Source organism: Candidatus Arsenophonus triatominarum (genome assembly GCF_001640365.1).
In the GTDB taxonomy this organism is placed as follows: Bacteria; Pseudomonadota; Gammaproteobacteria; order Enterobacterales; family Enterobacteriaceae; genus Arsenophonus; species Arsenophonus triatominarum.
Genome location: NZ_LWMI01000005.1, coordinates 1 through 115343 on the forward strand (window position 1 = coordinate 1; position 115343 = coordinate 115343).

The following is a 115343-nucleotide window of genomic DNA, read 5'->3' on the forward strand; positions in this document are numbered from 1 at the left end:
CAGAAGGTATCATTAGGCTTGTAGCTCAGGTGGTTAGAGCGCACCCCTGATAAGGGTGAGGTCGGTGGTTCAAGTCCACTCAGGCCTACCAACATTGCTGATGGATGTGGCTGAAAGGTAAGGTTAGCAGGAAGGTGTAATGATACGACAATCTTAATGGGGCTATAGCTCAGCTGGGAGAGCGCCTGCTTTGCACGCAGGAGGTCAGCGGTTCGATCCCGCTTAGCTCCACCATATTGCAAGATAAAATATAGATAAAAAGTTATTCAGAGCAGGCTGGCAACAGTATGCTGCGAATAATAATGCTCTTTAACAATCTGGAACAAGCTGAAAATTGAAACACACATTATTGAAAAATAGTGTGGAGAACTCTCAAAACTCCAATCAGTTGGGTTTTTGTTGTCATGATGAAAGCGTTATGAGCGAGCAGTCAGCCATTCGAGACGGCCAGCGCACAGCGAGCACTGCCCAATAAAGAATGGGTGGAGAGGTGCCCATAACCTAGCAAAAAGGCAGCGTAAGACACCTTCGGGTTGTGAGGTTAAGCGAATTAAGCGTACACGGTGGATGCCTAGGCAGTCAGAGGCGATGAAGGACGTGCTAATCTGCGAAAAGCGTCCGGTAAGCTGATATGAAAGCGTACTAGCCGGCGATGTCCGAATGGGGAAACCCAGTGCATTGATGCACTATCGTTTGATGAATCCATAGTCAAATGAGGCGAACCGGGGGAACTGAAACATCTCAGTACCCCGAGGAAAAGAAATCAACCGAGATTCCCCCAGTAGCGGCGAGCGAACGGGGAGCAGCCCAGAGTCAACATCAAAATTTACCGCAGGAGAAGGTCTGGAAAGGCCCGCAATAAAGGGTGATAGCCCCGTATCTGAAGCGGTAAGTGTTGTGAGCTCGAAGAGTAGGGCGGGACACGTGTTATCCTGTCTGAATATGGGGGGACCATCCTCCAAGGCTAAATACTCCTGACTGACCGATAGTGAACCAGTACCGTGAGGGAAAGGCGAAAAGAACCCCGTGAGGGGAGTGAAATAGAACCTGAAACCGTGTACGTACAAGCAGTAGGAGCATCCGAAAGGGTGTGACTGCGTACCTTTTGTATAATGGGTCAGCGACTTATATTCTGTAGCAAGGTTAACCGCATAGGGGAGCCGTAGGGAAACCGAGTCTTAACTGGGCGTTAAGTTGCAGGGTATAGACCCCGAAACCCGGTGATCTAGCCATGGCAGGTTGAAGGTTGGGTAACACTAACTGGAGGACCGAACCGACTAATGTTGAAAAATTAGCGGATGACTTGTGGCTGGGGGTGAAAGGCCAATCAAACCGGGAGATAGCTGGTTCTCCCCGAAAGCTATTTAGGTAGCGCCTCGTGAATTCATCTTCGGGGGTAGAGCACTGTTTCGGCTAGGGGGTCATCCCGACTTACCAACCCGATGCAAACTACGAATACCGAAGAATGTTATCACGGGAGACACACGGCGGGTGCTAACGTCCGTCGTGAAGAGGGAAACAACCCAGACCGCCAGCTAAGGTCCCAAAGTCATGGTTAAGTGGGAAACGAAGTGGGAAGGCTTAGACAGCCAGGATGTTGGCTTAGAAGCAGCCATCATTTAAAGAAAGCGTAATAGCTCACTGGTCGAGTCGGCCTGCGCGGAAGATGTAACGGGGCTAAACCATGCACCGAAGCTGCGGCAGCGACACTTAGGTGTTGTTGGGTAGGGGAGCGTTCTGTAAGCTGTAGAAGGTGGACTGAGAGGTCTGCTGGAGGTATCAGAAGTGCGAATGCTGACATAAGTAACGATAAAGCGGGTGAAAAACCCGCTCGCCGAAAGACCAAGGGTTCCTGTCCAACGTTAATCGGGGCAGGGTAAGTCGACCCCTAAGGCGAGGCTGAAAAGCGTAGTCGATGGGAAACGGGTTAATATTCCCGTACTAAGGGTTACTGCGAAGGGGGGACGGAGAAGGCTAGGCTATCCGGGCGACGGTTGTCCCGGTTTAAGCGAGTAGGTGGGTAGTGCAGGCAAATCCGCACTGCTACAACACTGAGACGTGATGACGAGCCACTAAGGTGGTGAAGTAGTTGATGCCCAGCTTCCAGGAAAAGCCTCTAAGCGATAGGTAATCATTAATCGTACCCCAAACCGACACAGGTGGTTAGGTAGAGAATACTCAGGCGCTTGAGAGAACTCGGGTGAAGGAACTAGGCAAAATGGTGCCGTAACTTCGGGAGAAGGCACGCTGGCATTAGGTGAAGGGTCTTGCATCCGGAGCGGAAGCCAGTCGAAGATACCAGCTGGCTGCAACTGTTTATTAAAAACACAGCACTGTGCAAACACGAAAGTGGACGTATACGGTGTGACGCCTGCCCGGTGCTGGAAGGTTAATTGATGGGGTAAGCCGTAAGGCGAAGCTCTTGATCGAAGCCCCAGTAAACGGCGGCCGTAACTATAACGGTCCTAAGGTAGCGAAATTCCTTGTCGGGTAAGTTCCGACCTGCACGAATGGCGTAATGATGGCCAGGCTGTCTCCACCCGAGACTCAGTGAAATTGAACTCGCTGTGAAGATGCAGTGTACCCGCGGCAAGACGGAAAGACCCCGTGAACCTTTACTATAGCTTGACACTGAACATTGAGCCTTGATGTGTAGGATAGGTGGGAGGCTTTGAAGTGTGGACGCCAGTCTGCATGGAGCCGACGTTGAAATACCACCCTTTAATGTTTGATGTTCTAACTTAGGCCCGTAACCCGGGCTGAGGACAGTGTCTGGTGGGTAGTTTGACTGGGGCGGTCTCCTCCCAAAGCGTAACGGAGGAGCACGAAGGTTGGCTAATCACGGTCGGACATCGTGAGGTTAGTGCAAAGGCATAAGCCAGCTTGACTGCGAGCGTGACAGCGCGAGCAGGTACGAAAGTAGGTCTTAGTGATCCGGTGGTTCTGAATGGAAGGGCCATCGCTCAACGGATAAAAGGTACTCCGGGGATAACAGGCTGATACCGCCCAAGAGTTCATATCGACGGCGGTGTTTGGCACCTCGATGTCGGCTCATCACATCCTGGGGCTGAAGTAGGTCCCAAGGGTATGGCTGTTCGCCATTTAAAGTGGTACGCGAGCTGGGTTTAGAACGTCGTGAGACAGTTCGGTCCCTATCTGTCGTGGGCGAAGGAAGATTGAGGGGGGCTGCTCCTAGTACGAGAGGACCGGAGTGGACGCACCACTGGTGTACAGGTTGTCATGCCAATGGCATCGCCTGGTAGCTAAGTGTGGAAGAGATAACCGCTGAAAGCATCTAAGCGGGAAACTTGCCTCAAGATGAGTCTTCCCTGACAGTAATGTCCTATAAGGGGTGTTCGAGACGAGGACGTAGATAGGCTGGGTGTGTAAGCGTAGCGATACGTTGAGCTAACCAGTACTAATGACCCGAGAGGCTTAACCTAACAACACCGAAGGTGTTTTTGAGAGAGAGAATTTTAGCTTGTTCAGAGATTGAATCTGGTCGAATTTTGCTGATGGCAGAGACTTGGTCGCGTACTGAGGTAGGTGAGCAGGCTGAAAGGCAGCGAAATGAGACGGGATAAATAAAAAAGAATTTGTCTGGCGGCAATAGCGCGGTGGTCCCACCTGACCCCATGTCGAACTCAGAAGTGAAATGCCGTAGCGCCGATGGTAGTGTGGGGTCTCCCCATGTGAGAGTAGGGAGCTGCCAGACTTTAATTTAATGCTAATGGGAAAGACCGTTAGTGAAATAAACCAGGTGGTGCGGTAGTTCAGTTGGTTAGAATACCGGCCTGTCACGCCGGGGGTCGTAGGTTCGAACCCCGTCCGCACCTCCAATAATATCGAAAGTAAGCCCTGTGAAAATATCACAGGGCTTTTTGTTGTTTATTAAAAAACTTGTCAAATATATAAATTTTTTTATAAAGTTGTTTTATTTTCATTTTTCTTGAACTTTAAGATGCAACTATGCTTCTAAATGATGAGTTTTATCTATTATCTATGTATTGGATAGATTAATAAATATTCGATTTTTAAGGGCTATTTGAGGTGGCAAAAAAAATTTATTCAGTGCGTTATATTGCTGGCCAGCCAGCAAAGCGTATTTTACCTGTATCTGAATATACGCTTGATGATGATTTACCTATAGGGATGCCACTATTCTCAGAAAGTGATGAATTAAGCATTGTTTCATGGAATATTTATAAGCAGCAACGCCCAAACTGGTATTCAGTTTTAAATAAATTAGTCATAGATAAACATTTGATTCTATTACAAGAAGCTCAAACTTCACCTCAACTTATTGATTTTGTCGTATCTCAACATTTAGTTGCTGATCAAGTGCCAGCAATTGTTTTCCCTCAACACGCTTCTGGGGTAATGACGTTAGCAAGATCTCATCCAATTTATTGTTGTCCATTGCGGGAAAAAGAGCCATTACTTTGGTTACCGAAATCAGCGTTAATTACCGTTTATCCATTACATAATGGCCGAAATTTAATGATTATTAATATTCATGCGGTTAATTTTAGTTTTGGGGTGGATATTTATAGTCGGCAGCTACACAATATAGGGGAGCATATTAAAAGACATCAAGGGCCAGTGATTTTTGCTGGGGATTTTAATACCTGGAGTCGACAACGTATAAATGCACTTAAACGTTTTACGCGCAGTTTACGGATGAAAGAAGTCAATTTTGACACTGATGAACGCACTATCATCTTTGGTTACCCATTAGATTATGTTTTTTATCGTAGTTTGACTCTTCTCGATGCAAAAGTGATTAAAACGCAATCTTCTGATCATAATCCCATTTCTGCCAAGTTTAGTATCAAATAGTTTTAATCAGAGAATAAAAAAATAGAAATGCTGACACAAGTTTCGCAAGCTCCGAAAAAGAAGTATAAAGTTCAAAACAAGAAAAAATTAGAGTGTTCATATTTTGTCCGGTTATCCATGCATTAAAGATATCTACAAAACATTCTTACAGGTGAGCAGTGTAAGATACTCTGGTTTAGCGTTATCAGAAGTAAGCCCATCGCCTTTATCTCATGACACTGTTAGCCGATGGCTAAAAAGTAGATGTTTTCGACCTAAAGACTTATGGCGATTAGTTCATGTATAAGAAATTAATACCCGAAATGGTTACTCATTAACCTGCGCCATGATGAAATCCTTTTTATTTTCTTCTAAATTTTGCCAAAATTATGTTGAAGGTTGAGATAAGGAACGGAATAGATGGTTAAAAAACGATTAATTATTAATCAATTTTGAACAAAAGGATAGATCTACCCTGTCGTGAGTTTTTATCGCCACCACAAACAAGCCAGATCATGGTGACGTGCCATAAGTTCTTTACGATTCAATCCAAAATTCATTTCTGCGAAAAGTAATTTTTTCCCACATAAGAGACAAGCAAGTGGATCGACTTTAAAAACGTGTTCACGAGTTTCGCACCAATAAAAAAACGCTCTATTTTTAAGTTTAATTCAGCATAATATATAAATAGATAAAATCTTATAAATTAAAAGCAACTTATTGTAATTTAAACAAATTTATACGTTTTAGTAACTTGCAAATTAACCATTGCTTTTAAGCCATTTCTGGAATTTTATATGCCTGTGCGAAACTCGTGGTGTTGATACATGTTTCGCCAGGTGACTTTTTTAGCGGGTTTTTTATCTTGCTGGGCTAAAGGATAAACAACCTCCGTTAACATTTTTCGCATCCGTGCTGATGGACTTAAAAAGCCGTAATAGCGGATCATGTGAAACCCTTTTTCTGGCACATGAGACGCAAACTGGGTAATAAATTCATCGGATGTCATGACCAGGTCTGTAGTGGTCAACTAAAATTGGCCACTATAGCTAGGCGACTTAATTTTGATTACAAGGTGTGTTATGAGTTATACAATTGATTTTCGACGTAAAGTAATATCTGTAAGGAAAGCCGAAGGTTTAACAATTCGAGAAACTGCGAAACAATTCCGTATTGGAAAAGCGTCTTTAGTACGTTGGCTTAAACGACCAGAGCCAAAAAATTCAACGCCACGTAAGAGGAAGCTCGATAAAAATGCTTTAGCAAAAGATGTGGAACAGTATCCAGATGCTTACCAAAAGGAACGGGCAGAGCGATTCGGTGTTTGTAAAAAGACTATTTGGCAATCCCTTAAAAAGCTGGGATTAACCTATAAAAAAAACTCTATTCCATCCAAAAACCAACGAAAGCGACAGGCTGGCACATCAGCAAAAAAGACAACAGTATGAAAAAAAAGATAAATCTGTTGTTTTTATTGATGAAAGTGGTTTTTCACATGACACTCCACGAACTCACGGCTATTCCCCAAAAGGTCACCGTTGTTTTGGCCTGAAAAACTGGGGTGCTAAGGGAAGAACAAATGTTATTGGCGCTTTATTGGGAACAACCCTTTTTGCTATCGGATTATTTGATTGCAATATTAATCGTGATGTTTTTTATGTTTGGATCACAAAAATATTGCTCCCAGAACTTCCTGAAAATTCTGTTATTTTTATGGACAACGCTAGCTTTCACAAAGGTAAGAATATTGAACAGGCAATTATAAACGCAGGACACCAGATAGAATATTTGCCTGTGTATTCACCAGATTTAAATCCTATAGAACATAAATGGTCTCAAGCTAAACGTAAAAAGATGGAAACAGGATGCACTATCGATGACCTGTTTTTAATACATATGCTGTAATCAAAATTAAGTCGCCTAGCTATACAATACGCTTAATATCCGTATCGTACCGCCCCTTGAATCTGTCAATTTGCAACACTCAATCAGCGTATATGAAGCATTGCTGGGAGGTGAACATGTTATTGCATGAACAAATTGAACACCTGTATGAGTCATTGAAATTAAATTCTGTTCCGACTCATTGGTCATCACTTGCCGAACAGTGCATCGCCCAAGACAAAAGCTACGGAGAGTTTTTACTGTCCCTCACGAGTTTCGCACCAATAAAAAAACGCTCTATTTTTAAGTTTAATTCAGCATAATATATAAATAGACAAAATCTTATAAATTAAAATCAACTTATTGTAATTTAAATAAATTTATACGTTTTAGTAACTTGCAAATTAACCATTGCTTTTAAGCCATTTCTGGAATTTTATATGCCTGTGCGAAACTCGTGGAGTATTTTAACGAAATATGCGTATTCAACTATTTGAATAGCAAGACTTTCACTTTATTTCTTATCCCGAACTCAGGTTGGATTAGGATTAAAAGCAGTACAGGCCAAGAGGAAAACCCGCTTTACGACAGCGGCTGAACTGATGTTGCAACTCTCAACGGCTAAACGACAAAATAAGCTCAAACAATATCTATCACGTTCGGTGATGGCACCGAAGTTGTTGATCATAGATGAGATTGGATACCTACCGTTTGGGCGAGAGGAAGCAAACCTATTTTTTAATGTGATTGCCAAGCGTTATGAGTATGGCAGTGTTATATTGACGAGTAACTTATCATTTGGGCAATGGCCCAGTGCCTTTGCTGATGACGTAACATTAACCACCGCTATGCTTGATCGTTTACTTCATCATTCGCATGTACTGCAATTGAGCGGTGAAAGTTATCGATTGAAAGATAAGCGGCGCTCAGGAGCAATAACCGAGTAAAATAGTGGATCAATGCTGATTTGGCATTTCTATTTTAAATATTAGGTTTGCACTCCGATAATGATTTTAGTTATCAATGCTATTTTATTGATATATTTTCTTTTTTAATAAATAAGTAGTAAGTAATTGACAAGCATACGATCCAAATCATTCCTACGATCAGCGCAACGCGTGTATCTTTGAAAAAGCCTAACAGCATGATGACAAACACCATAAATAAGATGGTGATGAATGGACCAATCGGCCAAAATGGTACTTTAAATTTCAGTTTGCTTGCCGTTTTAGCGCTCATTTTACGGCGCATAGCAACTTGGGAAAGCAAGATCATTAACCAAACCCAGACGGTTGCGAATGTTGCTAAAGAGGCAATTATTACAAAAATATCTTTTGGAATAATATAATTGAGATAAACGCCGATCAGCATAATTACCGACATAACAACCACTGTCATCCAGGGAACACCAGTGCCGCTAACTTTCATAAATGAACGAGGTGCTTGCCCTTCCTGAGCCATACCATACATCATACGGCCAGCTCCAAAGATATCACTGTTAATAGCAGATATAGCAGCTGTAATGACAACAATATTTAAGATATTAGCGGCAGAAGTGATATTTAAATTGGCAAAAATTTGTACAAATGGACTACCATTCTGTCCAATTTGGTTCCAAGGAAAAATGCACATTAAGACGAATAGCGTTAAACCATAAAATAGTAATATACGCAATGGCACAGCGTTAATGGCTTTAGGGATAGTTTTTTCTGGTTCTTTAGCTTCACTTGCAGTAATGCCGATCACTTCAATACCACCAAAGGCGAACATAACGATTGCTAGTGAGGCAATAATTCCTTCTACACCATTAGGCATAAAGCCACCATGTTGCCAAAGGTTAAATAAACCTGTTGCATGATGTTCGGTTCCTTGCCCAAAACCAAATAACATGATTGTACCACCACCAATGATCATCGCAATAATAGCAATCACTTTAATAATTGATAACCAGAATTCCATTTCACCGAAAATTTTCACATGACACAAGTTCAATGCGCCAATAAATAGGACAATACTTAATACCCATATCCATTGTTCAACTTGAGGAAACCAAAAGCGCATATAAGTGCCAAAGGCAGTTACATCGGCTAGACAAACAATTAACATCTCAAAGATATAATTCCATCCAGTAAGAAAACCGGCTAATGGCCCCATATAGTGGCTGGCATACTGAGAAAAAGAACCTGGTACAGGGTGGTGGACTGCCATTTCACCCAGTGCTCGCATAACCATAAAAACTGCTGCTCCACCAATCATATAGGCAAGTAGTACTGCTGGGCCGGCAGCCTGTATTGCTGAAGCTGAACCATAAAAAAGCCCTGTACCAATTGCAGAGCCTAGCGCCATGAAGCGAATGTGCCTGCCAGTCAATCCCGGTTTAAGTTGATTTGTATTGTTCATGTGTTGTCTTTCCATCTTTCTTTTTAATGTGCTGGATATGCTCCCGGTTCATAACCTAAATGGTTTTGATAACTACAAAGCACAAGTTTTTTACCATAACATAAAGAAAGGTGTTCTAGGGATAGATATCTGCAATAATAGGCAAATTATTAAGTTATTTTAGAGAACGTCATGGATTATCCAATTAATCAAATTTTTCAAACAATACAGGGAGAGGGCTATTTTACTGGAGTAGCAGCAATTTTTATTCGTTTACAGGGTTGTCCGGTCGGGTGTAGTTGGTGTGATACTAAACATACTTGGGCTAAAAATAAGCAACAACAACGACCATTATCGATAATCTTAGCTAAAAAGATCGAAAGTGACGAGTGGGCAGCGTGTAGTTCAGAACAAATTATTGATTTATTTGAACAGAATAATTATACCGCTCGTCATATCGTCATTACAGGTGGAGAGCCTTGTTTATATGATCTAACCGAATTAACTGATAACTTAGAAAAAAAAGGTTATCAGTGCCAAATCGAGACGAGTGGGACACATAATATTTATTGTTCTGAAAAAACTTGGGTAACTGTATCACCAAAAGTGGCGATGCGTGGCGGTTTTAGTATATTGCCGGCAGCGTTAAATCGAACCAATGAAATTAAACATCCTGTCGGGCGTCAAAAAGATATTGATGCATTAGAATCTTTGATTAATCAACTTGAGCCCAATCATCCTGCACCACATATTTGTTTACAACCGATTAGTCAAAACGCTAATGCGACTCAGCTTTGTATTGAAACCTGTATTAAACGTAATTGGCGGTTATCGGTTCAAATGCATAAATATCTAGATATCGCTTAATAGTACTCAGCACCAATCGGTGCTGAAAATAAAGGGCGGGGTTTATTCGCCGCGATAAATACAACCTGCATTACAAGTTTCTTTAATCATTATCGAACTTAATTGTGGCAAAATGGGTTTCATTTTATGCCAAATCCAACGTGCAATAACTTCACTAGTAGGATTTTCTAATCCTTCTATGTCATTAAGATAATGATGATCTAATTGTTGCCATAAAGGTTTAAAAGCTTTAGAAATATCGCTAAAGTCAACGATCCAGCCTGTTTGTTGATCAATTTCACCGGTTAATTCTAATCTGACCATAAATGAGTGCCCATGTAAACGTCCACATTTATGCCCTGTGGGAACATGGGGTAGTCGATGGGCAGCCTCAAATTGAAAGTCTTTAAAAATTGTTGCGCTCATTGTGGCACCTATCAATTGTATTAATGCAAACATTTTATCTGAATGAGTGCATTTTTTATATTAGAAACTTTTGATTAATTAATCTCATTATGTGAGTTAAAAATAACTTAATCATTTTAAAAATGAGATATGGTTATATTATCTTAAGCGAGCATTTCGGAAAAGTGCGTGTTTTTTGTTTTTCCATCAGAATCTTTATCATAAATACGATAATCAATAGGAATTGATTCAACAGTTGTTAGATTATGACAAAGTAAATTAACTAAACCTATGCCAGCAATAACATCATGTTCATTACCTGAATATTGATAATGGACCATCTCTATTTTTTTACTACGTGTTTTGGCAATCAATGTATCATCGGCAATTAGTACGCAAGGGCTTTTTTTTGTCTATAGAAGGTTGAACTAATCGCCATAAGTCTTTAGGTCGAAAACATCTACTTTTTAGCCATCGGCTAACAGTGTCATGAGATAAAGGCGATGGGCTTACTTCTGATAACGCCAAACCAGAGTATCTTACACTGCTTACTTGTAAGAATGTTTTATAGATATTTTTAATGCATGGATAACCGGACAAAATATGAACACTCTAATTTTTTCTTGTTTTGAACTTTATACTTCTTTTTTGGAGATTGCGAAACTCGTGTTTGATTGATCGTATTTAGCTAAAAAGTGGATCAGTTTTCGGTGATCGTTGACAGCGGTATTTAATGGTATGATAAAGCTGTTTTTTAAATAGTGGTTAAAGCGCTCTATTTTACCTTTCGTTTTTGCCCTGTATGGCTTGCAAGCGCTCAATTTAAACCCGTAATCTTTCGACATCTGAAGAAGCATTTCGACATGTAATTTATGTTCACCTTCTGCATAAGCATCTCGTTCGATGATGAGTGCTTTTGCGTTATCACATAATACTTGCTGTGGCACACCACCAAAATAGTCGAAAGCTTCTTTTAAACCTTGTTGCCAGGTTTTTGTCCGCTCATTATAGCTAGGCGACTTAATTTTGATTACAGCATATGTATTAAAAACAGGTCATCGATAGTGCATCCTGTTTCCATCTTTTTACGTTTAGCTTGAGACCATTTATGTTCTATAGGATTTAAATCTGGTGAATACACAGGCAAATATTCTATCTGGTGTCCTGCGTTTATAATTGCCTGTTCAATATTCTTACCTTTGTGAAAGCTAGCGTTGTCCATAAAAATAACAGAATTTTCAGGAAGTTCTGGGAGCAATATTTTTGTGATCCAAACATAAAAAACATCACGATTAATATTGCAATCAAATAATCCGATAGCAAAAAGGGTTGTTCCCAATAAAGCGCCAATAACATTTGTTCTTCCCTTAGCACCCCAGTTTTTCAGGCCAAAACAACGGTGACCTTTTGGGGAATAGCCGTGAGTTCGTGGAGTGTCATGTGAAAAACCACTTTCATCAATAAAAACAACAGATTTATCTTTTTTTTTCATACTGTTGTCTTTTTTGCTGATGTGCCAGCCTGTCGCTTTCGTTGGTTTTTGGATGGAATAGAGTTTTTTTATAGGTTAATCCCAGCTTTTTAAGGGATTGCCAAATAGTCTTTTTACAAACACCGAATCGCTCTGCCCGTTCCTTTTGGTAAGCATCTGGATACTGTTCCACATCTTTTGCTAAAGCATTTTTATCGAGCTTCCTCTTACGTGGCGTTGAATTTTTTGGCTCTGGTCGTTTAAGCCAACGTACTAAAGACGCTTTTCCAATACGGAATTGTTTCGCAGTTTCTCGAATTGTTAAACCTTCGGCTTTCCTTACAGATATTACTTTACGTCGAAAATCAATTGTATAACCCATAACACACCTTGTAATCAAAATTAAGTCGCCTAGCTATATCTGTAGTGGCATACTAAATTTGGCCACCTAAGTTGAGGTGATATGCTTACCTCATAATTTTTATAGGTGCCGAAATGAGTAAAATAATTACTGCTGAATTTAAATGTGAAACCGCCAAATTAGTCCTTGACCAAAATTACACCTACCAGGAAGCCGCGAAAGGCATGAACGTCAGTCTTTCAGCGATTAGCCGGTGGGTAAGAGCCCTTCGTTTAGAACGTCAAGGGAAAACATCGCCTGGTCTGCCATTAACACCTGAACAAATTGAGTTCAGAGAAATGAAGAAAAAAATCCACCGGCTGGAAATGGAGAATGACATCTTAAAAAAGGCTACTGCGCTCTTAATGTCCGACTCACTGAAAAATTTTCGGTAGTTGAAAAGCTAAGAGTGCTTTATCCGGTGAAAACTTTGTGTCGTATTTTTAATGTTCACTGAAGCAGTTATCGCTATTGGTGTCGGCCTAAGGAGCCAGATATTGAGCGGACGATAAAACGTAGCCTAGTCAGCGAAGCGTGGAACGTTAGTGGCGGCTCTGCTGGCGCAAGGACTATCGCCACGATGGTTACCAATACACACAACGTGAAACTTGGGCGGTGGTTTAGCGGGTAAGTTGATGAAGGAGTTAATCATCGTCAGTTGCCAAGAGCGAAAACATAAATACAACCGCGGTGGAAATGAACATATTGATATTCCCAATCTTCTCAATAGGCAGTTCGCTGTTACCAAGCCTGACCAGGTTTGGTGCGGCGATGTAACCTATATTTGGACAGGCTCACGATGGGCCTATCTGGCCGTGGTATTAGATTTGTTTGCCCGAAAACCGGTGGGCTGGGCAATGTCATTTTCACCAGATTCGGAATTAACGACCAAAGCACTACAAATGGCTTGGGAACTGCGTGGGCATCCCAAACAGGTGATGTTCCATAGTGATCAAAGTCATTACATCAGTCGTCAGTATAGGCAGGCATTGTGGCGTTATCAGATGACCCAAAGTATGAGTCGCAGAGGGAACTGTTGGGATAATAGTCCGATGGAACGATTCTTCCGTAGTCTGAAGACCGAATGGGTGCCAACGACTGGCTACCAAAGCTTTAGTGCTGCTCAGTCAGCCATTATTCGCTACATAACCCACTACTATAGCGATATAAGACCGCACTGGTATAACGGTGGATTAACGCCAAACGAATCAGAGCGGCTGTTCCATGAACAGTCAGGTAGGGTGGCCAATTTTAGTTGACCACTACAAACGCCACTCCCCGAAACAAAAATGCCTTTTTTTCTTAAAGCGTGTTGCTTAATAGTGAAATAAGGGTATTTCGGTGATTGAAGTAAATTTTAGGCTGTTCTGAGATGGAAATTCCAAAGACCGGCACTAAGGAGTAAAAAGGTATCATCAATAAAGGGTCTACGATTCCGTAAAATTTGGGTCATACAACCGAGGCGCTTGATACCCGCGATGGCGTGTTCAACCGTAATACGGATGCCCGAGATTATTTTATTTTCTTGTTTTTGTTCAGGCGATAAAGGTCTTTTTCGAGTTCCTTTTTTTGGGATTTGTGTATTAGGATGCTGTTTATCTATACCTTGAAAACCGGTATCGGCCCAGATGGTTACCTCAGGGGGAATATGGCGAATTATATCGACTTTATCGAGTAAGCGTTTATCGTGACGGCGCCCATTTTTGATCATGGGGATAAATCCAATTTTCCTCGTTTCGTCAGTCATAATAAGCCCTTTTCGAGTGGTCTGTCTTTTCTTTCCCGAATACATTTTTTTTCGCCGACGCAGATTCTTAGGCTTTTGGACAGGTCGCTCTGTCCCATCAATAAAGACGTCTTTAACTCCAGGAAAGGCGCGAAAAAATTCCTCAGCAGAGCGAATTTGACGAGCGGGCAAAACACATTCTCGCCCCAAGGTCATCTCTAAAACCGGCAATAATATTTTTACCCAGCGACATACCCGTGTTCTATCTAAACCAAAAAGAAGTCCTTGCAAATCATAGGTCGGATAACATTTTAAATACAATAAAATAAAAAGCAGTTTATCTAATGGGGTTGGGATAAATCCTTTCTGCCCTGCACCCATTTGCCGCTCGTGATCTTTTCGATTCTTTTTCCGATAAATCAAATAACAAGCTGAAAATTCAGCGGCTAAATTTTTCAATTCTTCGACTGATAATCCAATGATTGCTTTACATAAACGATTATCTCGTAACAACCGCTCTTTGTTGATCATTTCAAACCGTTATTTTCTAAGTTAAACCTCTTTTTATTGTCTATAGCGTGACAAAAAATGCAAGTCTCTATTCAGCAACTATTTTTTAGTTCATTACTACTGCGGTGTTGACCATGTGCAGGGTATTCAATCGCATACTCAACTACAGCGCTTTCAATCTGTTCATCTACTCTATTTTTTACGTTAGGCACCCGTCGATTTTGATTAATTAAAGCGTCTATCCCACCATCGTTAACAAGTTCCTGGTAGCGATAAAACGTATCTCGGGATACCCCCATGATCTTACAGGCTTTTGAGACGTTATTAAGCTCTTCAGCAAGGTTAAGTAACCCGACTTTATGTTTGATGATAGGATTATTTGTTTGATACATAGAATTACCTTTTATTTAATTATCTAATGATGTTAATTAAAACCGGTAACGCTCTTTTTTAAATCAGAGCTGTCAGATTAAGTTAAGACTAATATACGATATTATTTTATGGTAGTTATATTAGCGTTCTTAAGTTAATAACGTTAGTATTATTAACAAGAACAAATGATTAGCTTGGATTTTATTTTTGTAAATCGGTGATATTGAATGAAAATATTTTGCTGATGATATTAACTCATTTCTGGTTAAGCCTGATTAATTTAGTAAAATCGAATTAGTTTTATTTGCTTAGCTGTTACCTATATAAACAATAGTAAAATAAATACTCTAATAACTATTTGTTTTAAAAAAGTATAAAACTGAATTTTTATTTTTCTGTTAATTCAATGTTTATCTAATAGCTTATCATGACTAGTGAAAATATCATGCTATTTATGTCGCAGCTATTACCACCAATTTGGGCTCTGGGTAAAGACATTGCGAATATACTATTTTCGTAAACTATTTTTGGTGTAATAAATCTGGCAACTATTTCAATGAACATGTCACAGTATTAATTTCAAATTATTATAAATTTTTATGATCAATCTTGCTAAGTTAAAAAAAGAGGCCAGAGAAATACTGGCCTTATCAGGTTAGAAGGAAGTGTAAAACAATATTATTCTTATTTCGATGGTTCTAACTACAATTAACTTTTTAATAATATTTTCTTTTAATTCATTAAACTAATTGAATTTTATTGTTTTTGTGATTGAGAATTTTGTTGCATGATTGCCGCTTTTTCTTTAGCGCTTTCACTTAAAGCGTTTGCCTTATTGGTCAGATTATCTTTAGCCGCTGCTGTTTTATCAGATAATGTCTGTACTTCAGAATTAACCCCTTCTTTAACTTGGGTTGCTTTTTCTTTGGCTTGATTTGTGGCTTCAGTGGCTTTATCTGAAATATTTTGTTGCAACTCTGATGTTTTTTGTTTGGTTGTTTCTTTTAATTGGTCTGCTTTTGTTGATAGTTTATCAGCTTCTTCAGCAGCTTTATTTTTTATGTCGGTTGCAGCTTCTTTCGCATCATTAACCACTTTTTTAGCTTTTTCTGCACCAGACTGTTTTATTTGTTCAGCGCTTTCCTTGGTCTGTTGGATGGCATCGCCTACTTTAGGTGATTCATCACAAGCAGTAACAGCAGTTATTATACCCGCCAAGATTAGCATACTTAGAATTTTTTTGTTCATTGATAGGTTCCTTTCTCTATATTCATGGACGATCATAAATAAGTGTATAATCAATAAAAAGACTTTAACATTATAGATACATCTATTAGATAAAGACATAAGACTGGATATAAGATTTTAACAACATAACAACTTGATATGTATAACTCTGTAGCTTATGTCCGTTATCCATTAAGCATAGATGAGAATTAGAAGAATGAAAAAAAATTACCATCAGTAATTGTACTAAAAATGAAAATGGCTAATCCTTCTTAAGTTGAATTAATTAAATACTTAAAATCAATCAAGCATATTATATCTTAAGTAAATAAGCCGCGCCCATAGGCGCGTCTTGTTGTTCTATTTAGCTGGAATATTATCTATTATTAAGATTTCAAACTGATTTTATCTGTAAAAAAAAATTATCGGATTTTTCTTCGGTGTGCTTCAGCAACCGTCGCCATAGTGTTCACCTTCCCAGCGACCAACCAGTGCCGATCCCATGGCATTACTCATGACATTAGTTGCTGAACGTCCCATATCTAAGAAAGGATCAATACCCATTAATAAAATTAAGCCGGCTTCTGGAATATTAAATTTACTTAGTGTCGCTGCAATAACGACCAACGATGCCCTTGGTATACCAGCCATACCTTTAGATGTCAGCATCAAAATCAACAACATAGTGATTTGTTCACCCATACTTAAATGGATATTACATGCTTGACCGATAAAGATAACTGCAAATGAACAATAAGCCATTGAACCAACAAGGTTGAATGAGTAACCAATTGGTAAAACAAAGCTAGCAATCTTATTAGAAATACCAAACTGTTCCAGCTTTTCTAAAGTATCAGGAAAAGCCGCTTCAGAACTTGAAGTGGTGAAAGCGAGTAAAGCCGGTTCCATGATGTTTTTGACTAAGCGTAAAATGCATGGGCCAACGATTAACACGGATACCCCAATTAAGATCACCCAGAGTAACGCTAGAGTAAAGTAAAATTCTCCCATAAAAATGCTAGTACTGATCAGTACACTCAATCCGCGTTCAGCAATCATGGCTGAGATAGCAGCAAAAACAGTAATAGGGGCAAAAAGCATAACGTAGCTTGTCAGCTTTAACATTACGTAAACCAGTGAATCTAGAATTTTAATAATCGGTTCACCTTTTTTATCTATGGCAGATAAGCTGCATCCCATAAAAATTGAGAAAATTACAATCTGTAAAATCTCATTACGCGACATCGCATCAATGATACTAGTAGGTATAGCATGGACAATAAAATTGTGGAAAGAAAAGGTCGTTGGTTCGATATTTGTCACCGTTGAATTGGTATCTGCCACGAAATTGATACCTACTCCTGGTGTAAGAATATTAACAATAACCAAGCCAATGGTAATTGAAATGAAAGATGCGACCATGAACAGTAACAACGTTTTTGAGAAAACACGCCCTAACGTTTTGGCATCACCCATTTTGGCGATCCCGACGATCAAAGTTGAAATAATTAATGGTGCAATAATCATTTTAATCAAACGCAAAAAAATATCTGTAATGATCGAAATATTTTTGGCGTAGCTGGCGGTTACGTCTGTATTGGTGAATGAATTTAATGCAAATCCAACTATTATCCCTGCGATCAGGCCTACAATAATCCAAGTGGTTAAACTTTTCGATTTCATAATGATTCCGTTTTAGTCAGGCCGGTATTAGATCTCATATTATTTAACAAACCCACGAGTTTTGCACCAATAAAAAAACGCTCTATTTTTAAGTTTAATTCAGCATAATATATAAATAGACAAAATCTTATAAATTAAAAGCAACTTATTGTAATTTAAACAAATTTATACGTTTTAGTAACTTGCAAATTAGCCATTGCTTTTAAGCCATTTCTGGAATTTTATATGCCTGTGCGAAACTCGTGAAGCCCTGAATTAGTATTTCAGTGTTATTACCTAAGTTATCCTTTCCTTTAATTGTGTTAAATAAATGTATTTAAAATGAGAAATAATATCGATTTGTTTTTATCGAAATTGATACAATATCCTAGTATAGATACATGTTTAGTATCAAGTTAACTGAATATTTATATTGATTATTTGTTATTTAATTAAGTGTTAAATTTCATGTCAAAAATGATTTAGATTATTTATTATTAAGCACGTTAGTATTTTTATTTTGTCTGTAATACTACAGTGCAGAATGATAACCATAACAGTATTAAAGTGAACAAACCATATAATTTAATGAATAATTTTAAATTTTGTGACTTAACGAGCTGATATTATTAGTTTATTTAATTAATAAAATGTTCTAGTAATAGCGGCTATTTGACTTTTTTTACCATTATTAACTAAAATTTAGCTTTTTAGTTATTGATTAATTGATATCTTAAACAAAAGTATGCCACTAGCAAATTGTTTGAAAATTAGCCAGGTTAAAACTGGTTATCAGATATGATTTGTATCTATAAATTTTATGATTAATGGTGTTAGTCTCCCCTAAGAATTAACCAGGGGAGAGGAATAAATCAAAGGACTATTTTTTTAGTTGATCATAGGTTTTTAGTGGTTGTTGTTTGTTATAAGGATCACCAATATAGCGGGGAGAAGGTTGAAAATCTTTGTTAATGACACTTTTACTGACATCCAATCCATCATAATCAAGCCCGGCTAAATCTGACAAAGTGTGGATCAAATGCATAATACTGCAGGGCCTATTTACCATGGTATCTAAATGGCGTTGGTGAGTATTAATCCATTGGGGTGATTGCTAGATAATAAAAGGGAGCTCATACAGTAGGGCGGGTTGGTGCTGCTTCATTACGACCTAATATATGATGTGGCAGTGTGTCAAAAACTTCTTCTCCAAGATCAGAAAAATAGACTAAAAAACCGTTTTCGTTAGATGCAGCAAAATCTCTAATTAGTGTTGCCACTACCTTATCGTTGAAGTGTTGTGCACTATCATAGTCGTTATAATCGGCTTGATCACTTTTACCCAAATTGGTGGGCATAGTATCTGTTTTATTATCAAATATTCCCTCATCTTTAGGGTAACGATAGGCATATTTCATGTGGGTGCCAAGTAAATGGACAATGATGAATTTCTTTTCTGCTGGATCTTTTAATACTTCATTGAATGGTGCTAATACTGATGTGTCATATTGGCGTGACTTTGCGCCATATCGGTGTTTAGATAATATTGTTTATCTGTCGGCGCGAAAATGCGGTTAACATCGTATTACGCTGAGTTATGGTTTGCTGATTGGTGATCCAGAAAGTTTTATAACCTGCTTGCTTCATCATATTCATTAACGAAGGAGCTGTTTTATAAAGTTCTGGGTGTAATTGATCGGCAAAAGTTAATGCTTGTTGTAACACTTCGATATAGCTAGGCGACTTAATTTTGATTACAAGGTGTGTTATGAGTTATACAATTGATTTTCGACGTAAAGTAATATCTGTAAGGAAAGCCGAAGGTTTAACAATTCGAGAAACTGCGAAACAATTCCGTATTGGAAAAGCGTCTTTAGTACGTTGGCTTAAACGACCAGAGCCAAAAAATTCAACGCCACGTAAGAGGAAGCTCGATAAAAATGCTTTAGCAAAAGATGTGGAACAGTATCCAGATGCTTACCAAAAGGAACGGGCAGAGCGATTCGGTGTTTGTAAAAAGACTATTTGGCAATCCCTTAAAAAGCTGGGATTAACCTATAAAAAAAACTCTATTCCATCCAAAAACCAACGAAAGCGACAGGCTGGCACATCAGCAAAAAAGACAACAGTATGAAAAAAAAGATAAATCTGTTGTTTTTATTGATGAAAGTGGTTTTTCACATGACACTCCACGAACTCACGGCTATTCCCCAAAAGGTCACCGTTGTTTTGGCCTGAAAAACTGGGGTGCTAAGGGAAGAACAAATGTTATTGGCGCTTTATTGGGAACAACCCTTTTTGCTATCGGATTATTTGATTGCAATATTAATCGTGATGTTTTTTATGTTTGGATCACAAAAATATTGCTCCCAGAACTTCCTGAAAATTCTGTTATTTTTATGGACAACGCTAGCTTTCACAAAGGTAAGAATATTGAACAGGCAATTATAAACGCAGGACACCAGATAGAATATTTGCCTGTGTATTCACCAGATTTAAATCCTATAGAACATAAATGGTCTCAAGCTAAACGTAAAAAGATGGAAACAGGATGCACTATCGATGACCTGTTTTTAATACATATGCTGTAATCAAAATTAAGTCGCCTAGCTATAGTGTAAGGGCGTGAGGTAACTACGTCGTTGAATACTTTGAAATTATTTGGGTTTTGTGCTTTTAATGCGCTTAACAGTGGTGTTGTTTGGCGGCCATATCCATATAAACTCATGCGGTTTCGACTTGTCGATTCACCAATGACTAACCTGAGTTCGGGATAAGAAATAAAGTGAAAGTCCTGCTATTCAAATAGTTGAATGCGCATATTTCGTTAAAATACTCTAACAATCTGGTTAAAGATTAGAGCATTATTAAACAATTATGGAAAATCTTACTGAACTTTATTGCCTGATGGATGATTTTTGTAAAGACTTCGAGCCAAAAATGCATGAAGCGTCGTAGACGGTCTACTCAGCTTTCATTGGCTGAAATGATGACACTGGTTGTTTTGTTTCATCAACTCCGATTCAGCCAATTCAAGGTATTTTATCTCTATCATGTCCGTTTATATCTCAGGAAGGAATTTCCTAACTTGCCATCATATTCACGCTGCGTAGAGTCACTTCCGCGCAGTGCCTTAGCTTTAACGGCACTGTTTGAGTCAATTAAGGGAAAGTGCACGGGTCTGTCGGTTGCCGATTCTACTCCGATAGCTGTGTGTGATAACTTACGGATCCGCCGGCATAAAGTCTTCGATGGGATAGCTGAACGAGGAAAAACCTCAACAGGTTGGTTCTTTGGTTTCAAACTTCATGTAATTATCAATCATTTGGGGGAAATACTCAGTTTTCGACTTACACCAGGAAACACAGATGATCGGAAACCATTACCTGAGCTGATAAAAGCTCTTTCTGATTGTTTGTATGCGGATAAAGGGTATTTATCGGCTTCACTGAAACAGCAACTGAAAACAATGGGAATTAACCTTATATAGCTAGGCGACTTAATTTTGATTACAGCATATGTATTAAAAACAGGTCATCGATAGTGCATCCTGTTTCCATCTTTTTACGTTTAGCTTGAGACCATTTATGTTCTATAGGATTTAAATCTGGTGAATACACAGGCAAATATTCTATCTGGTGTCCTGCGTTTATAATTGCCTGTTCAATATTCTTACCTTTGTGAAAGCTAGCGTTGTCCATAAAAATAACAGAATTTTCAGGAAGTTCTGGGAGCAATATTTTTGTGATCCAAACATAAAAAACATCACGATTAATATTGCAATCAAATAATCCGATAGCAAAAAGGGTTGTTCCCAATAAAGCGCCAATAACATTTGTTCTTCCCTTAGCACCCCAGTTTTTCAGGCCAAAACAACGGTGACCTTTTGGGGAATAGCCGTGAGTTCGTGGAGTGTCATGTGAAAAACCACTTTCATCAATAAAAACAACAGATTTATCTTTTTTTTCATACTGTTGTCTTTTTTGCTGATGTGCCAGCCTGTCGCTTTCGTTGGTTTTTGGATGGAATAGAGTTTTTTTTATAGGTTAATCCCAGCTTTTTAAGGGATTGCCAAATAGTCTTTTTACAAACACCGAATCGCTCTGCCCGTTCCTTTTGGTAAGCATCTGGATACTGTTCCACATCTTTTGCTAAAGCATTTTTATCGAGCTTCCTCTTACGTGGCGTTGAATTTTTTGGCTCTGGTCGTTTAAGCCAACGTACTAAAGACGCTTTTCCAATACGGAATTGTTTCGCAGTTTCTCGAATTGTTAAACCTTCGGCTTTCCTTACAGATATTACTTTACGTCGAAAATCAATTGTATAACTCATAACACACCTTGTAATCAAAATTAAGTCGCCTAGCTATAACGAATATCAAGAAGAAAATGAAGCCTGTTGAACAGACTTGTTTCGACAAAGCCATCTTGCGTCATCGTTCTGTCATTGAAACGGTATTTGATGAGTTAAAAAATCTTTGTCAGATAGCGCATACGTGGCACCGCTCTCCTGCTAACTTTGTAGTGAATTTATTAGCTGGGCGGGTTGCATATTGTTTAATTCCATCTAAACCAAAGATACCTGTGGCAGGAACATCACGAGTTTCGCACAAATAAAAAAACGCTCTATTTTTAAGTTTAATTCAGCATAATATATAAATAGACAAAATCTTATAAATTAAAAGCAACTTATTGTAATTTACACAAATTTATACGTTTTAGTAACGTGCAAATTAACCATTGCTTTTAAGCCATTTCTGGAATTTTATATTCCTGTGCGAAACTCGTGTCTTAATGATAGCAGGTTAAAAAAGAAGCTATTTTTCTCTACTAAAATCATGAAAAAAACCAAAATTAATACTGTTTTATGTAATTATTTTAAATTAACTATTTGAATATGTGATAAAAAATTAGGATCCTTATCCCGAACTCAGGTTAGTTAAGTTAGCGACAGCGTTAATATCTAGGGTAGTGACGGGTAGGCATCCTATCATTACACCACTATTAAGTAAAATATCTATCTGTTTATCACTATACTTTCATTTTCATCGATGGGTATTAATGCAACCATAATGGTATTTTTACGCTTTAATTAATGCCTCTACTTTTAATCATTAAATTTTATGCTTAAGCGCTAATTGACCACTGTTGCCAAGTGGAAACGCAAAAGTTATGGTGGCAAATGAAAAGAGAAAACGATATTGAGGTATACACTTTAAGTCATTTTAACTTATCACGATTAATGCGATCAAAGACGTGAATTTTGGCGGTAGGGTGGCATAATTTCCAGCTACTAGGAATGCTAACAAATTATTATAGCTAGGCGACTTAATTTTGATTACAGCATATGTATTAAAAACAGGTCATCGATAGTGCATCCTGTTTCCATCTTTTTACGTTTAGCTTGAGACCATTTATGTTCTATAGGATTTAAATCTGGTGAATACACAGGCAAATATTCTATCTGGTGTCCTGCGTTTATAATTGCCTGTTCAATATTCTTACCTTTGTGAAAGCTAGCGTTGTCCATAAAAATAACAGAATTTTCAGGAAGTTCTGGGAGCAATATTTTTGTGATCCAAACATAAAAAACATCACGGTTAATATTGCAATCAAATAATCCGATAGCAAAAAGGGTTGTTCCCAATAAAGCGCCAATAACATTTGTTCTTCCCTTAGCACCCCAGTTTTTCAGGCCAAAACAACGGTGACCTTTTGGGGAATAGCCGTGAGTTCGTGGAGTGTCATGTGAAAAACCACTTTCATCAATAAAAACAACAGATTTATCTTTTTTTTCATACTGTTGTCTTTTTTGCTGATGTGCCAGCCTGTCGCTTTCGTTGGTTTTTGGATGGAATAGAGTTTTTTTTATAGGTTAATCCCAGCTTTTTAAGGGATTGCCAAATAGTCTTTTTACAAACACCGAATCGCTCTGCCCGTTCCTTTTGGTAAGCATCTGGATACTGTTCCACATCTTTTGCTAAAGCATTTTTATCGAGCTTCCTCTTACGTGGCGTTGAATTTTTTGGCTCTGGTCGTTTAAGCCAACGTACTAAAGACGCTTTTCCAATACGGAATTGTTTCGCAGTTTCTCGAATTGTTAAACCTTCGGCTTTCCTTACAGATATTACTTTACGTCGAAAATCAATTGTATAACTCATAACACACCTTGTAATCAAAATTAAGTCGCCTAGCTATATTGTATTATTTACTATTAATTATTTGTTATATCAATGCGATTGCTACTATAGAAAAAATGGCACAAAATATTGCTGCTGATGTGTTCTATTGGATGAAATAATTTATGATTAAAATCTTTTTGGCGACCTCAATAGGCTCTGCGCTTGGTGGTATCTCACGTTGGCTTTTGTCAACCAAGTTAAATCCATTAATTGCACTTTTACCATTAGGGACTTATCTCTCAAATGTTATTGCTAGTTTTATATTAGGTCTTGCTTTTGCTTATTTTGCTAACCATTATACCCTATCACCTGAGTGGCGATTGATGGTAATGACCGGTTTTTGTGGTGGTTTATCAACTTTTTCTACCTTTTCATTGGAAGTTATGCTCTCCTTTCAGCAACAGCGCTACTATCATGGATTTTTGGAAATCTTAATTCATGTGGTTAGTACCTTATTGGTAACTTACCTTGGTATACTGATTTACCAATTAATTCAGAATCGCTAGCATCTAACAATTTTTGTCAACCTAAATTGCTTAAAGACACTCTTTTTCTGCTAAATCTAACGCAAAATAGCTCAAAATCAGATTAGCACCGGCACGTTTGATGGCACCTAATGTTTCTAGCGCAACATCGATTTCATTAATCGTGCCTGCTTGAGCAGCAAATTTAATTTGGGCAAATTCACCGCTGACCTGGTAAGCCGCTAATGGTAGTTCAGTTCGCTCACGAATATCACGAATAATATCGAGATAAGCACCAGCAGGTTTTATCATTAAAACGTCAGCACCTTCTTGCTCATCTATCAATGATTCTCTAATTGCTTCATGACGATTCATTGGATCCATTTGATAACTTTTGCGATCACCAATTAAGTAAGAGCCTGCCGCTTCGCGAAAAGGGCCATAAAGGTTAGATGCAAATTTGGTTGAATAGGACATAATACCGGTATTAGTAAAACCTGCTTTATCCAGCGCCTCACGAATTGCCCTGACTTGCCCGTCCATTGCGGCAGAGGGCGCAATAAAATCAGCACCAGCATTTGCTGCAGTGACTGCTTGTTGGCCGAGGTTGAGTAATGTTGCGTCATTATCAACGCCATTGCTACCTAAAACACCACAGTGGCCGTGAGAGGTGTATTCACAAAAACAAGTATCTGACATGACTAGCATATCGGGTACGCTATCCTTGCAGGTTTTTGACATACGAGCAACTAAACCATGCTCTTGCCAGCTATCGCTACCTGTTTCGTCAAGATGATGGGAAATGCCAAATAACATCACTGACTTGAGCCCTGCTTTAGCGATCCGTTCGATTTCATAAGGTAACTTGTGTTCCGGGATACGAAAAACCCCAGGCATAGTTGCAATAGGCTGATAATCTTTAATTTCTTCTTCCACGAAAATGGGCAATATAAGATCATTTAGCGTTAAAATTGTTTCTTTAAATAAAGCGCGAACTGTTTCTGTTTGACGTAATCGCCTTAAACGACGAATAGGCTGTTGATATTGCACACCTTCTCCTTGCTATTGCTACATAAATTATAATTAATCGTATAATTTTTTTCATAATAATATTTGCAGCGTATTATAAATGTTATTAATTCATCTTACATCTTTATTGATAGCGCTGTTTCTCTATGCATGCCATTTTGTCTTATTGGCTGAATCCTAAATAAAGATAAATAATTAATACGATTATTGCGGTAACAATAGCATAAGGCATCTGTGTTCTGATATGTTCAATATGATCACAATCAGTTGCCATTGAAGCAACGATGGCGTCGCTAGAAATTGGCGAAATCATATCACCAAAAATTGAGCCGGTAATCGCTGCTCCGATCATTAATTCGGTAGGCATATTAACGGAAAGCGCTAATTGCACGCCAATTGGGATCATGATAGAAAAAGTTCCCCATGAAGTGCCGGTTGCTAATGACATGATAGCGCTGATTAAGAAAATAAAAGCTATCGAAACCCCTGCCGGCAACACGCCCGAAGAAATTTGTGCAATATAAGCACCAGTATTAAGATCGGCAGAAACATTGCCCATTAAAAAAGCTAAAATCATGACTGAACTAATTTTGATCATGCTGGCGTAACCGATATAAATTTCCTTAAAGAAACTTTCGATCGTCAAAATGCGGCGGGCTAAAAACCAGATAAACGAGACTAAAGTACCAAACATAACTGCCCAGTAAACAGAGGTTGAGCCACTGCCTTTAGTGAACTCGCCATTACCGGTGATATATAGAGCGATAGGTACCATTAAAACCGTTGCCAGAATAGGAATAAAAAAGTTCAATACAGTGTGGGTTGCTGGATGATCAATGACTTCCTCATCAGCCATGGAAGATGGCTGATGAGATTCATGTTGATTGGCAATCGCTTTTTGTTCAGCTATTTTCATCGGCCCCCATGAATAATCGGTGAGGATATAAAATAGTACTGAAGCTAGTGATAACCAAGCCATAATATTATATGGCATAGCTGTAGCAAGGATTTCGAATGGTTCGCCAGAAATAAAACCTTTAGAGATTTGTACGCCAATAACCCCCATCATGGCCGCTCCCCAACCATTGATCATGACAGAAGAACATATTGAGACACCAGAGGTTTGAATAATATAGGCCATTTTTTCTGCGGAAACACCATAATATCTAGCAATATTTTTAGTGGAAGCTCCAGCGACTAATTGATTAATAGAACTCTCAATAAAAATGATTATTGAAATAAACGTGGCTAGCAGTTGAATTGCTTTTTTATTTTTTATTAAACGCGTTTTATTGGTTAGTAAATATACTAAACTTCTAACACCGCCGGTGACGCTAATTAACCGCATAATTCCGCCAATTAACAAAATAAAAATAATAGTTTGTGTATTGCCGGGGGAGGCAAAAGTAGCAATAATTCCTGTTAGTGTTGCTTGAATGCCTAACAAAATATTGTGATCGTTAATAACGGTATAACCAACTAAAATACCTATTAATAACGATAAGATCACTTGGCGTGTTATTATCGCGAGTATAATAGTGATAAGCGGCGTAATTACTGTCCAAATTCCGTAGTCATTCATTGCGATACCCTGTCTCTAGCTGAATATTAAAAATTAAGTGCTTGCTCTAAATCGTTAAGTAGATCATCGATATCTTCTATCCCTACGGATAGACGTAATGTTGTATCGTAAATACCCATTTTTACTCTTTCATCTTCAGTTATAGCGGCATGGGACATGGTTGCTGAATGATTTACCATGCTTTCAACACCACCTAATGACTCGGCCAGAACAAAATATTGCAATTTGCTGATAATATTTTTTTACGTTATCTCGATTGCCATTAATGTTAATGGTAACAACAGCGCCACCAGTCTTCATTTGTGTCTGACAAATATGATACTGAGGATTATCTGATAGCCCTGGATAGTATACTTTTGTGATCACGAGTTTCGCACAAGCATATAAAATTCCAGAAATGGCTTAAAAGCAATGGTTAATTTGCAAGTTACTAAAACGTATAAATTTGTTTAAATTGCAATAAGTTGCTTTTAATTTATAAGATTTTGTCTATTTATATATTATGCTGAATTAAACTTAAAAATAGAGCGTTTTTTTATTGGTGCGAAACTCGTGGTGATATTACGATGATTATTTAAAAACTTGACAATTGTCAGTGCATTAGCGCATTGTCTTGTCATGCGAAGATCTAAAGTTTTTAATCCCCTTAATGCAAGATAAGCATCAAAAGGTGAAGCAATAGCACCGATGGTTGTTTTAATAACATCAATTTTATCGGCTATTGTAGATTGATTAGTGATAACGGCGCCACCGATTAAGTCTGAGTGTCCGCCTATGTATTCACTGGTAGACAGCATGACAATATCAGCGCCTAATTCAAGAGATTTTTGATTCCAGGCAGAAGCAAAAATATTATCGACACAGGTTATGATGTTATTTTCTTTTGCCAACTGACAAATTTTACTGATATCAACAAGTTCTAATAGCGGATTAGTAGGGCTTTCTATCCAAATTAGACGGGTGTTATTGCGTAAATGCTCTTTGACTAGTTGGAGGTTATTAAGATCAATATAATCAACTTGATGACCACTTGTTTCTTTGATTAACTTTTCAAATATACGGTAAGTACCGCCATAGACACCTTGCATGGCAACAATATGAGAGTTTTGTGGTAGCAAATTTAATACTAGTAATGTTGCAGCGACGCCCGAGATGCGGTTGCGGTAGCATAAATACCCTTTTCAATATCGGCAAGTAACGTTTCGTATGCATAGCGAGTTGGATTTTTAATTCTTGAGTAGCTAAATTCACAATTTATATCAATATTTTGTTGAATAAAGCTACTTGCTGTGGTGATAGTGGGGAAAAGCGCATTATTAGCTTTATCAAGCTGGTTCCCACCATGAATTAAAATAGTTGAAAATTTTGCCATTATAATCCTTATATTTTTTTCTAATCAGTGTTAATTCATTATATAACAATAAGTATAGTTGTATAAATGGATAGAATTATAATAGATTCGTGTTAACGAAAGGGTCTATTTGATATATTTATACTGCTGTATTTATCCTACATGAATATGCTAAGGAGTAATGGCATATTTTATAAAATAACAAATATTTTATTTATTTTTTTATTAATGTAATATATATTTTGTTTTTATAATATTAAATTACTAAAAATGTAATATTTATAATGATACATTGGGAAATAAGAAATATTACAACTAAAAAGAAAATATAGACCTCATAATATTCGTATGAATTATTTTTAAAAATAATCTATTCTATTCTTTTATTTTCATTACGTTTTGATATTAATGTTTTTATATAAAAACCAACTAAATATTTCTAAATAAAAATAAAATATTGTTATATTTATATAATATATAATCATAATGTAAGTTAAATTTTATTGTATAAATTTTTTATTCACAATATAAAATAATTTTCCATTTATCATGTTAGATGAAATAGTCATATTTTGATTTTATTTTAGTGTTAAAATCTATCAATGAAAGCTTATAAAGATAATTACTATCATTAATTAGTGCTTAAAGAAAATAAAAAAATACCTTAAAAATAAAATTATCACTTACAATAAGAGGAAAGTGGCTAGTTGCAAGCGGTAAAGAATAGCTAACTTTTATAGAGTGAACAAAATATTAGTTATTAAAATGTTTGTTTTTTTTTGATAGTTTTAGGCTATCAATAATGCGTAAACGGATCGATAAAAACAAATTGCATAATTAAGGTAATATGACTTTAATCTTTTCTTGTAATAGATAACTATTATAATATATTATTATACTTCCATATATTTTATTTATTATAAAAATCATACTGTTTCTTGTTTTCATTAGCGGAGTTAAGTAATGGAATTAAAAAATTTAAATTTATTCATAATTAGTGGTAAGAGTTGTTTAACCTTCAATCATTTTTAAATGTAAATAATAAAAAGTCTGTAGAATAACGGATAGTGTAGGGCAATTTTATTATGGATACCCTTTTCAAGGATGGCTATTAACTTAGACTATTAAAAGTTGTAGAAGAGGATGCTTATTATGAAACATCGAGATTTAGTTTTTCAATTTTTAGATTATCGATTGCATTGCAATGAAATGCTGATGAAAAATGGAGAAATTATTGCAGTACCCCCTAAAGAGTTAAGGGCATTAAGTTGTCTAGTGGCTAATAGTAAAAAGATTATAAAGAAAGATGATATCGTTGCTTATGTTTGGCAAGGTGGCGAAGTAAAAGATGAATCAGTTGTTCGTTGCATATATTCGTTAAGAAAATTGTTTAAACAGGAAAATTTGATTATAACCATTTATGGTAAAGGATATTGTTTTAATAGTGATGTAAAACTTATTGGTTTAAATGCAAAGAATGATTATTTATACGAAATTCCTAACCATGATAAGCGGCAAAGTGGACTTTATATGCAAAGTATTGGCAGAATATTACCTGTATTTAAAGAGGGTATTTGTTCTTCAAATACAATAAAGGATAGTTTTCAGCGTTTAACATTGAACATTAAATGTAAATAGTCATGATTTCGTCATAATTTGGTTGTGATCTTTGGGTTATTTTAAGGTTTAATAAGATCGTGTTTTTTGCTAGAAGCTGGTTTCATGTTAAGGAGCAAGTTTTGCGGCAGAGTGAATCTATGTGGGTAAAATATGACGAAATTTTATTAGAAAATCCAGTTCTTTATTATGTTACTGCAGTAAGTAAAACAGAACTTCGTATTAGTTCAAAAGGAAATCAAGAAATTTGCTGTTTCGATATTGGAGATAGTGGGATCATGATGATTTTACCTTCTAAAATAGATGTTCTATCGGGTGAAATCAGGTTAAAAAAAGAAAATATCTTACATTTAGCTAAAATGCAGGCTTTTATTGATAAAGCAAATAATCAAATCCATAATTTTAATAATAATTACCTTTCTGCTTTTATTAATTTTAATTTTGATACTTATAAAAAACAAAAAAATCTTGAATATTGGTTTTTGAGTCAACAAATTAATAAAGAAAAAAAAGCAGAAAGGTTTTCTTCTTTGTTACGCCAAAATGAAGAATATCGTATTGTCAGTTTTCTGCTTGAAGAATCGATGTTAGAAGGAAACCAAAAATTACAGAAAATGAGTGTAAAATATGGATTATCTGTTTCTTACTTTAGAAAATTAGCAGGAAATGCATTAGGTAATTCTCCTAAAACCGAGTTAAAAAAATGGCGATTAGTTAATGCGTTATTAGATTTAAACGATAAAAATCATAATATTACACAAATAGCTTTTAAATATGGTTATTCCAATTTGTCTCATTTTTCTGATGAAGTGAAGAGTTTTTTGGGGATAAGTCCGAGCCGGTTAAAAAGATACTATCAAAGGAAAGGATCTAGTGTCACCGATGAAGAAATTACTGATAAGAAAAGATAGCAGTATATTAATTTTTTTAGTGTTTTTAAATTTCATATTATTGTACAGTTCTAAAGCTGCAACAGAGCAAAATATCGAATCTAGGTTATATTGCTAAAAATGGAAACTATACGTGGTGTTTTTGATGCCTTATCTTCGGTTATTAATAAACCAGTCGTAGTTAGTCAGCTTGCTGTAAAAAAGAAAATAACTGGCGATTTTAATCTTAAATATCCACTGGATACTTTAAAAGAAATTACTCAGCAACTTAATTTGATGTGGTACGATAATATCAAGTAATATATATTTTTGGTGCAATTGAAATGCGTGATACTGTTATTACCTTACATAATACGACAATTTCTGAGATAAAAAATTTTTAAAAGATTCAGGTCTGTATGATGAACGTTACCCATTGCGCTCAGGTAGCAAAAATCGTTTATTTTATATATCTGGGCCGCCAGTCTATATTGAGACGATAATTAATACTGCTCAGTTTTTAGATGATGTGACTACAAGCTTTGATGGCCAAGAAAAAATAGCAATTGTGCCATTATATAATACATTTATAGAGGATCGTCATTATCAATATAGGCTTAATGATATTATTATTCCAAGAATGGCATCAATAATAAATAAATTGATGGATACTTCAAGTAGTATAGTAATATTCCAAAATTAAAAACGCATACTCTAAAAAAAATCAAGATGATTTAGCTAATCAGAATAATAATTCATCACTAAATAGAAGATTTATCGTTAAATAAAGGTGCGGTTTCTATTATATCTAATCCTGGTAATAGCTTATTAATAAAAGGTAATAAAGAACAAGTAAATTATTTACGAAAGATTGTAGAACAACAGCTAGATATCACTAAAAGGCATATAAGAACTATCGGTATGGATTATTGATATAGAAAAAAAGCGCTTGATCAGCTTGGTATAAAATGGAGTGGTAGTGTTAATATTGGGCAAAAATTAGGTATATCGATAAATGCAGGAACAAGCACTATTGATGGAGCTAGTTTTATGGCAGATATATTTGCATTAACAAGGAATGATAAAGCAAATATTGTTTCTCGGCCAATAGTTCTAACACAAGAAAATATTCCAGCAATATTTGATAATACGAACTTTTTATACTAAATTAATTGGAGAAAGAGCGACAGATTTAAAAAATGTTACTTATGATACAGCCATTAGTGTATTACCTAGGTTTACTCTTGATAATCAAATAGAAATGATGATTACCGTTCAAGACGGAAACCGAGGGCAACAGTTAACTGATCATTTACCAGAAATAGGACGAACAGATATTAGTACTATTGCTAGAGTACCTCAGAGTAAAAGTTTATTAATTGGTGGTTATACTCATGATGAACATAGAAATGATAGAAGAAAAATACCATTACTGGGATATATTCCTTATTTAGGTAATATATTTCGATATACTACTGAAAAAAAGGATAGTTTGGTGAGAGTATTTCTTATACAACCTAAAGAGATTATTAATCCTTTAGGTTTGAGTGCGGAAAATATTGCTAAAAAAGTAATAGAAGATAGATTTGATAATAAATTAGAAAATTGGATGTCAAATTTTTCGAGTAATCGTTGATGAGTAATAGCATAAATAATTCTTATAATATTGTTCAGTATATGCTGCGTCATAGACAAAAATTAATTATGGAAAAAGTGAATACTCAGGAAAAAGTGGATCGATACGAGGCACTCGACGATGAAAGCGAGTGCAAAATTGAAGAAAGGCATCAATATAATCAAAAAAAATTTGGTAATGAACAAGGAAAAGCACTATTACTATCGCAAACTAGACAGAGAAGAAAATTAGTTAGAAAAAGCGAATTAGAAAATTGTAATGAATTTGACTATGTTTTGGATGATGAAATCGATAAAGTAGTAAATATTTTATCTGCTCCGAAAATTTCTCCCCAAAATTTAGTAGCACAGCTTAGAAAGTTAATAACTGATGATAGTGATTTAGTAATTGTATTACGAGCTTTAATTAGGCGTAATATGCTACATGAAAAAAAAAGAAAAAAAATAACAGATGTATTAAGTTATGTAGAACAAACCTCGAATAAAAAACGATTAAAATCAGGAATTAATGTTGCACTTAAAGCACGTATATTTAGTTCCAAAATAGATGTTGAACCCTATTTACTGCGTGAAAGTTATAGACAATTTATTGAAACGGATTTATATGAGATACAAATTTATGGTAGCTGGATTTCAACCTATGGAACACAAAATCGAAAAATAATTTTGCAATTTATCGAAAATGCAACAATTACTGATATTAATTCCAATGATCCCAGTTGTAGCCGAATAGAATTTGGTAATCTACTGTCAAGATTAAATCAAATAAAGACAATAAAGTCATGTGATAAATTCTTTATTTTATCTTTAATTAACTATTATAAAAGTAAAGCAATTCCCTTTCGGGAGTTAAACATAGTATTATTTTTTATTGGTGTACTTGAAGAACCTAATGCTACAGGTGATTTTCTAGATTTATTATTAAAAGTGGATAGTGGTAATGAAGATAAAAGAAAAATAACTCAATTAATTTATAATTTAATAAAAAAATTACCACTATGTATTTTTATTAATACGAATGATAAAGAAATAATAAAAGATCAGTTGATAGAAAAATTAAATAATTTTTTTATTTAAGATAGTATAAATCACTATAATATTTGAGTAAATATGAATAAATTTCTAAATAAAATAAAAAGACATTCAGAGCTGTTTGTATTAATTTTAGTTTTTATCATCATTTCGATGTTGGTAATTCCTTTACCTACATATTTAGTTGATTTTTTAATCGCGTTAAATATTATTTTATCCGCATTAGTATTTTTATCTTCATTTTATGTAAATAGAATACTAAATTTTTCATCATTTCCTGCTATTTTATTGATAACCACATTATTTAAATTATCCCTAACCGTTAGTACAAGTCGATTAATATTAAGTGAAGCTGATGCAGGGGAGATTGTCGCTGTATTTGGACAATTTGTTATTGCTGATAATTTAGTTGTAGGGGTTGTCATTTTTGCCATAGTTACTATTGTACAATTTATGGTTATTACCAAAGGTTCAGAACGTGTTGCAGAAGAAGCTAAACGTCGTCGCAGTGTTGTCGAACGGGAAAGCCAGCTGTATGGATCCTTTGATGGTGCAATGAAATTTATCAAAGGTGATGCAATTGCGAGTATTATTATTATCTTCATAAATTTTATTGGCGGCATTAGTGTTGGTATTAGCCAACATCATATGGATTTTTCGCATGCTTTAGCAACCTATACGATTTTGACGGTAGGTGATGGATTGGTTGCACAAATACCTGCTTTATTAATAGCGGTTGCGGCAGGTTTTGTTGTTACCAGAGTTAATAGTGATAATGAAAACTTAGGTAGAACAATCATTAACCAATTATTAACTAATCCCTTAATTTTGATTATTTCAGCAATTATTACATTGAGCATTGGCAGTTTACCTGGCTTTCCTTTTATTGTTTTTTTATTGATTTCGGCAATATTAGTTAGCATGTATTATCTTCAATTTAAAAGAAATAAACCAAATAAAGAAGATACGGCATTGATTGAAAAAAATGAAATAACGGACTTAGTGATAGATAATCAAGGGGTGATTAATAAAAAAATAAATGAAACGATCCCTTTGATTTTGGTTGTTAATAAAAGCGTAATTGAAAATTTAAAAAAAGAAAATATTTCTGTCAAATTAAAAAATAAATTTTATCTAGATTATGGAATAAATTTGCCTGATATCATAATAAGTGATTCTGATGATTTAGAAGAAAATACCATAGTGCTATTAATTAATGAAATAAAAGCAGATCAATTTTATATTAGATATGATGGATATCGTCTTATTGATAAGACAGTTGAAATTGAACATCTTGGGATCGACAAGATTACTATTAATAATGATATTTGGATAAATGAAACGGATTATGAAAAAATAAAAGAAATAGGCTATTTATGTCACCATTATATAGATGAAATTTATTTTAATTTAGCCAATATACTCACTCGTTATGTACACGAATATTTTGGTATACAAGAAGCTAAGCAAGAAATTGATAATTTAGAAAGATATCCAGATCTTATAAAAAAAGTCGTAAGGCATGCAACTATTCAAAGAATAACAGAAATATTACAACGGCTAATTAATGAAAAAATATCAATAAAAAACATGAAATTAATTATGGAAACTATTGCACAATGGGCGCCAAAGGAGAAAGATGTTATTTTACTTGTTGAACATATTCGTAGTGCATTAGGAAGATATATTTGTCATAAATTTTTGCGAGGAAATAATTTAAACGTTATTTTATTATCAAATGAAAATAAAGAGGTTATTCGAAGTAATATACGAAATACTTCGGCCGGTGCTTTTTTGAATTTAGAACCTAAAGAATCTGAATATTTATTAGATAAAATATCATTAGCATTAGATAGCATGCCGTTATCTTATAATGATTTCGTGATTTTATGTTCAGTTGATATTAGAAGATTTTTAAAAAAGTTTGTTGAAAATAAATTTAACAATGTGGATGTTATTTCTTTTGGTGAATTAACAGAAACGGTTTCCGTAAATGTATTGAGAACGATTTAAAACTAAATGGAGAGAGTATGCATATTGATATTGCCTTATTAGTTCGTGATGCGCTGGCACATAGTGGTTGTGATAAAAATTTAATTTCTGACTTTGATGGACATTCAACGATTACATTAGAATTTAGTGATTCATTAGATATCAATATAAGTATTGATGATAATTGTGTATGGCTGTGGAGCCCTCTTTGCGAAGTGAGCAGTAATTTGATTTATCAATTAAGCGAAAAGATATTAAATAAATTAATGGAAGAATGCCTGTTTACCGTGACAAAACAGTTACAATTAGTTTCTCGTAATCAATATATTAATTTGGCAGGCGTCGTAGCACCTGCATATTTAGCCGATGGAGCCAGCTTTTCTGCGGCGTTAGAGGAATTCTTCCACTTAATAAATAATTATTCAGAGATGCTTTGTTAATCAATAAAATTACTTTAAGCCATAGAATATATAAGATTCAGTCGCTATTAGGAACAGTGATTGAAGCCAATATTGCTTGATTGTGAAATTGGTGAAATTTGCCATATTCATAAAAATTGGCGAGACACAAAAATTATTGCTAAGGCACAAGTTCTTGGTTTTCGAAAAGATACTGTAATACTAGGGCTAATCGGTGAATCGATAGGGATCTCAAAAGAGAGTGTTGTTATTCCATCAAAAGAACATTTTACCATCACGAGTTTCGCACCAATAAAAAAACGCTCTATTTTTAAGTTTAATTCAGCATAATATATAAATAGACAAAATCTTATAAATTAAAAGCAACTTATTGTAATTTAAACAAATTTATACGTTTTAGTAACTTGCAAATTAACCATTGCTTTTAAGCCATTTCTGGAATTTTATATTCCGGTGCGAAACTCGTGGTAAAATTGAAGAATTGAAAATATTTATTGATTTAGGAGAATATAAAGAAGGTGAAAACGATGAGATATTATATAAATATAACAAAATAAATAGTTGGCTTATACAATCCTAGATGAAAAAAAATCCTTTGAATCAATAAAACAAGAGATGTATGAGATTTTATCGTAATGTAAAAAAAAGGCATACTTTAATATGTCAAAAAACAAATCAGAACGATATTTTACTGCAAAACTTAGATAATAAAATAATGATAATTGAAAATGAGATAAAGGAAATCAATAAGCGTGTTGCTTAATAGTGAAATAAGGTATTTCGGTGATTGAAGTAAATTTTAGGCTGTTCTGAGATGGAAATTCCAAAGACCGGCACTAAGGAGTAAAAAGGTATCATCAATAAAGGGTCTACGATTCCGTAAAATTTGGGTCATATAGCTAGGCGACTTAATTTTGATTACAGCATATGTATTAAAAACAGGTCATCGATAGTGCATCCTGTTTCCATCTTTTTACGTTTAGCTTGAGACCATTTATGTTCTATAGGATTTAAATCTGGTGAATACACAGGCAAATATTCTATCTGGTGTCCTGCGTTTATAATTGCCTGTTCAATATTCTTACCTTTGTGAAAGCTAGCGTTGTCCATAAAAATAACAGAATTTTCAGGAAGTTCTGGGAGCAATATTTTTGTGATCCAAACATAAAAAACATCACGATTAATATTGCAATCAAATAATCCGATAGCAAAAAGGGTTGTTCCCAATAAAGCGCCAATAACATTTGTTCTTCCCTTAGCACCCCAGTTTTTCAGGCCAAAACAACGGTGACCTTTTGGGGAATATAGCTAGGCGACTTAATTTTGATTACAAGGTGTGTTATGAGTTATACAATTGATTTTCGACGTAAAGTAATATCTGTAAGGAAAGCCGAAGGTTTAACAATTCGAGAAACTGCGAAACAATTCCGTATTGGAAAAGCGTCTTTAGTACGTTGGCTTAAACGACCAGAGCCAAAAAATTCAACGCCACGTAAGAGGAAGCTCGATAAAAATGCTTTAGCAAAAGATGTGGAACAGTATCCAGATGCTTACCAAAAGGAACGGGCAGAGCGATTCGGTGTTTGTAAAAAGACTATTTGGCAATCCCTTAAAAAGCTGGGATTAACCTATAAAAAAAACTCTATTCCATCCAAAAACCAACGAAAGCGACAGGCTGGCACATCAGCAAAAAAGACAACAGTATGAAAAAAAAGATAAATCTGTTGTTTTTATTGATGAAAGTGGTTTTTCACATGACACTCCACGAACTCACGGCTATTCCCCAAAAGGTCACCGTTGTTTTGGCCTGAAAAACTGGGGTGCTAAGGGAAGAACAAATGTTATTGGCGCTTTATTGGGAACAACCCTTTTTGCTATCGGATTATTTGATTGCAATATTAATCGTGATGTTTTTTATGTTTGGATCACAAAAATATTGCTCCCAGAACTTCCTGAAAATTCTGTTATTTTTATGGACAACGCTAGCTTTCACAAAGGTAAGAATATTGAACAGGCAATTATAAACGCAGGACACCAGATAGAATATTTGCCTGTGTATTCACCAGATTTAAATCCTATAGAACATAAATGGTCTCAAGCTAAACGTAAAAAGATGGAAACAGGATGCACTATCGATGACCTGTTTTTAATACATATGCTGTAATCAAAATTAAGTCGCCTAGCTATAGCCGTGAGTTCGTGGAGTGTCATGTGAAAAACCACTTTCATCAATAAAAACAACAGATTTATCTTTTTTTTCATACTGTTGTCTTTTTTGCTGATGTGCCAGCCTGTCGCTTTCGTTGGTTTTTGGATGGAATAGAGTTTTTTTTATAGGTTAATCCCAGCTTTTTAAGGGATTGCCAAATAGTCTTTTTACAAACACCGAATCGCTCTGCCCGTTCCTTTTGGTAAGCATCTGGATACTGTTCCACATCTTTTGCTAAAGCATTTTTATCGAGCTTCCTCTTACGTGGCGTTGAATTTTTTGGCTCTGGTCGTTTAAGCCAACGTACTAAAGACGCTTTTCCAATACGGAATTGTTTCGCAGTTTCTCGAATTGTTAAACCTTCGGCTTTCCTTACAGATATTACTTTACGTCGAAAATCAATTGTATAACTCATAACACACCTTGTAATCAAAATTAAGTCGCCTAGCTATACAACCGAGGCGCTTGATACCCGCGATGGCGTGTTCAACCGTAATACGGATGCCCGAGATTATTTTATTTTCTTGTTTTTGTTCAGGCGATAAAGGTCTTTTTCGAGTTCCTTTTTTTGGGATTTGTGTATTAGGATGCTGTTTATCTATACCTTGAAAACCGGTATCGGCCCAGATGGTTACCTCAGGGGGAATATGGCGAATTATATCGACTTTATCGAGTAAGCGTTTATCGTGACGGCGCCCATTTTTGATCATGGGGATAAATCCAATTTTCCTCGTTTCGTCAGTTATATAGCTAGGCGACTTAATTTTGATTACAAGGTGTGTTATGAGTTATACAATTGATTTTCGACGTAAAGTAATATCTGTAAGGAAAGCCGAAGGTTTAACAATTCGAGAAACTGCGAAACAATTCCGTATTGGAAAAGCGTCTTTAGTACGTTGGCTTAAACAACCAGAGCCAAAAAATTCAACGCCACGTAAGAGGAAGCTAGATAAAAATGCTTTAGCAAAAGATGTGGAACAGTATCCAGATGCTTACCAAAAGGAACGGGCAGAGCGATTCGGTGTTTGTAAAAAGACTATTTGGCAATCCCTTAAAAAGCTGGGATTAACCTATAAAAAAAACTCTATTCCATCCAAAAACCAACGAAAGCGACAGGCTGGCACATCAGCAAAAAAGACAACAGTATGAAAAAAAAGATAAATCTGTTGTTTTTATTGATGAAAGTGGTTTTTCACATGACACTCCACGAACTCACGGCTATTCCCCAAAAGGTCACCGTTGTTTTGGCCTGAAAAACTGGGGTGCTAAGGGAAGAACAAATGTTATAGCTAGGCGACTTAATTTTGATTACAAGGTGTGTTATGAGTTATCCAATTGATTTTCGACGTAAAGTAATATCTGTAAGGAAAGCCGAAGGTTTAACAATTCGAGAAACTGCGAAACAATTCCGTATTGGAAAAGCGTCTTTAGTACGTTGGCTTAAACGACCAGAGCCAAAAAATTCAACGCCACGTAAGAGGAAGCTCGATAAAAATGCTTTAGCAAAAGATGTGGAACAGTATCCAGATGCTTACCAAAAGGAACGGGCAGAGCGATTCGGTGTTTGTAAAAAGACTATTTGGCAATCCCTTAAAAAGCTGGGATTAACCTATAAAAAAAACTCTATTCCATCCAAAAACCAACGAAAGCGACAGGCTGGCACATCAGCAAAAAAGACAACAGTATGAAAAAAAAGATAAATCTGTTGTTTTTATTGATGAAAGTGGTTTTTCACATGACACTCCACGAACTCACGGCTATTCCCCAAAAGGTCACCGTTGTTTTGGCCTGAAAAACTGGGGTGCTAAGGGAAGAACAAATGTTATTGGCGCTTTATTGGGAACAACCCTTTTTGCTATCGGATTATTTGATTGCAATATTAATCGTGATGTTTTTTATGTTTGGATCACAAAAATATTGCTCCCAGAACTTCCTGAAAATTCTGTTATTTTTATGGACAACGCTAGCTTTCACAAAGGTAAGAATATTGAACAGGCAATTATAAACGCAGGACACCAGATAGAATATTTGCCTAGAACATAAATGGTCTCAAGCTAAACGTAAAAAGATGGAAACAGGATGCACTATCGATGACCTGTTTTTAATACATATGCTGTAATCAAAATTAAGTCGCCTAGCTATAATAAGCCCTTTTCGAGTGGTCTGTCTTTTCTTTCCCGAATACATTTTTTTTCGCCGACGCAGATTCTTAGGCTTTTGGACAGGTCGCTCTGTCCCATCAATAAAGACGTCTTTAATCCAGGAAAGGCGCGAAAAAATTCCTCAGCAGAGCGAATTTGACGAGCGGGCAAAACACATTCTCGCCCCAAGGTCATCTCTAAAACCGGCAATAATATTTTTACCCAGCGACATACCCGTGTTCTATCTAAACCAAAAAGAAGTCCTTGCAAATCATAGGTCGGATAACATTTTAAATACAATAAAATAAAAAGCAGTTTATCTAATGGGGTTGGGATAAATCCTTTCTGCCCTGCACCCATCTGCCGCTCGTGATCTTTTCGATTCTTTTTCCGATAAATCAAATAACAAGCTGAAAATTCAGCGGCTAAATTTTTCAATTCTTCGACTGATAATCCAATGATTGCTTTACATAAACGATTATCTCATAACAACCGCTCTTTGTTGATCATTTCAAACCGTTATTTTCTAAGTTAAACCTCTTTTTATTGTCTATAGCGTGACAAAAAATGCAAGTCTCTATTCAGCAACTATTTTAATAAAGAAATTTTATTTATTAATAATTTATTAGCAGATATTAATAATGTGGGATTATTATCAAGAGATGAGTTATTTTCAATAAAAAGAAAACAAGCGGTCACGAGTTTCGCACAGACATATAAAGTTCTAAAAATAGCCAAAATAATGTTTTATCCGCAAGATACTAAATAATATAAAATATATATTTATTTCAATAATTTATATTTGAATTAGCAATTTTTGCGAATTATATATTATGTTGAATTGAACTTAAAAATAACATGTTTATTTGTTGGTGCGAAATTCGTGGCGGTATTTAATCATAAATTAATAGATTTAAAATTGGATAAAGCAAAAAAGGAAGCTGATCATCAAGTTGTTATTTTAGAAAATAAAGAAAAATTAAATACTAAAAATTTTTACATATGAAAAGCGAAAAGTATATTTTTTTATTGAAAAAGAAATGTTTAAAATTATTCAAAGGAAATATCTTATTGAAGAAAATGAAATAGAGGAAGTTCTTTATGCCAAAAGTCAGCTCAATAAAAACTTATAATATACAATCAAAGCAAAATGGAACATGCTCATTAGATGATATCATTAAAGAAAATATAAAAAATAATAAACCATTATCTAAAATCTATTTATCAAAAATTAATGATATTAATTTATTATATGATAATACTATATTTTATGATTGTAGATATAGCGATGATCTTGATGAAGTTAACTATATTAGTGATGTTGATGAAACTGATATCTTAATGAAAAATGAAGAAAAAGATAATACAATAGTAGATAATCAACTTTATAATATTTCTTTAAGATTATCTGATGCTAATATTATAATAAGTAATCAGTCAATATTCAAAGCTTCTGGAAATATAGAGGAAATAAAAAATGATAACTTTAGTAATCATAAAAAATCTGGCCAGATACACCTTATAAAACATGAACATACTGTCACGAGTTTCGCACCAATAAAAAAACGCTCTATTTTTAAGTTTAATTCAGCATAATAAATAGACAAAATCTTATAAATTAAAGGCAACTTATTGTAATTTAAACAAATTTATACGTTTTAGTAACTTGCAAATTAACCATTGCTTTTAAGCCATTTCTGGAATTTTATATGCCTGTGCGAAACTAGTGACTGTTATAAAAAAAGAAAATATTGCCAATAAATTAAGTATCAATAATACAATCGATGCAGATTATATAATTAACTTTGTTGGTTTAGGATCTCGCGGGCAGAACAAACAAATTAGCGTAAATAATTTATTTAACTATCAAGAAATGAATTTAACACCAAGTTATGAAACAATGCCAATAAGTTATAAAAATAACATTGATTGCAATGACCATTCAAGACTTATTTTATCTAAAAGAACTTTTAATAAAAAAATAGAACTACCATCACTGGAAAATTTACAAAAAAATAAATGTATAAAAAATAATTTCAATGTTATCCAATATTTAGCTTTAACCCATCAGATTCATTGGTTGATAATAGAATTCATAGTTATTTGAATAATAATAGTAACTCTGAAAAAAATCTTCTTATTATAAGAAAAGATAATAAAGATGAATTTAATGAAAAAAGCGATAAATACCAAAAATTTTTTGAGGGTGAGGAATGATAAAAAATTATTTTCCTATAAAAAGCCACAAGGAAATTAATTTAAAACAATTATTAATTACTTGGCAAAAAAAGGAATTAGTCAAAAAAGATTTCCATTACCAAATGGAGAATTATTATTATCTTTTTCTACCAATAAAATTGGAAAGGGATCATAGACCTTAGAGAATGGTTAGAATTAATAAAACCAGATTTAAACGGTTTATCTATGTATGCCTAGAAATTTGATGAATCAGAAGCGCTTTTTTTTAATAGCTATACATTAAATGAATTTTTACCTTCTGAATTAGAATTTAATACTTTATATGGTAATGGAAAAGTTAATTGTAATGATAGCGATTATAAAAATATCATCGCTATGCTTAGAACAGATTATGGTAATATCTGGATCCATTGTGTTGATAATAACTTGAATCATGTAAGTAAATTAGAAAAATATAAATGTGATCATATCCCAGTGGAACTAATTTTAAGAATGGGATTCAGCAACATAACTGTATTAACTTTAAATAAGGTTAATGTGGGTGATATTTTATTTGTGAATCAGCAAACACATGATGTGGTTATTCAAAATAAAGTTATTGGACATATTACTAACGATAATGGAGTCTATATGATAAATACAAATTTTTATAATGATAATATTGATGATACAATCAATGACGATGATAATCTAATAGAATCTAGTGATAAATTAAGCTCTAAAGGTGATATACCCATTACACTTGAATATATTTTACAAAAAAACAAAATTCCTTTATCAGAATTGGAAAGTATTTTTCAAGGTAAGGTACTACCATGTGACTTAGCCGCAGAAAATAATGTTAAAATTGTTGCTAATGGGGTTTTAATTGCAAAAGGAAATATAATTTGGATTGAAGATAGATTGGGTGTAGAGATCACTCATTTATTTCATAACGAAAAATAAACAATTGTTAATACAGAGAGTAAAAGTAGAAATTATGAATAATGATATTTCTCTGATTACCCTATTGGCGTTTTCAGCCTTATTACCATTTATTATAGCGACTGGCACATGCTATATAAAATTTTCTATTGTTTTTATTATGGCTAGGAACCTTTTAGGACTACAGCAAATTCCTTCTAATATAGTATTAAATGGTATTGCATTAATGTTGTCATTTTTTGTGTTACTGCCAGTAGTGAAAACCAGTTATCAAGAATTTAATAAGGTTAATATAGATTATAAAGATATCGATTCTATTCACGAGTTTCGCAAGCTCCGAAAAAGAAGTATAAAGTTCAAAACAAGAAAAAATTAGGATGTTTATATTTTGTCAGTTTATCTGTAGTAGCTTAGACCTGATCTGACAGTTACCGGTTATTTATACAGTACCTGTCAGGTTAAATTTGATTTAAATCTTTCTCTCTCCAAAGTTGTTTTCCATCGTGTAAAGTTGCCATAGGAGTTCGACCGCAACACATTTTTCCTTGATGAGTGCGTTGGTTATTATATTCCGCTAACCATTTATCTAAATCAGCTTGTAATTCATCTAAAGCCCTATAGATTTTCTTACGAAAAGCCACCTGATAGAACTCTTGTAATACAGTTTTATGAAAGCGTTCACAAATCCCATTAGTTTGAGGTGAACGAGCTTTAGTTTTTGTATGATCAATATCATTGATAACGAGATAAAGTTGATAATCGTGATGTTCAACTTTACCACAATACTCACTGCCTCTGTCCGTCAGTATACGTAACACCGGTAACCCATGCTGGGAATAAAAAGGGAGAACCTTGTCATTTAATAAATCTGCCGCCGTTATCGCGCTTTTTGTTGTGTAAAGCTTACAATGAACGACTTTACTGTAAGTATCAATGTAAGTTTGTTGATAAACACGACCAACGCCTTTTAAATGACCGACATAAAAAGTATCTTGTGAACCCAGAGAACCTGGATGCGCTGTTTCAATCTCACCACAGGCTTCATCATCTTGCGCTTTCTTTTCTAGAGCACTGATTTGTGATTCTGACAGGATAATTCCTTCTGTTGCGATTTTATCTTCAAGCGCTTTTAGGCGTTTTGTAAAATTTTCGAGATTATGGCGCAGCCAAATAGAACGAACGCCACTCCCCGAAACAAAAATGCCTTTTTTTCTTAGTTCATTACTACTGCGGTGTTGACCGTGTGCAGGGTATTCAATCGCATACTCAACTACAGCGCTTTCAATCTGTTCATCTACTCTATTTTTTACGTTAGGCACCGGTCGATTTTGATTAATTAAAGCGTCTATCCCACCATCGTTAACAAGTTCCTGGTAGCGATAAAACGCATCTCGGGATACCCCCATAATCTTACAGGCTTTTGAGACGTTATTAAGCTCTTCAGCGAGGTTAAGTAACCCGACTTTATGTTTGTGTAGTGGTCAACTAAAATTGGCCACCCTACCTGACTGTTCACGGAACAGTCGCTCTGATTCGTTTGGCGTTAATGTAGTGGCATACTAAATTTGGCCACCTAAGTTGAGGTGATATGCTTACCTCATAATTTTTATAGGTGCCGAAATGAGTAAAATAATTACTGCTGAATTTAAATGTGAAACCGCCAAATTAGTCCTTGACCAAAATTACACCTACCAGGAAGCCGCGAAAGGCATGAACGTCAGTCTTTCAGCGATTAGCCGGTGGGTAAGAGCCCTTCGTTTAGAACGTCAAGGGAAAACATCGCCTGGTCTGCCATTAACACCTGAACAAATTGAGTTCAGAGAAATGAAGAAAAAAATCCACCGGCTGGAAATGGAGAATGACATCTTAAAAAAGGCTACTGCGCTCTTAATGTCCGACTCACTGAAAAATTTTCGGTAGTTGAAAAGCTAAGAGTGCTTTATCCGGTGAAAACTTTGTGTCGTATTTTTAATGTTCACCGAAGCAGTTATCGCTATTGGTGTCGGCCTAAGGAGCCAGATATTGAGCGGACGATAAAACGTAGCCTAGTCAGCGAAGCGTGGAACGTTAGTGGCGGCTCTGCTGGCGCAAGGACTATCGCCACGATGGTTACCAATACACACAACGTGAAACTTGGGCGGTGGTTAGCGGGTAAGTTGATGAAAGAATTAATCATCGTCAGTTACCAAGAGCGAAAACATAAATACAACCGCGGTGAAAATGAACGTATTGATATTCCAAATCTGCTCAATAGGCAGTTTGCTGTTACAAAGCCTGACCAGGTTTGGTGCGGCGATGTAACCTATATTTAGACAGGCTCACGATGGGCCTATCTGGCTGTGGTATAGCTAGGCGACTTAATTTTGATTACAAGGTGTGTTATGAGTTATACAATTGATTTTCGACGTAAAGTAATATCTGTAAGGAAAGCCGAAGGTTTAACAATTCGAGAAACTGCGAAACAATTCCGTATTGGAAAAGCGTCTTTAGTACGTTGGCTTAAACGACCAGAGCCAAAAAATTCAACGCCACGTAAGAGGAAGCTCGATAAAAATGCTTTAGCAAAAGATGTGGAACAGTATCCAGATGCTTACCAAAAGGAACGGGCAGAGCGATTCGGTGTTTGTAAAAAGACTATTTGGCAATCCCTTAAAAAGCTGGGATTAACCTATAAAAAAAACTCTATTCCATCCAAAAACCAACGAAAGCGACAGGCTGGCACATCAGCAAAAAAGACAACAGTATGAAAAAAAAGATAAATCTGTTGTTTTTATTGATGAAAGTGGTTTTTCACATGACACTCCACGAACTCACGGCTATTCCCCAAAAGGTCACCGTTGTTTTGGCCTGAAAAACTGGGGTGCTAAGGGAAGAACAAATGTTATTGGCGCTTTATTGGGAACAACCCTTTTTGCTATCGGATTATTTGATTGCAATATTAATCGTGATGTTTTTTATGTTTGGATCACAAAAATATTGCTCCCAGAACTTCCTGAAAATTCTGTTATTTTTATGGACAACGCTAGCTTTCACAAAGGTAAGAATATTGAACAGGCAATTATAAACGCAGGACACCAGATAGAATATTTGCCTGTGTATTCACCAGATTTAAATCCTATAGAACATAAATGGTCTCAAGCTAAACGTAAAAAGATGGAAACAGGATGCACTATCGATGACCTGTTTTTAATACATATGCTGTAATCAAAATTAAGTTGCCTAGCTATATTGGATTTGTTTGCCCGAAAACCGGTGGGCTGGGCAATGTCATTTGCACCAGACTCAGAATTAACCGCCAAAGCACTACAAATGGCTTGGGAACTACGTGGGCATCCCAAACAGGTGATGTTCCATAGTGATCAGGGAAGTCATTATACCAGTCGTCAGTATAGGCAGGCATTGTGGCGTTATCAGATGACCCAAAGTATCAGTCGCAGAGGGAATTGTTGGGATAATAGTCCGATGGAACGATTCTTCCGTAGTCTGAAGACCGAATGGGTGCCAACGACTGGCTACAAAGCTTTAGTACTGCTCAGTCAGCCATTATTCGCTACATAACCCACTACTATAGCGATATAAGACCTCACTGGTATAACGGTGGATTAACGCCAAACGAATCAGAGCGAGTGTTCCGTGAACAGTCAGGTAGGGTGGCCAATTTTAGTTGACCACTACAACCTGAGTTCGGGATAAGCATTATCAATTATGCTTGAAGATATGTTCCTGCCACAGGTATCTTTGGTTTAGATGGAATTAAACAATATGCAACCAGCCCTGCTAATAGATTCACTACAAAGTTAGCAGGAGAGCGGTGCCACGTATGCTCTATCTGACAAAGATTTTTTAACTCATCAAATACCGTTTCAATGACAGAACGATGACGCAAGATGGCTTTGTCGAAATAAGTCTGTTCAACAGGCTTCATTTTATTCTTGATATTCGTTATAAGGTTAATTCCCATTGTCTTCAGTTGCTGTTTCAGTGAAGCCGATAAATACCCTTTATCCGCATACAAACAACCAGAAAGATCTTTTATCAGCTCAGGTAATGGTTTCCGATCATCTGTGTTTCCTGGTGTTAAGTCGAAAACTGAGTATTTCCCCCAAATGATTGATAATTACATGAAGTTTGAAACCAAAGAACCAACCTGTTGAGGTTTTTCCTCGTTCAGCTATCCCATCGAAGACTTTATGCCGGCGGATCCCTAAGTTATCACACACAGCTATCGGAGTAGAATCGGCAACCGACAGACCCGTGCACTTTCCCTTAATTGACTCAAACAGTGCCGTTAAAGCTAAGGCACTGCGCGGAAGTAACTCTACGCAGCGTGAATATGATGGCAAGTTAGGAAATTCCTTCCTGAGATATAAACGGACATGATAGAGATAAAATACCTTGAATTGGCTGAATCGGAGTTGATGAAATAAAACAACCAGTGTCATCATTTCAGCCAATGAAAGCTGAGTAGACCGTCTACGACGCTTACTACCGTTATTCAGCAAAATTTCATGCATTTTTGGCTCGAAGTCTTTACAAAAATCATCCATCAGGCAATAAAGTTCAGTAAGATTTTCCATGATTGTTTAACAATGCTCTACTCTTTAACCAGATTGTTAGAGTATTTTAACGAAATATGCGCATTCAACTATTTGAATAGCAAGACTTTCACTTTATTTCTTATCCCGAACTCAGGTTATTTATGATAAAGATTCCGATGGAAAAACAAAAAACACGCACTTTTCCGAAATGCTCGCTCTTGCTAAAAAAAGAGGAATCATACCAGAAGCGGTAGTGATGGATGCCTGATATTCTAGCCTGGATAATCTGAAATCAATTCGCTCTCATGGTTGGGTCTGGGTAACCACGCTGAGGAAAAACAGGATTGTTAACCATAACAAACAATTGAACAAGTTAGACATCTTAGAAGAAGGAACCTTAATACACTTACGAGGTTACGGTTGGGTGACAGTTTTCAAATTTATAGCCAAAAACGGCCGTATTGATTACTTAGTCACGAGTTTCGCACCAATAAAAAAACGCTCTATTTTTAAGTTTAATTCAGCATAATATATAAATAGACAAAATCTTATAAATAAAAAGCAACTTATTGTAATTTAAACAAATTTATACGTTTTAGTAACTTGCAAATTAACCATTGCTTTTAAGCCATTTCTGGAATTTTATATGCCTGTGCGAAACTCGTGTAAAATTTTAAGTTGGTTGCAAAAAGTTGAAAATGAGTGGGATAGGATAGCGAGGTTACATAAAGAGTTAACATTTTTTATGAGCGTTATTTATGTGAACACGATTTATTTATCTGTTTTAATTATGTAAATGAATGCTAATAGCAATTCAGGAGATTTACTATGCGCTATAATAATGAAAAAATATCTCTTACTCAGGATGAACAAGATAGTTTTGGTCTTGAAGAAACTATTCTGACCGTTATGAATACGGGTGCCACACTAAAAGATATTTATGAAATAAATGAGAATGTTATAGAGAATATTTATGCGCATGCTTATGAATTTTATCAACAGGGTAGGCTTGATGAAGCTGAAAAGTTTTTTAAATTTCTATGTATGTACGATTTAAAAAATGCTGATTATTTCATTGGTTTAGGTGTTGTTTATCAGCTTAAAAAGGATTATTCCAAAGCCTGTGATATTTATGCTTTATCTTATGTAATGGCAAAAAACAATCATTGCCCTGTTTTTTATTCAGGGCAATGCCATTTGCAAATGGGAGATATTGCTAAGGCACTTTATTGTTTTGATTTAGTTTGTAATGAAAGTACGGATGTTAAATTAGTAAAAAAAGCGGAAGTTTATCGAAAAGTTATTAAAGAAGCTAGATTATCAGAAACAGAAACTTCAATTTCTTAATGTTTTATATTTTTAATTAGGGGTTATTATATGGGAGAGATAGATACATTTAATATGAGAAAAAATTTTTTTAATAATGAGAATGTCAATGCTGATCGTTTTAATGAAACTGCCAGCGTTATTAAAGATAAAATTACTATTTCTTCCAAAGAAAGTATCCAATTAAATAATAAAGCTAAATTAGAATTAATTCTAACATCAGAGTTTAGCAATAAAAATGTATCTGATAATTCAATAGATATTCCGCAGATTTAGAAAGCTAAATTTTCGCTGTCAGAAAAAGGTAATTTATTATTAGTATTAGCTGAAATGCAAAAAATTAGTGTCGATCTTCAAGGCGACAAATTAAAACTCAGACACGAGTTTCGCTCCAATAAAAAATGCTCTATTTTTAAGTTTAATTCAGCATAATAAATCTTATAAATAAAAAGCAACTTATTGTAATTTAAACAAATTTATACGTTTTAGTAACTTGCAAATTAACCATTGCTTTTAAGCCATTTTTGGAATTTTATATGCCTGTGTGAAACTCGTTATTCAAATAGTTGAATGCGCATATTTCGTTAAAATACTCTAACAATCTGGTTAAAGAGTAGAGCATTATTAAACAATTATGGAAAATCTTACTGAACTTTATTGCCTGATGGATGATTTTTGTAAAGACTTCGAGCTAAAAATGCATGAAATTTTGCTGAATAACGGTAGTAAGCGTCGTAGACGGTCTACTCAATTTTCATTGGTTGAAATGATGACCTGGTTGTTTTGTTTCATCAACTCCGATTCAGCCAATTCAAGGTATTTTATCTCTATCATATCCGTTTATATCTCAGGAAGGAATTTCCTAACTTGCCATCATATTCACGCTGCGTAGGGTGTTACTTCCGCGCAGTGCCTTAGCTTTAACGGCACTGTTTGAGTCAATTAAGGGAAAGTGCACGGGTCTGTCGGTTGCCGATTCTACTCCGATAGCTGTGTGTGATATAGCTAGGCGACTTAATTTTGATTACAGCATATGTATTAAAAACAGGTCATCGATAGTGCATCCTGTTTCCATCTTTTTACGTTTAGCTTGAGACCATTTATGTTCTATAGGATTTAAATCTGGTGAATACACAGGCAAATATTCTATCTGGTGTCCTGCGTTTATAATTGCCTGTTCAATATTCTTACCTTTGTGAAAGCTAGCGTTGTCCATAAAAATAACAGAATTTTCAGGAAGTTCTGGGAGCAATATTTTTGTGATCCAAACATAAAAAACATCACGGTTAATATTGCAATCAAATAATCCGATAGCAAAAAGGGTTGTTCCCAATAAAGCGCCAATAACATTTGTTCTTCCCTTAGCACCCCAGTTTTTCAGGCCAAAACAACGGTGACCTTTTGGGGAATAGCCGTGAGTTCGTGGAGTGTCATGTGAAAAACCACTTTCATCAATAAAAACAACAGATTTATCTTTTTTTTCATACTGTTGTCTTTTTTGCTGATGTGCCAGCCTGTCGCTTTCGTTGGTTTTTGGATGGAATAGAGTTTTTTTTATAGGTTAATCCCAGCTTTTTAAGGGATTGCCAAATAGTCTTTTTACAAACACCGAATCGCTCTGCCCGTTCCTTTTGGTAAGCATCTGGATACTGTTCCACATCTTTTGCTAAAGCATTTTTATCGAGCTTCCTCTTACGTGGCGTTGAATTTTTTGGCTCTGGTCGTTTAAGCCAACGTACTAAAGACGCTTTTCCAATACGGAATTGTTTCGCAGTTTCTCGAATTGTTAAACCTTCGGCTTTCCTTACAGATATTACTTTACGTCGAAAATCAATTGTATAACTCATAACACACCTTGTAATCAAAATTAAGTCGCCTAGCTATAACTTACCGATCCGCCGGCATAAAGTCTTCGATGGGATAGCTGAACGAGGAAAAACCTCAACAGGTTGGTTCTTTGGTTTCAAACTTCATGTAATTATCAATCATTTGGGGGAAATACTCAGTTTTCGACTTACACCAGAAACACCGATGATCGGAAACCATTACCTGAGCTGATAAAATCACGAGTTTCGCACAGGCATATAAAATTCCAGAAATGGCTTAAAAGCAATGGTTAATTTGCAAGTTACTAAAACGTATAAATTTGTTTAAATTACAATAAGTTGCTTTTTATTTATAAGATTTATTACGCTGAATTAAACTTAAAAATAGAGCGTTTTTTATTAGTGCGAAACTCGTGAAAAGATCTTTCTGGTTGTTTGTATGCGGATAAAGGGTATTCTATCAGCTTCACTGAAACAGCAACTGAAAACAATGGGAATTAACCTTATAACGAATATCAAGAAGAAAATGAAGCCTGTTGAACAGACTTGTTTCGACAAAGCCATCTTGCGTCATCGTTCTGTCATTGAAACGGTATTGATGAGTTAAAATCTTTGTCAGATAGAGCATACGCGGTACCGCTCTCCTGCTAACTTTGTAGTGAATTTATTAGCCGGGCTGGTTGTGTGCATATTGTTTAATTCCATCTAAACCAAAGATACCTGTGGCAGGAACATCTCTTCAAGCATAATTGATAATGCTTATCCCGAACTCAGGTTTTTTATTTAAAAGTCCCTGAAATTAGGGGCTTAATAAGGTTATTTTTTGTGCTCAATAACTTCTGGTTGAGATTTTTGACCAATAGTTATTTTTTTGTGGTTTTTCTTTTTCCGGTATTTCGTAATACGTGTAAAAATACGCACGCCTGATTAATGAACAAATCAAGCGCGAATAATAGTTTCTATTATTTTATAGTTAAATTTAACTATATCTCCTAAAATGCGAATTTTTATTTATACTTCTTAAATGATTTGCTTGTTGATCTAACCAATGATCAAATTCTTTTTTGTATTGTTTTCCGAACTTATTTAATAATCTTGAATAGGATAAGTTATTATTTTCTAATTGAATTGGTTGTCTAAGAGCGTGTACTAATTCACGACGAACAGAGCGACGTTGTGGGGAGCTATCAAGAAATTTATGAACAAAATATGGCCAAGCATATAATCTTTCGTTTTTACCATTAGCAGAAAAGTTATCAATGTCAATAATTTGATCTAAGGTGGGTCGCTTATTAAGCGGGCAATACATCAGAGTTTGGTTTGCATATTTATTTTTTTCACCGTGGGATATATATTCAGCAAGCCCTTCAGTCCACCATGAAATTTCTTCAGAGGAAAATTCTCCACCATCACCATACTTATTATATTTACCATCAAGATAATGAACAATTTCATGTCCAAAATTATGAACATCATTTCCTTTCATGTAAACAAAGATGCGAGGCTGATTATTAGGATTTTTAGGATTTCCTTCAATATAAATACCTCCATTGTTAGTATCTATACGAAAAGGATAATTACCATAACGGTTATAAAGTTCTTTGTTCTTCATTACAATAATTTCTAATGGTTTGGAGTGATCGTCTTTTACTTTATTTTCTCCAAACGTATTATAAAAATTATGTAAAACTTTATCGGCTATAATATTAAGTTTATTTCTTTCTTCGCTATTAAAATTATCAGAAGATATTACTTTATATCCATTGTTAAGTTTAAAACTATGAGGAATAAACTCTTCTTCTTTAATTTGTTTAATAAAGCCATAAAAGTTTTTTCCGTTATTTTTTTCAATATTTCTTCCAGTATCTTCTAAGTATTTAGCGATAACTACATTAATCTCTTCACGTAAATCACTTTTAGCAGGGAGATTTTTATAGTTTTTTAGTATAAATTCCAATTTGGAATCTATATCATCGCGTGTTAGAGTCCAAGTACTAGGATTATTATTTTTTTCAATATTTATAATATGAGCTAATGCATCCATACTACAACGTAAATGATAAAGTGGAAATTTATCTTTTTTTTCATCAATAATTTCTAAAGATTGGCTAATGGTATTGAATAAGGTGACTTCTGTTACTTCTTTATTTTTAGATAAGAGTTGGCTTTCTGGTGTTCCTGGTCTTATGTAACAAAGTAAATTTATAATTTTCCCCAAATTTACTGAAAAAGTGTAGTTTTTTAATAGATTTTCTTGATTTGAAACATGATATTTTAATATGGTATGAATATTAGAATAATTTGTGGTTAAATTATTTCCTTGTATGTTATTTCTAATCATTTCTGTTGTTGCTGCCACCCAAGATTCTGTTAATTTTAACAAATCCTTATTTGGTTCTGTTGATGCTTGTGGCAAAGTTTTATATGTTTGAGATAGATAGTTTCCTATTTTCTGTAATGATTTTGAAGCAATATTATTTGTTGTGCTCCAATATGGATCTGATGTATTAATTCTATGATATAGACTTTCAATATATTTTGATAATAAACTAAGGTTGATTATGTTTTTTTCTGGATTGTCAATTAGTTTATCGATTACTTTAATTGCTGTAATTAAAGTTTTTTGGCTATGTGGATAACTTGTTTTTAAAAATAATTCTCTTTCATCATAAAGATCTTCCATTAACCTCTTTTCCATAGAGGTGAGCTCTATATCAGATGGAATATGAGTTAAGTATCTTGGAGAATTTTTTTGTTCATGGTTTTCAACAGCATTTAAATTTTTTCCTTCCGTAGATAATTTTTCCAAAAGATTGGTACTTTTGAGGTTATGTGTATCATCGAAATAAACATTAGATTTATAATTAACATTGTTTAAGTTTATTGACATAGTAGGTTAATTCCATTTACGTTTAAAATCTAAATAAAATAACAAACCTGATCATGCGTAATTAATTCACTAGACATTTTCGAAAGATACTTTACTTATTCTTTAATTTTTAGTCAATAAATAAAAAATTATTATTTTCATTAAGTTATATTTTAAATTTTAATCTCCATACTCTTTGTTCTTTAACACAAGTTTAGCACCAATAAAAAACGCTCTATTTTTAAGTTTAATTCAGCATAATATATAAATAAACAAAATTTTACAAATTAAAAACAACTTGTTGTAATTTAAACAAATTTATACGTTTTAGTAACTTGCAAATTAACCATTACTTTTAAGCCATTTCTGGAATTTTATATGCCTGTGCGAAACTCGTGCCTGTAATTCATCCTAAGCAGTTTTCTCGAAAAACGTATGGATTAAAGTACAGAAAAAATTTTATCGTTGCTCACAATGCGTTATAGGAACTTTTGATTTTAGCAAAAAAACACCCCGTGAGGTTAACGAGGTGTTTTGATGGCATGAAGGATTACTGCTATGTAATGAAAAGATTGCCCATTCAATATAGCCTATTTGTTTGTTATGATGCAATTTGTTATGTAAACAGTGAAAATATTAGATGAGTAAAAAATTTACTCCAAATTAAAAGCGAATATTACAAGATGAATAAAAAATTCACCCTAACTTCCCACGATAGTATATTCAAGCAATTTTTAAGTGAAAAAGAGACCGCCAAAGACTTCTTTGATGTCTGGCTACCTAAGGAGATTAAATCACTATGTGATTTAAACAGCCTCAAAGTGGAATCTGGCTCATTTATCGATAGTGAGATGAAAAATTACCAGAGCGATATTCTCTATTCAGTTAATACCCAACAGGGGCAAGGCTATATCTACCTACTGAATAGAGCACCAGTCCACCCCTGATAAACTCATGGCATGGCGACTCATGCGTTATAGCATGGCAGCCATGCAGAAGCATTTAGAGGCCGGTCACAAAGAGTTGCCGCTGGTTTTTCCCACCCTGTTTTATTGCGGTGAACAAAGCCCTCACCCCTATAGTACTCATTGGCTTGACTGTTTTGAAGATAGAAAACTAGCAGAGCGTATCTACACCAATCCCTTTAAGTTAGCAGATGTTACTACCCTTGACGATGGTGAGATTATGCAACATAAGCGAATGGCTTTATTGGAATTATTACAAAAACACATTCGAAGACGGGATATGACCGAGCTACTGGATAGTATTGTTAAATTGTTGTCATATAATTATTATACCGATAATCAGGTTATCACCCTGTTAACTATCTCATTCAGGGAGGAAACGCACAAAAACCTATGGAATTTATTACTGACACGAGTTTCGCACAGGCATATAAAATTCCAGAAATGGCTTAAAAGTAATGGTTAATTTGCAAGTTACTAAAACGTATAAATTTATTTAAATTACAATAAGTTGTTTTTAATTTGTAAAATTTTGTTTATTTATATATTATGCTTAATTAAACTTAAAAATAGAGCGTTTTTTTATTGGTGCGAAACTCGTGACTGAGATAGCCAAACAATCAGAGAAACACGAAGGAGCACTTATGACTATTGCTCAACAAATTGAAGAGATCGGAATCCAAAAAGGTATACAACAAGGTAAAGCAGAAGGCCGTCAGGAAGGAAAACTTGAAGCTCAGCTTGAGATAGCAAAGCAAATGCTAATAACAGGTATGGATCGGCAATCTGTGATAAAATTTACGGGTTTGACTGATGCCGAAATGATTAACATGTTTAAAGATAAAGATGACGGAACGCAAGAAATTAACCCTCAATCGCCCAAGAAAGGCTTCACAGGAAGAGCATACCCCAAAGTAACCCAGTTTACCGTAAAAGGTCTGGGTGAATGCTGCATCTAAAAAATAGGTAAAAAAACCGAAACCAAAAAAGGTAGCAAAACCGCAGCCCAAGAAACCTGTTCACGAGTTTCGCACAGACATATAAAATTCCAGAAATGGCTTAAAAGCAATGGTTTATTTGCAAGTTACTAAAACGTATAAATTTATTAAAATTACAATAAGTTGCTTTTAATTTATAAGATTTTGTCTATTTATATATTATGCTGAATTAAACTTAAAAATAGAGCGTTATTTTATTGGTGCGAAACTCGTGACGTGATTAAAAAATTTCACTTTTTTTCAAATTTGCACCCGAAAATCGTTATTTTGAAATTCTGCTATACTCAATAATTAGATTTTTCTATCCATCTACGCCAGATAATGAATATCTGGCGTTTTTTTTTTGAGTTTTAATTCTAGAAGGGGATGTCATCATCAAAATCAGGAATTAATGACTCATTACTTTGATTAGATTGAGGTGTATTACGTATTGAATGTTTTGGCTGAATCATCCACATTCTTTTTAATATCTTTTGTTTTAAAATTAATTTTTTTAGCCATTTAAAACTCCAAAATCTCATCGACTAAACTAGAAGCGTGTTGCTTAATAGTGAAATAAGGGTATTCGGTGATTGAAGTAAATTTTAGGCTGTTCTGAGATGGAAATTCCAAAGACCGGCACTAAGGAGTAAAAAGGTATCATCAATAAAGGGTCTACGATTCCGTAAAATTTGGGTCATACAACCGAGGCGCTTGATACCCGCGATGGCGTGTTCAACCGTAATACGGATGCCCGAGATTATTTTATTTTCTTGTTTTTGTTCAGGCGATAAAGGTCTTTTTCGAGTTCCTTTTTTTGGGATTTGTGTATTAGGATGCTGTTTATCTATACCTTGAAAACCGGTATCGGCCCAGATGGTTACCTCAGGGGGAATATGGCGAATTATATCGACTTTATCGAGTAAGCGTTTATCGTGACGGCGCCCATTTTTGATCATGGGGATAAATCCAATTTTCCTCGTTTCGTCAGTCATAATAAGCCCTTTTCGAGTGGTCTGTCTTTTCTTTCCCGAATACATTTTTTTTCGCCGACGCAGATTCTTAGGCTTTTGGACAGGTCGCTCTGTCCCATCAATAAAGACGTCTTTAACTCCAGGAAAGGCGCGAAAAAATTCCTCAGCAGAGCGAATTTGACGAGCGGGCAAAACACATTCTCGCCCCAAGGTCATCTCTAAAACCGGCAATAATATTTTTACCCAGCGACATACCCGTGTTCTATCTAAACCAAAAAGAAGTCCTTGCAAATCATAGGTCGGATAACATTTTAAATACAATAAAATAAAAAGCAGTTTATCTAATGGGGTTGGGATAAATCCTTTCTGCCCTGCACCCATCTGCCGCTCGTGATCTTTTCGATTCTTTTTCCGATAAATCAAATAACAAGCTGAAAATTCAGCGGCTAAATTTTTCAATTCTTCGACTGATAATCCAATGATTGCTTTACATAAACGATTATCTCGTAACAACCGCTCTTTGTTGATCATTTCAAACCGTTATTTTCTAAGTTAAACCTCTTTTTATTGTCTATAGCGTGACAAAAAATGCAAGTCTCTATTCAGCAACTATTTTTAGATATTTCTTTACTTGAAATTCCATCTGGATCGGATTCAAAAACAACATTTCCAGAAGCAGCAGTTTCGGCATAAATGACACGTTGAGAAACCACTGAGCAAAAAACCTTTGTTTCATATTGCGATAAAGCTTCAGTGACATCTCCCCCAATCGCTGTATTTTTTATTTTACGATTAACAACAAAGGTATATTTAAGTTTATCTTTAAAAATAATAGCTTCTTTAATTAAATCAATAACCTCTTGTGCTGCCCAAATATCGTATGGACTAGGCTGAACAGGAATCAAAACTAAATCAGAGGCTAATATTGCAGAACGCGCTAAATTAGTGCACCTGGGAGGGCAATCAATTAAAATAAAATTATAATCTTTGATTAAAGATTTAATTTCTTTATGAAGAGTAGGTTTGGGTAAACCAACAACCGTGAATATAGCTAGGCGACTTAATTTTGATTACAAGGTGTGTTATGAGTTATACAATTGATTTTCGACGTAAAGTAATATCTGTAAGGAAAGCCGAAGGTTTAACAATTCGAGAAACTGCGAAACAATTCCGTATTGGAAAAGCGTCTTTAGTACGTTGGCTTAAACGACCAGAGCCAAAAAATTCAACGCCACGTAAGAGGAAGCTCGATAAAAATGCTTTAGTAAAAGATGTGGAACAGTATCCAGATGCTTACCAAAAGGAACGGGCAGAGCGATTCGGTGTTTGTAAAAAGACTATTTGGCAATCCCTTAAAAAGCTGGGATTAACCTATAAAAAAAACTCTATTCCATCCAAAAACCAACGAAAGCGACAGGCTGGCACATCAGCAAAAAAGACAACAGTATGAAAAAAAAGATAAATCTGTTGTTTTTATTGATGAAAGTGGTTTTTCACATGACACTCCACGAACTCACGGCTATTCCCCAAAAGGTCACCGTTGTTTTGGCCTGAAAAACTGGGGTGCTAAGGGAAGAACAAATGTTATTGGCGCTTTATTGGGAACAACCCTTTTTGCTATCGGATTATTTGATTGCAATATTAATCGTGATGTTTTTTATGTTTGGATCACAAAAATATTGCTCCCAGAACTTCCTGAAAATTCTGTTATTTTTATGGACAACGCTAGCTTTCACAAAGGTAAGAATATTGAACAGGCAATTATAAACGCAGGACACCAGATAGAATATTTGCCTGTGTATTCACCAGATTTAAATCCTATAGAACATAAATGGTCTCAAGCTAAACGTAAAAAGATGGAAACAGGATGCACTATCGATGACCTGTTTTTAATACATATGCTGTAATCAAAATTAAGTCGCCTAGCTATAGCGGTTCTTCATTTCTGGCTGATGCCCAATCTAAAGCACTACCTTGAGGGTCAGCATCAATTAGAAGTATTTTGTTTCTATCAATAGCTAACTTAGCAGCTATGTTGATACTTAGGGTTGTTTTACCAACTCTCCCTTTTTGGTTTAACATTGATACAATAAATCGTATTTATCCATTTCTGTAAATAAACATTTACTAATTATAGTATTAACTTAATTACAATAATTAAATATCAGTACACGAGTTTCGCACCAATAAAAAACGCTCTATTTTTAAGTTTAATTCAGCATAATATATAAATAGACAAAATCTTATAAATTAAAATCAACTTATTGTAATTTAAACAAATTTATACGTTTTAGTAACTTGCAAATAAACCATTGCTTTTAAGCCATTTCTGGAATTTTATATGCCAGTGCGAAACTCGTGATAATGTTCATTACCTGAATATTGATAATGGACCATCTCTATTTTTTTACTATGCGTTTTGGCAATCAATGTATCATCGGCAATTAGTACGCAAGGGCTTTTTTTGTCTATAGAAGGTTGAACTAATCGCCATAGGTCTTTAGGTCGAAAACATCTACTTTTTAGCCATCGGCTAACAGTGTCATGAGATAAAGGCGATGGGCTTACTTCTGATAACGCCAAACCAGAGTATCTTATACTGCTTACTTGTAAGAATGTTTTATAGATATTTTTAATGCATGGATAACCGGACAAAATATGAACGTCCTAATTTTTTCTTGTTTTGAACTTTCATACTTCTTTTTCGGAGCTTGCGAAACTCGTGTCAGAATTGAACTGTTTAATGTTAAATTAAAGGCTAAGACTGAAAATGCTAATCAATTATCTAATGAAATAGATCAGTTGAATCATGAACATCAACAACAATTAGCGCTTTTAAGTAGCATCAAAATCAAGCTTGAAGGACTACAATTGAGTAAGAATGAGCTTGAAAAAGAACTTAGTACTAACCTGAGTTCGGGATAAGCGATAGTTGCGAGAAAATAAAAATAGCCGATTTATCAAAAAATATTTTAAAATCAATAAGATAAAAAAGCAGGAAAATTCTTAGTGATAGCAGGTTAAAAAAGAAGCTATTTTTCTCTACTAAAATCATGAAAAAAACCAAAATTAATACTGTTTTATGTAATTATTTTAAATTAACTATGTTGAATATGTGATAAAAAATTAGGATCCTTATCCCGAACTCAGGTTATTTTTAACCTGAGTTCGGGATAAGCGGTAGTTATGAGAAAATAAAAATAGCTCATTTATCAATAAAAACCTTTTAAAATCAATGAAATGATAAAAAAAGTAAAGATTTTTAGTAATGGTAGGTTAAAAAATAACCTACTCTCTCTTCTAAAATCATGAAAAAAATCAAAATCAAGCACATATTTTATGTAATACTTTTTAAGTAACTATTTGAATATATAATAAAAAAATTAAATTCCTTATCCCGAACTCAGGTTAGTGCTAAAAAAAATGATCAGAAAATAACAAACAGATAGATTATAAAAATTTAAAAAGAAAGCTTAGCTGATAGAGATTTAGCATTAGAAAACCAGTTAGCAGAAGAAATTGATGCTCTTGCTGAATTTATTCAACAAAAAAACTGACTTAGTCGAATTAAACAACACATATGTGATGTATGCAAATGAGTGTGAGACTGCTATGAAAGACATAGCTCAATGTACGGGATGCGCTTAATAAATTGAGTCAATTCAAAGCAGCAGACAGAATAGAATGTGATAAACCTATTGAACAACATATTAAAGAAACTCTCTTAAATACAGATGAATTGTTAAAAATTTTATCAATACTAATTATTAATATAAGTAATTGTGCAGTTGATAAATTAAAGGATGATCTTGAGATTAATCGTAAACGGGCCATGGCTAATCAAAACGAACTGAAACGCCAATTTGAAGAATTTGACCAGCAGGTACGTAAAGCCGAACAAACGCAAAAAATAGCTAAATGTGTGTAGGAGGCAAATCCTTGATGGTTTGGTTATGGCTCTTGGGGCAGTCAGTGCGCGTTATTTGGCGGCGCGCTGGAATTGCTTTGATGGGCGTTGGTGTAGCGTTATTAGCGGCAGATTTTATCGCTGAAAAAGCGACCGGTCGATCATTAACCGATAGGAGCATGTTTTTATGCCATTAATAGAGATGTTAGATAAAGTTGTTGATGCGATATTGGAATATACACCACTGGGTGGTTTGTTAAAAGTGATCGATAAGGCAGCCGGAACTGATATATGTGGGATAACAAAGGGCGTTGTAACGGCGGTGGTCGCGGGGTTGCTGCCGTTATTGCTTTAGCTTATGTGGCGAAATCGGCGGGAAAGTTTCTTACACGAGTTTCGCACCAATAAAAAAACGCTCTATTTTTAAGTTTAATTCAGCATAATATATAAATAGACAAAATCTTATAAATTAAAAGCAACTTATTGTAATTTAAACAAATTTATACGTTTTAGTAACTTGCAAATTAACCATTGCTTTTAAGCCATTTCTGGAATTTTATATGCCTGTGCGAAACTCGTGTATGCAAAAAGATATCAATATAATAGATAATGTTTTATTAAAAAAAGAGATATTGGCTGAACATAATAAAGCATGTTCAATTGCTGAAAAATCAAGATGGTCGCCTATGGCGACGACTTGTCATTGCTTGTTAGTACTATCAGTGGTTGCCATAATTTTCGTGATCAGAGTAATTTTTCAGGCAGCGATTTATATAATAATTTAGAATGTGAAAAAATAAAAAGTAATCTAAATAAATCTACACCGATTGTTTTGTATAAAGGAATGGTAGATTACATAAAAATAAATCAATATAAAAATGGTATCTTCCTCTATCTATTAGCCGGGAGTTATACTTATTACGATGCAAATCGTATAAATACTTTTTATGCCAGAAAAGTTCATCATGATTTATTGACTGAAAATTTAGCTTTGTTAACTACAGCCGAATATAACTCTTTTTGGCGTATTTTGAAAAATTTTATGCAGCAAGAAAATCAAAGAAAGATGGTCTGTAGCCAAATTGAACGGATTGGAGCTCCTGATTATCAACCAATTTATATGTTAAGAAATAAAGTTACTACAATATCACGATATAATATTGATTATGTTTTATTTAAAAAAAGTTTAAATAACTACTTGAATTGTTGATATCAATTGTTATCAACTATTATTTTTAATAAAAAATAAATTGTTTATCATAAGTTAGTCTTTTATTTTCTTTAAATGTTATATTTCAGTATTTATTAATTTTCTCATCATGATTATGATTAACATTTTAGTTAATATACCATTATGCTAAATGTCTCATTTGATGGTGAATATTGTGCATTGTATAAATTATAATATTGGACAAATGATAAGAAAAAAAAGACAAAAATTGCAAATTTCGGCAGCAGATCTGTCAGCATTATTAGGTATAAGCCAACAACATCTCTCTCGTTATGAGAGAGGTGAAGTTAAGATTAATGTTGAATGGTTGATCAAAGTTTCAAAGGTACTCGATATCTCTATAGAAAGCTATTTTGTTAATTCCAGAATTAATTTCTGGGAGGACTATTATAGTATGGGAAATTGTTTAATGGTAACTAAAAATAAGCGTTAGTGTGTATCTAATTTATTTTAAACTGTATATTAAGACTAGGAATTGCAATAATAATGATCAAATTACAAATAGAATCCTCTTCGTCCCTATAGAAAAATAAACTGCATATTTATTTTTCTTTTTAATAACCAATAAATAGTTATTGCCCCCATTTTTTCGATAGGAATTGGTTTTTTTTAGCTAAATTTATACTAGTGCATCATACTATGTTTTACTTAATTGAATTGTATCAATCGTTTATATTTTTCACATAATTATTTACTATAATAAAAAATAAATTTTTTATGCTGTTATTGGCGTTGTTATCAATTATAAAAAAATAAGTGTTGATGTTCTTTTACAATTGTTTGCAGAATATTTTAGTGGCAATTTGACAGGGGTCTCGCCAGCTGGGATAAAATTAGCATTAGAAGCGTTATTGGCTAAGGATATACCTAGTGACGAACAAAGTTTTGCCGAACAGATAATAGCCATTTTTTCATTAAATAGATATTCATTTCCAGTTATTGGATAACTATTTCTCCTATATATAATCGCCTTAACTCAAGATTATGTTATTAGCTGATGTAGATGCAGCTGATAATAAATTCGTTTTTCTGTAAAATTTAGTAGTATTGAATTCTATTATCAATAATGATGATAGCAGAATAATTACTGTTAAAAAGCATTAAAGTTGTTTCGTGTTAAAACAAGTTTTCGCTAGTCTATTTTAGGCGTTGGTATTGAAAGTTTTACTATTTATCGTTGAATGTTGCAATTTAGCGCTAAAATTTTCACTATGTTAGCAATAGGGTGAATATCTTGGAAAATGCTAATGGCAATTTTTCATTTATTTTTTTAAAATGTATGTTTATTTTTTTAATTAAATTTTAATTTAAAAATAAACATTAAAATAACAAAATAAACTTGGAAATATTTTAATGTATTAATAAAAAAACATTATTTTTAATGTCAAATTAAAAAATATCAAAATTATTTTTAATAAGTAACAAAATAAAAAAATGACTTTATTAAATTTTTTATTAATGTGTTTTGTAGGATATTTATTTTGAGGATATAAATGACTAACATAGAATTTAAAAGTAGTCGTTGGACTAGAGCTGATACTCTTAAAGTTTGTATTGATGATCCAACCACGACTCAACCCCTTATTGATTATAATTTTCCTGTTATGGATGAAACGTTGTTTATCTGGGATACCATGCCGCTAATGAATTTCGATGGAACGATTGTTTCGGTTAATGGATGGTCAATCATTTTTACGTTAACGGCTGAAAGACGTCCAGATTTATCCAAATATAAAGATGGTCGATACTATATAACAAGTGATTGTCATGGCCGTTCTCGTATCTGTTACTGGTATTCAAGAAATGGCCAAAGTTGGGAATTCGGTGGTCGAGTGATGCAAGAAGGGGTTTTACCTACCAGCAGAGAATGGGCTGGCACACCGATCCTGATCAATGAATGATAAAGGTGAAATAGAGTTATATTATTCCTGTGTCACACCAAGCGCGTGTATGGCTAAAATTTGTGGTCGTGTTGTTACATCAAACACTGAAGCTAGAATGGTAGTGTCAACGATCACGAGGGTGTTCATAATTCTGTGTCAGGGGATTTTATATTTTGATTATACCATCTAGGCGCCCTTAAAAATAGATGGACAATTGAGCAATGGTTAACGCCCAGTTACTAATCGGCATAGTTCATTTGTTGGATACCTGATTGATGCCAATATAGAGTAATTTTAATAAGCTGTTTTCATTAGGAAAAGCCCCTTTGGTTTTAGTTAATATCCTAAACTGCCGATGAACCGCCTCTACTGCATTGGTCGTATAAATGGGTTTTCTAATGGCTTTAGGGTATCGAAAATAAGCACTGAGCAACTCCCATTTACTTCGCCAGGATTCTAGCACTATCGGGTATTTTTCACCCCATTTCGTTTCCAGTTCATCAAGGGCAAGCTCAGCAGCCGCTTTAATATCTGCACGATAAACCAGCTTAAACACGAGTTTCGCACCAATAAAAAAACGCTCTATTTTTAAGTTTAATTCAGCATAATATATAAATAGACAAAATCTTATAAATTAACCTGAGTTCGGGATAAGCATTATCAATTATGCTTGAAGATATAGCTAGGCGACTTAATTTTGATTACAGCATATGTATTAAAAACAGGTCATCGATAGTGCATCCTGTTTCCATCTTTTTACGTTTAGCTTGAGACCATTTATGTTCTATAGGATTTAAATCTGGTGAATACACAGGCAAATATTCTATCTGGTGTCCTGCGTTTATAATTGCCTGTTCAATATTCTTACCTTTGTGAAAGCTAGCGTTGTCCATAAAAATAACAGAATTTTCAGGAAGTTCTGGGAGCAATATTTTTGTGATCCAAACATAAAAAACATCACGGTTAATATTGCAATCAAATAATCCGATAGCAAAAAGGGTTGTTCCCAATAAAGCGCCAATAACATTTGTTCTTCCCTTAGCACCCCAGTTTTTCAGGCCAAAACAACGGTGACCTTTTGGGGAATAGCCGTGAGTTCGTGGAGTGTCATGTGAAAAACCACTTTCATCAATAAAAACAACAGATTTATCTTTTTTTTCATACTGTTGTCTTTTTTGCTGATGTGCCAGCCTGTCGCTTTCGTTGGTTTTTGGATGGAATAGAGTTTTTTTTATAGGTTAATCCCAGCTTTTTAAGGGATTGCCAAATAGTCTTTTTACAAACACCGAATCGCTCTGCCCGTTCCTTTTGGTAAGCATCTGGATACTGTTCCACATCTTTTGATAAAGCATTTTTATCGAGCTTCCTCTTACGTGGCGTTGAATTTTTTGGCTCTGGTCGTTTAAGCCAACGTACTAAAGACGCTTTTCCAATACGGAATTGTTTCGCAGTTTCTCGAATTGTTAAACCTTCGGCTTTCCTTACAGATATTACTTTACGTCGAAAATCAATTGCATAACTCATAACACACCTTGTAATCAAAATTAAGTCGCCTAGCTATAATAGGTGATATCCATCGTCAATTGGGAAATAGACCTGTTTTATTTTGGAACTGGTTGATGGCTCTTTATGCTGAGCTTTAATGGTTAACAAGTTAGTTCTAAGGGTATTATAGTCTTGGCCTACTATGGATAAGAGCGATTTTGCTAAATCCGTTTCGTTTTCAATATAATCAAGTAGAGATGCTCCATCAGCTAGTTTAATACGAACAAAATTCTCAATAACCATTTCTGCGGTATTACCGACTGAATCGATGGTTTCACATCATCTTACATTACCTGAGTGTAGAAAACCGTCATTCTGTCTGTCTTCTTGGTATAGGATTGGCGTTACAAAAGTTTGTTTTTTTTACCGATGCCGGTAGCAGTATGGGTAAATGTACTGGGGTGAGAGGTTAATGCACGATTATTTATTTTGGCTGCTCGTTCAGGTAACCAATTTGCTAAACGAAAAATTCGGTCACATTCTAATCGTTTTGTTTTTCGATTAAAGCTACTCTAACTGACTGGAAAATGAAATTCAATAATCCATTGTATTTTTTTATTTAATTAATTTGGACGAAATGTCAAAAATGAGATAAGATGACGGCTGCACATCACAGTGATAAAATATAGATAGAAACTGCCACACAGCCAGCTTAGTAAGATAAAATCGAGCAGTCTTGCCATTAGTGATGATAGCGGTAAACGATATTTATAATAAGTAAGGTTTAATCCTGATATTAATAAATAAATTTTATTGGAAAAATTATTGTAGAAACTCAAACTTATCTCAGCCAATAGACAAGTCACTGATGTTTTGAAATAGCGTTAAAATGAAATAATAATTCTGTTGCTAATTAAGGATTTAAAATTATGCTATATATTTCAAACAGTCACCCAAATCCCAATCCAACGGGTCATTGGGGTGATATTTCTACTGCTGGTCACAGCTTATCAGCTGAGTTTAGCAAGCCACCTCCGCCAGAAAAGTTCGGTTTTTGTTCCTGGATGCGTAATTTTTTCAATTATTTAACTGGCACTTTCGGTGAGAAATTAAGTTGCTCAAAACTAAATTCTGCCTTAAATGATATCTTCAACCCAACAAATGGCTGGCAAGCAAAAACTCATTTTGAATTCGGCGGAACAAATCAAGTTGGCTACCGCAGCAAGCAAAAGGATGGTATAACTTATATTGTCTCTTCTGCTTGCCATGATTTAACTAACCCTAATCTAATGCAGGATCTATTATCCGGTGGCCGTACTGCTGCACAGACGCTGAGTGAAATTAAAAAAGCCTATCCCCACGAGCAAGTCAAAGTCTTAGTACCGATCGCCCAAAGCAATAAATTCTGCGGTAGTACTCGAGGCCATTTTGTCTTACTAGAAGTCGATATGCATGCAGGTAAAATTCAATCGGCTAAAATCCATGATTCAAAAGGCCCATTGCTTGATACTTTTTATAATGGCGCAGGACATTTAACCAAACAGCTATTGGCAGAAAAGGAGCTTGATTTAGACAAAGATTTTGCCGTCACTAGCGAGCATCTTGGACATCAAGCCCTGCTTAATGGTAACGATTGTGGACGTTTTACCGCTTATTATGCCGACAAAATTATCGATGATAATTTATTGAACGCTAATGCTAAAGACGTCCACTCTTTTTTTGCTCGTTATCAAAAGTTGGCCTAAAAATTAACTGGTTTTGTCGCATTAATAGAAATTAATTTTGCTCAACAATAAAATAAACTTCTTGGCTAGTTAGAAATAAAAAATGTAATAATGATTAATGCGACAAACCAATAAATCTTAATAACAGAGAAATAGCCTTTAGGTTGCTAAACACTTTATAAACCAAATAAAACCAATTTGATTTAGCCATATGTCGCAATTAAATAATATTGTTAATAAAATAAGGAACAAATAAAGCCGTTCAAATTCGGTGTAGCTTTTATCCAGCTAAAAAATAATTTTGTCGCTGTTAAAAAATAGAAAACGGTATGTCAATAATGATTAGAAAGATGGAGAAAAACGACCGTACGGTTTGGGCAGCTATGCGTCTGCAACTATGGGACCAACACATGCCCGTGATGCCCATCTTAGTGACATAGATAAAATGCTAAATAGCAAGCAAAATGCAGGATATATCGCTATGCTAAACCGTCAGGCAGTCGGTTTTGCCGAAATTTGCCTACGGGAATATGCCAACGGCTGCACCAAACAACCGGTTCCCTTTTTGGAAGGTATCTGGGTTAAGCCTGAATACCGTCAATAAGGTATTGGTCAGGCGTTGATCAATAAAATAACCACCGTTCTGATTGCAAAGGGGTTTGATGAACTCTGTTCCGATGCCGAAATTGACAATAAACTGTCACATGAAGCCCATCAAAATTGGAGCTTTGATGAAACAGAACGCGTTATTTGTTTTCGCAAAGAGCTTATCTGATAGCTATACTCACTGCTATGACGCAAGCAACCAAATAACAGTTACATCTGTTTTCTCCACTCCATTCGCAATTTAGTCAATAAATTTGCCATAGAACCTTTATGGGGCTAATTTTGTGAGCACTATTTTTTCATCGCCGTGACTTCTGGTTATTGCTTATCCATAGTATAGTGAAGAAAATTTTTCATAAGTGGGTAGATTTTGCTAACAAGCGGACAATCTATTTTAAAACAAACCCTTTACACAGCAAATTGTTCGGGTTTAATTAAAATAGCATTCAGCAAGCAAGCCTTACCGGCAATATTACAACTCAAAGAGTTAAAAAATAAAAACTATGACTAATTCGCAAAACTTCGCCTCCCATACCCCAATGATGCAGCAATATTTACGCCTTAAGGCACAACATGCTGATATTTTGTTATTTTATCGGATGGGTGATTTTTATGAATTATTCTTTGATGATGCCAAAAAAGCAGCCCAATTACTTGATATTTCATTAACTAAGCGTGGGCAATCGGCAGGGCAACCCATTCCGATGGCTGGCGTACCTCATCATGCCGTAGAGAGTTATTTAGCCAAATTAGTTCAGTTAGGCGAGTCGGTTGCTATCTGTGAACAAATCGGTGATCCCGCCACCAGCAAAGGCCCCGTCGAACGTAAAGTTGTTCGCATCGTAACGCCAGGAACCGTTACTGATGAAGCATTACTACAAGAACGTCAGGACAATCTATTAGCCGCGATTTGGCAAGAAGATAATCTTTATGGCTATGCCACTTTAGATATCACTTCCGGCCGTTTTATTATCAGTGAAATGGCTGATATCAACACCATCAGCGCTGAATTACAACGTACCCGACCGGCAGAACTGCTCTATCCAGAGAATTTTGTCGATGTTGCACTATTTGAAAATAATAAAGGGCTACGTCGTCGCCCATTATGGGAGTTCGAATTAGACACCGCTAGACAACAATTGAATCTACAATTTGGTACCCAGAATCTGATGGGGTTTGGAGTTGAAAAAGCGACATTAGCATTACGCGCAGCGGGTTGCTTACTGCAATATGTTAAAGATACCCAACGTACAGCATTGCCCCATATCCATAGTATTACCATGGAGCAGCAAAAAGAGACCATTATCCTTGATGCCGCTACGCGTCGTAATCTTGAATTAACACAAAATTTATCAGGTGGTAGCGAGAATACGGTAGCTGCGATACTGGATCAGTGCGTAACGCCGATGGGTAGCCGGATGCTAAAACGTTGGCTACATAGTCCGTTGCGCAATCTAAATAAATTATTCAATCGCCAACAAGCGATAGCAGGACTCCAATCTTATCATTTCGAATTACAACCTTTTCTACGCCAAATTGGTGACTTAGAACGGATACTTGCTCGTTTAGCACTCCGTTCAGCCCGGCCTCGGGATCTGGTTCGCATGCGTCATGCTTTCCAACAATTTGCCGATATTCACGCGATATTAGATAAGATTGAATTTCCCTATTTGAAAAACTTGCAGTCACGCATTAGCTCCTTTGAATCGCTGCAAACACTATTGGAAGAAGCCATTGTTGACACACCGCCGGTGTTAATACGAGATGGAGGAGTGATCGCAACCGGATATCATAGCGAACTTGATGAATGGCGTACACTGGCCGATGGTGCCAGTAATTACTTGGAAAAACTTGAATTGCGGGAAAAAGAGAAATTAGGCATTGATAGCCTAAAAGTCGGCTTTAATGCGGTGCATGGCTATTACCTGCAAGTCAGTCGTGGACAAAGTCATCTGGTACCTATCCATTATGTTCGTCGCCAAACCCTAAAAAATGCCGAGCGATATATTATCCCTGAGTTGAAAGAATATGAAGACAAGGTGCTAACTTCTAAAAGTAAAGCATTAGCAATTGAGAAAAAGCTTTATGAAGAACTGTTTGATCTGTTATTACCCCATTTGTCAGCATTGCAAACTAGCGCCGAAGCGTTAGCAGAATTAGATGTACTCAATAATTTGGCAGAGCGCGCCGAGACTTTGGACTATCGCTGCCCAATATTAAATGAGAAACCTGGCATAGAAATTGTTGCTGGACGCCATCCAGTCGTTGAGCAGGTACTTAGTGAGCCATTTATTTCTAATCCACTGGACCTGTCGCCACAACGCCGGTTGTTAATTATTACTGGCCCCAATATGGGCGGTAAAAGTACTTATATGCGTCAAGCAGCCCTAATTACACTGCTTGCTTATATAGGTAGTTTTGTGCCAGCCGAAAAAGCGATTATTGGCCCGATTGATCGGATCTTCACTCGGGTTGGTGCGTCGGATGATCTTGCTGCCGGTCGATCAACTTTTATGGTGGAAATGATAGAAACCGCTAATATCCTCCATAATGCGACAGAACAAAGTCTGGTATTAATGGATGAAATTGGTCGCGGTACCTCAACCTATGATGGTCTTTCACTTGCCTGGGCTTGTTCGGAAAATCTGGTTAGCCAGATTAAAGCTATGACGTTATTTGCTACGCATTATTTTGAATTAACCAATTTGGCAGATAAGCAGGAAGGTGCGGTTAATATTCATCTGGATGCAATAGAGCATGACGACACGATTGCGTTTATGCATAACGTTCAAGAAGGCGCTGCCAGTAAAAGCTATGGCTTAGCGGTGGCTTCATTGGCTGGTGTCCCCGCCAAGGTTATTCAACGAGCAAAACAGAAATTAATCGAGCTAGAAACGCTCTCCACGCTGCCAGCAAATAAATCTATTGATAATTCACAACTAGCAAAAGTAGTGGAAAAGACGGTTTCACCGGCCATTGAAACTCTCGAAAAGTTAAATCCTGACACATTAACACCTCGTCAAGCACTAGAATTGATTTATCGGTTAAAAGAAATGGTGAAATAATTATGTTATATGATGCAAAATTACTTGATCCAATTCACCATTTTTTAGCCTGCAAAACACCGCAAGCGTGGATAGACAAAGCGAGTCAGCCAGAAAACTTAGCGATTATTTTATGCGATCACCTGTTGTGTGAACTAAAAGCCGCCCAAAGTGCTATGCTACTGTTGCGAAAATATGCCGTTGATGAACAGAGCAGTTATACACTCTTACAATGGTTACAACCTTTCGAAGATTTTGCTTATAAGAAAATTGGCAATATTGATACGCTAAAAGGAAAAAATCAGTTATCCAAATCGATCCGAGGAAAGAAAAACACAAGCTATAGCCAATCTCTGATTGATAAAATGGTGTTATTAATTAAAGAAGAACTCCACCATTTTTATCAAGTGCTGGAAATAATGACGGAAAGAGATATCAAATATCAAACTATCAGTGCCGGTCGTTATGCTAAAGGGTTATTTAGTCATGTTAATGTTAGCCATCATGAACTGAACACATTAATTGATAAATTGATCATTGGCGCTTATATGTAGTAGCTCAGACTTAATCTGACAGTTGCCGGTTATTTATACAGTACCTGTCAGGTTAAATTTGATTTAAATCTTTCTCTCTCCAAAGTTGTTTTCCATCGTGTAAAGTTGCCATAGGAGTTCGACCGCAACACATTTTTCCTTGATGAGTGCGTTGGTTATAGCTAGGCGACTTAATTTTGATTACAGCATATGTATTAAAAACAGGTCATCGATAGTGCATCCTGTTTCCATCTTTTTACGTTTAGCTTGAGACCATTTATGTTCTATAGGATTTAAATCTGGTGAATACACAGGCAAATATTCTATCTGGTGTCCTGCGTTTATAATTGCCTGTTCAATATTCTTACCTTTGTGAAAGCTAGCGTTGTCCATAAAAATAACAGAATTTTCAGGAAGTTCTGGGAGCAATATTTTTGTGATCCAAACATAAAAAACATCACGATTAATATTGCAATCAAATAATCCGATAGCAAAAAGGGTTGTTCCCAATAAAGCGCCAATAACATTTGTTCTTCCCTTAGCACCCCAGTTTTTCAGGCCAAAACAACGGTGACCTTTTGGGGAATAGCCGTGAGTTCGTGGAGTGTCATGTGAAAAACCACTTTCATCAATAAAAACAACAGATTTATCTTTTTTTTCATACTGTTGTCTTTTTTGCTGATGTGCCAGCCTGTCGCTTTCGTTGGTTTTTGGATGGAATAGAGTTTTTTTTATAGGTTAATCCCAGCTTTTTAAGGGATTGCCAAATAGTCTTTTTACAAACACCGAATCGCTCTGCCCGTTCCTTTTGGTAAGCATCTGGATACTGTTCCACATCTTTTGCTAAAGCATTTTTATCGAGCTTCCTCTTACGTGGCGTTGAATTTTTTGGCTCTGGTCGTTTAAGCCAACGTACTAAAGACGCTTTTCCAATACGGAATTGTTTCGCAGTTTCTCGAATTGTTAAACCTTCGGCTTTCCTTACAGATATTACTTTACGTCGAAAATCAATTGTATAACTCATAACACACCTTGTAATCAAAATTAAGTCGCCTAGCTATATGATCCCTCTTTTTTTAACAAGAGCGAGCATTTCGGAAAAGTGCGTGTTTTTTGTTTTTCCATCAGAATCTTTATCATAAATACGATAATCAATAGGAATTGATTCAACAGCTGTTAGATTATGCCAACGTAAATTAACTAAACCTATACCAGCAATAACATCATGCTCATTACCTGAATATTGATAATGGACCATTTCTATTTTTTTACTACGTGTTTTGGCAATCAATGTATCATCGGCAATTAGTACGCAAGGGCTTTTTTTGTCTATAGAAGGTTGAACTAATCGCCATAGTTCTTTAGGTCGAAAACATCTACTTTTTAGCCATCGGCTAACAGTGTCATGAGATAAAGGCGATGGGCTTACTTCTGATAACGCCAAACCAGAGTATCTTACACTGCTTACTTGTAAGAATGTTTTATAGATATTTTTAATGCATGGATAACCGGACAAAATATGAACACCGTAATTTTTTCTTGTTTTTAAATTTATACTTCTTTTTTTGAGATTGCGAAACTCGTGTTTAATTAATATGTCTATTCTAAAGCATTACTTAAAATATTTTCCAATCTATATATTTAAGCAATGCTTATTTTCGTTATTTAATTTAATAACATAACATTTTTTAATTTTTCACTGTAAATTTTCGATATTCTTGATAAGCATAATGATCTGTCATACCGCTAATATAGTCTTGTATAAGACGCGCTCGATAATAAAATTCTAATATATCTTTTTCTGTCTCATCAGTAGTGCAAATTCCTTCAATGGCTTCACCATAAGCTACACAATGTTTAGTTGATAATTTATGCAATAGACGTGTTTCGATGAAATACTTCTTGTGATACTTATCTTGATAAAGCTGAGTAAAATCAGCACGTGGCATTAATAATAATGGGCGATAAAAATTTAGTAAACCACTAATTATTCGATAACCTTGTAATTCTAATTGTTCAACTTCCGGGTGCGTAAATACATGTTTATAGGCAACGCCTTTCAATACCTCCAATAGATGATGTTCATCACTTTTATCTTCTAATAAGGCACTATTAAAACTTCCGGCATAAATTTTAGCTAAATGTTTAATAAAACGATGAGCACTATACGACGCCAATTTACTAATAATATTAACTCTAAGATACATAAAAAATTGATCTTGCTTGCTACGTCTTGTTTCATTGTGATTAATACTTTTGTAAGCTTTTTCTACTGTCTGTTCAAATAAATCACCTTTTGCTTTTTTAACTGCCTCCAACCAACCTTGCCGTAAATATTCCAACAGCTTATCAACACTAAAAATACCTTTTTCTACCGCATCATCCAAATCGGCAATACAATAAGAGATATCATCTGCCGCTTCCATAATGTAGGAAAGCGGGAAACGACAATATGGCTTCATATCCAACTGACGGTACAACTCTTTGATAAAACTATCTTCTGACCAATAATAGCCCGGTTTTTTAGTTAAATAATCAAAATCTTTAGGGATTTTATCCAGTTGATAAGCACCTTTAGTATATTTTAAGATTGAGCCAATTTGGCCATAAGTCAGGTTCAATTTTAATAATTGATGGATCATTCTAAGTCCCTGAGCATTACCTTCAAATTGACAAAGATCTTTACGTAATTGGCGACGAAGCAAATCCTTGTTAGATTCATTTGTTAGTTGTAGAAAATTAATTTGGCATTGATCTATGGCCTTTGATTTAGTAGAAATAAATTCAGCGTCAAGTAATGTTGAAAACCAGCCCTTAATGGCGGCTTCACCAAAATGACCAAAAGGTGGGTTGCCAATATCATGCATTAAACATGCCATTTCAATCAAACTTTCAAACGCATCAAGGCGCTCAGAGAGACCATAAGTTGCCAGCAATTTCTTTTTTTTCAATTGGCTTATCACAGTCTTTGCAATAAAACGGCCAATTTGCTGCACTTCTAACGAATGCGTCAGACGACTTCGAACCGCCGCATTTTGTTCTAAAGGAAAGACTTGCGTCTTCTGTTGTAATCGGCGTATTGCGGCAGAATTAATAATGCGCCCTCGATCACTTTCAAATTGACGATTAACTTGTTCCTCATTCTTTGCATCAACATTGTAATCACTATATTTACGAAGAAAATTGAGCTTTTGCCTAAAATCAATCTTGGACATTTCCCCTCCCGATGATGAAATATCCCCAGCTAATGGATCACAGTTAACTTTTTTTCTCTTTTCAATGTTACAATGGCACGGATCTGACAACATGTCTAATTAATCAACTATGAGTATGACACAATGAAAGTTGCAATAATAGGTGCAATGGAGCAAGAGGTGGCATTATTGCGCAAGCAAATCAATGCTCAGTTGACATTATCACGGGCTGGCTGCGAAATTTACTGCGGAAAATTTGATGATCTTGATATCGCATTATTAAAATCAGGCATTGGTAAAGTTTCTGCGGCAGTGGGAACAACATTACTAATAGAACATTTTTCCCCTGAATTTATTATTAACACTGGCTCCGCCGGTGGGTTAGTACCTGCTTTGCAGGTTGGTGATATCGTGGTTTCAACCGAAGTTTGCTATCATGATGTCAATATCACCGCCTTTGGCTACCAACTAGGCCAAATGGCACAATGTCCGGCCACATTTAAAGCGGATAAAAAATTACAAGAACTGGCCGAAAAGTATATTGAAAAATTAGATTTACATGCTGTTCGCGGTTTGATTTGTAGTGGTGATAGCTTTATTAATGGCGCGAAAGAGCTAACCTATATTCGCCAGACTTTTCCCACTGCCATCGCTGTTGAAATGGAAAGCGCCGCAATTGGTCATGTATGTTATCAATTTGATATCCCATTCGTTGTTGTGCGTGCAATTTCTGATGTCGCTGATAAAGAGTCTCATCTCTCTTTTGAGGAATTTTTGCCTGTCGCGGCTCGTCAATCAAGCCTATTGGTGCAAACTATGCTGGCTAATTTAGCTAACTCAAGCCAAAACCGTAAATGAGCTATTAACAACCACTTCGGCTAGATCCCCATACTAAGGGTTATTAATTACCCTTAGTAAGTTAAGCGATTAAATACTAAATGAAGAACCGCAACCACAAGTTGCTTTCGCATTTGGATTGGTTACAACAAACCTTGCCCCTTCTAATCCTTCAATATAATCAACACAACCGCCAACCAGATACTGTAAACTCATAGGATCAACGATTAGTTCGATGCCTTGCTTTTCAATCGTTAAATCACCTTCATTCATTTTATCATCAAAGGTGAAACCATATTGAAAACCACTACAGCCTCCACCAGTAATATAGACGCGCAAACGCAAATTGAGATTTTCCTCATCCGCAATCAACGCTTTAACTTTATTCGCTGCAGCATCAGTAAACTGTATAGGCAGTGCAGTATCATTACTCATTTCTAACTCCAGGCCGACCTGCCAATCAATAGACGCAGGAAGCATCAATACTTCATTGGACAAGGAATGATTATCTAACAGCCGGCCAATTGATTCAAGATCCAGCCGAAATTAACTGATTTAAAAAAATTCTCGCTACATTTGCTATTTGGTTTATTGCCAATACTGCTTTAAGATATGAGCAAAATTTCTGCTGGACCAATACTTGGAGTTATTTAATGAGTCAATCTGAAACACTTTACCTAAAAGCCAAAAAATTTATTCCTGGCGGTGTCAATTCACCGGTTCGGGCGTTTAATAGTGTTGGCGGCTATCCACTATTTATTCAGCGAGCTGACGGTGCTTATATTTATGATGTTGATGGCAAAGCTTATATCGATTACGTCGGTTCTTGGGGGCCGATGATTTTAGGTCATAATCACCTCACAATTAAGCAAGCGGTCATCCAAGCGGCAGAAAATGGCCTTAGTTTTGGTGCCCCGACCACCATTGAAGTAAAAATGGCAGAAATTATTAGTCAACTTATTCCATCCATCGAAATGGTTCGTATGGTAAATTCAGGCACAGAAGCCACAATGAGTGCCATACGGCTCGCTCGCGGTTATACAGGGCGTGACAAGATTATTAAATTTGAAGGCTGTTATCATGGACATGCCGACTGCCTATTAGTTAAAGCAGGCTCAGGCGCTTTAACCTTTGGTCAACCTAATTCTCCTGGCGTTCCCGCTGATGTTGCCAAACATACTCTTACCTGTACATTTAATGATTTAGATTCAGTTCAGCGTACTTTTGCCCAATATCCGCAAGAAATCGCTGCTATCATTGTAGAGCCAGTAGCAGGCAATATGAATTGTATCCTACCTGAGGCTAAATTCCTGCCTGGACTACGTACATTATGCGATCAATTTGGCGCGCTATTAATTATCGACGAAGTGATGACCGGCTTTCGGGTTGCCTTAGGTGGCGCACAAGCACATTATCAAGTTAAACCTGATTTGACCTGTTTAGGTAAAATAATCGGCGGTGGTATGCCTGTTGGAGCATTCGGTGGCCGCCGCGAATTGATGGAAAAACTCGCTCCAATAGGGCCAATTTATCAAGCCGGTACCTTATCAGGCAACCCATTAGCGATGGCAGCAGGCCTTGCTTGCCTAACTGAAGTTGCTAAACCCAATACCCATAAACGCTTAGCAGAACTGACGAAAAAACTTGTTACAGGCTTACAAGAAAAAGCGCAACAAACTGCTATTCCGTTGGTTGTTAATCATGTTGGTGGCATGTTTGGCCTATTTTTTACAGCAGCACCACAAGTTAACTTCTATCAGGATGTCATGCAATGTGATATTGAGAAATTTAAGCAATTCTTCCATTTAATGTTAGAGGAAGGCGTTTATTTGGCACCTTCTGCCTTTGAGGCGGGTTTCATGTCCATTGCGCATAGTGATGAAGATATTGATCGCACAATTAAAGCAGCAGAAAATGCTTTTAATAAGATGAACTAATCATTTATTAAATCATAAAAAAACCGGCGCCAATTTTTTAGCATAGCGCCGGTTTACTAGATTTTTATTACTGTCCAAACATCTCCTTCACCCAAGCAGGTGCATCATTACTTTTGCTCTGCTGTTCATTTAAGTTCAGGTTTGGCTTCAATACTTGTACCCCTTGCTGACATAATGCTTGAGGATCCTCTGTCCATACTGGCAAAATACGATCTCCACCACCTGCGCAGTTAAAACTGCCATTGGTATTTACTCGCATCTCCATAATTCCATCGGGAGAGCGATTATCCAATGCCAATGGAGTCTGATTTTCTAAATAACGACGATATAGATGTAATGCACCACTTGCACCAGTAAGATTTGTCGGACCATTATTATCACGACCAGTCCAAGCAATCACCACTTCCTTACCATCGATACCAGCAAACCAACTATCGCGTAGATCATTTGTTGTCCCGGTCTTACCGGCTAAGTGATATTGAGCAAATTTATTCATTAATGAACGAGATGTTCCGCGCTCAACCACTTGTTGCATACCATAAAGTGTTAGATAAGCTGCCTGCGGAGATACTGCCCGCTCCGCAGATGGATAACTTTGATAAAGCTCATTGCCATCACCATCAATCACGGAGCGTAATGCCGATAATGCCGCTCGATTGCCGCCGCCACTAATGGTTTGAAACATTTGCGCCGTTTCCATTGGCGTTAAGTTCAACGCACCTAATAACATTGCCGGCACTTTTTCTATCGCATTACTTGGCACACCAAGACTTACTAATACTTTACTAACCTGATCCAAGCCAACATTCAAGCCAACATTCACCGTCGGAATATTCAGCGAGCTGGCCAAAGCATCAATCAACATGACCTGCCCCCGAAAACGGCGATCATAATTTCTCGGTTCCCATATTTGATTATCAAATTTGACGCTAATCGGCTCGTCAGGTACCCAAGTATTTAAACGAAAACGGTCTGGTTCACTTAATGCAGTGAGATAAGTTGACGGCTTAGCCAGTGAACCAATTGAGCGGCGAGCATTTAACGCTCGGTTAAAACCAGAATATTGTGGTTGTGAGCCACCGACCATAGCACGAACTTCGCCATTAATACGGTCAACGACCACCATCGCGCCTTCCAGATCAGGCAACTTACGTGTTTTACGTAAATCGGCTATCCCCTGTTCGACGGCATTTTCAGCTGCTTGCTGCGAGACTAGATCTAAAGTAGTAAAGATTTTAGCTCCAGAAAGGTTATTTACTCTATCTCCCAATTTTTCAACTAATTCTTGCCGAACGAGTTGCATAAAGGCGGGTTGAGGTGTCAAAACACCGCTTCTGGGTTTAACGCCTAAAGGACGAGCACTCAATATATTATACATTACATGATCGATAATTTCACGCGTTTCCAACAACTTTAACACTAAATTACGACGTTCTAGCGCCAATTTAGGGTTGCGCCATGGGTTATATAGTGATGCTCCCTTCACCATACCGACTAATAGCGCTTGTTGATCAATACTCAGCTCATCGATTGGACGACCAAAATAGTAGAGGCTAGCAAGGGGAAAACCCCGAATTTGGTCATCGCCGCTTTGTCCTAAATAAACTTCATTTAAGTACAGTTCAAGAATACGTTCTTTGCTATAGCGAGAATCCATTAAAATCGCCATATAAGCTTCATTGGCTTTACGTATTAACGTTCTTTCATTACTTAAAAATAAGTTTTTAACTAATTGTTGAGTTAGCGTACTACCACCCTGAACCGTCTTACCAGCCATTAAATTAGCAATAACCGCACGCCCAATAGAATAAATACTTACCCCGTCATGCTCATAAAAATGTCGGTCTTCAGTTTCAAGTAATATTTTGACTAAAGAATCAGGAAAATCTTCTCTCGGCAAGACTAAGCGTTGCTCATTGTTCGCCGATTGCATCATAGTGATAAGTTTAGGATCTAGTCGAAAAAAACCAAACGAACGCCCATTTTCCATATTAGTAATATTGGTGAGCCGAGCATGATCAAAACTTAATTTAGCTAAAATCTGTTCTTCTCTTTGATCAGGAAAGGAAAATGGCCGGCGTAACATTTCTATCGTGTTATCTTTAACAATATACTCACCGGGTAAAGTAATTTTATTTACCTGGCGATATTGCATGCCATCTAATAATCGAATCATCTCTTCTTTACTGTAATTCATCCCCGGTTCAAGATTAACCATTCGGCCATAAACTGCAGCCGGTAGATCCCAAACTTTACCATCAAGACGATCACTGATTTTCTGATATAAATAGATACCATAGACACCAACTAGCAATGCCAAGACTATGGCAATTTTGACAAACAACCAAAACCAACGCCATCTACTTTTAGGTGGCCGAGACTTATTGTCTTTACTTGCCATTAGTTCTTCTTCCTCGTTGTCATCAATATCTTCATACTCATAATCATAGTTGTCTAACCGATTATTTTGATGAGATTTTGATTTTTTACCAGTGGGCTTTTTCTTAGATCTGCGCCCAATAGGTTCATAATTATCTTTGTCATGCATGGTATAAAATCAATCTTTATTCACTATTAGTTTATTTTTAGTCCAAGAGTTTAATCATAACTTACAGATATTTCTTTCATATATCTCATTAAAATAGCATTTTTACCATACACGAGTTTCACACCAATAAAAAAACGCTCTATTTTTAAGTTTAATTCAGCATAATATATAAATAGACAAAATCTTATAAATTAAAAGCAACTTATTGTAATTTAAACAAATTTATACGTTTTAGTAACTTGCAAATTAACCATTGCTCTTAAGCCATTTCTGGAATTTTATATGCCTGTGCGAAACCTGTGCGAAACTCGTGTCATAATTAAATAATAAACATCCGCCAAACTAGTAGTTTTATACTCTGATGTGATGATAACATTATTACCTACTATCATATTAAATGAAGACTATCTATCCATTAATTTATATAAAAAAGCAACAATTATTAACTTTTAGTGCCAAATATTGTAGCATTACTTTGCCTTTAGCCGTGTCTATCACAACCGGAGTAGCTAGCAATGTATTGGTTCCCGCCACTAGAATCAGCCCAATTAGTAAAGCGTTATAAACGTTTTCTTGCTGATGTTATTACACCCGCAGGTAAATTACTAACCATTCATTGCGCCAATACAGGTGCCATGACAGGCTGTGCAACACCCGGAGATACAGTTTGGTACTCAACATCCAATAATATTAAGCGAAAATATCCACATAGCTGGGAACTGACACAAACACAAACTGGCGATTGGATTTGTGTCAATACTCATCGAGCAAATGATTTAATTAGTCAATTTATAGCGGAAAATAAAATTCCGGAATTATCCGATTATGCTAACATTAGCAGGGAAGTGAAATATGGCGACGAAAATAGTCGAATCGATCTCCTTCTAAAGAAAAAACAGCAAGTTAATTGCTATATTGAAGTAAAATCAGTCACCTTACTAGAAAACAATATCGGTTATTTTCCTGATGCTGTTACAATAAGAGGGCAAAAACATTTACGTGAACTATCTTTAATAGCCGAACGAGGCGAAAGAGCAGTTTTGTTCTTTGCCGTACTTCATACTGGTATAAAGAAAATGTCCGTTGCAAGCCATATTGATTGTCAATATGCTGCGCTCTTACAGCAAGCAACAAATGTTGGTATTGAAATACTCTGCTATCAGATTAAAATATCAGAAAAAGGGCTAGCAATGGATAAAAAAATACCATTTATTCAATAAACCAAGCTATTATATTCTTTTAGGCAAAATTCGTTTTATATACAAATAAAGACAGATAACACGCGCATCACCCTGTTATAGTAAAACGAATTGTAAGAACCATTGCCAAGTATAGAGTGTTCTGTTATTTATAGCGGACTTAGTTTCCCCCTTGAGGGGCTCTTTTGAATATTGCGTGTGTAGGAGAAGCATTATGCAAGAAGGGCAAAAACCTAAAACCTCGTCCTTAAGCATTCTCGCCATCGCTGGGGTAGATCCTTACCAAGAAAAGCCTGGCGAAGAGTACATGAACGATGCCCAATTGGCACATTTTAGGCGCATTCTCGAAACATGGTGCAATCAACTCAGAGATGAAGTCGACCGCACTGTAACTCATATGCAGGATGAAGCGGCAAATTTCCCTGATCCCGTTGATAGAGCGGTACAGGAAGAAGAATTTAGCCTTGAGTTACGTAATCGCGATCGCGAACGTAAGTTGATAAAAAAAATCGAGAAGACGCTAAAAAAAGTTGATGATGAAGATTTTGGTTATTGTGAAAGCTGTGGGATTGAAATTGGTATCCGCCGCTTAGAAGCTCGTCCAACAGCTGATTTATGCATTGATTGCAAAACATTAGCTGAAATGCGTGAAAAACAGATGGCGGGTTAGCCAATAATCTTACACCATAAAAATACGACGGTACACAAAAGTGTACCGTATTCTTTTGAAATAAATGAGTAATTCAATAATTACTAACATTCCACCTTATATTGGACGCTTTGTTCCATCACCCACAGGTGATCTCCATTTTGTTCGTTAGTTACTGCGCTTGGTAGCTAACATACAAGCTAAAAAAAGCAAAGAAAGTGGTATGTTAGGATCGATGACATCGGTACCACTAGAGAAGTGCCGGGTGCTGCTTCTCGCATTTTAAAAACTTTAGATCATTATGGTTTACATTGGGATGGTAAAATAATCTATCAATCACAACGCCATGATATTTACTGTGACATTTTAACTCAGCTAAAGCAGTACCATGGCTGCTATTACTGTCGCTGTGTAGTGGTCAACTAAAATTGGCCACCCTACCTGACTGTTCACGGAACAGTCGCTCTGATTCGTTTGGCGTTAATCCACCGTTATACCAGTGAGGTCTTATATCGCTATAGTAGTGGGTTATGTAGCGAATAATGGCTGACTGAGCAGTACTAAAGCTTTGGTAGCCAGTCGTTGGCACCCATTCGGTCTTCAGACTACGGAAGAATCGTTCCATCGGACTATTATCCCAACAATTCCCTCTGCGACTGATACTTTGGGTCATCTGATAACGCCACAATGCCTGCCTATACTGACGACTGGTATAATGACTTCCCTGATCACTATGGAACATCACCTGTTTGGGATGCCCACGTAGTTCCCAAGCCATTTGTAGTGCTTTGGCGGTTAATTCTGAGTCTGGTGCAAATGACATTGCCCAGCCCACCGGTTTTCGGGCAAACAAATCCAATACCACAGCCAGATAGGCCCATCGTGAGCCTGTCCAAATATAGGTTACATCGCCGCACCAAACCTGGTCAGGCTTTGTAACAGCGAACTGCCTATTGAGCAGATTTGGAATATCAATACGTTCATTTCCACCGCGGTTGTATTTATGTTTTCGCTCTTGGCAACTGACGATGATTAATTCTTTCATCAACTTACCCGCTAACCACCGCCCAAGTTTCACGTTGTGTGTATTGGTAACCATCGTGGCGATAGTCCTTGCGCCAGCAGAGCCGCCACTAACGTTCCACGCTTCGCTGACTAGGCTACGTTTTATCGTCCGCTCAATATCTGGCTCCTTAGGCCGACACCAATAGCGATAACTGCTTCGGTGAACATTAAAAATACGACACAAAGTTTTCACCGGATAAAGCACTCTTAGCTTTTCAACTACCGAAAATTTTTCAGTGAGTCGGACATTAAGAGCGCAGTAGCCTTTTTTAAGATGTCATTCTCCATTTCCAGCCGGTGGATTTTTTTCTTCATTTCTCTGAACTCAATTTGTTCAGGTGTTAATGGCAGACCAGGCGATGTTTTCCCTTGACATTAAAATAGTTGCTGAATAGAGACTTGCATTTTTTGTCACGCTATAGACAATAAAAAGAGGTTTAACTTAGAAAATAACGGTTTGAAATGATCAACAAAGAGCGGTTGTTACGAGATAATCGTTTATGTAAAGCAATCATTGGATTATCAGTCGAAGAATTGAAAAATTTAGCCGCTGAATTTTCAGCTTGTTATTTGATTTATCGGAAAAAGAATCGAAAAGATCACGAGCGGCAGATAGGTGCAGGGCAGAAAGGATTTATCCCAACCCCATTAGATAAACTGCTTTTTATTTTATTGTATTTAAAATGTTATCCGACCTATGATTTGCAAGGACTTCTTTTTGGTTTAGATAGAACACGGGTATGTCGCTGGGTAAAAATATTATTGCCGGTTTTAGAGATGACCTTGGGGCGAGAATGTGTTTTGCCCGCTCGTCAAATTCGCTCTGCTGAGGAATTTTTTCGCGCCTTTCCTGGAGTTAAAGACGTCTTTATTGATGGGACAGAGCGACCTGTCCAAAAGCCTAAGAATCTGCGTCGGCGAAAAAAAATGTATTCGGGAAAGAAAAGACAGACCACTCGAAAAGGGCTTATTATGACTGACGAAACGAGGAAAATTGGATTTATCCCCATGATCAAAAATGGGCGCCGTCACGATAAACGCTTACTCGATAAAGTCGATATAATTCGCCATATTCCCCCTGAGGTAACCATCTGGGCCGATACCGGTTTTCAAGGTATAGATAAACAGCATCCTAATACACAAATCCCAAAAAAAGGAACTCGAAAAAGACCTTTATCGCCTGAACAAAAACAAGAAAATAAAATAATCTCGGGCATCCGTATTACGGTTGAACACGCCCGCGGGTATCAAGCGCCTCGGTTGTATGACCCAAATTTTACGGAATCGTAGACCCTTTATTGATGATACCTTTTTACTCCTTAGTGCCGGTCTTTGGAATTTCCATCTCAGAACAGCCTAAAATTTACTTCAATCACCGAAATACCCTTATTTCACTATTAAGCAACACGCTTATTCTAAACGAAGGGCTCTTACCCACCGGCTAATCGCTGAAAGACTGACGTTCATGCCTTTCGCGGCTTCCTGGTAGGTGTAATTTTGGTCAAGGACTAATTTGGCGGTTTCACATTTAAATTCAGCAGTAATTATTTTACCCATTTCGGCACCTATAAAAATTATGAGGTAAGCATATCACCTCAACTTAGGTGGCCAAATTTAGTATGCCACTACACTGTACCCGCCAACGTATTAATACTATTGGTGGTTATTACGACGCTCATTGTCGCAATCTTGGTTTATCTTGTTCTGCCGCTGCTTTGAGGATAATACAATCAAAACCGGTGTATGGCTTTTATGATCAATTACAAGGTGATTATGTAGCGCCTTGCTCTTTGGCAAAAGAAGATTTCATTTATTGTTCGAAAAGATAATTTATTTGCTTATAATCTTGTTGTCGTTATTGACGATCATGACCAAGGTATTACCGAAGTTGTTCGTGGTGCGGATCTCATTGCACCAACCTTTAGACAAATTTCTCTCTATCGCTATCTGGCTTTTCCGCAATCCGATTATGTGCATTTACTACTAGTATTAAATCGTTCTCATAATAAACTTTCTAAACGAAATCATACCCCGCCGCTACCGATGAACGATCCGAGGCCTATTTTAGTTGATGCACTAAATTTTTTATCACAAACAACTATTATTAATTGGCAATTAGATATAGCTAGGCGACTTAATTTTGATTACAGCATATGTATTAAAAACAGGTCATCGATAGTGCATCCTGTTTCCATCTTTTTACGTTTAGCTTGAGACCATTTATGTTCTATAGGATTTAAATCTGGTGAATACACAGGCAAATATTCTATCTGGTGTCCTGCGTTTATAATTGCCTGTTCAATATTCTTACCTTTGTGAAAGCTAGCGTTGTCCATAAAAATAACAGAATTTTCAGGAAGTTCTGGGAGCAATATTTTTGTGATCCAAACATAAAAAACATCACGGTTAATATTGCAATCAAATAATCCGATAGCAAAAAGGGTTGTTCCCAATAAAGCGCCAATAACATTTGTTCTTCCCTTAGCACCCCAGTTTTTCAGGCCAAAACAACGGTGACCTTTTGGGGAATAGCCGTGAGTTCGTGGAGTGTCATGTGAAAAACCACTTTCATCAATAAAAACAACAGATTTATCTTTTTTTTCATACTGTTGTCTTTTTTGCTGATGTGCCAGCCTGTCGCTTTCGTTGGTTTTTGGATGGAATAGAGTTTTTTTTTATAGGTTAATCCCAGCTTTTTAAGGGATTGCCAAATAGTCTTTTTACAAACACCGAATCGCTCTGCCCGTTCCTTTTGGTAAGCATCTGGATACTGTTCCACATCTTTTGCTAAAGCATTTTTATCGAGCTTCCTCTTACGTGGCGTTGAATTTTTTGGCTCTGGTCGTTTAAGCCAACGTACTAAAGACGCTTTTCCAATACGGAATTGTTTCGCAGTTTCTCGAATTGTTAAACCTTCGGCTTTCCTTACAGATATTACTTTACGTCGAAAATCAATTGTATAACTCATAACACACCTTGTAATCAAAATTAAGTCGCCTAGCTATAGCATCCAACCAGGCGGGAGAATTGTTACCTATTATGATTAATTAGTAATTTTTATCCTACTTAGGCATTCTCAAAAAAAATCCTATAAGATATGATTAATTATTAGTATTTATTTTTTAACTAAAATTGCATTAGATATCGAGGTGTATTATTTTTACCCGGGTAGCCAATTTCTGTCGTAATTTATTGATACGAGAAGAAAAGAATAATCGAAGTAAACAGAAATCTCATGATAGTTCTGCGACTGACACTAGGTCCAAAACTAAAGTAAAAGCTTTACTAACAAAAAGATATCGGAGTACAAAAATCATTAAAAGTGCTCAATTAGCAGATAAACAGACACCCGCTTCTGCTATAAATACTTCAATATCCATAGTTCCGCGCGATAAGCATCCTATTTCGCGAAGAGACATCAGTGACAATGTACTGAAAGTGCTTTATCGTCTAAATAATGCTGGCTATGAAGCCTATCTGGTCGGTGGTAGCGTCAGAGATTTACTATTAGGTAAAAAACCTAAAGACTTCGACGTTACTACAAATGCGACACCTGAACAAATTCGCAAATTATTTCGTAATTGTCGTTTAGTCGGACGCCGTTTTCGTTTAGCGCATATCATGTTTGGTTATGAAATCATCGAAGTTGCTACTTTTCGTAGTTCTCATGAGCAAACTGATACTAATAATAAAGATATGGCTCACCAAGCACAAAATGGTATATTACTGAGAGATAATATTTTTGGCAACATTGAAGACGATGCCATTCGACGCGACTTTACCATCAATAGCCTATATTACCGAATTAACGATTTTACCCTACGCGATTATGTTGGTGGATTTGAGGATCTAAAAAATGGCACTATTCGCTTAATAGGTGATCCAAAAATCCGTTATCGAGAAGATCCCGTTAGGATGCTACGCGCTATTCGATTTGCCTGCAAACTGAATATGCAAATTGATGTTGAAACTGCCAAGCCTATTCCACAACTGGCATTTTTATTAAAAGACATTCCATCTGCACGTCTATTTGAAGAGTCGCTCAAATTACTTCAGACCGGTCAAGGTTATCAAACCTATCAACAATTAAGGCGTTATAGTCTCTTTCAATCATTGTTTCCGTTAGTTGAACGACACTTCACCGCCAATGATGATTCACCGATGGAACTTATTATTAATCAGGTGCTGCAAGATACTGATTATCGAATAAAAAATAATAAACGCGTTAATCCTGCATTCTTATTTGCTACCATGTTATGGTACCCACTGGTAGAACATGCAGAAAGACTTTCTCAGGAAAGCGGCTTACCCTATTACGAAGCCTTTGCGATCGCAATGAATGATATTCTCGATGAGCAATGCCGTTCTATTGCTATCCCTAAACGGCTTACCTCAACAATGCGCGATATCTGGCAGCTACAATTGCGACTACCACGGCGCCAAGGGAAAAAAGCAGATAAACTACTTGAACATCCAAAATTTCGCGCAGCGTTTGATCTCCTGGAGCTACGCGCCAACGTGGAACAACGACGTGAATTAGAAGAACTGGCCCATTGGTGGGCTGAGTTTCAACAAGCCAATAATAACCTACAGCATGAAATGATCTCAGAGCTAGGTAGTATACCGACTCATCGTCGTAACTGGACACGTCATCGAAATCACACCAACCGTAAACCGATAAAAAACAACAGAGTTAATTAAATATGCAACGTGTTTATATCGCCATTGGCAGCAATCTAGATGACCCCTTACAACAAGTACAAAGTGCCATTAGAGAATTACAGCAATTACCGAATACCAAACCAATTGCTGTTTCTTCTTTCTATCGCTCTAAACCTATGGAGCCACAAGATCAGCCTGACTATCTCAATGCCGTTATCGCGTTAGATACTGAGTTATTGCCCGAAACCCTACTTGAACATACCCAATCGATTGAATTAATGCATGGTAGAATGCGTAAAGCCGATCGTTGGGGGCCAAGAACTCTCGATTTGGATATTATGTTATACGGCCAACAGGTTATTCAGACAACGCATTTAACTATCCCTCATTATGGCCTTAAAGAACGAGAATTTGTGCTTTATCCTTTAGCAGAAATTGCCCCTCAGCTACGCTTTCCAGATGGAGAATTACTCAGTGATAGATTGCAGCAGGTTGCTAAAAATGAGCTGACTTTATGGTAACTTAGCCAATGATTCAATTGGCTATGGGGCAAGCTATATCGATCGTAAAATAAAAATAACCTATTAATTTAATTATGATTTATTAATCATATTACTTAAATAAAATAAGTACATTTTAATTTATTTTTATGTACACACATATGTACAAATTATTTTTTCACCCCCGTGTGTTATCTTTGGCAAAATACCAAGAACAAAACCGCAATCTGTCACAAATCCACTAACACGCAACTAATAACGAATAGTTAACTACTTCCCCCAACGCTGCTAATATTATGCCCCTTGAGTGCTGAGGAATCCCCTGAAAACGAGACAGGCATAGCGTTATGTGATTACTGATTTGTGCCAACAATTCCATGAGATCACCGCTATGCCTGTTCGTAAAGTATGTCAGAATTTCTTCAGGGATGCCATAGCACCTTTTCATCAATACCGACAAAATGCCCTGCTGGATGCCACTGTGGCGTTAATCAATGGAGCATCACTGACACTGACCAGCCTCGGTCGTTTTTTGTCGGGGAGAGCACAGGTCAAAAATAAGATTAAACGTGTTGATCGCCTCATGGGTAATGAATCCCTTCATCGCGATATTCCATTAATTTTCAGTAGTATCACCTCAATGCTAACACGGCAGTTATCTTTGTGTGTAATCGCCGTAGACTGGAGTGGCTATCCGTCTCAGGAGCATCATGTATATTAATCTTAACTTAATCTGACAATTCTGATTTAAAAAAGAGCGTTACCGGTTTTAATTAACATCATTAGATAATTAAATAAAAGGTAATTCTATGTATCAAACAAATAATCCTATCATCAAACATAAAGTCGGGTTACTTAACCTCGCTGAAGTGTAGTGGCATACTAAATTTGGCCACCTAAGTTGAGGTGATATGCTTACCTCATAATTTTTATAGGTGCCGAAATGAGTAAAATAATTACTGCTGAATTTAAATGTGAAACCGCCAAATTAGTCCTTGACCAAAATTACACCTACCAGGAAGCCGCGAAAGGCATGAACGTCAGTCTTTCAGCGATTAGCCGGTGGGTAAGAGCCCTTCGTTTAGAACGTCAAGGGAAAACATCGCCTGGTCTGCCATTAACACCTGAACAAATTGAGTTCAGAGAAATGAAGAAAAAAATCCACCGGCTGGAAATGGAGAATGACATCTTAAAAAAGGCTACTGCGCTCTTAATGTCCGACTCACTGAAAAATTTTCGGTAGTTGAAAAGCTAAGAGTGCTTTATCCGGTGAAAACTTTGTGTCGTATTTTTAATGTTCACCGAAGCAGTTATCGCTATTGGTGTCGGCCTAAAGAGCCAGATATAGCTAGGCGACTTAATTTTGATTACAAGGTGTGTTATGAGTTATACAATTGATTTTCGACGTAAAGTAATATCTGTAAGGAAAGCCGAAGGTTTAACAATTCGAGAAACTGCGAAACAATTCCGTATTGGAAAAGCGTCTTTAGTACGTTGGCTTAAACGACCAGAGCCAAAAAATTCAACGCCACGTAAGAGGAAGCTCGATAAAAATGCTTTAGCAAAAGATGTGGAACAGTATCCAGATGCTTACCAAAAGGAACGGGCAGAGCGATTCGGTGTTTGTAAAAAGACTATTTGGCAATCCCTTAAAAAGCTGGGATTAACCTATAAAAAAAACTCTATTCCATCCAAAAACCAACGAAAGCGACAGGCTGGCACATCAGCAAAAAAGACAACAGTATGAAAAAAAAGATAAATCTGTTGTTTTTATTGATGAAAGTGGTTTTTCACATGACACTCCACGAACTCACGGCTATTCCCCAAAAGGTCACCGTTGTTTTGGCCTGAAAAACTGGGGTGCTAAGGGAAGAACAAATGTTATTGGCGCTTTATTGGGAACAACCCTTTTTGCTATCGGATTATTTGATTGCAATATTAATCGTGATGTTTTTTATGTTTGGATCACAAAAATATTGCTCCCAGAACTTCCTGAAAATTCTGTTATTTTTATGGACAACGCTAGCTTTCACAAAGGTAAGAATATTGAACAGGCAATTATAAACGCAGGACACCAGATAGAATATTTGCCTGTGTATTCACCAGATTTAAATCCTATAGAACATAAATGGTCTCAAGCTAAACGTAAAAAGATGGAAACAGGATGCACTATCGATGACCTGTTTTTAATACATATGCTGTAATCAAAATTAAGTCGCCTAGCTATATTGAGCGGACGATAAAACGTAGCCTAGTCAGCGAAGCGTGGAACGTTAGTGGCGGCTCTGCTGGCGCAAGGACTATCGCCACGATGGTTACCAATACACACAACGTGAAACTTGGGCGGTGGTTAGCGGGTAAGTTGATGAAAGAATTAATCATCGTCAGTTGCCAAGAGCGAAAACATAAATACAACCGCGGTGGAAATGAACGTATTGATATTCCAAATCTGCTCAATAGGCAGTTCGCTGTTACCAAGCCTGACCAGGTTTGGTGCGGCGATGTAACCTATATTTGGACAGGCTCACGATGGGCCTATCTGGCTGTGGTATTGGATTTGTTTGCCCGAAAACCGGTGGGCTGGGCAATGTCATTTGCACCAGACTCAGAATTAACCGCCAAAGCACTACAAATGGCTTGGGAACTACGTGGGCATCCCAAACAGGTGATGTTCCATAGTGATCAGGGAAGTCATTATACCAGTCGTCAGTAAAATAGTTGCTGAATAGAGACTTGCATTTTTTGTCACGCTATAGACAATAAAAAGAGGTTTAACTTAGAAAATAACGGTTTGAAATGATCAACAAAGAGCGGTTGTTACGAGATAATCGTTTATGTAAAGCAATCATTGGATTATCAGTTGAAGAATTGAAAAATTTAGCCGCTGAATTTTCAGCTTGTTATTTGATTTATCGGAAAAAGAATCGAAAAGATCACGAGCGGCAGATGGGTGCAGGGCAGAAAGGATTTATCCCAACCCCATTAGATAAACTGCTTTTTATTTTATTGTATTTAAAATGTTATCCGACCTATGATTTGCAAGGACTTCTTTTTGGTTTAGATAGAACACGGGTATGTCGCTGGGTAAAAATATTATTGCCGGTTTTAGAGATGACCTTGGGGCGAGAATGTGTTTTGCCCGCTCGTCAAATTCGCTCTGCTGAGGAATTTTTTCGCGCCTTTCCTGGAGTTAAAGACGTCTTTATTGATGGGACAGAGCGACCTGTCCAAAAGCCTAAGAATCTGCGTCGGCGAAAAAAAATGTATTCGGGAAAGAAAAGACAGACCACTCGAAAAGGGCTTATTATGACTGACGAAACGAGGAAAATTGGATTTATCCCCATGATCAAAAATGGGCGCCGTCACGATAAACGCTTACTCGATAAAGTCGATATAATTCGCCATATTCCCCCTGAGGTAACCATCTGGGCCGATACCGGTTTTCAAGGTATAGATAAACAGCATCCTAATACACAAATCCCAAAAAAAGGAACTCGAAAAAGACCTTTATCGCCTGAACAAAAACAAGAAAATAAAATAATCTCGGGCATCCGTATTACGGTTGAACACGCCATCGCGGGTATCAAGCGCCTCGGTTGTATGACCCAAATTTTACGGAATCGTAGACCCTTTATTGATGATACCTTTTTACTCCTTAGTGCCGGTCTTTGGAATTTCCATCTCAGAACAGCCTAAAATTTACTTCAATCACCGAAATACCCTTATTTCACTATTAAGCAACACGCTTAGTATAGGCAGGCATTGTGGCGTTATAGCTAGGCGACTTAATTTTGATTACAGCATATGTATTAAAAACAGGTCATCGATAGTGCATCCTGTTTCCATCTTTTTACGTTTAGCTTGAGACCATTTATGTTCTATAGGATTTAAATCTGGTGAATACACAGGCAAATATTCTATCTGGTGTCCTGCGTTTATAATTGCCTGTTCAATATTCTTACCTTTGTGAAAGCTAGCGTTGTCCATAAAAATAACAGAATTTTCAGGAAGTTCTGGGAGCAATATTTTTGTGATCCAAACATAAAAAACATCACGGTTAATATTGCAATCAAATAATCCGATAGCAAAAAGGGTTGTTCCCAATAAAGCGCCAATAACATTTGTTCTTCCCTTAGCACCCCAGTTTTTCAGGCCAAAACAACGGTGACCTTTTGGGGAATAGCCGTGAGTTCGTGGAGTGTCATGTGAAAAACCACTTTCATCAATAAAAACAACAGATTTATCTTTTTTTTCATACTGTTGTCTTTTTTGCTGATGTGCCAGCCTGTCGCTTTCGTTGGTTTTTGGATGGAATAGAGTTTTTTTTTTTATAGGTTAATCCCAGCTTTTTAAGGGATTGCCAAATAGTCTTTTTACAAACACCGAATCGCTCTGCCCGTTCCTTTTGGTAAGCATCTGGATACTGTTCCACATCTTTTGCTAAAGCATTTTTATCGAGCTTCCTCTTACGTGGCGTTGAATTTTTTGGCTCTGGTCGTTTAAGCCAACGTACTAAAGACGCTTTTCCAATACGGAATTGTTTCGCAGTTTCTCGAATTGTTAAACCTTCGGCTTTCCTTACAGATATTACTTTACGTCGAAAATCAATTGTATAACTCATAACACACCTTGTAATCAAAATTAAGTCGCCTAGCTATATCAGATGACCCAAAGTATCAGTCGCAGAGGGAATTGTTGGGATAATAGTCCGATGGAACGATTCTTCCGTAATCTGAAGACCGAATGGGTGCCAACGACTGGCTACCAAAGCTTTAGTACTGCTCAGTCAGCCATTATTCGCTACATAACCCACTACTATAGCGATATAAGACCTCACTGGTATAACTGTGGATTAACGCCAAACGAATCAGAGCGACTGTTCCGTGAACAGTCAGGTAGGGTGGCCAATTTTAGTTGACCACTACAGTTATTTTTTCAGATATACGACGTTTATGTTGTTCAAACCACGCAGAAATAGCGAGAAAAATATGATTTCTTTGCGCTCGGCTCGTGCGAGCCTGACAGCGTTCAATACCACAATTTTCTTTAACTTCTCGATGATAAACTTCAACAGACCAACGGGCATCCATGATAGATTTGACGTATTCACGGGTGGGATTGTCTTTGTTTGTTACTATGTAATCAATACGGCCGTTTTTGGCTGTAAATTTGAAAACAGTTACCCAACCATAACCTCGTAAGTGTATTAAGGTTCCTTCTTCTGGGATGTCTAACTTGTTCAGTTGTTTGTTATGGTTAACAATCCTGTTTTTCCTCAGCGTGGTTACCCAGACCCAACCATGAGAGCGAATTGATTTCAGATTATCCCGGCTAGAATACCAGGCATCCATCACTACCGCTTCTGGTATGATCCCTCTTTTTTTAGCAAGTTATTTTGACCTTGAGTGATAACTTGATGAATATAAAAATAGAATGAAAGAATTTTTCAGCATAATTTTTTACTTTAAATAAAAAAACAGTTAACTAACAAAATATTTTAAATTGATCAACTTGTTAGATAGTAAAAACAAACTTTTTTTGACATATAGCTAAGCTATACTTTGTCAATAAAAAGACCCGTTTGACTCTATTTCATATTTATTTATGAATTTTTTTATTAATAACTTATCTGTGATAGGTAGCGTCATAGGGTAAGTTGTGGGATGATAAGTGAGTCTTAGGGGGCTTCGATGCGTAAATTAGCACTGATATTGTTGGCGGTGTTTTGCTGGTTACAATATTCATTATGGTTTGGTAAAAATGGTGTCCATGACTATTTGCGTATAAAAAGTGAAGTTGCAGCGCTAGAAACGTTGAACATGACATTTAAAGTACGCAATGAACGTTTATTTGCTGAAATAGACGATTTGAATGAGGGACGTGAAGCTATTGAGGAGCGAGCCCGTTCTGAGCTTGGTATGATTAGACCTGGAGAGTCTTTTTATCGAATAGTGAATGAGAATGCTTTTCCAAACCATAAATAAAATTTTTAATTAATAATATTTTTTCCGGCCACAAAATTATTTAAAAATATTATGACGAAAAAGTAGTAATTCATAAGAAAACAGTCTAGAACAATGAATAAATTTATATCTAATCATAAAGTGCAAATTGCTGCTTTAATACCTGCCGCTGGTATTGGTAATCGTATGAAAGCGGATTGTCCCAAGCAATATTTGAAAGTAGCGGGAAAAACGATTATTGAGCATACCATATCTGCCTTACTTAAGCAGCCAAGAATTTCCCAAATTATTGTTTTGTTAAATAAGGATGATATCTTTTTTCATCAATTAGCGATTGCAAAAAATGCAAAAATTAAAACAGTCGTTGGTGGTTGTCAAAGAGCTGATTCAGTTTTGGCTGGACTGAATTATTTATCAGACAATTTACAGCTAGATCCCTGTTGGGTTTTAGTTCATGATGCATCTCGACCTTGCTTACATCAAACTGATTTAGATAGTATTATTCGTTTTATTGATAATCAACAGTCTTCTTATGGTGGTATTTTGGCAGCGCCAGTAAGAGATACAATGAAACGTTCAGTTCAAGGAAAAATAGATATTAGTCATACTGTTGAACGGAGTGAACTTTGGCATGCACTGACGCCACAATTTTTTCCTTTAGCATTAATCAAAAACTGTTTGACTCAAGCATTAGCGCAAAAAGCGGTAATTACCGATGAGGCTTCGGCGCTTGAATATTGCGGTTACCATCCTCAATTGCTGGAAGGTAGAGTGGATAATTTAAAGGTTACTCAACCAGAAGATTTGATGTTAGCAGAATTCTACCTTTCTCGCGCTTTATAAGACTATTGTTAGGAGTATCGTTCATGCGGATTGGACATGGATTTGATGTACATAAATTTGGTGGAGATGGCCCAATTACAATGTGTGGAGTGAAAATTCCCTATGAACAAGGATTAATAGCGCATTCCGATGGTGATGTCGCCTTACATGCAGTGACAGATGCTATTCTTGGAGCAGCAGCATTAGGCGATATCGGTAAACTTTTTCCTGATACCGATCCGGCTTTTAAAGATGCCGATAGTCGCGGTTTGTTACGCGAGGCGTATTCGCAGGTGCTGAAAAAAGGATATTGTATTAGTAATCTTGATATCACAATTATTGCTCAAGTACCCAAAATGCGGCCATATATTGCTGATATGCGCAAAAATATAGCAGATGATCTAGGTTGCCATATTGATGATGTCAATGTTAAGGCTACCACGACGGAGAAACTTGGATTTATTGGTAGAAAAGAAGGCATTGCTTGCGCAGCAATGGCTTTATTGGTAAAGGATAATAGTCGTGATGGTGACAGCACTTCAGTGGCTGCATGGTAAACCAGTAGCAAGCGGAGCAATAAAATTAACGGCAGAAGATTTTATTGTACGTGAAGATCTGGGATTTTAACCTGAAGGTGAGGGTGAACACTTGCTGATGTATCTTAGAAAAAAGGGCTGTAATACTTTATTTGTAGCCGACCATTTGGTTCGATTTGTTGGTATTTCTCCACGTAGTGTCAGTTATGCTGGATTAAAAGATAGGCAAGCAGTGACGGAACAGTGGTTTTGTCTTCATTTGCCAGGAAAGGATGATCCCGATTTTAGCCAGTTTTCACTTGCAGGATGTGAAATTTTGCTAGTGAAAAGACACAGAAACGTAAATTACGTATTGGTTCATTAAAAGGCAATGATTTTGAGTTAACTATTCGACATATTAGTGATCAACAAGCAGTGGAAACACGTTTGCAGCAAATTAGAACATTGGGGGTAGCTAACTATTTTGGTGAGCAGCGTTTTGGTCGAGCGTGTAATAATCTCGTGCAAGCTGAGCGTTGGGCAAAAGGTGAAATTGAAGTCAAGCAGCGTAATAAACGTAGTTTTTATCTTTCTGCCGTTCGGAGTGTTATATTTAATTTTATCGTCAGCGAACGTATGATTAATAATAAAGTACGTCAGATAATGGACGGTGATGTTATGCAATTAACCGGTAGTGGTAGTTGGTTCGTTGCTAAGAGTGAAGAGTTATCTCAATTACAACTAAGATTGCAGGCTGGCGAAATTCAAATTACCGCTCCGCTATATGGTGAAAAAGAATTAGGAACTCAATCAGAAGCGAAACTGTTTGAACAGCAATGTTTAACTCATTTTTCTATTTTATTGCCGCTGCTGCAAGCTGAACGAACAAATTTGGTTCGACGAGCGATCATTGTTGTTCCACAGAATATGCATTGGAAATGGTTAGAGCAGCAAACCTTGAAATTGTCTTTTTCATTACCTAAGGGTAGTTTTGCCACCAGTGTGATACGAGCACGAGTTTCGCACAGACATATAAAATTCCAGAAATGGCTTAAAAGCAATGGTTAATTTGCAAGTTACTAAAACGTATAAATTTGTTTAAATTACAATAAGTTGCTTTTAATTTATAAGATTTTGTCTATTTATATATTATGCTGAATTAAACTTAAAAATAGAGCGTTTTTTTTATTGATGCGAAACTCGTGACGAGAATTAATTAATCAATCATACTGAAAATATTATTGATATTGCTGAATAGTATTCGGTTAAAAATAATGTTGTTGATGATAAATCTTATTATATAAATAACCTGAGTTCGGGATAAGAAATAAAGTGAAAGTCTTGCTATTCAAATAGTTGAATGCGCATATTTCGTTAAAATACTCTAACAATCTGGTTAAAGAGTAGAGCATTGTTAAACAATGATGGAAAATTTTACTGAACTTTATTGCCTGATGGATGATTTTTGTAAAGACTTCGAGCCAAAAATGCATGAAATTTAGCTGAATAACGGTAGTAAGCGTCGTAGACGGTCTACTCAGCTTTCATTGGCTGAAATGATGACACTGGCTGTTTTGTTTCATCAACTCCGATTCAGCCAATTCAAGGTATTTTATCTCTATCATATCCGTTTATATCTCAGGAAGGAATTTCCTAACTTGCCATCATATTCACGCTGCGTAGAGTTACTTCCGCGCAGTGCCTTAGCTTTAACGGCACTGTTTGAGTCAATTAAGGGAAAGTGCACGGGTCTGTCGGTTGCCGATTCTACTCCGATAGCTGTGTGTGATAACTTACGGATCCGCCGGCATAAAGTCTTCGATGGGATAGCTGAACGAGGAAAAACCTCAACAGGTTGGTTCTTTGGTTTCAAACTTCATGTAATTATCAATCATTTGGGGGAAATACTCAGTTTTCGACTTACACCAGGAAACACAGAAGATCGGAAACCATTACCTGAGCTGATAAAAGATCTTTCTGGTTGTTTGTATGCGGATAAAGGGTATTTATCGGCTTCACTGAAACAGCAACTGAAAACAATGGGAATTAACCTTATAACGAATATCAAGAAGAAAATTAAGCCTGTTGAACAGACTTGTTTCGACAAAGCCATCTTGCGTCATCGTTCTGTCATCGAAACGGTATTTGATGAGTTAAAAAATCTTTGTCAGATAGCGCATACGCGGCACCGCTCTCCTGCTAACTTTGTAGTGAATTTATTAGCCGGGCTGGTTGCATATTGTTTAATTCCATCTAAACCAAAGATACCTGTGGCAGGAACATATCTTCAAGCATAATTGATAATGCTTATCCCGAACTCAGGTTATATAAATATAATAAGATTTAAAATTTAACAATTATGTTGTCAGTTTGTTTTTAAAGGCATTAAGCCTTCTTTTGCAATAAGCGGCATTAAGGCAAAATTTTTATTTTGCTATTATCAGTCAGATGTAACAGATTGCTTGCAACTCTTAATTAATAAATGCTGTTATTAACTAAAGTCAAAATAAAAGAGGCTGAAAATAGCTAATCAAATTTGCCCAATAGATTTTAAGATTAAGTGAAAATATTAGAATTCAACCGACAAAAGTTTAATAAAAAATTAGCGGTTAATACATTGGGCAGTGTTATTTCTGTTGTTGTAAAAAGTTAACTTGCTTATTTTGTTCGTTATTGACCGGTAGTGTTGATAGTATTTAGTCAACAACTCTTTATACATTTTTAATATTTATTAGAAATTTTTTTTTATTGATTGATGTATTGCTAGTTAGATATTTGGTTAAGATAGTATTTTTATTGGATATTATTTTGGCTTATCTTATTTATGTTATTTAAAAATTGATAATTGTAATTAGATATTTTATTATTTTTCAGGTAGTTGTTAAAACAAACAAAATTATATTGTTATTTTATTATATTCACATACGCTAATATTAGACCTCCATTTTTCTATCGTAATTTGATGTGTTTTATTGTTACTTAATGATATTCTTGCTGTAATCTATTATTGACGCTATTTTCAACCCATAATCTTTTTTTATCATAGATGATAATAGTTGGATAAAATAGCCTGGTTCTTAATATAACGTTCAATATAAATCAACGGGATACAATAATGCTAAGGATATTGCTAAGTAATGATGATGGTGTAACAGCAACTGGCATCCAAACGCTTGCTACTGCATTACGTAAACATTATTTCGTTCAGGTTGTTGCACCTGATAGAAACCGAAGTGGGGCATCAAACGCATTAACATTTCATAAACCATTACGAATAGCCAAGTTAGACAATGGAGACATCTCAGTACAAGGAACGCCAACGGATTGTGTTTATTTAGGCGTTAATCAGCTTATTCGACCCTCTCCTGAAATCGTCGTTTCGGGTATTAATCATGGCCCCAACCTAGGTGACGATGTTATTTATTCAGGTACCGTTGCAGCGGCGACAGAAGGACGTCATCTTGGTTTACCTGCACTTGCGGTTTCATTGAATGGTGAAACACACTACCAAACAGCAGCAGAAGTAACTTGTCATTTATTAAAATTATTACAGAAAACGCCATTAAAAGCGGGTAATATTCTTAATATTAATGTTCCTGATATTCCTTTATCGGAAATTAAAGGTTACAAAGTAACACGCTGTGGTAGTCGTCATGCAGCTCAAAAAGTTGATCCATCTAAAGATCCAAGGGGCGATACGGTCTATTGGTTAGGGCCAGTTGGAGGAATATCTGATGCGGGTCCAGATACTGATTTTGCTGCAGTATCGGCGGGTTATGTTTCTATTACACCATTACAAGTGGATTTAACTGCTCATAAGGATCAGCAAGTTGTTAAAGATTGGTTATTAAAAGCAGAGGCAAGTGAGGAATGCTAAAACGGTCAATGAGAGATTTATTGACACAATTACGTCATCAAGGGATTAAAGATGAAGGTCTATTGGCAGCTATTGCAAAAGTTCCTCGTGAGCGTTTTGTCGATGAAGCACTTTCACATAAAGCTTATGAAAATATTCCTTTACCTATAGGTTTTTCTCAGACTATTTCGCAACCCTATATTGTTGCTCGTATGACAGAGTTACTTACGCTTTCTCCTTCGGATCATGTTTTAGAGATAGGCACAGGGTCGGGTTATCAAACAGCCATTTTAGCTCATCTTGTCGCGCGGGTTTTTTCGGTAGAACGGATCAAGGGACTACAATGGAATGCTAAACGTAGATTAAAACAACTTGATCTTCATAATATTTCAACCCGTCATGGCGATGGCTGGATGGGATGGGCTTCAAAGGGGCCTTTTGATGGAATCATTGTCACTGCGGCGCCGGCAGAACTCCCACTCGTGTTGCTTGAACAATTGAAAGATGGTGGCCGCATGGTATTACCTGTCGGTGAGAAAAAACAGATGTTAAAAGTCATTAAACGTCAGGGTAATGATTTTCATGCTACAACGGTAGAGTCAGTGCGATTTGTTCCTTTAATTCCTGGAAGTTTGGCATGAAATAGGTAATATTTTAGCGATAGATAATTTAAGGTTTTATTAATCTCTGCTTTAAGTAAGCATAATAATTTATTATTTAGCTATTGCAATAAATTGTCGATCATGACTTACATTATCGATTTTTATTCAAGATTTATCTTCATGGGAGAAGAAGTATGAATTTTAACAGCCCAAAATTTGCTATTCGATGGGCAACTATCTGTATAATAACAGGCACAGTGTTAATAGGGTGCTCGACACCATATCATCCAGCAGCGCCAATTAGTAGTGTCCAAGATAGTAGCCGCCCAATTGATACTTATCCTGCTGTCAATACATCATCAAAAAATACGCCAATACCCTCTTCTCCTAAAAATATTTCTGTTAGTAATCAAAATAATAGTATAAATAAGCCGGTATATCAGCCAGTGATACCAGCACCTAAGACTAACACCGATGGTCGAATAATTTATAACCGAAATTATGATAATATCCAAAAAGGAAGCTATAGTGGTAACACCTATACTGTTAAACGAGGTGATACGCTGTTTTATATTGCTTGGATAACAGGCAATGATTATCGTGATCTAGCGCAACGTAATAAAATTGCAGAACCTTATAGTTTAAATATTGGGCAAGTACTTAATATTGGTAGTAGTTCTACCGACTCAGAAATGGTAGTTGCTAATCGTACTCCGAATACTAACAATACAAATGTTGATTCTCAGTCAACTAATGCGTATGCTTCATCTGTCAGTAAGCAAAATTCAGGAAAGATGTTACCGAGAGCATCCAAGCCACTAACACCTTCTACGCCGCCCGCAACAACAGCATCTTCGGGGTTAAATAGTAACAGCGTAGTCAATACAGTAGGTAAGTGGCGCTGGCCGGCCGAAGGGAAAGTGATTGAATCTTTTTCTGCTGTGAAGCGCGGAAATAAAGGTGTTGATATTGCCGGATCGCGCGGTCAACCTGTTTTTGCAACTACAGCAGGAAAAGTGGTTTATTCTGGAAATGCATTACGTGGATATGGAAATCTTATAATAATAAAACATAACGATGACTATCTGAGTGCCTATGCTCACAATGATACTATATTAGTTCGTGATCAACAGGAGGTTCAGGCAGGGCAAAAGATTGCCACTATGGGTAGCACCGGTACAAGTTCGGTAAGATTACATTTTGAAATTCGTTACAAGGGAAAATCAGTAAACCCGTTGCGTTATCTTTCGCAACGATAACTTGGACAGATTGCTTGTCAATGTTGTCTGCATTATCAATGGGTAGGAGTGACTGATGAGCCAAAATTCGCTAAAAGTTAACGAGTTATATGACGATTTAGACGAAACTAGCATGGATGCGGAAGCTTTCGATGAAAGCTTGCTAAAAGAAGAGGACTTAAATCTAGAGCAAGATGATGATTCAGATTTATTTCAGAATATTAATCAACGTGTTCTAGATGCAACTCAGCTTTATCTTGGTGAGATTGGATATTCACCTCTTCTGACAGCGAAAGAAGAAGTATTTTATGCAAGGCGCGCTTTACGTGGTGATGCAGCATCACGTCAGCGTATGATTGAGAGTAATTTACGTTTGGTTGTAAAAATTTCTCGTCGCTATAGTAATCGAGGTCTTGCCCTACTGGATCTGATTGAAGAAGGCAATCTTGGATTAATTCGGGCGGTTGAAAAATTTGATCCGGAAAAGGGTTTTCGTTTTTCAACTTATGCAACATGGTGGATCCGCCAAACTATTGAACGAGCAATTATGAATCAGACGCGAATTATCCGCTTACCGATTCATATCGTTAAAGAGTTAAATGTTTATTTGCGTATTGCAAGAGAATTGGCTCAGAAACTTGATCATGAGCCAAGTGCCGAAGAAATTGCAGAACGCTTAGACAAACCGGTGGATGATGTTAGCCGGATGTTACGGCTAAATGAGCGGATTTCTTCTGTTGATACTCCAATCGGTGGTGATTCAGATAAAGTGTTACTTGATGTGTTATCTGATGATAACGATTCAGGGCCAGAAGGAACTATCCAAGCTAACAATATGAAAGAAAGTATTGTTAAATGGCTGTTTGAACTTAATGCAAAACAGCGTGAAGTATTAGTGCGCCGCTTTGGTTTATTAGGTTATGAATCGGAAACGTTAGAAGAGGTGGGGCGAGAGATTGGTCTTACTAGAGAACGTGTTCGTCAGATACAGGTTGAAGGTTTGCGCCGATTAAAAGATATTTTGCATAATCAAGGTCTTAGTATGGAATCTTTCTTTAAGACCTAATATCTTTTCAAGATCGTTAATATTAAGTAAGGTGGGAGGAAAACCCACCTTTTTGTTTGACATCAGGCGGGAACGCCACTGTGAAATTTAAAATCGCTATCCGGCGTTTGGATCAATTCAGCCTCGATGTTAGCAAAATATTCGATCCGCTGCTGAATATTTTCGCTAGAAATAGCTTGTGCTAAAACTAAATAATCTTGATAGTGGCGAAATTCTGATCTGAGTAGTGAAATATAGAATTTAGCTAAGGGTGTTTCAAGATGAGGAGCGAGTTTAGCAAAACGCTCGCAAGAGCGCGCTTCGATATAAGCTGTATTAGTCTTAACTTAATCCGACAATTCTGATTTAAAAAAGAGCGTTACCGGTTTTAATTAACATCATTAGATAATTAAATAAAAGGTAATTCTATGTATCAAACAAATAATCCTATCATCAAACATAAAGTCGGGTTACTTAACCTCGCTGAAGAGCTTAATAACGTCTCAAAAGCCTGTAAGATTATGGGGGTATCCCGAGATACGTTTTATCGCTACCAGGAACTTGTTAACGATGGTGGGATAGACGCTTTAATTAATCAAAATCGACGGGTGCCTAACGTAAAAAATAGAGTAGATGAACAGATTGAAAGCGCTGTAGTCGAGTATGCGATTGAATACCCTGCACACGGTCAACACCGCAGTAGTAATGAACTAAGAAAAAAAGGCATTTTTGTTTCGGGGAGTGGCGTTCGCTCTATTTGGCTGCGCCATAATCTCGAAAATTTTACAAAACGCCTAAAAGCGCTTGAAGATAAAATCGCAACAGAAGGAATTATCCTGTCAGAATCACAAATCAGTGCTTTAGAAAAGAAAGCGCAAGATGATGAAGCCTGTGGTGAGATTGAAACAGCGCATCCAGGTTATCTGGGTTCACAAGATACTTTTTATGTCGGTCATTTAAAAGGCGTTGGTCGTGTTTATCAACAAACTTACATTGATACTTACAGTAAAGTCGTTCATTGTAAGCTTTACACAACAAAAAGCGCGATAACGGCGGCAGATTTATTAAATGACAAGGTTCTCCCTTTTTATTCCCAGCATGGGTTACCGGTGTTACGTATACTGACACGGACAGAGGCAGTGAGTATTGTGGTAAAGTTGAACATCACGATTATCAACTTTATCTCGCTATCAATGATATTGATCATACAAAAACTAAAGCTCGTTCACCTCAAACTAATGGGATTTGTGAACGCTTTCATAAAACTGTATTACAAGAGTTCTATCAGGTGGCTTTTCGTAAGAAAATCTATAGGGCTTTAAATGAATTACAAGCTGATTTAGATAAATGGTTAGCGGAATATAATATAGCTAGGCGACTTAATTTTGATTACAAGGTGTGTTATGAGTTATACAATTGATTTTCGACGTAAAGTAATATCTGTAAGGAAAGCCGAAGGTTTAACAATTCGAGAAACTGCGAAACAATTCCGTATTGGAAAAGCGTCTTTAGTACGTTGGCTTAAACGACCAGAGCCAAAAAATTCAACGCCACGTAAGAGGAAGCTCGATAAAAATGCTTTAGCAAAAGATGTGGAACAGTATCCAGATGCTTACCAAAAGGAACGGGCAGAGCGATTCGGTGTTTGTAAAAAGACTATTTGGCAATCCCTTAAAAAGCTGGGATTAACCTATAAAAAAAACTCTATTCCATCCAAAAACCAACGAAAGCGACAGGCTGGCACATCAGCAAAAAAGACAACAGTATGAAAAAAAAGATAAATCTGTTGTTTTTATTGATGAAAGTGGTTTTTCACATGACACTCCACGAACTCACGGCTATTCCCCAAAAGGTCACCGTTGTTTTGGCCTGAAAAACTGGGGTGCTAAGGGAAGAACAAATGTTATTGGCGCTTTATTGGGAACAACCCTTTTTGCTATCGGATTATTTGATTGCAATATTAACCGTGATGTTTTTTATGTTTGGATCACAAAAATATTGCTCCCAGAACTTCCTGAAAATTCTGTTATTTTTATGGACAACGCTAGCTTTCACAAAGGTAAGAATATTGAACAGGCAATTATAAACGCAGGACACCAGATAGAATATTTGCCTGTGTATTCACCAGATTTAAATCCTATAGAACATAAATGGTCTCAAGCTAAACGTAAAAAGATGGAAACAGGATGCACTATCGATGACCTGTTTTTAATACATATGCTGTAATCAAAATTAAGTCGCCTAGCTATACCAGAAGCGGTAGTGATGGATGCCTGGTATTCTAGCCTGGATAATCTGAAGTCAATTCGCTCTCATGGTTGGGTCTGGGTAACCACGCTGAGGAAAAACAGGATTGTTAACCATAACAAACAACTGAACAAGTTAGACATCTCAGAGAAGTAACTCCAATACACTTACGAGGCTACGGTTGGGTGACTGTTTTCAAATTTACAGCCAAAAACGGCCGTATTGATTACAGAGTAACAAACAAAGACAATCCCACCCGTCAATACGTCAAATCTATCATGGATGCCCGTTGGTCTGTTGAAGTTTATCATCGAAGAAGTTAAACAAAATTGTGGTATTGAACGCTGCCAGGCTCGCACGAGCAGGGCACAAAGAAATCATATTTTTCTCGCTATTTCTGCGTGGTTTGAACAACATAAACGTCGTATATCTGAAAAAATAATCCTTTATCAACAAAATTGGGACGTAATCAAAAATGATATTACTGAGCACATCCGTGTTTTATTAGCGTACCCAAATTAGTTTTGTGCGAAACTCGTGTTAAATACTGATTTAAGGTCTGATAAGTGAAAAATGTTTTGAATTTAAAAATCATTGTAATCTAAATTACTCTATTTATATAATTAAAGTGATTTTGATAGCATTTATTATTAGAAATTAGATAACAATTTAGTTATAACATAATTCAGAAATTGAGATTTTAATAAACTTCATTATGTCACGAGTTTCGCACCAATAAAAAAACGTTCATATTTTTAAGTTTAATTCAGCATAATATATAAATAGACAAAATCTTATAAATTAAAAGCAACTTATTGTAATTTAAACAAATTTATACGTTTTAGTAACTTGCAAATTAACCATTGCTTTTAAGCCATTTCTGGAATTTTATATGCCTGTGCGAAACTTGTGTATGTTATAAATTTATAACATTATTTAGCAATATTATATTGGTTTATTTGATTTTTGAGAATTTATTTCATTTTTTTTTATTTTTTTACAAAAATAAAAAAATCTATTGTTTTATTTCTTTAAATTACAAATAATTAATAATTTAATGGTGGATAATTTACATCAATTGTTTCGAGATGTGATACTATTCTTCATCCTCATTGAGAAAATGAATAAAGTGAACTTAATTTTCCGATAATATATGAGATGGCAGTTTCTTTGTTAATAGACTAACAAAATTTTATACCTTTAATGATATGGTACAATTTTATTCTTCAAAACAGCGTAAAGTTAAATCCGATAATTTGGCAGTAATAGCTGAAAGTCTTGATGTTAAGGGTCAAGGTGTAGCGCATTATCAAGGAAAAATAATTTTTATTACTGATTTACTTCCTGGTGAGCAAGCACAAATTCAACTTACAGAAGAGAAAAGGTAATTTGCCAAGGCAAAAATGAGCAAACGATTGACTGATAGTCTTGATCGGGTGGCGCCTTTTTGTCGTCATTTTGGCATCTGTGGTGGTTTTCAACAACAACATGTGACGCCGGCTCTTCAACGTGCTGCGAAAATCAGTAGGTTAGAATTTATTTCAACGTGAAACGGGCAGTGCGGTAAAATCATTGCCAGTTATTGCAGGTAGTGAGTATGGATATCGCCGTAGAGCGCGGTTTGGTCTTCAATATAGCTAGGCGACTTAATTTTGATTACAAGGTGTGTTATGAGTTATACAATTGATTTTCGACGTAAAGTAATATCTGTAAGGAAAGCCGAAGGTTTAACAATTCGAGAAACTGCGAAACAATTCCGTATTGGAAAAGCGTCTTTAGTACGTTGGCTTAAACGACCAGAGCCAAAAAATTCAACGCCACGTAAGAGGAAGCTCGATAAAAATGCTTTAGCAAAAGATGTGGAACAGTATCCAGATGCTTACCAAAAGGAACGGGCAGAGCGATTCGGTGTTTGTAAAAAGACTATTTGGCAATCCCTTAAAAAGCTGGGATTAACCTATAAAAAAAACTCTATTCCATCCAAAAACCAACGAAAGCGACAGGCTGGCACATCAGCAAAAAAGACAACAGTATGAAAAAAAAGATAAATCTGTTGTTTTTATTGATGAAAGTGGTTTTTCACATGACACTCCACGAACTCACGGCTATTCCCCAAAAGGTCACCGTTGTTTTGGCCTGAAAAACTGGGGTGCTAAGGGAAGAACAAATGTTATTGGCGCTTTATTGGGAACAACCCTTTTTGCTATCGGATTATTTGATTGCAATATTAATCGTGATGTTTTTTATGTTTGGATCACAAAAATATTGCTCCCAGAACTTCCTGAAAATTCTGTTATTTTTATGGACAACGCTAGCTTTCACAAAGGTAAGAATATTGAACAGGCAATTATAAACGCAGGACACCAGATAGAATATTTGCCTGTGTATTCACCAGATTTAAATCCTATAGAACATAAATGGTCTCAAGCTAAACGTAAAAAGATGGAAACAGGATGCACTATCGATGACCTGTTTTTAATACATATGCTGTAATCAAAATTAAGTCGCCTAGCTATACCAGCATGCAGAGCGTCGTTTACGCATGGGATTTCGTCAGAGCCAATGTAGAGCTGAAAATGTTGTATTAGTCTTAACTTAATCCGACAATTCTGATTTAAAAAAGAGCGTTACCGGTTTTAATTAACATCATTAGATAATTAAATAAAAGGTAATTCTATGTATCAAACAAATAATCCTATCACAAACATAAAGTCGGGTTACTTAACCTCGCTGAAGAGCTTAATAACGTCTCAAAAGCCTGTAAGATTATGGGGGTATCCCGAGATACGTTTTATCGCTACCAGGAACTTGTTAACGATGGTGGGATAGACGCTTTAATTAATCAAAATCGACGGGTGCCTAACGTAAAAAATAGAGTAGATGAACAGATTGAAAGCGCTGTAGTCGAGTATGCGATTGAATACCCTGCACACGATCAACACCGCAGTAGTAATGAACTAAGAAAAAAAGGCATTTTTGTTTCGGGGAGTGGCGTTCGCTCTATTTGGCTGCGCCATAATCTCGAAAATTTTACAAAACGCCTAAAAGCGCTTGAAGATAAAATCGCAACAGAAGGAATTATCCTGTCAGAATCACAAATCAGTGTTCTAGAAAAGAAAGCGCAAGATGATGAAGCCTGTGGTGAGATTGAAACAGCGCAGGTTATCTGGGTTCACAAGATACTTTTTATGTCGGTCATTTAAAAGGAGTTGGTCGTGTTTATCAACAAACTTACATTGATACTTACAGTAAAGTCGTTCATTGTAAGCTTTACACAACAAAAAGCGCGATAACGGCGGCAGATTTATTAAATGACAAGGTTCTCCCTTTTTATTCCTAGCATGGGTTACCAGTGTTACGTATACTGACGGACAGAGGCAGTGAGTATTGTGGTAAAGTTGAACATCACGATTATCAACTTTATCTCGCTATCAATGATATTGATCATACAAAAACTAAAGCTCGTTCACCTCAAACTAATGGGATTTGTGAACGCTTTCATAAAACTGTATTACAAGAGTTCTATCAGGTGGCTTTTCGTAAGAAAATCTATAGGGCTTTAAATGAATTACAAGCTGATTTAGATAAATGGTTAGCGGAATATAATAACCAACGCACTCATCAAGGAAAAATGTGTTGCGGTCGAACTCCTATGGCAACTTTACACGATGGAAAACAACTTTGGAGAGAGAAAGATTTAAATCAAATTTAACCTGACAGGTACTGTATAAATAACCGGTAACTGTCAGATTAAGTCTGAGCTACTACATATTAACTGCTTTTGCCTGGCGCTATAATCTCAATGTTTATTTGGTTGATAATAGTGCCAATCGGCTTAAATTTGTTAGTTTAGCAAGTAATGATAGTGAGCCTTATTATTCTATTGAGAATGTGAAATTGATATTTGATCCACAGAATTTTATTCAAGTAAGTCCTGAAATTAATAAAAAAATGGTTGCTCAAGCGTTGGATTGGTTAGCGCTTGAGCCGCAAGATAGGGTTTTGGATCTATTTTGTGGCATGGGTAATTTTACCTTACCTATTGCACGTCATGTTAATGGTGTTGAAGGTGTCGTTGAATTGGTGGCGCAAGGACGGTATAACGCTAGTTTAAATCAATTAACCAACGTTGAGTTTTATCAAGCTGATCTCGAGTTTGACATAAACTGTCAACCTTGGGCAAAAATGGGCTTTAATAAAATCTTATTAGATCCTGCACGCGCCGGTGCTATGGGCGTAATGCCACATATTATCAAATTTAAGCCAGAACGGGTGGTCTATATCTCCTGTAACCCAACGACATTAGTAAAAGATAGTCAACAATTACTTACAACCGGTTATCAACTTATGAGTGTCAGGATGTTAGATATGTTCCCGCATACTAGTCATCTAGAGTCTATGGCACTTTTTTGTCGCGATTTAAGCAAATAGGCAAGGAAAGATTATGGTTGCAATTAGAAACGCTCATTTGACATCTGCAGGAGAATTTGCCGTTGATAAGTGGGTTGCCAGTCTCAAACTTACCAACAATGACTCAGAACAAAAGTTAATTGAACTTTGGCATTATTGCTATAGCAAAGTTCAGCAACATGAACATCGTCAATTATTGCTTTGGCGTGGCATAGAGATGGGAGAAATCCTGTCAACATTAAGCATGGATCTCGATAGTCTGCGTGCGGCAATGCTGTTTCCCTTAGTTGATGCCAAAATTGTCACTGAGGAAATTATTAATATTGAATTTGGTAAATCGATTCACGGATTGGTTAAAGGTGTGATGGAGATGGACGCCATTCGCCAATTGAATGCTAGCAAATTAGGTGAAAAAAGTTCTACCCAGGTAGATAATATTCGTCGGATGTTGCTCGCTATGGTGGAAGATTTTCGTTGCGTGGTGATTAAGATAGCAGAACGTATTGCCCATTTACGCGAGGTAAGGGAACGCTCTGAAGATGAAAGAGTCTTAGCAGCAAAAGAGTGCTTAAATATATATGCTCCTTTGGCCAACCGTTTAGGCATTGGGCAATTGAAATGGGAGCTAGAAGATTTCTGTTTTCATTATTTACACCCAGATGAATATAAAAAGATTGCTGAATTACTCCATGAACGTCGTATCGATCGTGAACGATATATTGATGATTTTGTTTCGTCACTGCGACATTTTATGTTACAGGAAAGTATTACCGCAGAAATTTATGGCCGCCCGAAGCATATGTATAGCATCTGGCGGAAGATGCAAAAAAAATATCTGGCCTTTGATGAACTGTTTGATGTGCGCGCTGTGCGTATTATCGTTGAACGTTTACAGGATTGTTACGCTGCATTAGGTATTGTGCATACCCATTTTCGTCATTTACCTGATGAATTTGATGATTATGTTGCTAACCCTAAACCGAATGGCTATCAATCCATTCATACTGTGGTATTAGGGCCAAATGGTAAAGCGATTGAAGTACAAATTCGGACCAGACAAATGCACGAAAATGCTGAATTAGGTATTGCCGCACATTGGAAATATAAAGAAGGCGCGGTTATAACTGGCAAAGGCAGTAGCTATGAAAATCGTATTGTTTGGTTAAGAAAATTGATAGCCTGGCAGGAAGAGATGGCTGATTCAGGGGAAATGCTTGATGAGGTTCGTAGCCAGGTTTTTGATGATCGCGTATATGTTTTTACACCTAAAGGTGATGTCATTGATTTGCCTGCTGGCTCAACCCCACTTGATTTTGCCTACCATATTCATAGTGATGTCGGTCATCGTTGTATTGGCGCTAAGATCAGCGGCCGGATTGTTCCTTTTAGTTATCACTTACAGATGGGAGATCAAATTGAAATTATTACGCAAAAATATCCCAATCCTAGCCGTGACTGGCTCAATCCAAATTTAGGCTACGTTACGACAAACCGCGGTCGCGCTAAGATCCACAATTGGTTTCGTAAGCAGGAGCGTGATAAGAATATTCAGGCAGGGCGACAAATATTAGATAACGAACTTAATCATCTGGCGGTAAGTATAAAAGAGGCTGAAAAGTTGTTATTAACCCGCTACAACGTTAACTCATTGGATGAAATTCTGGCAGGTATTGGTGTTGGTGATATTCGTATTAATCAACTGGTAAATTTTTTACAGAATAAGTTTAGCCAAACCACTGCCGAAGAAGCAGACCGCGCCGCCTTAAAAACACTGGAAGCTAAAATGTCTTCTATCCGCTTGCCAGTAAAAGATAGTGGTAGAATTGTGGTAGAAGGTGTTGGCAACTTGATGCACCACATTGCTCGTTGCTGTCAGCCAATTCCTGGTGATGATATTGTTGGTTTTATTACTAAAGGTCGAGGTATTTCGATCCATTGTATCGATTGTGAGCAACTGATCGAGCTACAATTGCATGCACCAGAAAGAATCGTCGATGCTATTTGGGGTGAAAACTACGCTAGTGGTTACTCATTAGGGCTGAGAATTATTGCTAATGATCGTAGTGGATTATTAAGAGATATTACGACTATTCTTGCTAATGAAAAAGTAAATGTTTTAAGTGTTAGTAGTCGTAGTGATGTCAAACAACAATTGGCGACTATCGATTTAAATATTGAAATCAATCATTTACCTGTTTTAGGTCGTATTTTAGCGAAATTAAATCAACTCCCTGATGTATTTGAGGCTAAACGTTATATTAAGTCGTAACTATAACATCATGTTTTAGCAAGCGGCGCATTGATTGGTTTTTGAACTTTATTAACTTTGGATGGAAATAACATGCAAACGGACTCAGCTGCAATAGAACAATTGTTATTGATTATGGCTCAGTTACGTGATCCTGAACATGGTTGTATATGGGATAAAGTGCAATCTTTTGCCGCAATAGCACCTTATACGCTGGAGGAAACTTATGAAGTTGTTGATGCTATTGGACGACAAGATTTTGCTGCTTTAAAAGAAGAATTGGGTGATTTACTGTTTCATGTTGTCTTTTATGCCCAGATTGCAAAAGAACAAAAATTATTCGATTTTAATGAAATCTGCCAAATCGTCAGTCAAAAGTTAATATCACGTCATCCCCATATTTTTGCTGGACAATCGATTATTAATAGCGATAAAGCAATATATAATTGGGAAAAAAATAAAGTCAAAGAACGAGCCGCAAAAAATCAGCATTCAGTTTTAGATGATATTCCACAAGTACTCCCTGCATTAATGAAAGCCAACAAAATGCAAAAATGCTGTGCGGCTGTCGGTTTTGATTGTGACAAATTTGCCCCGGTATTAGCCAAAGTTCATGAAGAAATTGAAGAGGTTTTGGCAGAAATAAATAAGCCTGAACCGAGTCAATCACATATTGAAGAAGAAATTGGTGATTTACTTTTTGCGGTGGTTAATTTATCGCGCCATCTTGGCCATGAATCTGAATTAGCATTACAAAAAGCGTGTCGTAAATTTGAACGCCGTTTTCGCCGAGTAGAAAAACTGATCTTAAACAAAGGCGGTTTATTAGAAAATGCTACATTAGATGAAATGGAAAAACTTTGGCAACAAATTAAAAAAGAGTGATTATTATTTTTAGCTGAATGGATTAAGTATTAGTTAGGATGTTATAATCGAGCAGCTATTTATTGACAGGAATTTGCATAAGCTAATTCTTGATATTGAAAGATTATTGATGAAATTAACCTTAGTAGGTTTAGAACATTTGTAGCAGATTTAAGGTTAGGGTATACTGCTTTCCCGTCCTGTTATATTCATCGTCTTTTACACCTAAATTTTCAGGTTTAGCATGAAAACAAATTATATTTTTGTAACCGGCGGGGTAGTATCCTCTCTGGGCAAAGGCATTGCCGCAGCTTCTTTGGCTGCTATACTTGAAGCGCGTGGACTGAATGTTACTATTATGAAACTGGATCCTTATATTAATGTTGATCCAGGCACGATGAGCCCAATCCAACATGGAGAAGTTTTTGTTACCGAAGATGGTGCAGAAACTGATCTTGATCTGGGCCATTATGAACGTTTTATTCGTACTAAAATGATACGCCGTAATAATTTCACAACCGGTCGCGTATACTCTGAAGTATTACGTAAAGAGCGTCGTGGTGATTATTTGGGCGAAACCATTCAAGTTATTCCTCATATTACTGATGAGATCAAAAACCGGATTATTCGTGGCGGAGAAGGTCACGATATCGTTTTGGTTGAAGTTGGTGGTACAGTAGGCGATATTGAATCTTTACCTTTTTTGGAAGCAATTCGCCAATTAGCGGTTGATGTTGGTCGTAAACACACTCTTTTCCTGCATCTTACTTTAGTGCCTTATTTACCTGCTGCAGGTGAAGTTAAAACCAAACCGACCCAACATTCAGTAAAAGAACTTCTTTCTATTGGTATTCAGCCAGACGTGCTAATTTGCCGTTCAGATCGGGTTATTCCGGTTAATGAACGGGCAAAAATTGCGCTTTTCTGCAATGTACCGGAAAAAGCGGTTATTTCATTAGAGGATGTTGATTCAATTTATAAAATTCCTGCATTATTGGAATCTCAGCAGTTAGATGATTATATTTGTGAGAAATTTGAACTTGCATGCCCAGCGGCTGATTTATCTGAATGGGAACAGGTTATTGATGCGCAAGCCAATCCGGTAGGTAAGGTAACTATTGGCATGGTAGGTAAATATATAGAGTTACCTGATGCTTACAAATCGGTTATTGAAGCGTTAAAACATGGCGGTTTAAAAAATCGTTTAACAGTGAATATCAAACTGATTGATTCTGAAGATATTGAAACGCGTGGTACCGAACTACTAAAAGGACTTGATGCTATCCTGGTTCCAGGTGGTTTTGGTGAACGGGGTGTCGAAGGCAAAATTATGGCAGCACGTTACGCACGTGAAAATAATATTCCTTATTTGGGTATTTGCCTGGGAATGCAGGTTGCTCTGATTGAATATGCCCGTCATGTTGCTGGTATGGAAGGGGCAAACTCAACAGAATTTGCGCCAGATTGTCCATATCCGGTTGTTGCTTTAATTACGGAATGGTCTGATGACAGTGGTAATATTAAAGTTCGTAATGAGAAGAGCGATCTTGGCGGTACGATGCGAGTAGGTGGCCAATTATGCCATTTAGTGAAAGGTAGTAAAGTCCGTGAGTTGTACAACAGCGACACAATTATGGAGCGGCATCGCCACCGTTATGAAGTTAATAATATGTTTTTGGCGCGTATTGAAGAAGCGGGTTTACGTATTGCAGGACGCTCAGCGGACAATAAGCTAGTGGAAATTATCGAGGATCCTAACCATCCTTGGTTTGTCGCTTGTCAGTTTCATCCTGAATTTACTTCGACACCAAGGGATGGCCATCCGTTATTTGCTGGTTTTATTAAAGCCGCAAAGGAATATCAGCAAGGCCATCTAAAAAGAGATATGGGCTAATGGTATTAATTTGTTACCATTGGCTGAAATTTAACTTGTACTGAGGAAAATTTAATGTCCAAAATCGTTAAAGTCATCGGGCGTGAAATCATCGACTCCCGTGGTAATCCGACTGTTGAAGCAGAGGTTCATTTAGAAGGCGGATTTGTTGGTTTAGCAGCGGCACCATCTGGTGCATCGACCGGTTCACGAGAAGCATTAGAGCTACGTGATGGTAATAAAGATCGCTTTTTAGGTAAAGGCGTTTTGAAGGCAGTTACAGCAGTAAATGGTCCAATTGCTGGTGCATTGATCGACCAAGATGCCAAAAATCAGGCTAATATCGATAAAATCATGATCGAATTAGACGGTACAGAAAATAAATCTAAATTCGGTGCTAATGCGATTTTGGCCGTTTCACTGGCTAATGCAAAAGCGGCTGCGGCAGCGAAAGGTATGCCTTTATATGAGCATATTGCTGAATTGAATGGCACGCAGGGTAAATTCTCTATGCCTTTACCAATGATGAATATTATCAATGGTGGCGAACATGCGGATAACAACGTTGATATTCAAGAGTTTATGATCCAGCCAGTGGGCGCAAAAAGCTTGAAAGAAGCAGTTCGGATGGGATCAGAAGTTTTTCACCACTTGGCAAAAGTGTTAAAAGCCAAAGGGATGAATACAGCGGTCGGCGATGAAGGTGGCTATGCACCAAATTTAGAATCTAATGCCGCAGCTTTAGCCGCAATTAAGGACGCCGTAGAAGCAGCAGGTTATGAGTTAGGTAAAGATATTACTTTAGCAATGGATTGTGCCGCCTCAGAATTTTACAACCAGGAAACGGGTAACTATGAGTTGAAAGGTGAAGGTAAAACTTTTACTTCACAAGAATTTACCCACTATCTAGAAGAATTAACCAAACAATATCCTATCGTTTCTATTGAAGATGGTCTTAATGAGTCAGATTGGGATGGTTTCACCTACCAGACTAAAGTGTTAGGAGACAAAATTCAGTTAGTTGGTGATGATTTATTTGTTACTAATACTAAGATTTTGCAAGAAGGCATTGAAAAAGGAATTGCTAATTCTATTTTAATTAAATTCAATCAGATTGGTAGCTTAACCGAAACTTTAGCAGCAATTAAGATGGCAAAAGATGCCGGCTACACTGCGGTTATCTCACATCGTTCAGGTGAAACTGAAGACGCTACAATTGCAGATTTGGCAGTAGGAACAGCAGCGGGCCAGATTAAAACAGGTTCAATGAGCCGTTCTGATCGAGTTGCTAAATATAATCAATTAATCCGTATTGAAGAAGTGTTAGGTGAAAAAGCGCCTTTTAATGGTCTAAAAGAAGTTAAAGGCCAGGCTTAAATTTACTGTTATTGATTAATCATATATTAAAGGCGAGAGACTTATTGTTATCTCGCCTTTTTTATTAATAATCCTTGGATCTCTTTTATAGCTAGGCGACTTAATTTTGATTACAGCATATGTATTAAAAACAGGTCATCGATAGTGCATCCTGTTTCCATCTTTTTACGTTTAGCTTGAGACCATTTATGTTCTATAGGATTTTAATCTGGTGAATACACAGGCAAATATTCTATCTGGTGTCCTGCGTTTATAATTGCCTGTTCAATATTCTTACCTTTGTGAAAGCTAGCGTTGTCCATAAAAATAACAGAATTTTCAGGAAGTTCTGGGAGCAATATTTTTGTGATCCAAACATAAAAAACATCACGATTAATATTGCAATCAAATAATCCGATAGCAAAAAGGGTTGTTCCCAATAAAGCGCCAATAACATTTGTTCTTCCCTTAGCACCCCAGT

At 36.3% G+C, this 115343-nt stretch carries 116 protein-coding genes, 3 tRNA genes, 2 rRNA genes and 41 pseudogenes (1 of these 162 running past the window's edge); 105 read left to right on the forward strand and 57 right to left on the reverse strand.

Annotated features, from left to right (window positions below):
* Positions 1-14: 14 nt before the first annotated feature.
* The 7 genes and pseudogenes from AYJ55_RS01460 to AYJ55_RS27720 form a co-directional block, all read left to right on the forward strand.
* Positions 15-91, forward strand: a tRNA-Ile gene (locus AYJ55_RS01460).
* Between the two features lie 67 nt (positions 92-158).
* Positions 159-234 (forward strand) — tRNA-Ala (locus AYJ55_RS01465).
* A gap of 305 nt (positions 235-539) precedes the next feature.
* Positions 540-3443 (forward strand): 23S ribosomal RNA (locus AYJ55_RS01470).
* Positions 3444-3599: 156 nt separating this feature from the next.
* Positions 3600-3715: ribosomal RNA gene (gene rrf, locus AYJ55_RS01475) — 5S ribosomal RNA — on the forward strand.
* 47 nt (positions 3716-3762) lie between these two features.
* A tRNA-Asp gene (locus AYJ55_RS01480) sits at positions 3763-3839 on the forward strand.
* Between the two features lie 211 nt (positions 3840-4050).
* Positions 4051-4839, forward strand: coding sequence for an endonuclease/exonuclease/phosphatase family protein (locus AYJ55_RS01485; protein ID WP_063653797.1), 789 nt, complete (start codon positions 4051-4053; stop codon positions 4837-4839).
* Between the two features lie 103 nt (positions 4840-4942).
* A pseudogene (locus tag AYJ55_RS27720) lies at positions 4943-5116 on the forward strand (IS701 family transposase); the annotation flags it as partial.
* 495 nt (positions 5117-5611) lie between these two features.
* Here the strand turns inward: AYJ55_RS27720 and AYJ55_RS01490 are convergent.
* Positions 5612-5827: a transposase gene (locus AYJ55_RS01490; protein ID WP_063653799.1), complete on the reverse strand. Its 216-nt coding sequence runs from the start codon at positions 5825-5827 to the stop codon at positions 5612-5614.
* Positions 5828-5900: 73 nt separating this feature from the next.
* On the opposite strand from AYJ55_RS01490, the gene AYJ55_RS01495 reads away from it, so the two are divergent.
* The 3 genes and pseudogenes from AYJ55_RS01495 to AYJ55_RS01510 form a co-directional block, all read left to right on the forward strand.
* Positions 5901-6266 carry an IS630 transposase-related protein gene (locus AYJ55_RS01495; protein ID WP_063653415.1) on the forward strand — a complete coding sequence of 122 codons (366 nt, stop codon included), beginning with the start codon at positions 5901-5903 and terminating at the stop codon, positions 6264-6266.
* Entirely contained in the window at positions 6235-6723 is a 489-nt protein-coding gene (locus AYJ55_RS01500; protein WP_063653499.1) for an IS630 family transposase, read from the forward strand. The genes AYJ55_RS01495 and AYJ55_RS01500 overlap by 32 nt, the downstream gene beginning before the upstream one ends.
* Positions 6724-7247: 524 nt before the next feature.
* Positions 7248-7649 (forward strand): annotated as a pseudogene (locus tag AYJ55_RS01510) (ATP-binding protein); the annotation flags it as partial.
* A 79-nt stretch (positions 7650-7728) separates the two neighbouring features.
* On the opposite strand, the gene AYJ55_RS01515 reads toward AYJ55_RS01510, so the two are convergent.
* Positions 7729-9102: an amino acid permease gene (locus tag AYJ55_RS01515; protein ID WP_063654047.1), complete on the reverse strand. Its 1374-nt coding sequence runs from the start codon at positions 9100-9102 to the stop codon at positions 7729-7731.
* Between the two features lie 171 nt (positions 9103-9273).
* On the opposite strand from AYJ55_RS01515, the gene queE reads away from it, so the two are divergent.
* On the forward strand, positions 9274-9948 hold the full coding sequence (gene queE / locus AYJ55_RS01520) for a 7-carboxy-7-deazaguanine synthase QueE (protein ID WP_063653802.1): 675 nt from the start codon (positions 9274-9276) through the stop codon (positions 9946-9948).
* 42 nt (positions 9949-9990) lie between these two features.
* Here queE and queD read toward each other — a convergent pair whose 3' ends face one another.
* The 5 genes and pseudogenes from queD to AYJ55_RS31450 form a co-directional block, all read right to left on the reverse strand.
* Entirely contained in the window at positions 9991-10353 is a 363-nt protein-coding gene (gene queD, locus AYJ55_RS01525) for a 6-carboxytetrahydropterin synthase QueD (RefSeq protein ID WP_063653804.1), read from the reverse strand.
* Positions 10354-10499: 146 nt separating this feature from the next.
* A pseudogene (locus AYJ55_RS35375) lies at positions 10500-10932 on the reverse strand (IS701 family transposase); the annotation flags it as partial.
* Positions 10933-11063: 131 nt separating this feature from the next.
* Positions 11064-11312 (reverse strand): annotated as a pseudogene (locus AYJ55_RS01535) (IS21 family transposase); the annotation flags it as partial.
* A 50-nt stretch (positions 11313-11362) separates the two neighbouring features.
* On the reverse strand, positions 11363-11824 hold the full coding sequence (locus tag AYJ55_RS31445) for an IS630 family transposase (RefSeq protein ID WP_063654041.1): 462 nt from the start codon (positions 11822-11824) through the stop codon (positions 11363-11365).
* Entirely contained in the window at positions 11808-12185 is a 378-nt protein-coding gene (locus tag AYJ55_RS31450; protein ID WP_063653810.1) for an IS630 transposase-related protein, read from the reverse strand. Before AYJ55_RS31450 ends, AYJ55_RS31445 begins: the two co-directional genes overlap by 17 nt.
* Before the next feature lie 113 nt (positions 12186-12298).
* On the opposite strand from AYJ55_RS31450, the pseudogene AYJ55_RS01555 reads away from it, so the two are divergent.
* Positions 12299-13462 (forward strand): annotated as a pseudogene (locus tag AYJ55_RS01555) (IS3 family transposase).
* Between the two features lie 98 nt (positions 13463-13560).
* Here AYJ55_RS01555 and AYJ55_RS01560 read toward each other — a convergent pair.
* From AYJ55_RS01560 to cptA, 5 genes and pseudogenes are all read right to left on the reverse strand, one after another.
* Entirely contained in the window at positions 13561-14460 is a 900-nt protein-coding gene (locus AYJ55_RS01560) for a transposase family protein (protein ID WP_063653812.1), read from the reverse strand.
* 83 nt (positions 14461-14543) lie between these two features.
* A pseudogene (locus AYJ55_RS01565) lies at positions 14544-14831 on the reverse strand (helix-turn-helix domain-containing protein); the annotation flags it as partial.
* Between the two features lie 736 nt (positions 14832-15567).
* A complete protein-coding gene (locus AYJ55_RS01570) occupies positions 15568-16059 on the reverse strand; it encodes an ABC transporter permease (RefSeq protein WP_063653816.1) in 492 nt (163 codons plus the stop codon).
* A 426-nt stretch (positions 16060-16485) separates the two neighbouring features.
* Positions 16486-17721: a dicarboxylate/amino acid:cation symporter gene (locus AYJ55_RS01575; RefSeq protein ID WP_063653818.1), complete on the reverse strand. Its 1236-nt coding sequence runs from the start codon at positions 17719-17721 to the stop codon at positions 16486-16488.
* Positions 17722-18580: 859 nt separating this feature from the next.
* Positions 18581-19440, reverse strand: a pseudogene (cptA, locus tag AYJ55_RS30395) (phosphoethanolamine transferase CptA); the annotation flags it as partial.
* Between the two features lie 28 nt (positions 19441-19468).
* On the opposite strand from cptA, the gene AYJ55_RS01590 reads away from it, so the two are divergent.
* Positions 19469-19834 (forward strand): IS630 transposase-related protein, encoded by a 366-nt coding sequence (locus tag AYJ55_RS01590; RefSeq protein WP_063653415.1) that lies wholly within the window; start codon positions 19469-19471, stop codon positions 19832-19834.
* The gene (locus AYJ55_RS01595) at positions 19803-20291 is read left to right on the forward strand and encodes an IS630 family transposase (protein WP_063653499.1); all 489 of its coding nucleotides are present in this window, start codon (positions 19803-19805) and stop codon (positions 20289-20291) included. The genes AYJ55_RS01590 and AYJ55_RS01595 overlap by 32 nt, the downstream gene beginning before the upstream one ends.
* A 20-nt stretch (positions 20292-20311) precedes the next feature.
* Here AYJ55_RS01595 and AYJ55_RS32425 read toward each other — a convergent pair.
* A pseudogene (locus tag AYJ55_RS32425) lies at positions 20312-20467 on the reverse strand (sulfatase-like hydrolase/transferase); the annotation flags it as partial.
* A gap of 110 nt (positions 20468-20577) precedes the next feature.
* Here AYJ55_RS32425 and AYJ55_RS01600 point away from each other — a divergent pair.
* Positions 20578-21184 (forward strand): annotated as a pseudogene (locus AYJ55_RS01600) (IS982 family transposase); the annotation flags it as partial.
* A 25-nt stretch (positions 21185-21209) separates the two neighbouring features.
* Here AYJ55_RS01600 and AYJ55_RS01605 read toward each other — a convergent pair.
* Positions 21210-21743: an IS630 family transposase gene (locus tag AYJ55_RS01605; RefSeq protein ID WP_162505291.1), complete on the reverse strand. Its 534-nt coding sequence runs from the start codon at positions 21741-21743 to the stop codon at positions 21210-21212.
* Positions 21667-22032: an IS630 transposase-related protein gene (locus AYJ55_RS01610; protein WP_063653415.1), complete on the reverse strand. Its 366-nt coding sequence runs from the start codon at positions 22030-22032 to the stop codon at positions 21667-21669. Before AYJ55_RS01610 ends, AYJ55_RS01605 begins: the two co-directional genes overlap by 77 nt.
* Positions 22033-22067: 35 nt before the next feature.
* Between AYJ55_RS01610 and AYJ55_RS01615 the strand changes: the two are divergent.
* Positions 22068-22316 (forward strand): annotated as a pseudogene (locus AYJ55_RS01615) (transposase); the annotation flags it as partial.
* 721 nt (positions 22317-23037) lie between these two features.
* Here AYJ55_RS01615 and AYJ55_RS01620 read toward each other — a convergent pair.
* Together AYJ55_RS01620 and AYJ55_RS01625 are read right to left on the reverse strand one after the other, a co-directional pair.
* Positions 23038-23571, reverse strand: coding sequence for an IS630 family transposase (locus AYJ55_RS01620; RefSeq protein WP_162505291.1), 534 nt, complete (start codon positions 23569-23571; stop codon positions 23038-23040).
* On the reverse strand, positions 23495-23860 hold the full coding sequence (locus AYJ55_RS01625; protein ID WP_063653415.1) for an IS630 transposase-related protein: 366 nt from the start codon (positions 23858-23860) through the stop codon (positions 23495-23497). Before AYJ55_RS01625 ends, AYJ55_RS01620 begins: the two co-directional genes overlap by 77 nt.
* A gap of 143 nt (positions 23861-24003) precedes the next feature.
* On the opposite strand from AYJ55_RS01625, the gene crcB reads away from it, so the two are divergent.
* Positions 24004-24387 (forward strand): fluoride efflux transporter CrcB, encoded by a 384-nt coding sequence (gene crcB / locus AYJ55_RS01630; protein ID WP_063653827.1) that lies wholly within the window; start codon positions 24004-24006, stop codon positions 24385-24387.
* A 30-nt stretch (positions 24388-24417) separates the two neighbouring features.
* Here crcB and hemB read toward each other — a convergent pair whose 3' ends face one another.
* The 6 genes from hemB to AYJ55_RS32435 form a co-directional block, all read right to left on the reverse strand.
* Positions 24418-25395 carry a porphobilinogen synthase gene (gene hemB / locus AYJ55_RS01635; RefSeq protein ID WP_063653829.1) on the reverse strand — a complete coding sequence of 326 codons (978 nt, stop codon included), beginning with the start codon at positions 25393-25395 and terminating at the stop codon, positions 24418-24420.
* A gap of 142 nt (positions 25396-25537) precedes the next feature.
* Positions 25538-26956, reverse strand: coding sequence for a Na+/H+ antiporter NhaC family protein (locus AYJ55_RS01640; protein WP_063653831.1), 1419 nt, complete (start codon positions 26954-26956; stop codon positions 25538-25540).
* 26 nt (positions 26957-26982) lie between these two features.
* On the reverse strand, positions 26983-27180 hold the full coding sequence (locus AYJ55_RS24520; protein ID WP_074167855.1) for a PLP-dependent transferase: 198 nt from the start codon (positions 27178-27180) through the stop codon (positions 26983-26985).
* Positions 27140-27322, reverse strand: coding sequence for a PLP-dependent transferase (locus AYJ55_RS32430; RefSeq protein WP_074167856.1), 183 nt, complete (start codon positions 27320-27322; stop codon positions 27140-27142). Before AYJ55_RS32430 ends, AYJ55_RS24520 begins: the two co-directional genes overlap by 41 nt.
* Positions 27323-27456: 134 nt before the next feature.
* A complete protein-coding gene (locus tag AYJ55_RS01645; RefSeq protein ID WP_425393764.1) occupies positions 27457-28044 on the reverse strand; it encodes an aminotransferase class I/II-fold pyridoxal phosphate-dependent enzyme in 588 nt (195 codons plus the stop codon).
* A 38-nt stretch (positions 28045-28082) separates the two neighbouring features.
* Complete coding sequence (locus AYJ55_RS32435; protein ID WP_063653835.1) at positions 28083-28328, reverse strand: PLP-dependent transferase; 246 nt, start codon at positions 28326-28328, stop codon at positions 28083-28085.
* Positions 28329-29459: 1131 nt separating this feature from the next.
* Here AYJ55_RS32435 and AYJ55_RS01655 point away from each other — a divergent pair.
* From AYJ55_RS01655 to AYJ55_RS01695, 9 genes are all read left to right on the forward strand, one after another.
* Positions 29460-29945, forward strand: a complete 486-nt coding sequence (locus AYJ55_RS01655; RefSeq protein WP_063653837.1) for a winged helix-turn-helix domain-containing protein — start codon at positions 29460-29462, stop codon at positions 29943-29945.
* 119 nt (positions 29946-30064) lie between these two features.
* Positions 30065-30835 carry a helix-turn-helix domain-containing protein gene (locus AYJ55_RS01660; RefSeq protein ID WP_063653839.1) on the forward strand — a complete coding sequence of 257 codons (771 nt, stop codon included), beginning with the start codon at positions 30065-30067 and terminating at the stop codon, positions 30833-30835.
* Positions 30836-30934: 99 nt separating this feature from the next.
* On the forward strand, positions 30935-31114 hold the full coding sequence (locus AYJ55_RS01665) for a hypothetical protein (RefSeq protein ID WP_162505226.1): 180 nt from the start codon (positions 30935-30937) through the stop codon (positions 31112-31114).
* Between the two features lie 115 nt (positions 31115-31229).
* Positions 31230-31496 carry a hypothetical protein gene (locus AYJ55_RS01670; protein ID WP_063653844.1) on the forward strand — a complete coding sequence of 89 codons (267 nt, stop codon included), beginning with the start codon at positions 31230-31232 and terminating at the stop codon, positions 31494-31496.
* Between the two features lie 438 nt (positions 31497-31934).
* Positions 31935-32429 (forward strand): hypothetical protein, encoded by a 495-nt coding sequence (locus tag AYJ55_RS01675; protein WP_063653846.1) that lies wholly within the window; start codon positions 31935-31937, stop codon positions 32427-32429.
* A 68-nt stretch (positions 32430-32497) separates the two neighbouring features.
* Positions 32498-33505 (forward strand): type III secretion system gatekeeper subunit SctW, encoded by a 1008-nt coding sequence (sctW, locus tag AYJ55_RS01680; RefSeq protein ID WP_187153146.1) that lies wholly within the window; start codon positions 32498-32500, stop codon positions 33503-33505.
* A gap of 33 nt (positions 33506-33538) precedes the next feature.
* Positions 33539-35473 (forward strand): FHIPEP family type III secretion protein, encoded by a 1935-nt coding sequence (locus AYJ55_RS01685; protein WP_063653850.1) that lies wholly within the window; start codon positions 33539-33541, stop codon positions 35471-35473.
* 17 nt (positions 35474-35490) lie between these two features.
* Positions 35491-35892, forward strand: coding sequence for an InvB/SpaK family type III secretion system chaperone (locus tag AYJ55_RS01690; RefSeq protein ID WP_063653852.1), 402 nt, complete (start codon positions 35491-35493; stop codon positions 35890-35892).
* Positions 35893-35952: 60 nt separating this feature from the next.
* The gene (locus tag AYJ55_RS01695) at positions 35953-36201 is read left to right on the forward strand and encodes a hypothetical protein (protein WP_063653854.1); all 249 of its coding nucleotides are present in this window, start codon (positions 35953-35955) and stop codon (positions 36199-36201) included.
* 588 nt (positions 36202-36789) lie between these two features.
* On the opposite strand, the pseudogene AYJ55_RS01700 reads toward AYJ55_RS01695, so the two are convergent.
* A pseudogene (locus AYJ55_RS01700) lies at positions 36790-37164 on the reverse strand (transposase); the annotation flags it as partial.
* A 48-nt stretch (positions 37165-37212) separates the two neighbouring features.
* On the opposite strand from AYJ55_RS01700, the gene AYJ55_RS01705 reads away from it, so the two are divergent.
* Positions 37213-37578: an IS630 transposase-related protein gene (locus AYJ55_RS01705; RefSeq protein ID WP_063653415.1), complete on the forward strand. Its 366-nt coding sequence runs from the start codon at positions 37213-37215 to the stop codon at positions 37576-37578.
* Positions 37547-38035: an IS630 family transposase gene (locus AYJ55_RS01710; RefSeq protein WP_063653499.1), complete on the forward strand. Its 489-nt coding sequence runs from the start codon at positions 37547-37549 to the stop codon at positions 38033-38035. Before AYJ55_RS01705 ends, AYJ55_RS01710 begins: the two co-directional genes overlap by 32 nt.
* Here AYJ55_RS01710 and AYJ55_RS30400 read toward each other — a convergent pair.
* Genes AYJ55_RS30400 through AYJ55_RS01720 form a run of 3 tightly spaced genes read right to left on the reverse strand, consistent with a single transcriptional unit; the run spans position 37966 to position 38865 of the window.
* Positions 37966-38133 (reverse strand): hypothetical protein, encoded by a 168-nt coding sequence (locus AYJ55_RS30400; protein WP_187153147.1) that lies wholly within the window; start codon positions 38131-38133, stop codon positions 37966-37968. The genes AYJ55_RS01710 and AYJ55_RS30400 overlap by 70 nt on opposite strands.
* Positions 38130-38495: an IS630 transposase-related protein gene (locus AYJ55_RS01715; RefSeq protein WP_063653415.1), complete on the reverse strand. Its 366-nt coding sequence runs from the start codon at positions 38493-38495 to the stop codon at positions 38130-38132. The genes AYJ55_RS30400 and AYJ55_RS01715 overlap by 4 nt, the downstream gene beginning before the upstream one ends.
* Positions 38479-38865, reverse strand: a complete 387-nt coding sequence (locus tag AYJ55_RS01720; protein WP_342668132.1) for a transposase family protein — start codon at positions 38863-38865, stop codon at positions 38479-38481. The genes AYJ55_RS01715 and AYJ55_RS01720 overlap by 17 nt, the downstream gene beginning before the upstream one ends.
* Here AYJ55_RS01720 and AYJ55_RS01725 point away from each other — a divergent pair.
* Genes AYJ55_RS01725 through AYJ55_RS24535 form a run of 4 tightly spaced genes read left to right on the forward strand, consistent with a single transcriptional unit; the run spans position 38864 to position 40123 of the window.
* On the forward strand, positions 38864-39229 hold the full coding sequence (locus AYJ55_RS01725; RefSeq protein WP_063653858.1) for an IS630 transposase-related protein: 366 nt from the start codon (positions 38864-38866) through the stop codon (positions 39227-39229). The two genes, AYJ55_RS01720 and AYJ55_RS01725, sit on opposite strands and share 2 nt — an antisense overlap.
* Before the next feature lie 25 nt (positions 39230-39254).
* On the forward strand, positions 39255-39419 hold the full coding sequence (locus tag AYJ55_RS35380; RefSeq protein WP_425393766.1) for a hypothetical protein: 165 nt from the start codon (positions 39255-39257) through the stop codon (positions 39417-39419).
* Positions 39403-39768, forward strand: coding sequence for an IS630 transposase-related protein (locus tag AYJ55_RS01730; protein WP_063653860.1), 366 nt, complete (start codon positions 39403-39405; stop codon positions 39766-39768). Before AYJ55_RS35380 ends, AYJ55_RS01730 begins: the two co-directional genes overlap by 17 nt.
* Before the next feature lie 25 nt (positions 39769-39793).
* Entirely contained in the window at positions 39794-40123 is a 330-nt protein-coding gene (locus AYJ55_RS24535; RefSeq protein ID WP_245677245.1) for a transposase, read from the forward strand.
* A 6-nt stretch (positions 40124-40129) separates the two neighbouring features.
* On the opposite strand, the gene AYJ55_RS32440 is transcribed toward AYJ55_RS24535, so the two are convergent.
* Both AYJ55_RS32440 and AYJ55_RS01740 read right to left on the reverse strand, forming a co-directional pair.
* The gene (locus AYJ55_RS32440) at positions 40130-40285 is read right to left on the reverse strand and encodes a hypothetical protein (RefSeq protein WP_425393767.1); all 156 of its coding nucleotides are present in this window, start codon (positions 40283-40285) and stop codon (positions 40130-40132) included.
* Positions 40219-40659 carry a helix-turn-helix domain-containing protein gene (locus AYJ55_RS01740; RefSeq protein WP_063653864.1) on the reverse strand — a complete coding sequence of 147 codons (441 nt, stop codon included), beginning with the start codon at positions 40657-40659 and terminating at the stop codon, positions 40219-40221. The genes AYJ55_RS32440 and AYJ55_RS01740 overlap by 67 nt, the downstream gene beginning before the upstream one ends.
* Positions 40660-41104: 445 nt before the next feature.
* On the opposite strand from AYJ55_RS01740, the gene AYJ55_RS34355 reads away from it, so the two are divergent.
* From AYJ55_RS34355 to AYJ55_RS32445, 6 genes and pseudogenes are all read left to right on the forward strand, one after another.
* Entirely contained in the window at positions 41105-41227 is a 123-nt protein-coding gene (locus tag AYJ55_RS34355) for a hypothetical protein (protein WP_281181069.1), read from the forward strand.
* 95 nt (positions 41228-41322) lie between these two features.
* Positions 41323-41817 (forward strand): hypothetical protein, encoded by a 495-nt coding sequence (locus AYJ55_RS01745; protein ID WP_063653866.1) that lies wholly within the window; start codon positions 41323-41325, stop codon positions 41815-41817.
* Between the two features lie 130 nt (positions 41818-41947).
* Complete coding sequence (locus tag AYJ55_RS01750; RefSeq protein WP_063653889.1) at positions 41948-42328, forward strand: hypothetical protein; 381 nt, start codon at positions 41948-41950, stop codon at positions 42326-42328.
* 257 nt (positions 42329-42585) lie between these two features.
* Positions 42586-42657: pseudogene (locus AYJ55_RS36635) on the forward strand (hypothetical protein); the annotation flags it as partial.
* 138 nt (positions 42658-42795) lie between these two features.
* A complete protein-coding gene (locus AYJ55_RS01755; protein ID WP_162505228.1) occupies positions 42796-43365 on the forward strand; it encodes a FliM/FliN family flagellar motor switch protein in 570 nt (189 codons plus the stop codon).
* 34 nt (positions 43366-43399) lie between these two features.
* Positions 43400-43598, forward strand: a pseudogene (locus AYJ55_RS32445) (EscR/YscR/HrcR family type III secretion system export apparatus protein); the annotation flags it as partial.
* A gap of 204 nt (positions 43599-43802) precedes the next feature.
* Here AYJ55_RS32445 and AYJ55_RS01765 read toward each other — a convergent pair.
* Positions 43803-44825 (reverse strand): annotated as a pseudogene (locus AYJ55_RS01765) (IS481 family transposase); the annotation flags it as partial.
* 139 nt (positions 44826-44964) lie between these two features.
* Here AYJ55_RS01765 and AYJ55_RS32450 point away from each other — a divergent pair.
* The 4 genes and pseudogenes from AYJ55_RS32450 to AYJ55_RS01790 all read left to right on the forward strand — a co-directional run.
* A pseudogene (locus AYJ55_RS32450) lies at positions 44965-45653 on the forward strand (transposase); the annotation flags it as partial.
* Between the two features lie 72 nt (positions 45654-45725).
* Positions 45726-46091 (forward strand): IS630 transposase-related protein, encoded by a 366-nt coding sequence (locus AYJ55_RS01780; RefSeq protein WP_063653415.1) that lies wholly within the window; start codon positions 45726-45728, stop codon positions 46089-46091.
* A complete protein-coding gene (locus AYJ55_RS01785; RefSeq protein ID WP_063653499.1) occupies positions 46060-46548 on the forward strand; it encodes an IS630 family transposase in 489 nt (162 codons plus the stop codon). The genes AYJ55_RS01780 and AYJ55_RS01785 overlap by 32 nt, the downstream gene beginning before the upstream one ends.
* A 21-nt stretch (positions 46549-46569) precedes the next feature.
* Positions 46570-47012: pseudogene (locus AYJ55_RS01790) on the forward strand (IS3 family transposase); the annotation flags it as partial.
* A gap of 35 nt (positions 47013-47047) precedes the next feature.
* On the opposite strand, the pseudogene AYJ55_RS01795 reads toward AYJ55_RS01790, so the two are convergent.
* A pseudogene (locus AYJ55_RS01795) lies at positions 47048-47921 on the reverse strand (IS982 family transposase).
* A gap of 118 nt (positions 47922-48039) precedes the next feature.
* Here AYJ55_RS01795 and AYJ55_RS35385 point away from each other — a divergent pair.
* The 4 genes and pseudogenes from AYJ55_RS35385 to AYJ55_RS35390 form a co-directional block, all read left to right on the forward strand.
* Positions 48040-48363 (forward strand): annotated as a pseudogene (locus AYJ55_RS35385) (IS701 family transposase); the annotation flags it as partial.
* A gap of 428 nt (positions 48364-48791) precedes the next feature.
* On the forward strand, positions 48792-49229 hold the full coding sequence (locus tag AYJ55_RS01800) for a SycD/LcrH family type III secretion system chaperone (RefSeq protein ID WP_162505254.1): 438 nt from the start codon (positions 48792-48794) through the stop codon (positions 49227-49229).
* A 30-nt stretch (positions 49230-49259) separates the two neighbouring features.
* On the forward strand, positions 49260-49484 hold the full coding sequence (locus AYJ55_RS01805; protein ID WP_063653901.1) for a hypothetical protein: 225 nt from the start codon (positions 49260-49262) through the stop codon (positions 49482-49484).
* 358 nt (positions 49485-49842) lie between these two features.
* Positions 49843-50218, forward strand: a pseudogene (locus AYJ55_RS35390) (IS982 family transposase); the annotation flags it as partial.
* A gap of 14 nt (positions 50219-50232) precedes the next feature.
* Here the strand turns inward: AYJ55_RS35390 and AYJ55_RS01810 are convergent.
* Positions 50233-50766 (reverse strand): IS630 family transposase, encoded by a 534-nt coding sequence (locus AYJ55_RS01810; protein ID WP_162505291.1) that lies wholly within the window; start codon positions 50764-50766, stop codon positions 50233-50235.
* On the reverse strand, positions 50690-51055 hold the full coding sequence (locus tag AYJ55_RS01815) for an IS630 transposase-related protein (RefSeq protein WP_063653415.1): 366 nt from the start codon (positions 51053-51055) through the stop codon (positions 50690-50692). Before AYJ55_RS01815 ends, AYJ55_RS01810 begins: the two co-directional genes overlap by 77 nt.
* 34 nt (positions 51056-51089) lie before the next feature.
* On the opposite strand from AYJ55_RS01815, the pseudogene AYJ55_RS24540 reads away from it, so the two are divergent.
* Both AYJ55_RS24540 and AYJ55_RS35395 read left to right on the forward strand, forming a co-directional pair.
* Positions 51090-51265, forward strand: a pseudogene (locus AYJ55_RS24540) (transposase); the annotation flags it as partial.
* A gap of 186 nt (positions 51266-51451) precedes the next feature.
* Positions 51452-51783, forward strand: a pseudogene (locus AYJ55_RS35395) (transposase); the annotation flags it as partial.
* Positions 51784-52013: 230 nt separating this feature from the next.
* Here the strand turns inward: AYJ55_RS35395 and AYJ55_RS01820 are convergent.
* A complete protein-coding gene (locus AYJ55_RS01820; protein ID WP_187153148.1) occupies positions 52014-53843 on the reverse strand; it encodes a collagenase in 1830 nt (609 codons plus the stop codon).
* A gap of 743 nt (positions 53844-54586) precedes the next feature.
* On the opposite strand from AYJ55_RS01820, the gene AYJ55_RS34360 reads away from it, so the two are divergent.
* The 3 genes from AYJ55_RS34360 to AYJ55_RS01835 all read left to right on the forward strand — a co-directional run bounded on the left by AYJ55_RS34360 (position 54587) and on the right by AYJ55_RS01835 (position 55827).
* Positions 54587-54850: an Rpn family recombination-promoting nuclease/putative transposase gene (locus tag AYJ55_RS34360; protein ID WP_063653905.1), complete on the forward strand. Its 264-nt coding sequence runs from the start codon at positions 54587-54589 to the stop codon at positions 54848-54850.
* Between the two features lie 7 nt (positions 54851-54857).
* Positions 54858-55334 (forward strand): Rpn family recombination-promoting nuclease/putative transposase, encoded by a 477-nt coding sequence (locus AYJ55_RS34365; RefSeq protein WP_074167858.1) that lies wholly within the window; start codon positions 54858-54860, stop codon positions 55332-55334.
* 178 nt (positions 55335-55512) lie between these two features.
* Entirely contained in the window at positions 55513-55827 is a 315-nt protein-coding gene (locus tag AYJ55_RS01835; protein WP_162505234.1) for an Rpn family recombination-promoting nuclease/putative transposase, read from the forward strand.
* 623 nt (positions 55828-56450) lie between these two features.
* On the opposite strand, the gene AYJ55_RS01840 is transcribed toward AYJ55_RS01835, so the two are convergent.
* Positions 56451-57350 (reverse strand): transposase family protein, encoded by a 900-nt coding sequence (locus AYJ55_RS01840; protein WP_063653812.1) that lies wholly within the window; start codon positions 57348-57350, stop codon positions 56451-56453.
* A 71-nt stretch (positions 57351-57421) separates the two neighbouring features.
* On the reverse strand, positions 57422-57868 hold the full coding sequence (locus tag AYJ55_RS01845; RefSeq protein ID WP_074167859.1) for an AAA family ATPase: 447 nt from the start codon (positions 57866-57868) through the stop codon (positions 57422-57424).
* A gap of 35 nt (positions 57869-57903) precedes the next feature.
* On the opposite strand from AYJ55_RS01845, the gene AYJ55_RS01850 reads away from it, so the two are divergent.
* Both AYJ55_RS01850 and AYJ55_RS01855 read left to right on the forward strand, forming a co-directional pair.
* Complete coding sequence (locus tag AYJ55_RS01850) at positions 57904-58269, forward strand: IS630 transposase-related protein (protein ID WP_063653914.1); 366 nt, start codon at positions 57904-57906, stop codon at positions 58267-58269.
* Positions 58238-58726, forward strand: coding sequence for an IS630 family transposase (locus tag AYJ55_RS01855; RefSeq protein WP_063653499.1), 489 nt, complete (start codon positions 58238-58240; stop codon positions 58724-58726). The genes AYJ55_RS01850 and AYJ55_RS01855 overlap by 32 nt, the downstream gene beginning before the upstream one ends.
* A gap of 19 nt (positions 58727-58745) precedes the next feature.
* Here AYJ55_RS01855 and AYJ55_RS24550 read toward each other — a convergent pair whose 3' ends face one another.
* Positions 58746-58901, reverse strand: coding sequence for a ParA family protein (locus tag AYJ55_RS24550; protein ID WP_162505235.1), 156 nt, complete (start codon positions 58899-58901; stop codon positions 58746-58748).
* A 282-nt stretch (positions 58902-59183) separates the two neighbouring features.
* A pseudogene (locus AYJ55_RS27755) lies at positions 59184-59474 on the reverse strand (IS701 family transposase); the annotation flags it as partial.
* 3 nt (positions 59475-59477) lie between these two features.
* On the opposite strand from AYJ55_RS27755, the gene AYJ55_RS01860 reads away from it, so the two are divergent.
* The 8 genes from AYJ55_RS01860 (at position 59478) to AYJ55_RS01885 (ending at position 63858) form a co-directional block, all read left to right on the forward strand.
* Entirely contained in the window at positions 59478-59744 is a 267-nt protein-coding gene (locus AYJ55_RS01860; protein ID WP_063653916.1) for a hypothetical protein, read from the forward strand.
* A gap of 727 nt (positions 59745-60471) precedes the next feature.
* Positions 60472-60747 carry a hypothetical protein gene (locus AYJ55_RS01865; RefSeq protein ID WP_063653918.1) on the forward strand — a complete coding sequence of 92 codons (276 nt, stop codon included), beginning with the start codon at positions 60472-60474 and terminating at the stop codon, positions 60745-60747.
* An 11-nt stretch (positions 60748-60758) separates the two neighbouring features.
* On the forward strand, positions 60759-60923 hold the full coding sequence (locus tag AYJ55_RS30405; RefSeq protein ID WP_187153149.1) for a hypothetical protein: 165 nt from the start codon (positions 60759-60761) through the stop codon (positions 60921-60923).
* Positions 60914-61081 (forward strand): hypothetical protein, encoded by a 168-nt coding sequence (locus AYJ55_RS30410; RefSeq protein WP_187153150.1) that lies wholly within the window; start codon positions 60914-60916, stop codon positions 61079-61081. Before AYJ55_RS30405 ends, AYJ55_RS30410 begins: the two co-directional genes overlap by 10 nt.
* 342 nt (positions 61082-61423) lie before the next feature.
* Positions 61424-61936, forward strand: a complete 513-nt coding sequence (locus AYJ55_RS01875) for a hypothetical protein (protein ID WP_063653922.1) — start codon at positions 61424-61426, stop codon at positions 61934-61936.
* Between the two features lie 163 nt (positions 61937-62099).
* A complete protein-coding gene (locus AYJ55_RS01880; RefSeq protein ID WP_245677248.1) occupies positions 62100-62390 on the forward strand; it encodes a helix-turn-helix domain-containing protein in 291 nt (96 codons plus the stop codon).
* Between the two features lie 343 nt (positions 62391-62733).
* Complete coding sequence (locus AYJ55_RS30415; RefSeq protein WP_187153152.1) at positions 62734-62904, forward strand: hypothetical protein; 171 nt, start codon at positions 62734-62736, stop codon at positions 62902-62904.
* A 546-nt stretch (positions 62905-63450) separates the two neighbouring features.
* Positions 63451-63858, forward strand: coding sequence for a glycoside hydrolase family 68 protein (locus AYJ55_RS01885; RefSeq protein ID WP_063653927.1), 408 nt, complete (start codon positions 63451-63453; stop codon positions 63856-63858).
* Between the two features lie 178 nt (positions 63859-64036).
* Here the strand turns inward: AYJ55_RS01885 and AYJ55_RS01890 are convergent.
* The 4 genes and pseudogenes from AYJ55_RS01890 to AYJ55_RS35400 all read right to left on the reverse strand — a co-directional run.
* Positions 64037-64390: pseudogene (locus tag AYJ55_RS01890) on the reverse strand (transposase); the annotation flags it as partial.
* A 151-nt stretch (positions 64391-64541) separates the two neighbouring features.
* On the reverse strand, positions 64542-65075 hold the full coding sequence (locus AYJ55_RS01895) for an IS630 family transposase (protein WP_162505291.1): 534 nt from the start codon (positions 65073-65075) through the stop codon (positions 64542-64544).
* Entirely contained in the window at positions 64999-65364 is a 366-nt protein-coding gene (locus tag AYJ55_RS01900) for an IS630 transposase-related protein (protein WP_063653931.1), read from the reverse strand. The genes AYJ55_RS01895 and AYJ55_RS01900 overlap by 77 nt, the downstream gene beginning before the upstream one ends.
* Positions 65365-65397: 33 nt before the next feature.
* A complete protein-coding gene (locus AYJ55_RS35400; RefSeq protein WP_425393768.1) occupies positions 65398-65655 on the reverse strand; it encodes a type I-F CRISPR-associated protein Csy1 in 258 nt (85 codons plus the stop codon).
* Between the two features lie 599 nt (positions 65656-66254).
* Here AYJ55_RS35400 and AYJ55_RS01910 point away from each other — a divergent pair.
* The 6 genes and pseudogenes from AYJ55_RS01910 to miaE (AYJ55_RS01925) all read left to right on the forward strand — a co-directional run.
* Positions 66255-67070, forward strand: coding sequence for a hypothetical protein (locus AYJ55_RS01910; RefSeq protein WP_063653935.1), 816 nt, complete (start codon positions 66255-66257; stop codon positions 67068-67070).
* Between the two features lie 352 nt (positions 67071-67422).
* Positions 67423-67653 (forward strand): hypothetical protein, encoded by a 231-nt coding sequence (locus AYJ55_RS27760; protein WP_162505238.1) that lies wholly within the window; start codon positions 67423-67425, stop codon positions 67651-67653.
* A 15-nt stretch (positions 67654-67668) separates the two neighbouring features.
* Positions 67669-67824: a hypothetical protein gene (locus AYJ55_RS30420; protein WP_187153153.1), complete on the forward strand. Its 156-nt coding sequence runs from the start codon at positions 67669-67671 to the stop codon at positions 67822-67824.
* 201 nt (positions 67825-68025) lie between these two features.
* On the forward strand, positions 68026-68166 hold the full coding sequence (locus AYJ55_RS30425) for a hypothetical protein (RefSeq protein WP_187153154.1): 141 nt from the start codon (positions 68026-68028) through the stop codon (positions 68164-68166).
* Positions 68159-70720, forward strand: coding sequence for a DNA mismatch repair protein MutS (gene mutS / locus AYJ55_RS01920; RefSeq protein ID WP_063653937.1), 2562 nt, complete (start codon positions 68159-68161; stop codon positions 70718-70720). Before AYJ55_RS30425 ends, mutS begins: the two co-directional genes overlap by 8 nt.
* Positions 70721-70722: 2 nt before the next feature.
* Positions 70723-71250, forward strand: a pseudogene (gene miaE, locus AYJ55_RS01925) (tRNA isopentenyl-2-thiomethyl-A-37 hydroxylase MiaE); the annotation flags it as partial.
* Between the two features lie 183 nt (positions 71251-71433).
* On the opposite strand, the gene AYJ55_RS01930 reads toward miaE (AYJ55_RS01925), so the two are convergent.
* The 4 genes and pseudogenes from AYJ55_RS01930 to dgt all read right to left on the reverse strand — a co-directional run bounded on the left by AYJ55_RS01930 (position 71434) and on the right by dgt (position 74447).
* Positions 71434-71967, reverse strand: a complete 534-nt coding sequence (locus AYJ55_RS01930; protein WP_162505291.1) for an IS630 family transposase — start codon at positions 71965-71967, stop codon at positions 71434-71436.
* The gene (locus AYJ55_RS01935) at positions 71891-72256 is read right to left on the reverse strand and encodes an IS630 transposase-related protein (RefSeq protein ID WP_063653415.1); all 366 of its coding nucleotides are present in this window, start codon (positions 72254-72256) and stop codon (positions 71891-71893) included. The genes AYJ55_RS01930 and AYJ55_RS01935 overlap by 77 nt, the downstream gene beginning before the upstream one ends.
* 36 nt (positions 72257-72292) lie before the next feature.
* A pseudogene (locus AYJ55_RS01940) lies at positions 72293-72748 on the reverse strand (IS701 family transposase); the annotation flags it as partial.
* A 172-nt stretch (positions 72749-72920) separates the two neighbouring features.
* On the reverse strand, positions 72921-74447 hold the full coding sequence (gene dgt / locus AYJ55_RS01945; RefSeq protein WP_063653940.1) for a dGTPase: 1527 nt from the start codon (positions 74445-74447) through the stop codon (positions 72921-72923).
* 123 nt (positions 74448-74570) lie between these two features.
* Between dgt and mtnN the strand changes: the two genes are divergently transcribed.
* The gene (gene mtnN, locus AYJ55_RS01950; protein ID WP_063653941.1) at positions 74571-75284 is read left to right on the forward strand and encodes a 5'-methylthioadenosine/S-adenosylhomocysteine nucleosidase; all 714 of its coding nucleotides are present in this window, start codon (positions 74571-74573) and stop codon (positions 75282-75284) included.
* A 69-nt stretch (positions 75285-75353) separates the two neighbouring features.
* Here mtnN and erpA read toward each other — a convergent pair whose 3' ends face one another.
* Positions 75354-75698, reverse strand: a complete 345-nt coding sequence (gene erpA, locus AYJ55_RS01955; protein ID WP_063654050.1) for an iron-sulfur cluster insertion protein ErpA — start codon at positions 75696-75698, stop codon at positions 75354-75356.
* A gap of 218 nt (positions 75699-75916) precedes the next feature.
* On the opposite strand from erpA, the gene hemL reads away from it, so the two are divergent.
* Positions 75917-77200 (forward strand): glutamate-1-semialdehyde 2,1-aminomutase, encoded by a 1284-nt coding sequence (gene hemL, locus AYJ55_RS01960; RefSeq protein WP_063653942.1) that lies wholly within the window; start codon positions 75917-75919, stop codon positions 77198-77200.
* 67 nt (positions 77201-77267) lie between these two features.
* On the opposite strand, the gene mrcB is transcribed toward hemL, so the two are convergent.
* Positions 77268-79748 carry a bifunctional glycosyl transferase/transpeptidase gene (gene mrcB, locus AYJ55_RS01965; RefSeq protein ID WP_063653943.1) on the reverse strand — a complete coding sequence of 827 codons (2481 nt, stop codon included), beginning with the start codon at positions 79746-79748 and terminating at the stop codon, positions 77268-77270.
* Positions 79749-80263: 515 nt separating this feature from the next.
* Between mrcB and sfsA the strand changes: the two genes are divergently transcribed.
* From sfsA to AYJ55_RS27765, 3 genes and pseudogenes are all read left to right on the forward strand, one after another.
* A complete protein-coding gene (sfsA, locus tag AYJ55_RS01970; RefSeq protein WP_063653944.1) occupies positions 80264-80968 on the forward strand; it encodes a DNA/RNA nuclease SfsA in 705 nt (234 codons plus the stop codon).
* A 193-nt stretch (positions 80969-81161) separates the two neighbouring features.
* Positions 81162-81617: an RNA polymerase-binding protein DksA gene (gene dksA / locus AYJ55_RS01975; protein WP_063653946.1), complete on the forward strand. Its 456-nt coding sequence runs from the start codon at positions 81162-81164 to the stop codon at positions 81615-81617.
* A 64-nt stretch (positions 81618-81681) separates the two neighbouring features.
* Positions 81682-82007 (forward strand): annotated as a pseudogene (locus AYJ55_RS27765) (glutamate--tRNA ligase family protein); the annotation flags it as partial.
* A 7-nt stretch (positions 82008-82014) separates the two neighbouring features.
* Here AYJ55_RS27765 and AYJ55_RS32460 read toward each other — a convergent pair.
* Positions 82015-83033 (reverse strand): annotated as a pseudogene (locus tag AYJ55_RS32460) (IS3 family transposase); the annotation flags it as partial.
* Positions 83034-83123: 90 nt separating this feature from the next.
* On the opposite strand from AYJ55_RS32460, the gene AYJ55_RS01985 reads away from it, so the two are divergent.
* Entirely contained in the window at positions 83124-83951 is an 828-nt protein-coding gene (locus AYJ55_RS01985) for a transposase family protein (protein WP_063653948.1), read from the forward strand.
* Between the two features lie 120 nt (positions 83952-84071).
* Here AYJ55_RS01985 and AYJ55_RS27770 read toward each other — a convergent pair whose 3' ends face one another.
* Positions 84072-84218 carry a transposase gene (locus AYJ55_RS27770; protein WP_162505240.1) on the reverse strand — a complete coding sequence of 49 codons (147 nt, stop codon included), beginning with the start codon at positions 84216-84218 and terminating at the stop codon, positions 84072-84074.
* Between the two features lie 74 nt (positions 84219-84292).
* Here AYJ55_RS27770 and AYJ55_RS27775 point away from each other — a divergent pair.
* Positions 84293-84776: pseudogene (locus AYJ55_RS27775) on the forward strand (glutamate--tRNA ligase family protein); the annotation flags it as partial.
* A gap of 29 nt (positions 84777-84805) precedes the next feature.
* On the opposite strand, the gene AYJ55_RS24575 reads toward AYJ55_RS27775, so the two are convergent.
* Positions 84806-85294, reverse strand: a complete 489-nt coding sequence (locus AYJ55_RS24575; RefSeq protein WP_063653499.1) for an IS630 family transposase — start codon at positions 85292-85294, stop codon at positions 84806-84808.
* A gap of 17 nt (positions 85295-85311) precedes the next feature.
* Positions 85312-85629: pseudogene (locus AYJ55_RS32465) on the reverse strand (IS630 transposase-related protein); the annotation flags it as partial.
* Between the two features lie 392 nt (positions 85630-86021).
* On the opposite strand from AYJ55_RS32465, the gene pcnB reads away from it, so the two are divergent.
* The 8 genes and pseudogenes from pcnB to AYJ55_RS02035 all read left to right on the forward strand — a co-directional run bounded on the left by pcnB (position 86022) and on the right by AYJ55_RS02035 (position 91519).
* Positions 86022-87362 carry a polynucleotide adenylyltransferase PcnB gene (pcnB, locus tag AYJ55_RS02000; RefSeq protein WP_425393769.1) on the forward strand — a complete coding sequence of 447 codons (1341 nt, stop codon included), beginning with the start codon at positions 86022-86024 and terminating at the stop codon, positions 87360-87362.
* 2 nt (positions 87363-87364) lie between these two features.
* Positions 87365-87844: a 2-amino-4-hydroxy-6-hydroxymethyldihydropteridine diphosphokinase gene (gene folK / locus AYJ55_RS02005; RefSeq protein WP_063653954.1), complete on the forward strand. Its 480-nt coding sequence runs from the start codon at positions 87365-87367 to the stop codon at positions 87842-87844.
* Between the two features lie 370 nt (positions 87845-88214).
* Positions 88215-88538, forward strand: a pseudogene (locus AYJ55_RS02010) (IS4 family transposase); the annotation flags it as partial.
* Between the two features lie 228 nt (positions 88539-88766).
* Positions 88767-89167 (forward strand): annotated as a pseudogene (locus AYJ55_RS02015) (transposase); the annotation flags it as partial.
* A gap of 37 nt (positions 89168-89204) precedes the next feature.
* Positions 89205-89570, forward strand: coding sequence for an IS630 transposase-related protein (locus AYJ55_RS02020; protein WP_063653415.1), 366 nt, complete (start codon positions 89205-89207; stop codon positions 89568-89570).
* On the forward strand, positions 89539-90027 hold the full coding sequence (locus tag AYJ55_RS02025; protein WP_063653499.1) for an IS630 family transposase: 489 nt from the start codon (positions 89539-89541) through the stop codon (positions 90025-90027). Before AYJ55_RS02020 ends, AYJ55_RS02025 begins: the two co-directional genes overlap by 32 nt.
* A gap of 29 nt (positions 90028-90056) precedes the next feature.
* Positions 90057-90533, forward strand: a pseudogene (locus AYJ55_RS02030) (DDE-type integrase/transposase/recombinase); the annotation flags it as partial.
* An 86-nt stretch (positions 90534-90619) separates the two neighbouring features.
* Positions 90620-91519, forward strand: coding sequence for a transposase family protein (locus AYJ55_RS02035; protein ID WP_063653812.1), 900 nt, complete (start codon positions 90620-90622; stop codon positions 91517-91519).
* A 99-nt stretch (positions 91520-91618) separates the two neighbouring features.
* Here AYJ55_RS02035 and AYJ55_RS31465 read toward each other — a convergent pair whose 3' ends face one another.
* Together AYJ55_RS31465 and AYJ55_RS31470 are read right to left on the reverse strand one after the other, a co-directional pair.
* Positions 91619-92155 carry an IS630 family transposase gene (locus AYJ55_RS31465; protein WP_063653958.1) on the reverse strand — a complete coding sequence of 179 codons (537 nt, stop codon included), beginning with the start codon at positions 92153-92155 and terminating at the stop codon, positions 91619-91621.
* Entirely contained in the window at positions 92076-92444 is a 369-nt protein-coding gene (locus AYJ55_RS31470; RefSeq protein WP_063653960.1) for an IS630 transposase-related protein, read from the reverse strand. The genes AYJ55_RS31465 and AYJ55_RS31470 overlap by 80 nt, the downstream gene beginning before the upstream one ends.
* A gap of 36 nt (positions 92445-92480) precedes the next feature.
* Here AYJ55_RS31470 and AYJ55_RS24585 point away from each other — a divergent pair.
* Positions 92481-92741 (forward strand): annotated as a pseudogene (locus tag AYJ55_RS24585) (integrase core domain-containing protein); the annotation flags it as partial.
* A 4-nt stretch (positions 92742-92745) separates the two neighbouring features.
* On the opposite strand, the pseudogene AYJ55_RS02050 reads toward AYJ55_RS24585, so the two are convergent.
* Positions 92746-93213, reverse strand: a pseudogene (locus AYJ55_RS02050) (transposase); the annotation flags it as partial.
* A gap of 300 nt (positions 93214-93513) precedes the next feature.
* On the opposite strand from AYJ55_RS02050, the gene ftsB reads away from it, so the two are divergent.
* The 9 genes and pseudogenes from ftsB (at position 93514) to rpoS (ending at position 101885) form a co-directional block, all read left to right on the forward strand.
* Positions 93514-93807: a cell division protein FtsB gene (gene ftsB / locus AYJ55_RS02055; RefSeq protein WP_063653963.1), complete on the forward strand. Its 294-nt coding sequence runs from the start codon at positions 93514-93516 to the stop codon at positions 93805-93807.
* 93 nt (positions 93808-93900) lie between these two features.
* Positions 93901-94629, forward strand: coding sequence for a 2-C-methyl-D-erythritol 4-phosphate cytidylyltransferase (gene ispD, locus AYJ55_RS02060; protein ID WP_063653964.1), 729 nt, complete (start codon positions 93901-93903; stop codon positions 94627-94629).
* A 23-nt stretch (positions 94630-94652) separates the two neighbouring features.
* On the forward strand, positions 94653-95165 hold the full coding sequence (ispF, locus tag AYJ55_RS02065) for a 2-C-methyl-D-erythritol 2,4-cyclodiphosphate synthase (RefSeq protein WP_063653965.1): 513 nt from the start codon (positions 94653-94655) through the stop codon (positions 95163-95165).
* Positions 95131-96191, forward strand: a pseudogene (gene truD / locus AYJ55_RS02070) (tRNA pseudouridine(13) synthase TruD). The gene ispF and the pseudogene truD overlap by 35 nt, the downstream one beginning before the upstream one ends.
* A 356-nt stretch (positions 96192-96547) precedes the next feature.
* A pseudogene (locus AYJ55_RS02075) lies at positions 96548-97420 on the forward strand (IS982 family transposase).
* A gap of 818 nt (positions 97421-98238) precedes the next feature.
* Entirely contained in the window at positions 98239-99000 is a 762-nt protein-coding gene (surE, locus tag AYJ55_RS02080; protein WP_063653966.1) for a 5'/3'-nucleotidase SurE, read from the forward strand.
* Positions 98994-99620, forward strand: a complete 627-nt coding sequence (locus AYJ55_RS02085) for a protein-L-isoaspartate(D-aspartate) O-methyltransferase (protein WP_032115462.1) — start codon at positions 98994-98996, stop codon at positions 99618-99620. Before surE ends, AYJ55_RS02085 begins: the two co-directional genes overlap by 7 nt.
* A 155-nt stretch (positions 99621-99775) precedes the next feature.
* A complete protein-coding gene (gene nlpD, locus AYJ55_RS02090) occupies positions 99776-100840 on the forward strand; it encodes a murein hydrolase activator NlpD (protein WP_063653967.1) in 1065 nt (354 codons plus the stop codon).
* 55 nt (positions 100841-100895) lie between these two features.
* On the forward strand, positions 100896-101885 hold the full coding sequence (rpoS, locus tag AYJ55_RS02095; RefSeq protein ID WP_063653968.1) for an RNA polymerase sigma factor RpoS: 990 nt from the start codon (positions 100896-100898) through the stop codon (positions 101883-101885).
* A gap of 62 nt (positions 101886-101947) precedes the next feature.
* On the opposite strand, the pseudogene miaE (AYJ55_RS24590) reads toward rpoS, so the two are convergent.
* Positions 101948-102196: pseudogene (gene miaE / locus AYJ55_RS24590) on the reverse strand (tRNA isopentenyl-2-thiomethyl-A-37 hydroxylase MiaE); the annotation flags it as partial.
* Between the two features lie 96 nt (positions 102197-102292).
* Here miaE (AYJ55_RS24590) and AYJ55_RS02100 point away from each other — a divergent pair.
* The 13 genes and pseudogenes from AYJ55_RS02100 to eno all read left to right on the forward strand — a co-directional run bounded on the left by AYJ55_RS02100 (position 102293) and on the right by eno (position 114883).
* Positions 102293-103284, forward strand: a pseudogene (locus AYJ55_RS02100) (IS481 family transposase).
* The gene (locus AYJ55_RS02105) at positions 103268-103633 is read left to right on the forward strand and encodes an IS630 transposase-related protein (RefSeq protein ID WP_063653415.1); all 366 of its coding nucleotides are present in this window, start codon (positions 103268-103270) and stop codon (positions 103631-103633) included. The pseudogene AYJ55_RS02100 and the gene AYJ55_RS02105 overlap by 17 nt, the downstream one beginning before the upstream one ends.
* Complete coding sequence (locus AYJ55_RS02110) at positions 103602-104090, forward strand: IS630 family transposase (RefSeq protein WP_063653499.1); 489 nt, start codon at positions 103602-103604, stop codon at positions 104088-104090. Before AYJ55_RS02105 ends, AYJ55_RS02110 begins: the two co-directional genes overlap by 32 nt.
* Positions 104091-104111: 21 nt before the next feature.
* Positions 104112-104633 (forward strand): annotated as a pseudogene (locus AYJ55_RS35405) (transposase); the annotation flags it as partial.
* A gap of 686 nt (positions 104634-105319) precedes the next feature.
* Positions 105320-105499 carry a hypothetical protein gene (locus tag AYJ55_RS02120; RefSeq protein ID WP_063653971.1) on the forward strand — a complete coding sequence of 60 codons (180 nt, stop codon included), beginning with the start codon at positions 105320-105322 and terminating at the stop codon, positions 105497-105499.
* Positions 105500-105781: 282 nt separating this feature from the next.
* A complete protein-coding gene (locus AYJ55_RS02125) occupies positions 105782-106147 on the forward strand; it encodes an IS630 transposase-related protein (RefSeq protein WP_063653415.1) in 366 nt (121 codons plus the stop codon).
* Positions 106116-106604, forward strand: coding sequence for an IS630 family transposase (locus tag AYJ55_RS02130; RefSeq protein WP_063653499.1), 489 nt, complete (start codon positions 106116-106118; stop codon positions 106602-106604). The genes AYJ55_RS02125 and AYJ55_RS02130 overlap by 32 nt, the downstream gene beginning before the upstream one ends.
* Before the next feature lie 183 nt (positions 106605-106787).
* Positions 106788-107823 (forward strand): annotated as a pseudogene (locus AYJ55_RS02135) (IS481 family transposase).
* A 59-nt stretch (positions 107824-107882) separates the two neighbouring features.
* Positions 107883-108542 (forward strand): annotated as a pseudogene (gene rlmD, locus AYJ55_RS02140) (23S rRNA (uracil(1939)-C(5))-methyltransferase RlmD); the annotation flags it as partial.
* 13 nt (positions 108543-108555) lie between these two features.
* Positions 108556-110790, forward strand: a complete 2235-nt coding sequence (gene relA / locus AYJ55_RS02145; RefSeq protein WP_063653974.1) for a GTP diphosphokinase — start codon at positions 108556-108558, stop codon at positions 110788-110790.
* Between the two features lie 72 nt (positions 110791-110862).
* Positions 110863-111654, forward strand: coding sequence for a nucleoside triphosphate pyrophosphohydrolase (gene mazG / locus AYJ55_RS02150; RefSeq protein ID WP_063653975.1), 792 nt, complete (start codon positions 110863-110865; stop codon positions 111652-111654).
* A 223-nt stretch (positions 111655-111877) separates the two neighbouring features.
* The gene (gene pyrG / locus AYJ55_RS02155) at positions 111878-113527 is read left to right on the forward strand and encodes a glutamine hydrolyzing CTP synthase (protein WP_063653977.1); all 1650 of its coding nucleotides are present in this window, start codon (positions 111878-111880) and stop codon (positions 113525-113527) included.
* A gap of 54 nt (positions 113528-113581) precedes the next feature.
* A complete protein-coding gene (eno, locus tag AYJ55_RS02160; protein ID WP_063653979.1) occupies positions 113582-114883 on the forward strand; it encodes a phosphopyruvate hydratase in 1302 nt (433 codons plus the stop codon).
* Between the two features lie 203 nt (positions 114884-115086).
* Here eno and AYJ55_RS24600 read toward each other — a convergent pair whose 3' ends face one another.
* Positions 115087-115343, reverse strand: the 3' portion of a protein-coding gene (locus AYJ55_RS24600) for a transposase (RefSeq protein WP_342668133.1). The gene runs 184 nt beyond the window's last position; the window shows 257 of its 441 coding nt (coding positions 185-441); its start codon lies beyond the right edge, outside the window; its stop codon occupies positions 115087-115089.

Bases quoted from the DNA above. Each gene is read 5' to 3' on its own strand.
- AYJ55_RS01490 (WP_063653799.1), bottom strand. From the start codon at position 5,827: ATGACATCCGATGAATTTATTACCCAGTTTGCGTCTCATGTGCCAGAA.
- AYJ55_RS01495 (WP_063653415.1), top strand. From the start codon at position 5,901: ATGAGTTATACAATTGATTTTCGACGTAAAGTAATATCTGTAAGGAAA.
- AYJ55_RS01515 (WP_063654047.1), bottom strand. From the start codon at position 9,102: ATGAACAATACAAATCAACTTAAACCGGGATTGACTGGCAGGCACATT.
- queE (WP_063653802.1), top strand. From the start codon at position 9,274: ATGGATTATCCAATTAATCAAATTTTTCAAACAATACAGGGAGAGGGC.
- queD (WP_063653804.1), bottom strand. From the start codon at position 10,353: ATGAGCGCAACAATTTTTAAAGACTTTCAATTTGAGGCTGCCCATCGA.
- AYJ55_RS31445 (WP_063654041.1), bottom strand. From the start codon at position 11,824: ATGAAAAAAAAAGATAAATCTGTTGTTTTTATTGATGAAAGTGGTTTT.
- AYJ55_RS31450 (WP_063653810.1), bottom strand. From the start codon at position 12,185: ATGGGTTATACAATTGATTTTCGACGTAAAGTAATATCTGTAAGGAAA.
- AYJ55_RS01560 (WP_063653812.1), bottom strand. From the start codon at position 14,460: ATGATCAACAAAGAGCGGTTGTTACGAGATAATCGTTTATGTAAAGCA.
- AYJ55_RS01570 (WP_063653816.1), bottom strand. From the start codon at position 16,059: ATGAACAAAAAAATTCTAAGTATGCTAATCTTGGCGGGTATAATAACT.
- AYJ55_RS01575 (WP_063653818.1), bottom strand. From the start codon at position 17,721: ATGAAATCGAAAAGTTTAACCACTTGGATTATTGTAGGCCTGATCGCA.
- AYJ55_RS01590 (WP_063653415.1), top strand. From the start codon at position 19,469: ATGAGTTATACAATTGATTTTCGACGTAAAGTAATATCTGTAAGGAAA.
- AYJ55_RS01610 (WP_063653415.1), bottom strand. From the start codon at position 22,032: ATGAGTTATACAATTGATTTTCGACGTAAAGTAATATCTGTAAGGAAA.
- AYJ55_RS01625 (WP_063653415.1), bottom strand. From the start codon at position 23,860: ATGAGTTATACAATTGATTTTCGACGTAAAGTAATATCTGTAAGGAAA.
- crcB (WP_063653827.1), top strand. From the start codon at position 24,004: ATGATTAAAATCTTTTTGGCGACCTCAATAGGCTCTGCGCTTGGTGGT.
- AYJ55_RS01640 (WP_063653831.1), bottom strand. From the start codon at position 26,956: ATGAATGACTACGGAATTTGGACAGTAATTACGCCGCTTATCACTATT.
- AYJ55_RS01645 (WP_425393764.1), bottom strand. From the start codon at position 28,044: ATGCAAGGTGTCTATGGCGGTACTTACCGTATATTTGAAAAGTTAATC.
- AYJ55_RS32435 (WP_063653835.1), bottom strand. From the start codon at position 28,328: ATGGCAAAATTTTCAACTATTTTAATTCATGGTGGGAACCAGCTTGAT.
- AYJ55_RS01655 (WP_063653837.1), top strand. From the start codon at position 29,460: ATGAAACATCGAGATTTAGTTTTTCAATTTTTAGATTATCGATTGCAT.
- AYJ55_RS01660 (WP_063653839.1), top strand. From the start codon at position 30,065: ATGTGGGTAAAATATGACGAAATTTTATTAGAAAATCCAGTTCTTTAT.
- AYJ55_RS01665 (WP_162505226.1), top strand. From the start codon at position 30,935: ATGGAAACTATACGTGGTGTTTTTGATGCCTTATCTTCGGTTATTAAT.
- sctW (WP_187153146.1), top strand. From the start codon at position 32,498: ATGGAAAAAGTGAATACTCAGGAAAAAGTGGATCGATACGAGGCACTC.
- AYJ55_RS01685 (WP_063653850.1), top strand. From the start codon at position 33,539: ATGAATAAATTTCTAAATAAAATAAAAAGACATTCAGAGCTGTTTGTA.
- AYJ55_RS01690 (WP_063653852.1), top strand. From the start codon at position 35,491: ATGCATATTGATATTGCCTTATTAGTTCGTGATGCGCTGGCACATAGT.
- AYJ55_RS01705 (WP_063653415.1), top strand. From the start codon at position 37,213: ATGAGTTATACAATTGATTTTCGACGTAAAGTAATATCTGTAAGGAAA.
- AYJ55_RS30400 (WP_187153147.1), bottom strand. From the start codon at position 38,133: ATGAAAAAAAAGATAAATCTGTTGTTTTTATTGATGAAAGTGGTTTTT.
- AYJ55_RS01715 (WP_063653415.1), bottom strand. From the start codon at position 38,495: ATGAGTTATACAATTGATTTTCGACGTAAAGTAATATCTGTAAGGAAA.
- AYJ55_RS01725 (WP_063653858.1), top strand. From the start codon at position 38,864: ATGAGTTATACAATTGATTTTCGACGTAAAGTAATATCTGTAAGGAAA.
- AYJ55_RS01730 (WP_063653860.1), top strand. From the start codon at position 39,403: ATGAGTTATCCAATTGATTTTCGACGTAAAGTAATATCTGTAAGGAAA.
- AYJ55_RS01745 (WP_063653866.1), top strand. From the start codon at position 41,323: ATGCCAAAAGTCAGCTCAATAAAAACTTATAATATACAATCAAAGCAA.
- AYJ55_RS01755 (WP_162505228.1), top strand. From the start codon at position 42,796: ATGCTTAGAACAGATTATGGTAATATCTGGATCCATTGTGTTGATAAT.
- AYJ55_RS01780 (WP_063653415.1), top strand. From the start codon at position 45,726: ATGAGTTATACAATTGATTTTCGACGTAAAGTAATATCTGTAAGGAAA.
- AYJ55_RS01800 (WP_162505254.1), top strand. From the start codon at position 48,792: ATGAATACGGGTGCCACACTAAAAGATATTTATGAAATAAATGAGAAT.
- AYJ55_RS01805 (WP_063653901.1), top strand. From the start codon at position 49,260: ATGGGAGAGATAGATACATTTAATATGAGAAAAAATTTTTTTAATAAT.
- AYJ55_RS01815 (WP_063653415.1), bottom strand. From the start codon at position 51,055: ATGAGTTATACAATTGATTTTCGACGTAAAGTAATATCTGTAAGGAAA.
- AYJ55_RS34360 (WP_063653905.1), top strand. From the start codon at position 54,587: ATGAATAAAAAATTCACCCTAACTTCCCACGATAGTATATTCAAGCAA.
- AYJ55_RS34365 (WP_074167858.1), top strand. From the start codon at position 54,858: ATGGCATGGCGACTCATGCGTTATAGCATGGCAGCCATGCAGAAGCAT.
- AYJ55_RS01835 (WP_162505234.1), top strand. From the start codon at position 55,513: ATGACTATTGCTCAACAAATTGAAGAGATCGGAATCCAAAAAGGTATA.
- AYJ55_RS01840 (WP_063653812.1), bottom strand. From the start codon at position 57,350: ATGATCAACAAAGAGCGGTTGTTACGAGATAATCGTTTATGTAAAGCA.
- AYJ55_RS01850 (WP_063653914.1), top strand. From the start codon at position 57,904: ATGAGTTATACAATTGATTTTCGACGTAAAGTAATATCTGTAAGGAAA.
- AYJ55_RS24550 (WP_162505235.1), bottom strand. From the start codon at position 58,901: ATGTTAAACCAAAAAGGGAGAGTTGGTAAAACAACCCTAAGTATCAAC.
- AYJ55_RS01860 (WP_063653916.1), top strand. From the start codon at position 59,478: ATGAACGTCCTAATTTTTTCTTGTTTTGAACTTTCATACTTCTTTTTC.
- AYJ55_RS30410 (WP_187153150.1), top strand. From the start codon at position 60,914: ATGCCATTAATAGAGATGTTAGATAAAGTTGTTGATGCGATATTGGAA.
- AYJ55_RS01880 (WP_245677248.1), top strand. From the start codon at position 62,100: ATGGTGAATATTGTGCATTGTATAAATTATAATATTGGACAAATGATA.
- AYJ55_RS01885 (WP_063653927.1), top strand. From the start codon at position 63,451: ATGACTAACATAGAATTTAAAAGTAGTCGTTGGACTAGAGCTGATACT.
- AYJ55_RS01900 (WP_063653931.1), bottom strand. From the start codon at position 65,364: ATGAGTTATGCAATTGATTTTCGACGTAAAGTAATATCTGTAAGGAAA.
- AYJ55_RS01910 (WP_063653935.1), top strand. From the start codon at position 66,255: ATGCTATATATTTCAAACAGTCACCCAAATCCCAATCCAACGGGTCAT.
- mutS (WP_063653937.1), top strand. From the start codon at position 68,159: ATGACTAATTCGCAAAACTTCGCCTCCCATACCCCAATGATGCAGCAA.
- AYJ55_RS01935 (WP_063653415.1), bottom strand. From the start codon at position 72,256: ATGAGTTATACAATTGATTTTCGACGTAAAGTAATATCTGTAAGGAAA.
- dgt (WP_063653940.1), bottom strand. From the start codon at position 74,447: ATGTCCAAGATTGATTTTAGGCAAAAGCTCAATTTTCTTCGTAAATAT.
- mtnN (WP_063653941.1), top strand. From the start codon at position 74,571: ATGAAAGTTGCAATAATAGGTGCAATGGAGCAAGAGGTGGCATTATTG.
- erpA (WP_063654050.1), bottom strand. From the start codon at position 75,698: ATGAGTAATGATACTGCACTGCCTATACAGTTTACTGATGCTGCAGCG.
- hemL (WP_063653942.1), top strand. From the start codon at position 75,917: ATGAGTCAATCTGAAACACTTTACCTAAAAGCCAAAAAATTTATTCCT.
- mrcB (WP_063653943.1), bottom strand. From the start codon at position 79,748: ATGCATGACAAAGATAATTATGAACCTATTGGGCGCAGATCTAAGAAA.
- sfsA (WP_063653944.1), top strand. From the start codon at position 80,264: ATGTATTGGTTCCCGCCACTAGAATCAGCCCAATTAGTAAAGCGTTAT.
- dksA (WP_063653946.1), top strand. From the start codon at position 81,162: ATGCAAGAAGGGCAAAAACCTAAAACCTCGTCCTTAAGCATTCTCGCC.
- AYJ55_RS01985 (WP_063653948.1), top strand. From the start codon at position 83,124: ATGATCAACAAAGAGCGGTTGTTACGAGATAATCGTTTATGTAAAGCA.
- AYJ55_RS27770 (WP_162505240.1), bottom strand. From the start codon at position 84,218: ATGGGTAAAATAATTACTGCTGAATTTAAATGTGAAACCGCCAAATTA.
- folK (WP_063653954.1), top strand. From the start codon at position 87,365: ATGCAACGTGTTTATATCGCCATTGGCAGCAATCTAGATGACCCCTTA.
- AYJ55_RS02020 (WP_063653415.1), top strand. From the start codon at position 89,205: ATGAGTTATACAATTGATTTTCGACGTAAAGTAATATCTGTAAGGAAA.
- AYJ55_RS02035 (WP_063653812.1), top strand. From the start codon at position 90,620: ATGATCAACAAAGAGCGGTTGTTACGAGATAATCGTTTATGTAAAGCA.
- AYJ55_RS31470 (WP_063653960.1), bottom strand. From the start codon at position 92,444: ATGAGTTATACAATTGATTTTCGACGTAAAGTAATATCTGTAAGGAAA.
- ftsB (WP_063653963.1), top strand. From the start codon at position 93,514: ATGCGTAAATTAGCACTGATATTGTTGGCGGTGTTTTGCTGGTTACAA.
- ispD (WP_063653964.1), top strand. From the start codon at position 93,901: ATGAATAAATTTATATCTAATCATAAAGTGCAAATTGCTGCTTTAATA.
- ispF (WP_063653965.1), top strand. From the start codon at position 94,653: ATGCGGATTGGACATGGATTTGATGTACATAAATTTGGTGGAGATGGC.
- surE (WP_063653966.1), top strand. From the start codon at position 98,239: ATGCTAAGGATATTGCTAAGTAATGATGATGGTGTAACAGCAACTGGC.
- AYJ55_RS02085 (WP_032115462.1), top strand. From the start codon at position 98,994: ATGCTAAAACGGTCAATGAGAGATTTATTGACACAATTACGTCATCAA.
- nlpD (WP_063653967.1), top strand. From the start codon at position 99,776: ATGAATTTTAACAGCCCAAAATTTGCTATTCGATGGGCAACTATCTGT.
- rpoS (WP_063653968.1), top strand. From the start codon at position 100,896: ATGAGCCAAAATTCGCTAAAAGTTAACGAGTTATATGACGATTTAGAC.
- AYJ55_RS02105 (WP_063653415.1), top strand. From the start codon at position 103,268: ATGAGTTATACAATTGATTTTCGACGTAAAGTAATATCTGTAAGGAAA.
- AYJ55_RS02120 (WP_063653971.1), top strand. From the start codon at position 105,320: ATGGTACAATTTTATTCTTCAAAACAGCGTAAAGTTAAATCCGATAAT.
- AYJ55_RS02125 (WP_063653415.1), top strand. From the start codon at position 105,782: ATGAGTTATACAATTGATTTTCGACGTAAAGTAATATCTGTAAGGAAA.
- relA (WP_063653974.1), top strand. From the start codon at position 108,556: ATGGTTGCAATTAGAAACGCTCATTTGACATCTGCAGGAGAATTTGCC.
- mazG (WP_063653975.1), top strand. From the start codon at position 110,863: ATGCAAACGGACTCAGCTGCAATAGAACAATTGTTATTGATTATGGCT.
- pyrG (WP_063653977.1), top strand. From the start codon at position 111,878: ATGAAAACAAATTATATTTTTGTAACCGGCGGGGTAGTATCCTCTCTG.
- eno (WP_063653979.1), top strand. From the start codon at position 113,582: ATGTCCAAAATCGTTAAAGTCATCGGGCGTGAAATCATCGACTCCCGT.